The organism is Pseudomonas sp. GV105 (genome assembly GCF_003058185.1).
Classification (GTDB): domain Bacteria; phylum Pseudomonadota; class Gammaproteobacteria; order Pseudomonadales; family Pseudomonadaceae; genus Aquipseudomonas; species Aquipseudomonas veronii.
The window spans coordinates 1-90,523 of the sequence record NZ_QBUF01000021.1 but is presented as its reverse complement, the minus strand read 5'-3'; the positions used below and the strand labels follow the sequence as shown (position 1 = coordinate 90,523).

Sequence of the window (90,523 nt, the reverse complement as noted above, 5' to 3'; positions counted from 1 at the left end):
TGGCGGTGACGGCGCGGGCTTCGATGGCGGCAGCGGCGCCGGCACCGTCGAGGCGGTCCATGTTGGCTTCGGTGGCGTGGCCGGCGTTGGCGCCTTTGACGGCGACTTCGCCGTCTTCTTCTTTGTCGAATTCGTCCCAGCTCAGCATGACGTGTCGTCTCCTGCGTGAGGGCTCGAAGGTGCCCGTGTGAAACCGGATGGTTGGGGGTTCACACGGCCCTCGGGCCGCGGTGGATCTTAAGGAATCGTTTGTTGCAACAGCTAGCGCAGGCATTAAACGCAATGGGGTGAACGGGTGCTCTGCGTGAGGCTTGAGGGGCGGAGCGATAGATGCATGCTCCTGCGGAGGCCTCAGGTCGGCTCTTCATCCCAGTGTAAAGGGATATTGCAGGCCCGATTTACCCGCGCATTATAGGGAAAAAAACGGCTTTGTGTTGTGGCAGATGCGCTCGGATTGCTGACAAAACGCCTGGTATTCGAGCCAGAGCGAGGGTTTACAGGGGGTTGGTGCCGGAGGATTTTTTTGACGGACGGTGGGCTATTTATTGCGGGGGCTGGCGAGGTTTTTTGAGCGGGGGAGCGGGAGGCGGGTTTTTGGCCGCAAGAACAATTTCTTGCGGCGAATAAGATCACGGTCAATGTGAACTAACGAAGTTGTTATCCGTTAGAGCAACCGTTACCCATCACATGGTAGTTAAGAATGTGGCGCTGACCTTTGGAGTCTTCATATTCCATTTTTACCGGTACGACTTCGCATACATCTGGAATGGTGCTCATGGAGACTACTTTGGCGACGTCCAGGTGAGTGCTGTAGGTGTAGTCTTCAACAATCGGGGCGTTCTGGCCGGCTACGTCAGTCGGGGCTTCCTCGGCCAGGGCGGCGGTGGCGCACAAGCTGCTGAGGGCCATAACTAATAAAGCTTTCATTTCTCTTTTTACCTTCTTCAGTGCGAAAGGGGGCACGGGGCCCTTTGGAGGCCTCGTGTGTAACTTAGGGGTGTTTACTTCCGATTAACGTGCCTTCGTGGGGGCTGTTACGTTGTTAATCTGGTTGCCTTGTTGGCGGAGTCGATTTTAGGCCTGCGGGTTATATTCATATACCCGTGCTTTTGATAAACACTATTGGTGGTTTTTGTAACAATCCCCCGTCGCAGGTTTTTTTACGTGTCCGCCAAGCGCCGCAGGCTACGGGCCAGAGGGGGGAAGGAGATAGCAGGGCAATTTGTAGGGTCTTGTTACTACCATCGTCGAATGGTTCTATAGGCTGACCCCGGCTACAACTGGGGTCATACAAAAACAACTATTTCACCGAGGTAAGAAAGATGAGTGCGGCTTCCCTGTACCCCGTTCGCCCCGAAACAGTAGCCAACACGCTGACTGACGAGGCGACCTACAAGGCCATGTACCAGCAGTCGGTGGTCAACCCCGATGGTTTCTGGCGTGAGCAAGCCAAGCGTCTTGACTGGATCAAGCCTTTCACCACGGTGAAGCAGACCTCATTCGACGATCACCATGTCGACATCAAGTGGTTTGCCGATGGCACCTTGAACGTTTCCTACAACTGCCTGGACCGTCACCTCGCCGAGCGCGGCGACCAGGCGGCGATCATCTGGGAGGGCGATGACCCTGCCGACAGCCGCACCATCACCTACCGCGAGTTGCACGAACAAGTCTGCAAGTTTGCCAACGCGCTGCGTGGCCAGGACATACACCGCGGCGACGTGGTGACTATTTATATGCCGATGATCCCCGAAGCTGCGGTCGCCATGCTGGCCTGTGCCCGCATCGGTGCGATCCACTCGGTGGTGTTTGGCGGTTTCTCGCCGGAGGCCTTGGCTGGTCGCATCATCGACTGTAAGTCGAAAGTGGTAATCACCGCCGACGAAGGTGTGCGCGCCGGTAAGAAGATTCCGTTGAAGGCCAACGTCGACGACGCTCTGACCAACCCGGAAACCAACAGCGTCCAGAAAGTCATCGTGTGCAAGCGCACCAGTGGCAGTATCAAGTGGAACCAGCATCGCGACATCTGGTACGAAGACCTGATGAAAGTGGCGGGCACCGTGTGCGCGCCGAAAGAGATGGGCGCCGAAGAAGCGCTGTTCATCCTTTATACCTCCGGCTCCACCGGCAAGCCTAAAGGCGTGCAGCACACCACTGGCGGCTACTTGTTGTATGCGGCCCTGACCCATGAGCGCGTGTTCGACTACCGCCCGGGCGAAATCTTCTGGTGTACCGCCGACGTCGGCTGGATCACCGGCCACACCTATATCGTCTACGGGCCACTGGCCAATGGCGCGACCACGCTGATGTTCGAAGGCGTGCCTAACTACCCGGACATCACTCGGGTGGGCAAGATCGTCGACAAGCACAAGGTCAATGTTCTCTACACCGCGCCGACGGCGATCCGCGCGATGATGGCTTCCGGCACCGCCGCCTGCGAAGGCGTTGATGGCAGCAGCTTGCGCCTACTGGGTTCGGTGGGTGAGCCGATCAACCCGGAAGCGTGGGACTGGTACTACAAGAACGTCGGCCAATCCCGTTGCCCGATCGTCGATACCTGGTGGCAGACCGAGACCGGCGCCACCCTGATGAGCCCGCTGCCGGGCGCCCATGCGCTCAAGCCGGGTTCGGCGGCACGGCCGTTCTTCGGTGTGGTGCCGGCCTTGGTGGACAACCTGGGCAACATCATCGAAGGCCCTGCCGAAGGCAACCTGGTGATCCTCGATTCGTGGCCAGGCCAGGCCCGTACCCTGTACGGCGACCATGACCGTTTCGTCGATACCTACTTCAAGACCTTCCGGGGCATGTACTTCACCGGTGACGGCGCCCGTCGCGATGAAGATGGCTACTGGTGGATCACCGGCCGTGTGGATGACGTGTTGAACGTGTCCGGCCACCGTATGGGGACCGCCGAGATCGAAAGCGCCATGGTCGCCCACCCGAAAGTCGCCGAAGCGGCGGTGGTGGGTGTGCCGCACGACATCAAGGGCCAGGGCATCTATGTGTATGTCACCCTGAAAAATGGTGAAGAGCCGACCGAAGCGCTGCGCCTGGAACTGAAGAACTGGGTGCGCAAGGAAATCGGGCCGATCGCTTCGCCGGACGTGATCCAGTGGGCACCGGGCTTGCCGAAGACGCGGTCGGGCAAAATCATGCGACGTATCCTGCGCAAGATTGCCACGGCTGAGTACGATGGCTTGGGCGATATCTCCACCCTGGCCGACCCAAGTGTGGTGGCGCATTTGATTGAGACCCACAAGACCATGAACGTCGCGTAAGACGGGTAGGTGGGACAGAGCCCCATTCGGCGTGAGCCGGGTGGGGCTTTTTTGTGGTCTCTCAAAACCACTGAAGATCCCATGTTTGTGGTCTCTCAAAGCCACTGAAGATCCCATGTGGGAGGGGGCTTGCCCCCGATGGCGGTGGATCAGTCACTGATCAGTTGGCTGAAGACCGCTATCGGGGGCAAGTCGAATCGTCGCACCGCCCCTCCCACATGGACCTGCATAACCCCAGGCCAATAAATATCGACTTCTTCGTCAGGACGTTTCTGAATGTTACCGAGCGGCGCAAATGTGTAACCCTTCGCCCGAACATGAGGCAAAGTGCTACGGGTTTGCACCGAAAAGCCGCGTTTTAGACAGCTCCCAGTATTAGATTAAACGCCAGACTTGCCGTGCTAGAAGGGTTTGCGAATAATAGGCCCGCTATTTGCAGTATCAACAGGTTTAATATCTTTTGTCTCTGCATAAAAAACAGGGACTGTCAATGTGCTGGAACCGCTTTCTCGGTGCTTCTGTAAATTGTTGTCGCATTGAGGAAATATCGGCTTCCGGCCTGTCGTTAGAATGCCGATCACTCGCTCGTCGTCGTCGCTGTTGAATCGGCGTAGGACGCAGCACCGCTATTCGGTTTCACTCAGTCGCATCGTGGGCCATGGCTCATACTGCTGTTTTGCCCTATACCGATGGAGTCCCAAGATGAAGAAACTCGTGCTGTTGGGCGCCCTGGCGCTGTCCGTGCTGTCCATGCAGGCTTTCGCTGAAGGCAAGCCTCTGAAAATTGGTATCGAAGCGGCATACCCTCCGTTTGCCTCGAAGGCGCCGGATGGCAACATCGTCGGTTTTGACTACGACATCGGCAACGCTCTGTGCGAAGAGATGAAGGTCAAGTGTACTTGGGTCGAGCAAGAGTTCGACGGCCTGATCCCCGCGCTGAAAGTGCGCAAGATCGACGCGATCCTGTCGTCCATGTCCATCACCGACGACCGCAAGAAGTCCGTGGACTTCACCAACCGCTACTACCTGACCCCGGCGCGCCTGGTGTTGAAGGAAGGCACGACCGTCAGCGACAGCCTGGATGAGTTGAAAGGCAAGAAGATCGGCGTGCAGCGCGGTTCGATCCATGACCGTTTCGCCAAGGAAGTACTGGCGCCTAAAGGTGCCACGGTTGTTCCTTACAGCTCGCAGAACGAAATCTACCTGGACGTGGAAGCCGGTCGCCTCGACGGCACCGTGGCTGACGCCACCCTGTTGCAGGAAGGTTTCCTCGATACGGCTGCGGGTAAAGGCTACGCGTTCACCGGCCCGGCCTTTACCGATAGCAAATACTTCGGCGATGGCATCGGTATCGCGGTACGTAAAGGCGACAAGGAAAACCTGGACCGCATCAACGCTGCGATCACTGCGATTCGTGCCAACGGCAAGTACAAGGCTATCCAGGACAAGTACTTCAACTTCGATATTTACGGCCCAGACGCCAAGTAAATCGTCGCAGCGGTCTGTCCAGAATGGCGCAAGCAACAGAATTCCTGCGGTTTGCGCCATTTTTTCATCCCCCTTTTCGAGGACCTGAATCATGTTGAAAGGCTACGGGGCCGTCATCCTCGATGGCGCATGGTTGACGCTTCAGCTCGCCTTGTCGTCCATGGCCTTGGCCATCGTTCTGGGTCTGATCGGGGTCGCGTTACGCCTGTCGCCGGTGCGCTGGTTGGCCTGGCTGGGTGACTTGTACTCCACGGTGATCCGTGGGATTCCCGACCTGGTGCTGATCCTGCTGATTTTCTACGGCGGTCAGGACCTGCTCAACCGCGTCGCGCCGATGCTTGGCTATGACGACTATATCGACTTGAACCCCTTGGCCGCCGGTATCGGCACCCTGGGTTTCATCTTTGGCGCCTACCTGTCGGAAACCTTCCGCGGCGCCTTCATGGCCATCCCCAAGGGCCAGGCCGAAGCCGGCCTGGCGTATGGCATGAGCCCTTTCCAGGTGTTTTTCCGGGTGATGGTGCCGCAGATGATCCGGCTGGCGATCCCCGGGTTTACCAACAACTGGCTGGTCCTGACCAAGGCCACCGCGCTGATTTCGGTGGTGGGCCTGCAAGACATGATGTTCAAGGCCAAGCAGGCGGCGGATGCCACCCGCGAGCCTTTTACCTTCTTCCTCGCAGTGGCGGCGATGTACCTGGTGATCACCAGCGTATCGTTGCTGGCGTTGCGTCATCTTGAGAAGCGCTACTCGGTAGGCGTAAGGGCGGCTGATCTATGATCTTCGACTACAACGTCATCTGGGACGCCATGCCGCTGTACCTCGGCGGCTTGCTGACCACCCTGAAACTGCTCGCCATTTCGCTGTTCTTCGGCCTGCTCGCCGCCTTGCCCCTGGGCTTGATGCGGGTGTCCAAGCAGCCGATCGTCAACGGCGCGGCCTGGCTCTACACCTATGTGATCCGCGGCACACCGATGCTGGTGCAGCTGTTCTTGATCTACTACGGCCTGGCCCAGTTCCAGGCGGTGCGCGAGAGCTTCCTGTGGCCGCTGTTGTCCAGCGCCACGTTCTGCGCGTGCCTGGCCTTTGCGATCAACACCAGCGCCTACACCGCCGAAATCATCGCCGGGAGCCTCAAGGCCACCCCCAACGGCGAGATCGAAGCGGCCAAGGCCATGGGCATGTCGCGCTACAAACTGTACCGCCGCATCCTGCTGCCATCGGCCCTGCGCCGGGCGCTGCCGCAGTACAGCAACGAAGTGATCATGATGCTGCAGACCACCAGCCTGGCATCCATCGTCACCCTGATCGACATCACCGGTGCCGCGCGCACGGTGAACGCACAGTTCTACCTGCCGTTCGAAGCCTATATCACCGCCGGCGCGTTCTACCTGTGCCTGACCTTCATCCTGGTGCGCCTGTTCAAGTTGGCCGAGCGCCGCTGGCTGAGCTACCTGGCTCCACGGAAGCACTGATATGGAACGTATCGATCACCTGTTGCCCTGGGGCCACCTGGGTTGCGAGCGCCAACTGAGCGTGTTCCGTTTCGGCAGCGGCGAGCGCAAGGCCTACATCCAGGCCAGCCTGCACGCCGATGAACTGCCGGGGATGCGTGCCGCGTGGGAGCTGAAAAAGCGCCTGACCGAACTGGAACAGCAAGGCGCGCTCAACGGCGTGATCGAGTTGGTGCCGGTGGCCAACCCGATGGGCCTGGGCCAGCTGTTGCAAGGCAGCCATCAAGGGCGTTTCGAGATTGGCAGCGGCAAGAATTTCAACCGCGATTTCGTCGAGTTGAGCGAGCCGCTGATCGCACAACTGCACGGCAAGCTCGGCGATGATCCCCATGCCAATGTGCGCGTGATCCGCCAGGCGATGCGCGATACGCTCGACGCGCTGCCCGCGCCGGCCAGCCAGTTGCAAGGCATGCAGCGGGTGCTGCTGAGCCACGCCTGCACCGCGGACATCGTCCTCGACCTGCATTGCGACGCCGAAGCCGCGCTGCACATGTACGCGCTGCCCCAGCATTGGCCGCAGTGGCGGTCGCTGTCGGCGCATTTGAATGTGAAAGTCGGGCTGCTGGCGGAAGACTCCGGCGGCAGTTCGTTCGATGAAGCCTGCTCGCTGCCCTGGCTGCGTGTGTCGCGGGCGTTCCCCGAGGCGCAGATTCCGCTGGCGTGCCTGGCGACCACCCTGGAACTGGGCGGCCAGGCCGATACCGGCCGCGACGAAGCGATCTTCCACGCCGAAGGCATCCTCGCGTTCCTCGCCGAGCAGGGCCTGATTAAAGGTGAGTGGCCGGCGCCACGTCACGAACCCTGCGAAGGCGTGCCCTTCGAAGGCACCGAATTGCTGTTTGCACCCCACGCTGGCGTGATCAGTTACCTGCGTAAAGCCGGTGACTGGGTGGACGCCGGCGAGCCGGTTTTTGAAGTGATCGACCCTCTGGAAGACCGCGTGAGCATCATCTGCGCCGGCACTTCGGGGGTGCTGTTTGCCGTTGAACGGCTACGTTATGCCCAAGCGGGTTTCTGGCTGGCCAAGGTGGCGGGGCGCGAAGCGCTGCGTCACGGGCGCTTGCTCAACGACTGACCACCTGTTTTTGTGAGAACCGACCGCATGTACAAGCTTGAAGTCCAAGACCTGCATAAACGCTATGGCAGTCATGAAGTGCTCAAAGGCGTGTCCCTGGCCGCCGCGGCCGGTGATGTGATCAGCATCATCGGTTCCAGCGGTTCGGGCAAAAGTACCTTTTTGCGCTGCGTCAACCTGCTGGAGCAGCCCCACGCCGGCAAGATCCTGCTCAATAACGAAGAGCTGAAACTGGTGGCCGGCAAAGACGGCGCCCTGCGGGCCGCCGACCCGAAACAGCTGCAACGCATGCGTTCGCGCCTGTCCATGGTGTTCCAGCATTTCAACCTGTGGTCGCACATGACCGCGCTGGAAAACGTGATGGAAGCCCCGGTGCATGTGCTGGGCATGTCGAAAAAGGACGCGCGGGAAAAGGCCGAGCACTACCTGGCCAAAGTCGGCGTGGGCCATCGTAAGGATGCGTTCCCTGGTCATATGTCCGGTGGCGAGCAACAGCGCGTGGCGATTGCCCGTGCGCTGGCGATGGAGCCGGAGGTGATGCTGTTCGACGAACCCACCTCGGCGCTGGACCCGGAGTTGGTCGGCGAAGTGTTGAAAGTGATGCAGGACCTGGCCCAGGAAGGCCGCACCATGGTGGTGGTGACCCACGAAATGGGCTTTGCCCGTGAAGTGTCCAACCAGTTGGTATTCCTGCACAAAGGCATCGTCGAAGAACGCGGCAACCCGCGTGAAGTGCTGGTCAATCCCCAGTCCGAGCGGCTTCAGCAGTTCCTCTCCGGCAGCTTGAAGTAGCCACTCCTTTTATGTGGGAGGGGGCTTGCCCCCGATAGCAGTCTGTCAGTTGATACATCTGGTGACTGATACACCGCTATCGGGGGCAAGTCGAATCGTCGCACCGCCCCTCCCACATTGGATGTTCATCGTTTTTGAGATTTGTGTTCGTTTACGGGCTAGCATTGGCCCACGGCTTCTTTCACTGTTTTTGCTTCGGATAGCCCTCCATGACTGCCCATCGAATTGGTTTCCTGATTTGGCCCAGCACAAAAGCACTGACGCTTGCGCTGGCTGAGGAGGCCTTGCGCGTTGCTCAGCGGGTGCATCCGGAGGTGGTCTATGAACTGTCGTTTCTGCAGGCCGAACCGCAGACCGATGGCGCCTGGCAACTGCCCGGCGGGCCGTGGGCCGGCAAGCTCGAAGGCTTCCAGAAACTGTTCCTGCTGGCCGACGAACCGCCCACCGCGATCGCTTCGCAGCTCAGCACCGCGCTCAAGCAACTGGTGCGCGCCGGGTGTGTGATCGGCGGCTTGTCGGCCGGTGTCTACCCGCTGGCTCATCTCGGTCTGCTCGACGGCTACCGCGCCGCCGTGCATTGGCGCTGGCAGGACGATTTCGCCGAGCGCTTCCCCAAGGTCATCGCCACCAGCCATCTGTTCGACTGGGACCGCGATCGCCTGACCGCCTGTGGCGGCATGTCGGTACTCGACCTGTTGCTGGCGGTGCTGGCCCGTGATCACGGCGCCGAGCTGGCCGGTGCGGTGTCCGAGGAACTGGTGGTGGAGCGCATCCGCGAAGGCGGCGAGCGCCAGCGCATCCCTCTGCAAAACCGCCTGGGCTCGAGCCATCCGAAGCTGACCCAGGCGGTGCTGTTGATGGAGGCCAACATTGAGGAACCGCTGACCACCGACGAAATCGCCCAGCATGTCTGCGTGTCGCGACGACAACTGGAACGCATCTTCAAGCAATACCTCAATCGCGTCCCCAGCCAGTATTACCTGGAACTGCGCCTGAACAAGGCCCGACAGATGCTGATGCAAACCAGCAAGTCGATCATCCAGATCGGCCTGTCCTGCGGCTTCTCCTCGGGGCCGCACTTCTCCAGCGCCTACCGCAATTTCTTCGGCGCCACCCCCCGCGAAGACCGCAACCAGCGACGCAGCAGCAGCCCGTTCGAGTTGTCGTCGGTGCCGTCCGAACGCGGTTGATCTCACCCGCGCGATCCCTGCGGTAGATAGATAGCCGACCGCCGGCCAAGTTACGCCTATCCTGCTCGACCACCTGCCGCTGTGCCCCGGTAGCGTTTAAACTGCGCCATTGCGATGCTATTTGTCGCATTGGCGTAAACCCGCCAAAATCGCGGGTTGGCGCTATAAGAAGTTGTCGCTTGGCGGCAAGGCCGCGCTGAAAACTGTCCTTACAATCCCTGCATCGCCCGCCAGTTCCAGGCAGGCGTTCCTCTTCAGGAGACTCCGATGTCCGTTGAGCAAGCCCCGGTGCAACGTGCCGATTTCGACCAGGTCATGGTGCCCAATTACGCACCTGCCGCATTCATCCCCGTGCGCGGCGCAGGTTCGCGCGTGTGGGACCAGGCGGGTCGCGAGCTGATCGACTTTGCCGGCGGCATCGCGGTCAATGTTTTGGGCCATGCCCACCCGGCGCTGGTCGGTGCGTTGACCGAACAGGCCCACAAGCTGTGGCACGTCTCCAACGTCTTCACCAATGAGCCGGCCCTGCGCCTGGCCCACAAGTTGATCGACGCCACTTTTGCCGAGCGTGTGTTCTTCTGCAACTCCGGCGCCGAAGCCAACGAGGCTGCGTTCAAGCTGGCCCGTCGCGTGGCGTTCGACCGCTTCGGCAGCGAGAAATACGAGATCATCGCCGCCCTCAACAGCTTCCACGGCCGCACCCTGTTCACCGTCAACGTCGGTGGCCAGTCGAAGTACTCCGACGGCTTCGGGCCGAAGATCACTGGCATCACCCATGTGCCGTTCAATGACCTGGCCGCGCTGAAAGCTGCCGTGTCGGACAAGACCTGCGCCGTGGTGCTGGAACCGGTGCAAGGCGAGGGCGGCGTGCTGCCGGCCGAGCTGGCCTACCTGCAAGGCGCCCGCGAACTGTGCGACGCCCACGACGCGCTGCTGGTGTTCGACGAAGTGCAGACCGGCATGGGCCGCAGCGGCCATCTGTTCGCCTACCAGCACTACGGTGTGGTGCCGGACATTCTCACCAGCGCCAAGAGCCTGGGCGGCGGTTTCCCGATTGCCGCGATGCTCACCACGGAAGCCTTGGCCAAGCACTTGGTGGTCGGCACCCACGGCACCACCTACGGCGGCAACCCGCTGGCGTGTGCGGTGGCGGGGGCGGTGATCGATGTGATCAACACGCCTGAAGTGCTGGCCGGCGTCAACGCCAAGCACGACCTGTTCAAGGCCCGCCTGGAACAGATCGGCAAACAATACGGGATCTTCAGCGAAGTGCGCGGCCTCGGCCTGCTGCTCGGTTGCGTGTTGAGCGACGCCTGGAAAGGCAAGGCCAAGGACGTGTTCAACGCGGCCGAGAAAGAAAACCTGATGATCCTGCAAGCCGGCCCCGACGTGGTGCGTTTCGCGCCGAGCCTGGTGGTGGAGGATGCGGACATCAATGAAGGCCTGGACCGTTTTGAGCGTGCTGTTAAAACACTGACCCAAGCCTGATACACATTTATCTGTCGGACTGGGTCGAATGTGGGAGGGGGCTTGCCCCCGATAGCGGTGTATCAGTCACCAGATGTATCAACTGACAGACTGCTATCGGGGGCAAGTCGAATCGTCGCACCGCCCCTCCCACATTGGATATGTGTTGTTCCTGACCTGTCCGGTACTTTTTCCTATGAGTTTTTCGAGTTAAGGAGTGACACCATGCTGGTGATGCGCCCCGCGCAAATGGCTGATCTGGGCGAGGTGCAGCGTCTGGCTGCGGACAGCCCGATTGGTGTCACCTCCTTGCCGGACGATGTGGAGCGCCTGAGCGACAAGATCGCCGCCAGCGAAGCGTCCTTCGCTGCCGAGGTCAGTTTCAACGGTGAAGAAAGCTATTTCTTCGTGCTCGAAGACACCGAGACCGGCAAGCTCGTCGGCTGTTCGGCCATCGTCGCCTCGGCCGGCTACTCGGAACCGTTCTACAGCTTCCGTAACGAGACCTTCGTCCACGCCTCCCGCGAGCTGAAGATCCACAACAAGATCCACGTGCTTTCCCAGTGCCACGACCTCACCGGCAACAGCCTGCTCACCAGCTTCTACGTGGTGCCGGAGCTGGTCGGTTCGCCGTGGTCGGAACTCAATTCCCGCGGCCGCCTGTTGTTCGTCGCCAGCCATCCCGAGCGCTTCGCCGACTCGGTGGTGACCGAGATTGTCGGCTACAGCGACGAGAACGGTGATTCGCCGTTCTGGGACGCCATCGGGCGCAACTTCTTCGACCTCAACTACGCCGCCGCCGAGCGCCTGTGCGGGCTGAAAAGCCGCACGTTCCTCGCCGAGCTGATGCCGCACTACCCGATCTACGTGCCGCTGCTGCCGGACGAAGCTCAGGAAGCCATGGGCCAGGTGCATCCGCGTGCGCAGATCACCTTCGACATCCTCATGCGCGAAGGCTTCGAGACCGATCACTACATCGACATCTTCGACGGCGGCCCGACGCTGCACGCGCGGGTCTCGGGCATTCGCTCGATCGCCCAGAGCCGCGTGGTGCCGGTGAAGATCGGCGAGAGGGTCAAGGGTGTCGGCCGCCAGTACCTGGTGAGCAACGCGCAGTTGCAGGATTACCGCGCGGTGCTGCTGGAGCTGGACTACGCGCCCGGCAAACCGGTGACCCTGGACCTGGAAGCGGCCGAAGCCCTGGGCGTCGGCGAAGGCGCCAGCGTGCGTTTGGTTGCGGTTTAACGCAGAGTTTTGCGGGTGGCCTGAACGGGCGGCCCGCCTGAGGAGATAGCATGATCGTTCGTCCCGTACGCAGCAGCGATTTACCGGCCCTGATTGATCTGGCGCGCAGCACCGGCACCGGCCTGACCACCTTGCCGGCCAACGAAGAGCGCCTGACCCACCGGGTCGGCTGGGCCGAAAAAACCTTCCGCGGCGAAGCCGGGCGCGGGGATGCCGACTACCTGTTCGTGCTGGAAAACGACGAAGGCCGCGTGGTGGGGATTTCCGCCATCGCCGGCGCCGTCGGCCTGCGCGAGCCCTGGTACAACTTCCGGGTCGGCCTGACCGTCAGCGCCTCCCAGGAGCTGAATATCTACCGTGAGATCCCGACGCTGTTCCTGGCCAACGACCTCACCGGCAACTCCGAACTGTGTTCGTTGTTCCTGCACGCCGATTACCGCAACGGCCTCAACGGCCGCATGCTGGCCAAGGCGCGCCTGCTGTTTATCGCGGAGTTCCCGCAGTTGTTCGGCAACAAGATCATCGCCGAGATGCGCGGCGTGTCCAATGAAGCCGGGCGTTCGCCGTTCTGGGAAAGCCTGGGCCGACACTTCTTCAAGATGGAATTCAGCCAGGCCGACTACCTCACCGGCGTGGGCAACAAAGCCTTTATCGCCGAGTTGATGCCGAAATTTCCGCTGTACAGCTGCTTCCTGTCGGAGGATGCGCGCAACGTGATCGGCAAGGTCCACCCGGATACCGAGCCGGCGCTGAGCATGCTCAAGAGCGAAGGGTTCAGCTACCAGGGCTATGTCGACATTTTCGACGCCGGCCCGGCGGTGGAATGTGAGACCAGCAAGATCCGTGCGGTGCGCGACAGCCAGTCGCTGGTGTTGGCCATCGGCACGCCAGGCGACGACGCCACGCCGTTCCTGATCCATAACCGCAAACGCGAAGAGTGCCGCATCACCGCCGCACCGGCCCGCCTGGCGGCAGGCACGCTGGTGGTCGATCCGTTGACCGCCAAGCGCCTGCAGCTGGTGGTGGGCGATCAAGTGCGTGCCGTACCGTTGTCTGCTGCTCGGGAGTCGAAATAATGAATTCGCTGTATATCGCAGGTAGCTGGCTGGCTGGCCAGGGTGAGTTGTTCGAATCGCGCAACCCGGTGACCCAGCACGTGCTGTGGGCCGGCAATGGCGCCAGCGCCGAACAGGTCGAATCCGCCGTGCAGGCGGCGCGCCAGGCGTTTCCGGCGTGGGCCCGGCGCTCGTTGGAAGAGCGCATCGGCGTGCTCGAAGCCTTCGCCAATGCCTTGAAAAGCCGCGCCGATGAAATTGCCCGCTGCATCGGTGAAGAAACCGGCAAGCCCCTGTGGGAATCGGCCACCGAAGTCACCAGCATGGCCAACAAGATCGCAATCTCGGTGCAAAGCTACCGCGAGCGTACCGGCGAGAAGAGCGGCCCGCTGGGCGACGCCACCGCCGTGCTGCGCCACAAGCCTCACGGCGTGGTGGCGGTGTTTGGTCCTTACAACTTCCCCGGCCACCTGCCCAATGGGCATATCGTCCCGGCGTTGCTGGCGGGCAATACCGTGTTGTTCAAACCCAGCGAGTTGACCCCGAAAGTCGCCGAGTTGACCGTGCAATGCTGGATCGAAGCCGGCCTGCCGGCGGGCGTGTTGAACCTGCTGCAAGGTGCGCGGGAAACCGGGATCGCCCTGGCGGCCAACCCGGGTATCGACGGGTTGTTCTTCACCGGCTCCAGCCGCACCGGCAACCACCTGCACCAGCAGTTCTCCGGGCGCCCGGACAAGATCCTGGCCCTGGAAATGGGCGGTAACAACCCGCTGGTGGTGGATCAAGTGGCCGACGTGGATGCGGCGGTCTACACCATCATCCAATCGGCGTTTATCTCGGCCGGCCAGCGTTGCACCTGTGCCCGTCGCTTGCTGGTGCCCGAAGGCGCCTGGGGCGATGCGCTGCTGGCGCGGCTGGTGGCGGTCAGCGCGACGATTACGGTCGGTGCATTCGACCAGCAACCGGCGCCGTTCATGGGCTCGGTGATTTCCCTGGCGGCGGCGAAAGCCTTGATGGACGCCCAGGAACTGCTGTTGGCCAACGGCGCCGTGGCGCTGCTGGAAATGACCCAGCCGCAGGCTCAGGCCGCGTTGCTGACCCCGGGCATCATTGACGTGACCGAAGTGAGCGAGCGCGCCGATGAAGAGTTGTTCGGCCCGCTGTTGCAGGTGATCCGCTACGCTGATTTCGCCGCGGCGATTGCCGAGGCCAACAACACCCAGTACGGCCTGGCCGCCGGTTTGTTGTCGGACTCCGAAGCGCGCTACCAGCAATTCTGGCTGGAAAGCCGCGCCGGGATCGTCAACTGGAACAAACAACTGACCGGCGCCGCCAGTACCGCGCCGTTCGGTGGTGTCGGGGCTTCGGGCAACCATCGCGCCAGCGCCTATTACGCAGCGGATTATTGCGCGTACCCGGTGGCGTCCCTGGAAACCCCAAGCCTGGTGCTGCCAGCCACACTCACCCCCGGCATTACACTGATCTAAAGGTGGGAGGGGGCTTGCTCCCGATAGCGGTGGATCAGTCACCTGATTCATCAACTGGCAGACTGCTATCGGGGGCAAGCCCCCTCCCACATTAGGTCGGTGGTGTATTCAAGTCATTAGATGCCTATAAAAACAGATGTTCGTGGAGCCTCGCCGATGAAATCCTATGAAGTCAATTTTGACGGTCTAGTGGGGCCGACCCATAACTACGGCGGTTTGTCCTACGGCAACGTCGCGTCCCAGAGTAACAGCCAGCAAGCTTCCAACCCCAAGGAAGCGGCGTTGCAGGGCCTGCAGAAAATGAAAGCGCTGATGGACATGGGCTTTGTGCAAGGCGTGCTGGCGCCGCAGGAACGCCCGGACGTGGCTGCCTTGCGCAACCTCGGCTTCAGCGGCAGCGATGCCCAGGTCATCCAGCACGCGGCCAAGCACGCCATGCCATTGCTGGTCGCCAGCTGCTCGGCGTCGAGCATGTGGGTGGCCAACGCCGCCACCGTCAGCCCGAGCGCCGACACGGCGGATGGCCGCGTGCATTTCACCGCCGCCAACCTCAACTGCAAATACCACCGCAGCATCGAACACCCGACCACCAGCCGCGTATTGGGGGCGATGTTTGCCGATGCGAAACACTTCGCCCACCACGCCGCGTTGCCGGCGGTGGCGCAGTTCGGCGACGAAGGCGCGGCCAACCACACACGTTTCTGCCGTGACTATGGCGAGGCCGGCGTGGAGTTTTTCGTGTTCGGCCGCAGCGCGTTCGACACCCGTTACCCGGCGCCGCAGAAGTACCCGGCGCGCCAGACCCTCGAAGCCTCCCAGGCCGTCGCCCGCCTGCACGGCCTGAAGGAGGCTGGTGTGGTCTTCGCCCAGCAGAACCCGGCGGTGATCGATGCCGGCGTGTTCCATAACGACGTGATCGCGGTGGGCAATGGCGAAATGCTGTTCTATCACGAGGACGCGTTCCTCAACACCGAGACGATGCTTGCCGAGTTGCAGGCCAAGTTGGGCAAACTGGGCGGCAACTTCCAGTCGGTGTGCGTGCCGCGTGCCCAGGTCAGCGTCGAAGACGCGGTGCGTTCCTACCTGTTCAACAGCCAATTGCTGACCCGCGCCGACGGCTCGATGCTGTTGATCGTGCCGGAAGAGTGCCGCGCCAACGCACGTGTCTGGCAATATCTGCAAGGTCTGACCGCTGCCGGTGGTTTGATCCGCGAGGTCAAGGTCTTCGACCTCAAGCAAAGCATGCAGAACGGCGGCGGCCCGGCGTGCCTGCGTTTGCGCGTGGCGTTGAACGAAACCGAGCTGGCGGCGGTGAACCCAGGGGTTATCATGACCGCGCCGCTGTATGAAACGCTGACCCAGTGGGTCGACAAGCACTACCGCGACAGCCTGCGCGAAAGCGACCTGGCTGACCCGCAATTGCTGCTTGAATGCCGGACGGCATTGGATGAACTGACGCAAATCCTTAAACTGGGCGCGGTATATCCTTTCCAGATCAATTAACGCCACACGGCCGAGAGCTATTTATGAGCACCGATACCCTGCAACTGATCCTTGAAGACACCGACGGCACCCAGCTGCAAACCTCCTGCACCCGCGTTGCCGTGATCTGGCAGGGCAAGGAAGTCTGGATTCAGCACGACGGCCGTGGCCAACTGCTGATCGGTGTGGACGTGGAAGAAGGCGACGCCGAGTACGCCAACCTGCTGATGCGCCCACTGGCCACCAACCTGATGAGCCTGCAACTGGAAATGGAACCGGCCGACGTTGAGGGTGATGACGACGATCACGTCCACGGCCCAGGCTGCAACCACTAAGGAAGCTGCTTATGCTCGCCCTCGGCAAACTCCTTGAACTGACTCTCGCCGGTCGTGAACCGGCGCAAAAAATTCAACTGACTGTCGACGGCGTGCAGATGCGCTGGCTCAGCGAAGGCGCGCTCGAAGTGCGCCCGCCGCAAGCGCGGGACAACGGCAGCGACGTGCTGCTGTCGTCCGGCATCCACGGCAACGAGACCGCGCCGATCGAATTGCTCGACCGCCTGTTGCATGGCATCGCCCGTGGGCAGATCAAACCCCGCACCCGTATTCTGTTCCTGTTCGGCAACCCCGAGGCCATGCGCCGCGGCGAGCGTTACCTCGAACTGGACGTCAACCGGCTGTTCAACGGCCGTCACGAAAAAAATATCGGCCCTGAAGCCATGCGCGCCGCCGAGCTGGAACAATTGGCCCGCAGCTTCTTCAGCCTGCCTGGCCGCTCGCGCTTGCATTACGACCTGCACACCGCCATTCGTGGTTCGAAGGTCGAGCAGTTCGCCCTCTACCCGTGGAAGGACGGGCGCCAGCATTCGCGCCACGAACTGGCCCGCTTGCGCGCCGCCGGTATGCAGGCGGTGCTGCTGCAGAACAAAGCTTCGATCACCTTCTCCGCCTTTACCTATGAACAACTGGGCGCCGAGGCCTTTACCCTGGAATTGGGCAAGGCGCGGCCATTCGGGCAGAACCAGGATGTGGACGTGTCGCGCCTGGAAACCCGGCTGACGCAGATCATCGAAGGCACCGAGCCGGACACCGGCAGCCTGGATGGCCTGCAGCTGTTTGCCGTGTCCCGCGAAGTCATCAAGCACAGCGATGCATTCCTGTTGCACCTGCCGGCGGACGTGGAAAACTTTTCGCCGTTGGCCCAGGGCTATCTGCTCGCCGAAGACGTCGCCAAGACCCGCTGGGTGATCGAGGAGGAGGGCGCACGCATCATCTTCCCGAACCCGAAGGTGAAGAATGGCTTGCGCGCAGGGATATTGATCGTGCCGACCACGGACGCCGGGCTGGCATAGATCTCAGCCTTAACCGGATCCAAATGTGGGAGGGGGCTTGCCCCCGATAGCAGAGTGTCAGTCAGCTCATCTGTAGCTGAGACACCGCCATCGGGGGCAAGCCCCCTCCCACATTTTGTTTTGCGGTGTTGCTTAAACTGCTACGGCACGCGGCTCGCTGCGGCGGATCGCACGTACCTTGTGCAAGGTGTCGGCACAGGTACGCGCCGCTTCCTGGCCTTTGTGTACGAAGTGATCATGGAAGAAGGCGTGGTGCTCGCTGCCAGCGTGGAAGTGGTGCGGGGTCAGAGACACCGAGAACACCGGCACTTCGGTTTCCAGCTGAACCTGCATCAGGCCGCTGACCACCGATTGGGCGACGAATTCGTGGCGGTAGATGCCGCCGTCCACCACCAGGGCCGCGGCGACGATGCCGGCGTAACGGCCGGTCTTGGCCAGCAGCTTGGCGTGCAGGGGCATTTCAAAGGCGCCGCCGACTTCGAAGAAATCGATGTCCGATTCCTGGTAACCCAGGGCGATCATTTCGCTGAGAAAGCCTTTGCGCGATTGGTCGACAATATCCTTGTGCCAGCAGGCCTGGATAAACGCGACGCGCTCGCCGTGATGGTTTTTGCTTTTGCTGTCGATTGCGGTGGGTTGCATGTTCTGACTCCTGTTTAAGAAAAAAACAGGGCGTTATGAATCGAATGGGATTTAAGGGTACGAACAGCTGGGTCATGCAGGCATGAACTCAGCGCGCGGCCCTTTTGCGCCAATCCCGTTCTCTCTTCATCCGGACTATGACCGTCGGCCCCGGGATCACACCGGGTCTGCTGACCTTGTCGCCGTCCTGCCGGAGCAGTTCGAGGCGCCAAGCGCTCGCGGGCTATGCACATTGCGCGCAATTACCGCCGGTGGGGAATTGCACCCCGCCCTGAGAACGTTGCCGCCAGAACCCTGGCGGCGGAGAGTTTTTAACATGGTTTTTCAGAAACTGCACGATTGCCGTATCGATAGCCTATATCGGTTTGTTTGATTGATATTCGATTGACGCAGCATAGGGCTTGATATTCCGTGGCTTTACCCGCAGTAATCGTCAGTACGAAAGAACGCCCAACCCATCAGAGGCCAGTTTGATGACCGTGATAGACCTGCGCAGCGACACCGTGACCCAACCCACCCCCGGCATGCTCGATGCGATGGCCAGCGCCGTCAGCGGCGATGACGTGTATGGCGAAGACCCCAGCGTCAACCGCCTGGAGGCGGAACTGGCCAAACGCCTGGGGTTCGCCGCGGCGTTGTTCGTGCCCACCGGCACCATGAGCAACCTGCTGGCGTTGATGGCCCACTGTGAGCGCGGCGAGGAATACATCGTCGGTCAGCAGGCCCACACCTATAAGTACGAAGGCGGCGGCGCGGCGGTGCTGGGTTCGATCCAGCCGCAACCACTGGAAGTGCAGGCGGACGGTTCCCTGCACCTGGATCAGGTGCTGGAAGCGATCAAGCCCGATGATTTCCACTTCGCCCGTACCCGCCTGTTGGCGCTGGAGAACACCATGCAGGGCAAGGTGCTGCCGCTGGAGTACCTGGCCAGGGCACGTGCGTTTACCCGTGAACATGGCCTGGCCCTGCACCTGGACGGCGCGCGGCTCTACAACGCGGCGGTCAGGCTCGAGGTGGACGCGCGGGAGATCACCCAGCATTTCGATTCGGTGTCGGTGTGCCTGTCCAAGGGCCTGGGCGCGCCGATTGGCTCGGTGTTGTGCGGCTCCACGGCGCTGATCGCCAAGGCGCGGCGTTTGCGCAAGATGGTCGGCGGCGGCATGCGCCAGGCCGGTTCCCTGGCGGCGGCGGGGCTGTATGCCCTTGACCATCAGGTGCAGCGCCTGGCCGACGACCACGCCAACGCCCAGTGGCTGGGGGATGAACTGCGCAAGGCCGGGTATGCGGTGGAGCCGGTGCAGACCAACATGGTCTACGTGCAGCTCGGCGACCGGGCGCAGGCCCTGAAGACGTTTGCCGCCGAGCGCGGCATCAAGTTGAGCGCCGCACCGCGCCTGCGCATGGTCACGCACCTGGACGTGAGCCGTGCGCAGATCGAGCAAGTGGTGCAGGCATTCGTCGAGTTTTCTCGGAAATGACCGTGCAGACTGTCTAATTGACTGTTTCTATCACATAAACACGCTGTACCACCGGCAAAGGGCCGATATAATGCGGCCCTTTGCCGTCGCTCCGTCTGATGATGTTGCGCACTGGCCTTTGGCCTCAGACTCCGTGGAAGAACCTAATGAAAAGCGCAGAAATCCGTGAAGCCTTCCTTCGCTTCTTCGAAGAGCAAGGCCACACCCGTGTCGCCTCCAGCTCCTTGATCCCAGGCAATGACCCCACCCTGCTGTTCACCAACGCGGGGATGAACCAGTTCAAGGACTGCTTCCTGGGCCAGGAAAAGCGCGCCTATACCCGCGCGGTCAGCAGCCAGAAATGCGTGCGCGCCGGTGGCAAGCACAACGACCTGGAAAACGTCGGCTACACCGCCCGTCACCACACGTTTTTCGAAATGCTCGGCAACTTCAGCTTTGGCGACTATTTCAAGAAAGACGCGATCAACTTCGCCTGGACCTTCCTCACTGGCGTGCTGAAACTGCCGAAGGAAAAGCTCTGGGTCACCGTCTACGCCAGCGATGACGAAGCCTACGACATCTGGACCCAGCAAGTCGGCGTGCCGCCTGAGCGCATGGTGCGTATCGGCGACAACAAGGGCGCGCCTTACGCCTCCGACAACTTCTGGACCATGGGCGACACCGGCCCGTGCGGCCCATGCACCGAGATTTTCTACGATCACGGCGCCGATATCTGGGGCGGCCCACCGGGTTCGCCGGAAGAAGACGGCGACCGTTACATCGAGATCTGGAACAACGTGTTCATGCAGTTCAACCGCACCGCCGATGGCGTGTTGCACCCGCTGCCGGCACCGTCGGTGGATACCGGCATGGGCCTGGAGCGGATCAGTGCGGTGATGCAGCACGTTCACTCCAACTACGAGATCGACCTGTTCCAGAGCCTGCTGGCCGCTGCGGCCAAGGCCATCGGTTGTGCCAATGAAGACCAGGCATCGCTCAAAGTGGTGGCTGACCACATCCGTTCCTGCGGTTTCCTGATTGCCGACGGCGTGCTGCCGTCCAATGAAGGCCGCGGCTACGTGCTGCGCCGTATCATCCGTCGCGCCTGCCGCCACGGTAACAAGCTGGGCGCCAACGGCAGCTTCTTCTACCAGATCGTCGCGGCGCTGGTCGCCGAGATGGGCGCAGCCTTCCCGGAACTCACCCAGAACCAGGCGCACATCGAGCGCGTGCTCAAGGCCGAAGAAGAGCAGTTCGCCAAGACCCTGGAACAGGGCCTGAAAATCCTCGAGCAAGACCTCGCCGGCCTGCAGGGCAGCGTGGTGCCGGGCGATGTGGTGTTCAAACTCTACGACACCTACGGTTTCCCGATGGACCTGACCGGCGACATCGCCCGTGAGCGCAACCTGACCCTCGACGAGGAAGGTTTCGAACGCGAGATGGAAGCCCAGCGCGTGCGCGCCCGTTCCGCCAGTTCCTTCGGCATGGACTACAACAGCCTGGTCAAGGTTGACGTGGCCACCGAGTTCACCGGCTATACGGCCACCCACGGTTCGGCCAAAGTGATCGCGCTGTATAAAGACGGCCAGTCGGTCGACGTCCTGAATGAAGGCGATGACGGCGTGGTGGTCCTGGACCGGACGCCGTTCTATGCCGAATCCGGTGGCCAGATCGGCGACTGCGGTTTCCTCAAGGCGTCTTCCGGTCGTTTCGATGTGCGTGATACCACCAAGACCGGCGGCGCATTCCTGCACCACGGCGTATTGGCGTCGGGCAGCCTGATCGTCGGTTCGCCGGTGGACGCCCAGGTGGACGCCGACGTGCGCCACGCCACTGCGCTGAACCACTCGGCCACCCACTTGCTGCACGCGGCACTGCGCCAGGTGTTGGGCGAGCACGTCCAGCAGAAGGGTTCGTTGGTCGACAGCCAGCGCCTGCGTTTCGACTTCAGCCACTTCGAAGCGATCAAGCCTGCGCAGATCAAGGCCCTGGAAGACATCGTCAACGCCCAGGTGCGCAAGAACACCGCGGTGGAAACCGAGGAAACCGACATCGAGACCGCCAAGGCCAAGGGCGCGATGGCGCTGTTCGGCGAGAAATACGGCGACAACGTGCGCGTCCTGAGCATGGGCGGCAACTTCTCGGTGGAACTGTGCGGTGGGATCCACGCCAACCGTACCGGCGACATCGGCCTGCTGAAAATCATCAGCGAAGGCGGTGTGGCGTCCGGTGTGCGTCGTATTGAAGCGGTAACCGGTGCTGCGGCCCTGGCCTACCTCAATGCGGGTGAAGAACAACTCAAGGAAGCGGCCAGCCTGGTCAAGGGTAGCCGTGACAATCTGATCGACAAACTGTCCGCCGTGCTGGAGCGCAACCGTGCGCTGGAGAAACAGCTGGAACAGTTGCAGGCCAAGGCGGCCAGCGCGGCGGGCGACGATCTGTCGGCTTCCGCCCAGGACGTCAAGGGCGTGAACGTCCTGGCGGCGCGCCTGGACGGCCAGGACGGCAAGGCGTTGTTGGCCTTGGTCGATCAGTTGAAGAACAAGCTCGGCCGCGCAGTGATCCTGCTCGGCAGTGTCCATGAGGATAAGGTCGTTCTGGTTGCCGGTGTAACCAAAGACCTGACTGGCCAACTCAAAGCCGGTGATTTGATGAAACAAGCCGCTGCGGCAGTGGGCGGGAAGGGCGGTGGTCGTCCGGACATGGCACAAGGCGGTGGTGTAGACGCCGGTGCCCTGGACGCGGCCCTGGCCCTGACCGTGCCGTTTGTCGAGGCTGGCATTTAAGGCGCTGTGAATGAGCCCGTGGTCTAGTCGCGGGCTCGCTCGGTTGCTGGAAGATTGGTTTATTGGGCGCCCCTTTACGGGCTGAGGCGGCTTAGAAATGGCTTTGATCGTACAGAAATTTGGAGGCACCTCGGTCGGCTCTGTCGAAAGAATCGAGCAGGTCGCCGACAAGGTTAAGAAATTCCGCGATGCCGGCGACGACCTCGTCGTGGTGCTGTCGGCCATGAGCGGCGAAACCAATCGCCTGATCGAACTGGCCAAGGCTATCAGCGGCGATCAACAACCGCTGCCGCGTGAGCTGGATGTGATCGTGTCCACCGGCGAGCAGGTGACCATTGGCCTGCTGGCCATGGCGCTGAACAAGCGCGGTGTGCCGGCAGTGTCCTACACTGGCAGTCAGGTGCGTATCCTCACCGACAGCGCGCACACCAAGGCGCGCATCCTGCAGATCGATGATCAGAAGATTCGCGCTGATCTGAAGGCCGGTCGTGTGGTAGTTGTCGCCGGTTTCCAGGGCGTCGATGAGCACGGCAATATCACCACCCTCGGGCGTGGCGGTTCGGACACCACCGGTGTGGCCCTGGCGGCCGCGCTCAAGGCTGACGAATGCCAGATCTACACCGATGTGGATGGCGTCTACACCACCGATCCGCGCGTGGTGTCCGTGGCCCAGCGCCTGGACAAGATCACCTTCGAAGAGATGCTGGAAATGGCCAGCCTCGGTTCCAAGGTGTTGCAGATCCGCGCGGTGGAATTCGCCGGCAAGTACAACGTTCCGCTGCGCGTATTGCACAGCTTCAAAGAGGGTCCGGGTACCCTCATTACTATTGATGAAGAGGAATCCATGGAACAGCCGATCATTTCCGGCATCGCTTTCAACCGCGATGAAGCCAAGCTGACGATCCGTGGCGTGCCAGACACCCCGGGCGTGGCATTCAAGATCCTCGGCCCGATCAGTGGCGCGAACATTGAAGTCGACATGATCGTGCAGAACGTTTCGCACGATAACACCACCGATTTCACCTTCACCGTTCACCGCAACGAGTACGAAGCGGCCGAGCGTATCCTGCAGAACACTGCGAGCGGGATTGGCGCGCGTGAAGTGGTCGGCGATACCAAGATCGCCAAGGTATCGATCGTGGGTGTGGGCATGCGTTCCCATGCCGGCGTTGCCAGCCGCATGTTCGAGGCCCTGGCCAAGGAAAGCATCAACATCCAGATGATCTCCACCTCGGAAATCAAAGTCTCGGTGGTGATCGAAGAGAAGTACCTGGAACTGGCTGTACGCGCACTGCATACCGCTTTTGAGCTGGACGCTCCGGCCCGACAGGGCGAGTGATGCAAGGCCAGGAAGGCGCGGTTTACCGCGCCTTTCATTTTTTTGTAGGGCGCATGTTGTTTTGCGTGGGCTCGACAATACTTAGCTGGTAGGGCTATGGCCGCTGAGCCGTAGGTCGAAGGCCTTTTTTTGCAGACTGTTGTTCCTGAACTGAAGTGCGTGAGGTGAAAGGTATGTTGATTCTGACTCGTCGTTGCGCAGAAAGCCTGATTATTGGTGATGGAGAAATCACCGTGACCGTGCTCGGCGTCAAAGGCAATCAAGTGCGTATTGGGGTAAATGCTCCGAAAGAGGTAGCGGTCCACCGCGAGGAAATCTATCTGCGGATCAAGAAAGAGAAGGACGAAGAACCAAGCCTTTAATTTTTATCGTTTTTTATGTTTGCAAACGGGGATGAACGTGGTTAATATACGCCCCGTGTTGCGGAGAGCTGGCCGAGTGGCCGAAGGCGCTCCCCTGCTAAGGGAGTACACCTCAAAAGGGTGTCGGGGGTTCGAATCCCCCGTTCTCCGCCATTATTTGCTTAGTACGTTGCAATCTGGATTTATCGATAAGTTGTTGAAATTAATCGAAAAAATCGCTTTACATAGAGATTGAACGGCCTATAATGCGCGGCAACAAATGCACTCGTAGCTCAGCTGGATAGAGTACTCGGCTACGAACCGAGCGGTCACAGGTTCGAATCCTGTCGAGTGCACCATTTAAGAGTCAGTTGCAGTAATGCAGGTGATTCGGTTACAACCAGTTGTGATCTGGTCTAAAAACACAATCTGCACTCGTAGCTCAGCTGGATAGAGTACTCGGCTACGAACCGAGCGGTCACAGGTTCGAATCCTGTCGAGTGCACCATACAAACAAAAAGCCCGCCTAGTGCGGGCTTTTTGCCGTCTGGGGTTTGTAGGATTAAACCTTTTCTTCTCGCGCCATGTGTTTTCCATTCGCGTGGCAGCGTCGCAATTCATAGATGCGGCCAATTCTCAGCTTTGGCTCGCAAGCGCTTGTTCTTACCAGTTTTTTGACGTTAAAAGCGGCGGGCGGTGTATCATTGCGCCCGTCAGCCCCGCCGGGGCTTGTGGAACACCTCCATGGACTTACCCAGTAGTTACTCAGTACCCCGTTTTACCAATCATGAATTGACTGATTGATCCTTCCGGCGTGCCCCGCTGCTGGGAGTGGAGTTCGCCTATGACCGAAGTAGAAGTAAAGAAAACACAAGAAAGCCTGCAGGATCGCCTGGCTCAAGTCATTGAGCTGCTGCAGCGCCAGCGCGTGGTCGAAGAGCTCACGCACCGCCAGGAAGGTCCGCACCACGACCGCGTCGAAAACCTGGTTCATCGGCAAAACCTCGTCGAGTTGCAACGCAAGCTCGATGATCTGCACTCCGCCGACGTCGCTTATATCCTTGAAGCCTTGCCGCTGGATGATCGACTGACCCTCTGGCAGTTGGTCAAGGCCGACCGCGACGGCGACATCCTGCTCGAAGTATCCGACTCCGTCCGTGAAACCCTGATCGCCGACATGGATGATCACGAGCTTCTGGCCGCGGCCCGGGAGATGGACGCCGACGAACTGGCCGACCTGGCCCCCGAGCTGCCCCGTGATGTTGTCCATGAGCTGATGGAAGCCCTCGACAGCCAGCAGCGTGAGCGCGTGCGCTCCGCGCTGTCCTATGACGAGGATCAGGTCGGTGCCCTGATGGACTTCGAGATGGTCACCATCCGCGAAGACGTCAGCCTGGAAGTGGTACTGCGTTACCTGCGCCGCCTGAAAGAGCTGCCAGGGCACACCGACAAGCTGTTCGTGGTCGACTACGAAGGCATTCTCAAGGGCGTGCTGCCGATCAAGCGCCTGCTGGTCAACGACCCGGAGAAGAAGGTTGCGGACGTGATGGCCAGCGATCCGGTGGGTTTCCATCCGGATGAAGACGCCTACGACGCCGCCCAGGCCTTCGAACGTTACGACTTGATCTCGGCCCCGGTGGTCGACAAGAACGGCAAGCTGATCGGCCGTCTGACCATCGATGAAATGGTCGACCTGATCCGTGAAGAAAGTGAAACCGAAGTCCTCAACATGGCGGGTCTGCGTGAAGAGGAAGATATTTTTGCCTCGGTCTGGCGCTCCCTGCGTAACCGCTGGGCGTGGCTGGCCGTAAACCTGATCACCGCGTTCATCGCTTCGCGGGTGATCGGGCTGTTCGAAGGTTCGATCGAAAAGCTGGTGGCACTGGCGGCGTTGATGCCAATCGTTGCCGGGATCGGCGGTAACTCCGGCAACCAGACCATTACCATGATCGTGCGCGCCATGGCGCTCGACCAGGTCAATACCGGCAACACCTCGCGCCTGATGCGCAAGGAGTTGGCGGTGGCGCTGATCAATGGCGTGGTGTGGGGCGGGGTGATCGGGATCGTGGCCTACTTGCTGTACGGCAGTTGGTCGCTGGGGGTGGTCATGACCGCCGCCATGACCCTTAACCTGCTGTTGGCGGCCTTGATGGGGGTGCTGATCCCCATGACCCTGGCACGCCTTGGGCGCGACCCAGCCATGGGCGCCAGTGTGATGATTACCGCCATGACCGACAGCGGCGGCTTCTTCATCTTCCTTGGCCTGGCGACGATCTTCCTGCTCTGACCCCTCGCGGCGGGGGCAACCCAGCCCCCGCCCAGTACTGCCTTCCCGAATTGCGCGCAAAAAAAAGCCAGCACATGGCTGGCTTCGGCTTTCAGGAACAAATCATTCGGCTTCTGCGGCCGCCTCAACGTCGTGCGCAATAAGCGAGACAAGGGCATTTTGCTGGCGATGGGAGAGCTGACGAAAACGCTGCAGCAGTTCGCGTTCGTGCAGTGACAGCTCAGGGCTGTCCAGGCGCATGCTTAGCTCTTCGCCCAACGCACCTTCCTGAATGAGGCTCTGCTCCAGGCGCGCGATGATTTCGGAGTTCATGCTGCGGTGATGATTGCGAGCCACCTCGGCAATGCGTTCCCGCATTCCGTCTGGCAGACGTACGACGAACTTGTCAGCCGTACGGCTGGAATAAATTGCCTGTTTCAATGGGCGCATATATTTAACCGGTTAGTTCAGGGGAGCGGTTATTGGAATTGGCCGCAAGATGAGTGTTAAGACAAGGCTCACGACCAAAGTTCAACCTGAATTGCAAAGAGGCCGCATCATGCCTCAGTTTTGCCGGTTCCTTGGCGTCAATTCTGTGACAAATATTGAACTGCCTAAAGGCTTTATGCCAGTACTGATTTGCTTTTTTGCGGACTGGTTGGAAAACTTTTTTGCGAGCGATCGTCACAATTCATCGTCCCGCAAGCCGTTGCTGCCAAGGGGTTTGGGGCGCATATCGTATCGTGATATGGCCTTTTGCCCTTGTTTTTAAGACTAGTGGCAATTTGCCGATTTGCTAGTGCGAGGCGACATAAGGTAGGTGTGCCAGCGAGCGAAAATCAGCGCAGCACGGGGTCGAATCTGATTCGGCGGCCGACGATCAGCGTCAACAGCAGGAAGCTGCCGAACACGACGCTGGTGATGAGGGCGGTGGTGCGAGCGTCCTGGGACGAGGTAGACATGCCCAGCACGGCAGTCACGACGGTCAGGCACAAAAACAGCCAGGCGGCTTTGGACATGGAAGGCTTCCTCAGAAAACCCAGTGTTCAGTTGCGGGCGCGGCCTGAGTGCTTTGGGCCAGGCGCACGGGCGATTGCGGGTTGGCCGTCATCACCGCCAATTGCGGACGTTGTTGCAGATGATGCGGCACGGGCTGGCGGATCTGCGCGGTGTCATCGCTACCGTTCGACTGAAAATGAAACATCACCAGTGCGGCCAGGGCGATGGTATTGAGAGCCAACAGAAGGGTGCTGTTCATCGTCATCTTCTCCGCAACGGGTCCAGCCGAATGGTTTTGTAGGAGAAGTATTGCAGATGCCGTGCCAATGTTTTATTTCAATAAAATCAATGGTTTGAGTTTAATCTAAACAGCGCTCGGGTTGCAATTTGCAATGCTGGCATTTTGGTGTAGTGCATTTTGCACGATGGCCTCGGATGCCCGGGTTTGCTGGGCGAAACCGTGATCCGTGGCGCAAGCATTGGCTTACACTCAAAAAGCCCACGGACGACATGACAAAACCCACCTCGGCCGTTAACATGCACGCCGTCCGTCGCAGCGCCGTTGGCCCGATGGTTGTCATTTGTCCCAGTAGCTCAATTGGATAGAGCATCCCCCTCCTAAGGGGAAGGTTGGCCGTTCGAACCGGCCCTGGGACACCATACAAATAAAGCCTCTCGCGCCGATCCACTGCCAGCTCATTTTTCCCCGTGACAGCAGGATGACAGCAACAAGGCCAACAAAAAGCCCCGCCGGGTATTGCTCCGGCGGGGCTTTTTTGTTTTTGAATGGGCGACTCACTTAATCAGGGTCCAACGGTGAACCAGGGTTACACTCGTTCGTTTGCTCGTCGAGAGATGCTCGACTGCACCCGTCTACCGCCCATCGAGGAGGTCGAGTGAAGTCATGCAGGCCAGTCTTGCTCACATCATGAACAAATAGGCCATGAGCAAAACGCCAAGAATTGCAGTAATGACATTGATGCCAGGGCCGGTATTGACGCTGTAGCCAAGGGGGATCTCAACGGGTTTGAGGGTCTTGACCACCTTTTTGTATTGCCAGGATGACCAGCAGGCAACCCAGGAGCCCAGCATCAGGAAGGCCAGCCCGATCCAGAACGAAAAATGTTTTCCGGGAGAGCCCGGAGCGTCCGGTTTCAGCATCTGGAGCAGTAGCCCGGATCGTTCAATCACAAAGCCAAATGCCATCAGCGAAAGGCTGGTTCGGTTCCATGCCAGCAACGTGCGCTCGGCGGCAAAGAACACGCGCGGATCGTTCAGGTCGGACATTGAGATTTCCTTGTTCACACAGCTTTTGAAACGACGCCGCGCAGAATAGCTTTAAACAAAACCACTCGACGTGTCCGTTGATAGATCCAGCTGTTGGAATCAACGCACATATGCCCAGCGTAGCGTCCCGTGCTTGGCGCATAGCCACAAAATCGGCTGCGCCAATGCCCTCGTGCACGTGAACGCTATGGTTTTTTTGCTCAGCAACGGTTACAGGTTTGGATGCCCAGCAACCTGTACAAAGGGCAGAAACGGAAAATACCGGTAGCCAGTGGCACTAAGCCGATCCAGCCCCACCAGCCGATCACGCCCGACAGACTGAGGCCAATGAGAACCAGGCCGACGACAATGCGCAGGCTACGGTCAATGGTTCCAAGGTTCGCTTTCATGACGATCTCCCGATCAGTGGTTGCGCCGGGTCTCCAGCGCAGTAAACAACAACATGCCGGCCAGCATGGCCAACATGAACACGATTGCTTGCCAGCGTCCTGTCAGCAGAATTGCCACCGCAGGGCCTGGACAGATGCCTGCTATTCCCCAGCCGATGCCGAACAGCAGGCTGCCGCCGATCAGGCGCGGGTCCAACTCACGCTTGGTCGGCAGTTGCATTGGCTTTCCCAGCAGCGAGCGGGATTGGTGGCGCGCCCAGGTCAGCGGGCCAATGGCGACGCCAATCGCCCCGATCATGACCAGCGCGAGGGAAGGGTCCCAGGCACCGGCCAGATCCAGGAATGCCAATACTTTGCTCGGGTTGGCCATGCCTGCCAGCAGCAGTCCCAGGCCGAACAGCAGGCCAGCAATGAATGCGGTCAGTTTGTTCATATCCAGGCTCCCAGCAGATGACGCAGGACAAATACGCTAAGGAAACCGCTGAACATGAAGCAGGCAGTGGCGACCATCGATCGCGGCGAAAGGCGCGATATGCCGCACACGCCGTGGCCGCTGGTGCAACCTGAACCGTAGCGTGTACCGATACCCACCAATACACCGGCGACGATCAGCCCGACCCCGCCGCTCTTGAATTCAATCGGCGGCAGCGCGGCGAACAAGCCCCATAGAAGCGGCGCGACGAGCAGGCCGAGGAGAAACAGCGCTTTCTCACCCGCACCTTCGCTGCCCCGTTGTAAAAGACTGCCGATCAAACCGCTGATGCCGGCGATACGCCCGTTGGCGACGACGAAAAGGCTGGCCGCCAGGCCAATCAATGCGCCGCCTGCAAGGGATGACCAGGGAGTGAAGTTGAGCCAGTCGATATTCATGAGGCTTCTCCAGCGCAAAATTGTTGATACAAGGTTTGAATGACTGCCAATGCCGCCGGGCTGCAGATGCGATAGAACACCTGCTTTCCTTCTCGGCGCGTATCCACCAGGCCTTCGCGGCGCAGCACCGCCAACTGCTGAGAAAGCGTCGGTTGTTGTATCCCGAGCAGCGACTCCAGATCGCCGACATTGCGCTCGCCTTGGGATAGCTGGCAGAGCAGGATCAAGCGATCCGGATTGGCCAGAGCCTTGAGGAATTGGCTGGCAGCATCGGCGTTGGCGTGAAGCCGCTGGAGATCTGATTCGAGCATACGTTTGATCACTAATTGTTCAGTTGGTTAAATTATAGTATATAAAAATAATAAGTGTATACCGGCGCTGATCTGAATTCGTCACTGGCAGGAGAGGTCGATGGGTAAGTCGGGGGCTAAAGGCGGAGCTTGGGTCGGGCGCGGAGCGCCGGAGAAGGTCGGACAGTCGGCCCGCGTAGCGCTTGAGCACGTATTGATTGCGCTACAAGCTGAGATATCCGACCGCGTGTGCGATTGCGAAAGGGCACCGAATAGATGCCCCCTGTGCGAACGACGTTGTTAAAACGTCGCCTTGACCTGTAACCCCGCCGCCAGCGCGTTGTCACGCTTTTTGCCGGAGAACGCGCCGGGCTCGATGTAGTACTGCAGATCGGGGCGTAGTAGCAGCCAAGGTGTGACCTGTGCGCCGTAGTTGAGCTCAAGCATCTGCTCGCCGTTGTCGAGGTTGGCGATCATTTCGGCGTCTTCGAGGTTGGTCGCCTTGGCTTCTTGCACATCCCGTGTGCGCGAGTTGAGCACGGCGCGCCCATAGCCAAAAGAGATGGAGTCGTTCGGGCGGCTCGCGAAAGGCTTTTGTTTGACCAGGCCCACCGAGTACCAGCGGCGCATCGGCGAGGTCGCCGCGTTGCTGCTGGCCGCTTGGCCGAAGAGGCGTAGTACGCTTTGCGGGTCTTGCTCATCCCGCCAGATGGCTTGGTCAATCAACACATAGGCGCCGGTACGGTTGTCGCTCTTTTGCGTACTGCCGATCTTGGGGGCGTTGGAGGTGTCGTAGTACCAACCGACTTTGTATTGGCCGTTCAGGAAGGCGTTGTTATTGAAGATCGCCTCCAGTGGCAAAATCGCTCCCGTAGTGCCGTTGCTGGGCATGGAGAACGCTTTGGACGAGCGCGTGTTGTATTCCGGGTTGACTTGGAATACGGCGGTTTGCAGCGTCAGCGACGGGTTGACATCGTAACGCAGCTCGCCGCCCCAATGTGCTGTCGGGTAGTTGCCCCAGCCGCTGCCGCTCGACATGGTCAGTGGGTGTGCACAAAAACCGGCGCTCACAAAGTTGCTCAAGATGGGCATACCACCGAAATCGGTGCCCATCACCATGAAGCCGAGTTTGGTGGAGAGGTCCGGCGAAAACAGGTTGCGTTGATAACTGAACTCGGTCAGCCGGGTGTATTCGCCGCCATAGTTTTCTTGGGACGACAGGCGGTTTCCAAGCAAGTCTTCGGTGGCGCTGTGGCCGCGACGGTCGTTAACGAGTACTTGCACCCGTCCCGCATCAGGGCTGTCGAGCAATTTACTCAGATCAAACTGGGCGCCTATGCGTATTTGTTGTGAATAGCGGGTGCCGCGCTTGATCCCGCCATGCAAGTTGGAAATCGTTTCGGAACTGTAGTCACCGGTCAGTTTGATGCCCTTGTCGGTCAACTTTTGGCGTTCACCGCCCCAGTCGCCAGTGAGTGTAGAGCGGTTCATCAGATCGTCGGCCAGTGCCGGGGATGGGGCGAAAAGGCATAGGGACAAACCGCTGCACAGGCTGCTGGTCAGCATGGCGCGGAAAGAAAAAAGCATTTGGATGTGCTCCGTTACAGAGAAAGTGGGGGAATAGCTCAACGGTCCGCGTTGTTTATCGGTTGCACCGTTCTTTTGTGACTTGGAAAAATAACCCCCGTAAACGGGGGTTATTTTCATGCAGTGGCAACTAACGCATTACGGCTTGATGTTGTCCGGCAATGCATAAGCGATGATGTAATCACCGACGTCAGGCGAATGGCTCATGCCGCCGGCGGAGATGACCACGTACTGCTTCCCGGTGGTGGGCGACTGATAGATCAGTGGGGCGGCAACTGCGCCAACCGGCAGGCGGGCTTTCCAGACTTCTTTGCCGGTGGCCGAATCGAGCGCGCGCAGGTAGTAGTCCTGGGTGCCCGCAAAGAACACCAGACCAGAGGCTGTCGACGTCGGACCGCCGAGCGTCGGCATGCCCAGCGGAATCTGCAGGTGTGTCTTGATCCCCAGCGGGCCGGTGTCCTGCACGGTGCCCATGGGAACCTGCCAGAGCAGTTTCTGCGTATTGAGATCAATCGCACTCATGCTGCCGAAGGGCGGGGAGTTGCACGGCACGCCCAGTGGCGACTGGAGAATGTCGATTTTCACGCCGCCATAGATACCCGCGACTTGCGGGCGAATGGTGCCCATGAAACCCGGCACTTCATCGGTCGACACCTTGAACTTCTTGGTTTCTTCCTTGGTCACCAATGACATCCGCAGCGGCATCCGCATGTCGTTGACGAACATCGTGCCGGTGTTCTCATCGATGGAGATGCCACCCCAGTTCATCCCGCCCAGCAAGCCAGGCCATTCGATGTACGGCTTTTCGGTTGGCGGCGTAAACGGCCCCGCGTAAACCGAATCTTTGAACATGATCCGGCAATACAGTTGGTCGAATGTCGACACGCCCCACATCGACTTTTCAGTCAGTGGGTCGGCCCCGATCACCGGCATGCCGGCCGAGTACGGTTGCGTCGGCGACAAGTGTTCGCCTTCTGCCGCAGGAGAAGTCGGAACGGCACGCTCCTGCACCTCGGTGACCGGCTGGCCAGTACGACGATCCAGCACAAAAATCTGGCCGGTCTTGGTGGTCTGGATCAAGACCGGGGTTTTCACGCCTTGGGCATTCTTGATGTCATAGAGAACCGGCTGCGATGGCAGATCGTAATCCCATACATCATGGTGAATGAGCTGGTAGACCCATTTGGCTTTGCCGGTCGAGGCATCGACTGCCACGACGGCCGAACCAAATTTTTCTTTGACGGCGTTGCGATCACCGCCCCAATAGTCGGGCGGGCCATTGCCGGTCGGCAAGTAGACCAGGTTCAGCTCTTTATCGTAGGTCGGGATCGTCCATACGTTAGGTGTTTCCAGCGTGAACTGGTGATCGGCCGCGGTCGGGTCGGTGCCTTCGGGCGCGCCGACGTCCCATGCCCACACCAGCGCACCGCTCAGCACGTCGAAGGCGCGCACGGCGCCGGAAGGTTCGCCTGCCACAATATCGCGTACCCAACCGCCCACCACCGTGAGGTGGCCCATGACCACAGGCAGGGAGGTCGGGTGGTAGCGCTTGCTGTTCTCGGTCGGGCCCATGCCTTTCTTGAGATCGACGTAACCGTTGTCACCAAAACTCTGGCACAAGGCGCCGGTGTGCGCGTCAAGTGCAAACAGGCGGGCATCCACCGACGACACCAGAATACGCTGGCGACATTGCTGCTGATCGGTATACGAGACCTTGACCGCCGCGCTCAGGCTGTCGTCTTTATCGATGTCGTAATAGCCCACGCCACGGCACGTCACATGCTCTTCGCTTTTGGCGTGAGGGTCGAACGTCCAGATCGCCTTGCCCGTATCGCCATCCAGCGCGGTGATCAGGTTTTCCGGGGTACACGAATACAGCACGTTGCCGATCTGCAGCGGGGTGTTTTCATCAACGCCAGCGCCGGCGCCGGTGGTCCTGCGTCCGGTTCGGTAGGTCCAGGCTACTTGCAGGTCCTTGACGTTTCCCGGCGTGATCTGCGTGTAAGGCGCAAACCGCGTCCCTGACGCATTGCGCCCGAAGAACTCCCAGTTTTCAGGTGCGCTGGCGGGGCTCGTGGCCTTGCTCGAGTCAGTCGCGGCCACAGGGTTCGAGATCCCGCCGTGCGGGTAGAACGCTGCAATGAAGGTGGCGATCAAGGCCAGGAATACGGCGAAGCCGAATCGGTTCGCCGTGCGCCGGGTGCTCAAGGCTGTTTCCGGGAATGCGGCACCGACCCACAAGCTGAGGGTCAGGAGGATCGCCGGCACCACCAGGCGCGGCAGCAGTTGCCAGTAGCTGAGCTGACCCACTTCGTAGAACGCCCACACACAGGTGGCGAGGAATACGACGACGGAGAGGGCGATGCCGATAGGTTTACGCAAGACAAACAGTGCCGCCAACAACAGATAGGCGAGGCCAGCCAGCAAGTAATAACTCGACCCGTCGAGTGCTACCAGCTTGAATCCGCCATAAATCAACGCCAGTGCCACGGCAAAAACAAGCAGGGAAAACAGTCCCCTTGCAATAGTGCTCATTGAGGATCTTCCAGAGTGAGATCGATGATCGTCTGTCATATTTGTATATGCTCAGTTGGGGAAATACGTAACGGCTTGCGCTATTTACCAACAACTTGGCCGAATATTGAGTTCGGCCTTTAGTTGGCCGGGTGCGGTTCTTCCATGATCCCGATAGGCTGGCTTGCCGACGGCAAGCGAGCTTTGGAAATCAGCGTAATAATTGGCCATCCCCGTATTCCTGGTCTGGATGCCGACACTCTTTCGCCCCAGCCCTCCACGTTGAAAGCGCCGTTCGATAACGAACGGGATGCTTAATAGAGGCTGATTGAGTTTCGGCAGGAGGGATAACGAAAACGTTGGCGGCTGTATTACGCCCGCTTGACGATTGTCCACGTGCTCAGTCGCGAGTGAATCGTTCCGAAGGCTCTGTCGGCCTTGTTCGGGTTACATGCTTTACTCCGACTGATTCGCTGGTTAATCGCGGTGGATTAACGCGTAGACCAGTCTATAGCGCTGGTTTTTTGGATAAATCCATAAGACTGGAAAACAATGTTGATAAAACAGTAACAATTCGCGGCGATACGCATCGGCGACGCCGGCGTGCGGGTAATCATGTGCAGGCGTGGCGGTGGGCTTTTGGGGCGTGCTCGGTCTTTTCAACACTCGGTCGAACCTTGCGTGTGATCGAGGTTCACAGGTGGTGCGGCGAGTATTTCGCGCAACCTTGTACCTTGTGTGTCACCCGGTAGCGTCTGAGCTGTAGTCCATCGTTTTCACACAAAATATTCCCCGGAAACAGCGCCTGGTGCCTGTCCGGACCCGACCCCCGGGACTATCATGCCGGTAGCCCTGACCCTCACTGCAAGGAGCCGCTCGGAACGCCGATGCGCCAGATCTGGAAATCTTTTCGAGCCCTTTATTTCGCCTCCTTGATGATGCTGATCGGCTCCGGCCTGCTCAGTACGTACCTGGCCTTGCGCCTGGCGGCCGACAACGTCGATAGCCTGTGGGTCGGCGCGCTGATGGCGGCCAACTATTCCGGCCTGGTACTGGGCGGCAAGATCGGCCACCGCCTGATCGCCCGGGTCGGGCATATCCGCGCGTATGCCACCTGTGCCGGGATCGTCGGCGCGGCGGTGTTGGGCCATGGCCTGATCGACTGGCTGCCGGCCTGGATCGTGCTGCGGGTCATCGTGGGCCTGGGGATGATGTGCCAGTACATGGTCATCGAAAGCTGGCTTAACGAGCAGGCGGACGCCAAGCAGCGTGGTGTAGTGTTCAGCGGCTATATGATTGCGTCCTACCTTGGCCTGGTGCTGGGGCAGTTGATCCTGGTGATGCATCCCCAGCTCGGCCCCGAGTTGCTGATGCTGGTCGCGCTGTGCTTTGCCCTGTGCCTGGTGCCGGTGGCGATGACCCGGCGCATTCACCCGGCGCCCCTGCGTCCGGCGCCGATGGAGCCACGCTTCTTTATCCAGCGCGTGCCGCAGTCGTTGAGCACGGTGCTGGGGGCGGGGTTGATCGTCGGTTCGTTCTACGGTTTGGCGCCGCTCTATGCGTCCCAGCAGGGGCTGAGTACCGAGCAGGTCGGTCTCTTCATGGGTAGCTGCATTTTTGCCGGGTTGGTGGTGCAGTGGCCGTTGGGCTGGCTGTCGGACCGTTACGATCGCGCACTGTTGATTCGCTGCTTCGCCCTGTGCCTGGCGGTGGCGGCATTGCCGTTGGCGATCCTGAGCAAGGTGCCGCTGGAAGTGCTGTTCGTGGCCGGGTTCCTGTGTTCGCTGGTGCAGTTCTGCCTGTACCCGCTGGCCGTGGCGTTTTCCAACGACCACGTCGAAGGCGATCGTCGGGTATCGCTGACGGCCATGCTGCTGGTGACCTATGGCGTGGGCGCCAGTATCGGGCCGTTGCTGGCCGGTGTGGTGATGAAGCTGTTTGGCAGCCAGATGCTGTACGCGTTTTTCAGCCTGTGCGCGCTGATCCTGGTGTGGCGTATCCGGCCTAAAGCGGTGACCAACCTGCATCAGGTCGACGATGCACCGCTGCAGCACGTGGCAATGCCTGACAGCATGTCCAGCTCGCCGCTGGTGGCTGCCCTCGATCCGCGGGTCGATGAGCAGATGGTGCAGGAGCAGATGCAGACGGCGGTTGTCGAGCCCGAGCCTGAAACCGACGCGGAATCATCGGCGGATGAGCCGCTCTTCGAAGGGCCGCCGGAACCACCGGGCCCGGATGAGCATCCCCACGGCCTGAGCAGGGCGCGCCCCTGAATGCAAAAACGGGCAGATCCCCAAAGGGTCTGCCCGTTTTTTATCGCGATCTGAATGCTTAAAAATCGTCGTCTTTGTCGAAGCGTCGTGCTTCGCGTTGCAACTGGTACACAAAACGCTCGACCTGGCGCTGCACCAGGCCGCTCATGTTGTGGAAGCGCACGCCGGCGAAGGTGGTGTTGATCTTCTCTTCGAAGTGCAGGTAACGCAGTTCGACCGAGGTGGTCATGCTGCCAAAGGGCAGTGCGGCGATAAAACGGTCGTAGACCTGGCCCAACTGCAGGCGCTCGGAAATATCGCCTTCAAAGCGCAATTTGCAGCCGGTGGCGGAGATATCCAGCAGCTTGCCGCTGACCGGCGCCTTGAGTTTCTCGCCGCCCAACTCGATATTCACCAATTGCGCGAGTTTCAGCGCGGCGCGGAACGCATTGCGGCGCTGATGGTAGACCACTTCGTCCGGCATGTTGCCGCTGTAGATACGGTGGCCGCCTTTTTCGCTGATGCTCAGGGTGCCGTTGCTTTCCCAGGCAACGCGCACGCCGTCGTGAAAGCCTTCGATGCGGAAGGGTTCGCCATTCTCAAGGTAGCGTTCGCCGTCGCGGGGGATCATTTCGTCCAGGGCCAGGGTCTTGCTGTCCCGGTCGACGTCGACCAGGTAGCTTTGAAAGCGCTGGCTGCGTTCATGGAAGGTGATGATCAGCGGGTCATGGCTTTCTTGCAGCATGCGCAAGGTGCCAGCGATTTCCAGAGGCGTGGTGAACACCTTGGGTGGCTGCGGAGCTTCTTCCGCATTAAGGGCGTTGAACACGGTTCTTCCATCTCCAGACAATATACGACTACACGCAAGAACCATCATTTTGCCAGTATGTCGCACGCCTTGGATAGGGCGCACGTTAAACCGACGTCAGGCTTGGCTGCGGGTGCTTGGCTTGACCATGCGCGAGGTAGAGCCTTGGGCGTTATACAGGGCCGGAGGTTCGCCGCCATGGAGTATGCGCAACTGATTGGCGGTCGTGGCTTGCTGAAGCTGGATCGACTGACCGTTGAGCAGGTTGGCTTCCTGACACTGGGTGAGTAATTGATTGAGTTCTTTGCTCTGGGCCAGCAACTGATCGCCGACCGAGGAATGACTGGCCAACTGAGCGAGGCCGTCTTGATCTGCCGGTAGGCCGAGGCTGACGAGAATCTGGCTACGCTTCTTGCCGTGCTGTTCCAGCAGGACAATCAGCGACTGCTTGCGCGCCAGGATTTCTTCCAGCAGCGGCATATCCCGGCCATACAGGGCCAGGGATTCTTCTTTGAGCAGCTCGAGCAATTGTTGCGTCGGCGCCAGATCATCAATGATCAGTTGAAGCAGATTTTCGTCGTGGTGCATGGCTGGCCTTGGGTTTTAAGCGTCCAAAAGCCTGGCGCAGGCCTTTGCCTAGCGCTCGGCTTCGAAGTTAAGCAGCTTGCTGGCTACACGGTTGCTGTCGACTTTATAGCTGCCATCGGCGATTGCCTGTTTCAATTCGGCCACACGGGCTTGATTGACGACAGGTTGATCGCGCAGCGAGTCAGTGACCTTCTGCAACTGTTGAGCCTCATTGCTCAGGTGTACGGATTCCCCGCTTTGGCTGGCGCCGGCCTGTTCCGCTTTGGCGGGCAGAGGCTGGGCCTTGGCGTCTACGCTGTCCTTGGTGCCGCTGGTGCGCGTAGTGCCTGGCAAAGCCGGGGCGTTATTCAAACGGCTGAAATCGATGACCATGATAAAAAAACCTCTGGGTATTTGGACGCTTGCCATGGTTTCGGCCATACCCGGACAAACTTTAGGCGCGATTGACAATAAACCTGCATGCACGAACGTCAGGCGTACAGTGTAGGAAAAGCTGGCGTCCTATTCCAGTGATCTATAAAGCCACCTCGACTTGGCCCGGCGCGGTGACCCGTGCCTTGATGACGCGGTTGGAATTGAGGTTCTTGACCCGGATCTGTTCGCTCATGCCGCCGTTGGACAGCGCTTCGCCCGGCATCTTCACATTCAGCCCGCCGCTGCTGGCGGAAATGATGACCTGGTCGCCCTTGCGAATGACTTCTGCCTGTTCAAGATGGACCAGGGTGATGACCTGGTCGGCGACCATTGGTCGGGTCAATCGTTGCCCGACAGCCTGGTCCACTGACGTCAGGTAACCCTGATTGATCAGGCTGATGTCCCGCTCGCGCAAGATGACATCCTCATAGCCGATGATTCCGCTGCGTTTGAGCGGCCGCGACACCACGACGACATCGCGGAACAGTTTGACCTGGGCGGGCACGAACACGGTCCAGGGCGAGGTCCCTTCACAGCGCACCTTGACCGTCACGCGACCAATGGGCTGGGCCGGGCTTTCCAGGCTGGCTGTCAATTCCTTGTCGCACATCGGCATGCGCAGGCGCGGATCCAATTGGTTGACCTGGATTTCATAGCGTCCTGGCGTCTGGGTGGTTGCCAGATAATCTTCTACAGTGAATTCAAGAAAGCCTTGGGTGACGCCGATAAGTAGATCAGGCAAGGTGACGTCGGCGGCGCGGGCAGTGATGCCTGCGCCCACGGCAAACAACGCCATCCAGGCGCAGAGCAATCTGCGATACCGTGAGTGGCGAGTGCGTCGGGAAACTGTCGTTTTCATATCCATAGCCAATAAAAAGCAAAGCTCGTGCCGTTTAGTGTTGGGTGCGCGTCGTACCCCCAAAGGTTTTAGCGTAGGAGTCTGGGCATGGCAGGTGTAATGGATTCAGTAAACCAGCGTACACAGCTGGTAGGGCAGAATCGCCTGGAGTTGTTGCTTTTTCGCCTGGACGGCAAGCAGCTCTATGGCATCAACGTGTTCAAAGTGCGGGAAGTGCTGCAGTGTCCCAAGCTGACGATCATGCCCAAGTCGAGCCCGGTGGTGTGTGGCGTAGCCAACATCCGTGGCGCGACCATCCCGATTCTCGACCTGGCATTGGCCACGAGTTCGGCCGGCCTGCAAGACCGCGAAAACCCGTTTGTGATCATTACCGAATACAACACCAAGACCCAGGGTTTCCTGGTGCGCTCGGTGGAACGTATCGTCAACATGAACTGGGAAGAGATCCATCCGCCGCCCAAGGGCACCGGTCGCGATCACTACCTCACGGCGGTGACGCGAGTAGACAACCAGTTGGTCGAAATCATCGACGTGGAGAAAATCCTCGCCGAAGTCGCACCGACTTCCGAAGCGATTTCGGTTGGCGTCGTCGATGCCGAAACGGCGCACAAGGCGGTTTCGCTGCGGGTGCTGACGGTGGACGACTCCTCGGTGGCGCGTAAACAGGTGACCCGTTGCCTGCAAACCATCGGCGTTGAGGTGGTGGCGCTCAACGATGGCCGCCAGGCGCTGGATTACCTGCGCAAACTGGTGGATGAAGGCAAGAAGCCGGAAGAAGAATTCTTGATGATGATTTCCGACATCGAGATGCCGGAAATGGACGGCTATACCCTCACGGCTGAAATACGCAACGATCCACGCATGCAAAAATTGCATATCATCCTGCATACTTCGTTGTCGGGCGTATTCAATCAGGCGATGGTCAAGAAGGTCGGTGCTGACGACTTCCTGGCTAAGTTCCGCCCTGATGACCTGGCATCCCGGGTAGTCGACCGGATCAAGGCAGCAGATCACGGCTAGGGGAATTTCCCTGGCGGTCACACGATTTAAGAGGCGGTATCATTGTCTACGGGTAATTTGGATTTCGAACAGTTCCGGGTCTTCCTGGAAAAAGCCTGTGGCATATTGCTCGGTGAAAACAAGCAGTATCTGGTATCCAGCCGTCTCAACAAACTGATGGAACAGCAGGGCATCAAGTCCCTCGGTGAGTTGGTCCAGCGGATTCAGAGCCAGCCGCGCAGCGGGCTCAAGGAAATGGTGGTCGATGCCATGACCACCAACGAAACCCTATGGTTTCGCGACACCTACCCCTTTGAGGTACTCAAGAGCAAAGTGCTGCCCGAGGCCATCAAGGCCAGCCCGGGTCAGCGTTTGCGGATCTGGTCGGCAGCCTGTTCCTCGGGGCAGGAACCGTACTCGATTTCGATGGCGATCGACGAGTTCGAACGGACGAACATGGGCCAGTTGAAGGCCGGCGCGCAAATTGTCGCCACCGATCTGTCGGGCACCATGCTCACCAACTGCAAGACCGGCGAGTACGACAGCCTGGCCCTGGGCCGCGGTTTGTCCCCGGAACGCCTGCAGCGTTACTTCGACCCGAAAGGGGCGGGGCGTTGGGCGGTCAAGGCGCCGATCAAGAACCGGGTGGAGTTTCGCTCGTTCAACCTGCTCGACAGCTACGCCAGCCTGGGCAAGTTCGACATGGTGTTCTGCCGTAACGTGCTGATCTACTTCTCGGCCGAAGTGAAGAAAGACATCCTGCTGCGCATCCACGGCACGCTCAAGCGCGGGGGGTATCTGTTCCTCGGTGCATCCGAGGCGCTGAACGGCCTGCCGGATCATTTCCAGATGGTGCAGTGCAGTCCTGGGATCATTTACCAGGCCAAGTAAGTCGCACGCAGTCAAAGTGTGGGAGGGGGCTTGCCCCCGATAGCGGTGTGTCAGTCTCAGTATCTATGACTGAACCACCGCTATCGGGGGCAAGCCCCCTCCCACATTTGTTTTGCGGCAAGGTAAAAGCGGCAACTCCCGATTGCCGCTTTACTGGCGCCACGCGGAAGCCGTTTGCCGCTTTTCTGGCATTGCCGCCGGCAATCTCTGCGTAACCCCTTGATATATGGGCTTTAGCCAGATTGGCATGCACCTTGCTATAACCCTGTTAACGAACAGCAGGTCAGCCTAAAGGTTTCCGCCATGAGCATCAGCTTCGATAAAGCGCTCGGTATCCACGAACAAGCCCTCGGCTTTCGCGCCCAGCGTGCCGAAGTCCTGGCCAACAACATTGCCAACGCCGACACCCCGAACTACAAGGCTCGGGACCTGGACTTCTCCGCCGTGCTCGCCGCACAGCAGGACAAGACCAAGAACGGCACCTTCGCCTTGAACATGACCAACAGCCGTCATATCGAAGCGCAAGGCCTGAGCAGTGGCGACGAATCGCTGCTGTATCGCACGCCGATGCAGCCGTCGATCGACCAGAACACCGTCGACGCGCAGTTGGAGCAATCGGCCTACGCCGAGAACTCGGTGAACTTCCAGGCCAGCTTCACCCTGCTCAACAGCAAATTCAAAGGGCTGATGTCAGCCCTGCGTGGAGAGTAAGCCATGTCCTTAGCCAGTGTTTTCAATATTGCCGGTAGTGGCATGAGCGCGCAGACCACGCGCCTGAACACCGTCGCCAGTAACATCGCCAACGCCGAGACGGTGTCTTCGAGCATCGACCAGACCTACCGCGCCCGTCACCCGGTGTTCGCCACCATGTTTCAGGGCGGCCAGAGCAGCGGCGGCGATTCGCTGTTCCAGAATCAGGACGCTGCCGGGCAAGGCGTGCAGGTACTCGGCGTGGTTGAAGACCAGAGCAATCTGGAAGCGCGCTATGAGCCTAATCACCCTGCGGCGAACGAAAAAGGCTACGTGTACTACCCGAACGTCAACGTGGTCGAGGAAATGGCTGACATGATCTCTGCCAGTCGCTCGTTCCAGACCAACGCGGAAATGATGAACACCGCCAAAACCATGATGCAGAAGGTCCTGACCCTGGGTCAGTGATAAGGGGCGCCAAACAATGGCCATTGTTGATACGACGAACAACTCGGCAGTCCAGGACCTGTTCAACAGCAAGGTCAAGACTGCGACGGACAACAGCAGCCTCAGCACCGCCACCAAGACGGCAACGGGCAACCAGTCGCTGGGCAAGGATGCGTTCCTGCAACTGTTGGTGACCCAACTGAAGAACCAGAACCCGCTGTCGCCTCAGGACAACGGTGCGTTCGTGGCTCAGTTGGCGCAGTTCAGTAGCCTGGAAGGCATCAACACCCTGAACGACTCGGTAAACAGCATTTCCAGCAACTTCAGCTCGTCGCAAGCATTGCAGGCTTCGTCGCTGGTCGGTCGCTCGATCATTACCCAGACCGACAAGGCGCTGGTGGACACCAGCAAGAGCATGACCGGCTCGGTCGCAGTGACGGCGGCAACGGGCAACGTCTCGGTCAAGATCACCGACAAAGACGGTGTCGTGGTGCGTACCCTCGATATGGGCGCACAGAGCGCGGGCAGTTCCGACTTCATCTGGGATGGCAAGAACGCTGACGGTGAGGTCGCCCCGGCAGGGACTTACACCTTTACGGCCACCACCAAGAATGACGCGGGCGACGCAGTGGCTCTGGCCACTTCGCTGCCGGCGACGGTCACCAGCGTGACCCTGAGCAAGACCGGCGGCGAAATGCTGCTCAACCTTGCAGGCGGCATGGGCAGCGTCAAGCTGTCGCAAATTCAGACTATCGGTACATAGAGCCGGCTAGATACGGCAGAGGGAGAGAAACATGTCTTTTAACATCGGCCTGAGCGGCCTCTATGCGGCCAACAAACAACTGGACGTGACCGGCAACAACATCGCCAACGTCGCGACCACTGGCTTCAAATCGTCCCGTGCGGAATTCGCGGACATCTACGCGGCGTCCAAGCTGGGCACCGGCCAGAACAGCATCGGTAACGGTGTGAACCTGGCGGCCGTGTCCCAGCAATTCACCCAGGGCGACGTCAACAACAGTGGCGGCATCCTGGACATGGCGATCCAGGGCGGTGGCTTCTTCGTACAGAAGGGCAGCGACGGTTCGCTGGAATACACCCGTAGCGGTGCTTTCCGTGCAGACAAAGACGGCTACATCACCAACAACACCGGTACTTCGCGCCTGCAAGGCTACGCGGCGGATGACAACGGCAAGATCGTCAAGGGTGGCTTGGTCGACCTGCAACTCAACTTGTCGAACCTGCCGCCAAAAGCCTCCAGCACCGTCGATTCCACCAGTAACCTGAACTCCTCGGAGGCGGTGATCGACCAGGTGGCCAAGCCTTTCAACCCAACCGACACCAAGACCTTCACCACCCAGTACAGCACCACCTTGTACGACACCCAAGGCAACGCTCACCCGATGGTGCAGTACCTGGTGAAGACGGGTTCCAACCAATGGAACTCCTACACCCTGATCGACGGGCGTAACCCTGATGGTACCCCGATCAGTGGCGCAGGCGCGGTGGCACCTGTCGCGTCGACCCTGACGTTCGACACGGCCGGTAAGCTCGCTGGCGTGGTCACCCCGCCCAGCATAGTCTCCAACACCACCCTGACCATTTCCAACTGGAAGCCGGGCACCGTGACCAACGGTGTATGGACTGCTAACGGCGCCGCGGCCAACACCGGCGGTATTGCGGTCAACATGGCGAATATCACCCAGTACAATTCGGCCAGCTATCGCAACCCACCGGTCACCGATGGCTATGCCACCGGCCAGATCACCGGGCTGAAAATCGACGGCAGCGGTGTACTGTTCGCCACCTTCAGCAACCAGCAGAGCAAGGCCATTGGCCAGATCTCCCTGGCCAGCTTCAACAACGAACAAGGCCTGCAACCGGCAGGCGGCACGGCCTGGAGAGAGACCTTTGCCTCGGGCCAACCGGGATACGACACCCCTCAAGCCGGCACCCTCGGTTCGATCGTGGCCAACTCCCTGGAGAACTCCAACGTCAACCTGACCAACGAGCTGGTGGACCTGATCAAGGCCCAGAGCAACTACCAGGCGAACGCCAAGACCATCTCCACCCAGAGCACCATCATGCAGACCATCATCCAGATGACCTGATGCGCTAACGCTGCACAAGAAGCCCCTCGATCGAGGGGCTTTTTTTTGCGTTTTATTTGGCATCAGGACCTTTTCCCACCCCCGATGCGGTTACGAGATGACACGCCTTTGTTGGAACGCACCACACCTGTCTTTCCACCTATCAAGCCGAGAGGCGTTGGGTTGTTTCATTACCTGGGAGAGGCGGTATGTGGAATTCATCGATATCCGGCCAAGGGGCTGGGGGGATGCGTTACGAGGGGGGGTGGGGAGGACAGTACCAGAAGGGGGTCAACCAGTCTGATGGCACCAAGGACGACAAGGGGGCCGTCAAGGACAGTATCACGAAGCTGATCAAGGAGCTTGAAGATGCCGAAAAAACCTCCAAGAACCAGACGGCCCAGGAGCTGCGGGACAAGCTGAATGAAAAGCGAAAGGAGCTCGGCGAAGAGAAGTTCAAGGAGATCCTCGAAGAGGTGAAGAAAGACGCGCCTGAGGGCTTTCAGGCGTTCATGAAGAGAGCCTTCCCGGAGGAATTTCCGGATGGCCCGGATGCGCCGCCGTCACCAGCACCGTCTCCATCCCCCTCTCCGGACGGCGGTGGGGGAGGGGGGGGGCGGCGGCGGCGGCGGTGGAGGCGGTGGAGGCGGCGGCGGTGGTTTCGGCCCCAGCGAGTCCATGAGCGACAAGCCGATTACCGAAGGCGCGAAGCATTTCGACTACAAGCCCGATGACAGCGAGCCGGGGAAAAAACCGGAGAATATCTGGAGCGGCTTCAGACAGGGGCCGGACGGCAATTGCGTGACGGTTTCAGCGATTAAAGCCGCCATGATGCAATTTGGCGAGAAGCCCACCGACGTCTTCAAAGAGGTCAAAGAGACGGGTAATGGCTACTCTGTGACCATGCGCGATGGTGTCAAGGTTGACCTGACCAAGGATGAAGTGCGGCTGGCTGCCACTCATGCACGTTTCCAGGGCGATGACCCGAAAATGATGACCAACGCCAATTTCATGTTTGCCGTCAGCGCAAAACGCGCGCAATTGGAAAACAACGACGGCACTGCCGGACGCAGCTTTCTGGATGGCATACGTACCCTCAATGACGGCGAGTACAGCCGGGAAGGCTTGGACCGTCTGGGCTTGCGCAAAAATTACCGGCAGGCCACGGATGCCGACTTGCGAAGCGGCAAGGTGGGGACGGTGGAGTATGGCGGTCATTCGATGGCGGTGATCGGTGGCCGGATTGAACTGTGGGGCAAGCGGGGCGGGGTGCCCCGGTCGGGGATTGCGACCATATTGTTCGACGACTGACGAGCCTTTGCCCAGGCAAAAGAAAACCCCGATAAACCCAACTGCAGCAAGGGAATATCGGGGTTTTCCAATCCCGGGCCATCAAGCCCGGAACGTGCTCAGCTTATTGGCAGGCTTCGCAATCCGGCTCGTCGATCGCGCAGGCTTTCGGCACGGGGGCCGGGCCGGCTGGTGCGGCGAGCACCGAGTCATCACCGTGGTTGCCGCTGGAAACCGCGTTCAGCTTGCCGGTGTTGATGGTCGACTTCTCGGTGCTGGTCGCGGCCAGGGCACGGAGGTAGTAAGTGGTTTTCAGGCCACGGTACCAAGCCATGCGGTAGGTCACGTCGAGCTTCTTGCCCGAAGCGCCGGCGATGTACAGGTTCAGCGACTGCGCCTGGTCGATCCACTTCTGGCGACGGCTGGCGGCGTCAACGATCCATTTGGTGTCCACTTCGAAGGCAGTCGCGTAGAGCTCTTTGAGTTCTTGCGGGATGCGCTCGATCTGCTGCACCGAACCGTCGTAGTACTTCAGGTCGTTGATCATGACCGAGTCCCACAGGCCGCGGGCTTTCAGGTCGCGAACCAGGTACGGGTTGATCACGGTGAATTCGCCCGACAGGTTCGATTTCACATACAGGTTCTGGTAGGTCGGTTCGATCGACTGCGACACGCCAGTGATGTTGGCGATGGTCGCGGTCGGTGCGATGGCCATGATGTTGGAGTTACGGATACCTTTCTGCACACGGGCACGTACCGGCGCCCAGTCCAGGGATTCGTTCAGGTCAACGTCGATGTACTTCTGGCCACGTTGCGCGATCAGGATCTGTTGCGAATCCAGCGGCAGGATGCCTTTGGACCACAGCGAGCCCTGGAACGTCTCGTAGGCGCCGCGCTCGTCGGCCAGGTCGCAGGAAGCCTGGATCGCGTAGTAGCTGACCGCTTCCATGGACTTGTCGGCGAACTCGACCGCGGCGTCCGAACCGTAAGGAATGTGCTGCAGGTACAAAGCGTCCTGGAAGCCCATGATCCCCAGGCCAACCGGACGGTGCTTGAAGTTGGAGTTCTGCGCCTGTGGCACCGAGTAGTAGTTGATGTCGATCACGTTATCGAGCATGCGAACAGCGGTGTTGACAGTGCGCTCCAGCTTGGCGGTGTCCAGCTTGCCGTTGACGATGTGGTTCGGCAGGTTGATCGAGCCCAGGTTGCAGACGGCGATCTCGTCCTTGTTGGTGTTCAAGGTGATCTCGGTGCACAGGTTCGAGCTGTGGACCACGCCTACGTGCTGCTGCGGGCTGCGCAGGTTGCACGGGTCTTTGAAGGTCAGCCATGGGTGGCCGGTTTCGAACAGCATGGACAGCATTTTACGCCACAGGTCTTTGGCCTGGATGGTCTTGAACAGCTTGACCTTGCCTGGGTACTCGGTGAGGGCTTCGTAGTACTCGTAGCGCTCTTCGAAGGCCTTGCCGGTCAGGTCGTGCAGGTCCGGCACTTCGGACGGCGAGAACAGGGTCCACTTGCCGTCGTCGAAGACACGCTTCATGAACAGGTCAGGAATCCAGTTGGCGGTGTTCATGTCGTGGGTACGACGACGGTCATCGCCGGTGTTCTTGCGCAGCTCGATGAACTCTTCAATGTCCATGTGCCAGGTTTCCAGGTAGGCACACACAGCGCCTTTGCGCTTGCCACCCTGGTTGACCGCTACGGCGGTGTCGTTGACGACTTTCAGGAACGGTACGACGCCCTGGGACTTGCCGTTGGTGCCCTTGATGTACGAACCCAGTGCGCGCACCGGCGTCCAGTCGTTGCCCAGGCCGCCGGCGAATTTGGACAACATGGCGTTGTCGTGGATCGCGTGGTAGATGCCCGACAGGTCGTCCGGCACGGTGGTCAGGTAGCAGCTCGACAGCTGTGGACGCAGGGTACCGGCGTTGAACAGGGTCGGCGTGGACGACATGTAGTCGAAGGACGACAACAGGTTGTAGAACTCGATGGCACGGTCTTCTTTGTGCTTCTCTTCAATCGCCAGGCCCATGGCCACGCGCATGAAGAACACTTGCGGCAGTTCGAAGCGGATACCGTCCTTGTGGATGAAGTAACGGTCGTACAGGGTTTGCAGGCCCAGGTAGGTGAACTGCTGGTCGCGCTCGTGGTTGATCGCCTTGCCGAGTTTTTCCAGGTCGAAGGTGGCCAGGACCGGGTTCAGCAATTCGTATTCGATACCCTTGGCGATGTAGGCCGGCAGGGCCTTGGCATAGAGGTCGGCCATCTCGTGGTGGGTGGCGCTGTCGGCCACGCCGAGGAAGCCCAGGCCTTCGGCACGCAGGGTGTCCATCAACAGGCGCGCGGTGACGAACGAGTAGTTCGGCTCGCGTTCAACCAGGGTACGGGCGGTCATCACCAGGGCGGTGTTGACGTCGGTCAGGGCCACGCCGTCGTACAGGTTCTTCAGGGTTTCGCGCTGGATCAGGTCGCCGTCGACTTCTTCCAGGCCTTCGCAGGCCTCGGTGATGATGGTGTTCAGGCGGCCCAGGTCCAGCGGCGCGAAGGTGCCGTCGGCCAGGGTGATGCGGATCGATGGGTGCGCGTGTACGGCGGCTTCGTCGGCCGGGGAGCGAACGGCACGTTCCTTGGCGCGCGAATCACGGTAGATCACGTAGTCGCGGGCGACTTTCTGCTCGCCGGCACGCATCAGGGCCAGTTCGACCTGGTCCTGGATTTCTTCGATGTGGATGGTGCCGCCCGAAGGCATGCGACGCTTGAAGGTCGCGGTGACTTGTTCGGTCAGGCGGGCAACGGTGTCGTGGATGCGCGACGAGGCGGCAGCGTTGCCGCCTTCAACTGCAAGAAACGCTTTGGTGATGGCGACGGTGATTTTGTCATCGGTGTAAGGAACGACAGTGCCGTTACGCTTGATCACGCGCAGTTGGCCGGGTGCAGTGGCGGACAGATCCATATTCGAATCAGCGGCCTGCGGCACGGAGCCCTGCGGGTTCTCGCGAGTTGTGTCGGTTTGCATGGGGGGTTGTCTCCACATTCTATATTTATTTGGGCACCATCACGGTGCCCACCGTTCCGTCCTGAAGCACTTACAGCAGGCCTTGGCCTGGCATAACAACTTCGGGACAGGAGGAAGGGGGGCTTATCGCGCCGCTTCCATGCCGAAGTCTTCGGTTTGGCGCTCAAAAGCGCCTCGCCGTATTCCTGGTGGGTGACAGTTGCCCGGTTCAAGCACTGCAACACCCGTACCGTTTTACGCTGTTGGAGCGCTAAAACGGTTGCCATCCGCATGAGCGGTTTGGGCTTTCAAAAAATGCTGGAGTTGGACCAAACAGGAGCAAGAAAGGGCTTGAGTTTCTTGTCTGATTTGTGTTTGGTCTTTTAGTTCAAAACCCTACATGTAGGGTTTTTTTGGCGCCGAGGTACAAGATAATGCGTTTTTGGAGGCTTAGCAATCCAGGGCCTGTGGATAACGCTGTGAGTAAAATGTGTATGAAACGTAGAATGCCCGTGTAGGCCGCAGTACTGCTGGACCGCGCCGTTTGTCACTGAATATTCCAAGAAAAAAACGGCTCTTTGGATTTTTGAGGGCGCGAACCCTATCACAAAAAAACCGCATCACCGAATGCATTTCCTGGCTTGTGTTCGAGGGTTGGGGCATGGCTACAATCGATCATTGTTATGCCCTCACAACATTACAAATAAGGTGTGGCTGGCGAAGATCAACATGTGGGAGGGAGCAAGTCCCCTCCCACATTTGATCGAGCAGACCAACCAATCCCCTAATAACAACGAGGATTACCTGTGGAGCATGAAGCCTGGCAAATCCTGATCGTCGAGGATGACGAGCGATTGGCCGAGTTGACCCGTGATTACCTGGAGAGCAACGGCCTGCGCGTGTCGGTGGAAAGCGACGGCGCCCAGGCTGCGGCGCGGATCATCGCCGAACAGCCGGACCTGGTGATTCTCGACCTGATGCTGCCCGGCGAAGATGGCCTGAGCATCTGCCGCAAGGTGCGCGAGCGCTACGACGGGGTGATCCTCATGCTCACCGCGCGTACCGACGACATGGACCAGGTATTGGGCCTGGACATGGGCGCCGACGACTACGTGTGCAAACCCGTGCGCCCGCGCCTGCTGCTGGCGCGTATCCAGGCCCTGTTGCGCCGCAGCGAGCCGGCGGAACCGGCCGTCGCGCAAAACCAGCGCCGCCTGCAATTCGGCCCGCTGCTCGTGGATAACGCCCTGCGCGAAGCCTGGCTGCAGGGCGACGGCATCGAACTGACCAGCGCCGAGTTCGACCTGCTGTGGCTGCTGGTGGCGAATGCCGGGCGCATCCTGTCGCGCGAAGAAATCTTCATCGCCCTGCGCGGCATCGGCTACGACGGCCAGGACCGCTCGATCGACGTGCGTATCTCGCGCATCCGTCCGAAGATCGGCGACGATCCGATCCACCCGCGCCTGATCAAGACCGTGCGCAGCAAAGGCTATCTGTTCGTCCCCGAAGCCGCTGGCGACATACCGCTGTGAACTCGATCTTCCTGCGCATCTACGGCGGCATGTGCGCGGCGCTGATCCTGGTGGCGCTGCTGGGCGTGCTGGCGTTGCACCTGCTCAACGACGTGCGCAGCGGGCAGTACCGTGAACGTCTGGCCCACGGCACCTTTGCCTTGATGGGAGACAACCTGCAACCCATGAGCGCGATCGAGCGCCAGCGCGCGCTGGCGGTGTGGGAGCGCCTGTTGGGCATTCCCCTGATGCTGCGCACGTACACCGATGCCCAACTGGACCTCGGCCAACGCACCCGCCTGCAGCATGGCCAGGTGCTGGTGCAACAGACCGGCCCCCATGCGGCGCGGGTCCTGCGTTTGGTCAGCGAGCAGGATCAGTTGGTGCTGGAAGGTGAAGTGCAACAGATCAGCGAGCAATTGGCGCGGGCGACGATCTACCTGTTGGCCGACGAGTTGGTGCGTTTTCCGGTGGCCGAGCAACCGCAACGCCTGGCGGATATAAAGGAAGCCAAAGGGTTTGGCTTCGAGATGCACCTGATGGCCCTCGATCAGGCCGATATGGACGACGACCAGCGCCGCCGCGTGTCGGAGGGCGATACGGTGATGGCGCTGGGCAAGGGCGGCGACTCGATTCGGGTGTTTGCCGGCATGGTCGGCACGCCCTGGGTGCTTGAAATCGGCCCGTTGTATCAAATGAACCCGTACCCGGCGCAATGGTTGATCCTGATCGCATTGATCGGCCTGACCCTGATTGGCCTGATCGTCTATCTGTTGGTGCGTCAGCTCGAGCGCCGGCTCAGAGGCCTGGAGGCCGCTGCCACGCGTATTGCCAAAGGCAACCTGGAAGTGCGCGTGCCCGCGCGCGGCGCCGACTCGGTGGGGCGCCTGGCCGCCGCCTTCAATGGCATGGCCGAGCACCTGCAGCAGTTGCTCGCGATCCAGCGCGAACTGGTGCGCGCGGTGTCCCACGAGTTGCGCACCCCGGTGGCGCGCCTGCGTTTCGGCCTGGAGATGATCGGCGAGGCCGCCACCCCGCAGGCCCGGCGCAAATACCTCGAAGGTATGGACAGCGATATTCAGGACCTCGACGGCCTGGTCGACGAAATGCTCACCTACGCGCGCCTGGAGCAGGGCGCGCCGGAGCTGAATTTCCAGCGGGTCGACCTCAATGCGTTACTCGACCAGGTGATCGGCGAATTATCGCCACTGCGCCCGCAGGTCAGCGTGAGCCGTGGTATCTGCCTGTCATCGGTGCATTGGGACGATGCCTGGGTCGATGCCGAACCGCGCTACCTGCACCGCGCCCTGCAGAACCTGGTGAGCAATGCCATGCGCCATGCCCAGGGCCGGGTGCTGATCAGTTACCAGGTCGGCCAGGTGCGCTGCCGCATCGATGTGGAAGACGATGGCCCCGGCGTACCGGAAAGCGCCTGGGAACGCATCTTCACGCCGTTCCTGCGCCTGGACGACAGCCGAACCCGCGCCTCGGGCGGGCATGGCCTGGGCTTGTCGATTGTGCGGCGGATTATTCATTGGCATGGCGGGCGGGCATTGATCAGCAAGAGCAACAACCTGGGAGGGGCGTGCTTCAGCCTGAGTTGGCCACGGGACCAGGATAAATCCTGATACTGCTATCGGGAGCAAGCCGAACCCTCGCACCGCCCCTCTTGGAATGCATTCCAGTGTGGGAGGGGGCTTGCCCCCGATGACGCTAGATCAGACGCCGATTGCTACAAGGCTCAACAACTGTTCCCCATCCACCGCAAATTGCCCAACCAACTCCTTGCCGTGGCACCACTCGCCGGACAACTCCGTCAGCAGCCGCAACCGCATCTGGCCGTGCTCGGACCATTCCACCACTTCGGCATGCTCAAAGTAGAAGCGCTTCTGCACGATCGGGTAGAGCGCCTTGAACAGGCTCTCCTTGGCCGAAAACGTCAGTGTCACCAGCTGCGCATGTTGCTCACGCGGCAACCTGGCCATGCGCTGCAACTCATCGGCGGTGAGAATTTCCCCCGCCAGGCGTTCCGCGCGCTCCAGGCTCAGGACATTTTCCAGGTCCATCCCCAGCCCGCGCCATTGCGCCTTGTGCCCGACGATTGCCGCCGCGTGCCCGCTGCTGTGGGTGATGGAGCCGCTGATGTGCGGCGGCCACACCGGCGCCCGGTCTTCGCCGATTGCCGGCACGCAGTCCAGGTTATCGAGCTGTTGCAAGGCGGCGCGGGCGCATAACCGTCCGGCGAGAAACTCCGCCTGGCGCTTGGCCACCGAACGCTGGATGCTCGCCGGCGGCGGCACCGCGCTGCGTTGGAAATCACCGGCGATCAACAGGGCCGGATCAAAGCGCGTACTGAGCAACACCGTACCCGGCAAGGGATCGGGCAGTGGCCAATGGGCGTCGAGTGGGGTGCAGCAAGCGGGTAGGGGCGTCATGGGCGGTATTTTGCCGAGTTGGCGCGCCAGTGGATAGTCCGTAGCGGTTCAGGCCAGGTTCAGAGCCTGTTCAGGGGGAGTTCAGGGGCGCTTGCGTAGTGTGGGCCTACAGCCTACGTGGAGGTAAGTACCATGACTGCAATCAAGAAGCTGATGTTGGCGTTGACCATGTTCAGTGCCACCGCCGGGGCGCAGGCCAGCGATGGCGCCTTTGCGGCATTCGGTAGCGAGAGAACCAAGAAATCCAGCACGCTGATGCAGCGTGTGAGCTTCGAGGCGGTGCGCAGCCAGGCCGCGCCTTGGGGCCAGTCGCTGGGTTCGAGCAGCCCGCAGGCGACGTATCGTGCCGGCTATGAGCATCTTGGTGGCCAATACAATGGCATTAAACTGCGCCCGCAAGACCTGCAGGGCCGCTATGATATCCCTCTGTCGGACTGTTGATTTGCTTTGGAGAGCCTTATGAAATTGCTGGTCGTGGAAGATGAGGCTCTGTTGCGTCATCACCTGTATACCCGCCTGACCGACAGCGGGCACGTGGTCGAAGCCGTGGCCAACGCGGAGGAGGCCTTGTACCAGACTGGCCAATTCAACCATGACCTGGCGATCATCGACCTCGGCCTGCCCGGCATGGGCGGTCTTGATCTGATCCGCCAACTGCGCGCCCAGGACAAGACCTTCCCGATCCTGATCCTCACCGCTCGCGGCAACTGGCAGGACAAGGTCGAAGGCCTGGCCGCTGGCGCCGACGACTACGTGGTCAAGCCGTTCCAGTTCGAAGAACTGGAAGCGCGGATGAACGCGTTGCTGCGTCGTTCCAGCGGCTTTACCCAATCGACCATCGTCGCCGGCCCCTTGCTGCTGGACCTCAACCGCAAGCAGGCCTCGTTGGACGAGCAGCCCCTGGCGCTGACCGCCTACGAGTACCGGATTCTCGAGTACCTGATGCGTCACCATCAGCAGGTAGTGCCCAAGGACCGCTTGATGGAGCAGCTCTACCCCGATGACGATGAGCGCGACCCGAATGTCATCGAAGTGCTGGTCGGCCGCCTGCGCCGTAAACTGGAAGGCCCGGGCGGGTTCAAGCCGATCGACACCGTGCGCGGCCTGGGCTATCTGTTCAATGAGCGCTGTCGTTGATTCGCTCGTTACGTGTGCGCTTGATGCTGGCGGCCGCCACCCTGGCCGTGCTGTTTATGCTGGGTTTGTTGCCGGCCATGCAGGGCGCGTTCAGCCTGGCCTTGCAGGACTCGATCGAGCAGCGCCTGGCGTCGGACGTCACCACCTTGATTTCGGCGGCGCGGGTTGAAAACAACCGCCTGCAAATGCCGGCGCAGTTGCCGGACGAACGCTTCAACCTCACCGATAGCCGGTTGCTCGGTTATATCTACGACCGCGAAGGCCATCTGGTGTGGCGCTCGCGGGCGACCCAGGAAGAAAACATCAACTACAGGCCGCGCTATGACGGGCGCGGTAATGAGTTTGCGCGGATTCGCGAGGGCAATGGCCAGGAATTCTTCGTGTATGACGTCGAGGTCAAGCTGCTCGGCGGCAAGAGTGCGGCGTTCAGCATCGTCGCGCTGCAACCGGTGCGCGAATACCAGTTGACCCTCGAAGGCCTGCGCGAAAACCTCTACCTGGGCTTCGGCGCGGCGTTGCTGGTGTTGCTGACGTTGCTCTGGCTGGGCCTGACCTGGGGCCTGCAAGCGTTGCGGCGCCTGAGCCAGGAGCTGGACCAGATCGAAGGCGGCACCCGCGAAAGCCTCAGCGAAGAACACCCGCGCGAACTGCTGCGCCTCACCGGGTCTCTCAACCGCTTGCTGCACAGTGAGCGCGAGCAGCGTACCCGCTACCGCGACTCCCTCGACGACTTGGCCCACAGCCTGAAAACCCCGCTGGCGGTGTTGCAGGGCGTGAGCGAAGACATGGCCCAGCGCCCCGAAGACCGCGACCAGGCCTGGGTGCTGCAATCGCAGATCGAACGCATGAGCCAGCAGATCAGCTACCAGTTGCAGCGCGCCAGCCTGCGTAAAAGCGGCCTGGTACGCCATCAGGTACGCCTGCAGCCGGTACTGCAAAGCCTGTGCGACACGCTGGACAAGGTCTACCGCGACAAGCACGTCAAAGTGAGCTTCGTATTGCCGGACGCGTGCGATGTGCCCATCGAAAAAGGCGCCTTGCTGGAACTGCTCGGCAACCTGCTGGAAAACGCCTACCGCCTGTGCCTGAGCGAAGTGCGTATCAGCCTGGTGGAAAGCCTGGATGGCATCGAACTGTGCATCGAAGATGACGGCCCCGGTGTGCCGCCCGACCAGCGCGCGCGGATTCTGCAACGGGGCGAGCGGCTGGACCGCCAGCACCCGGGGCAGGGGATCGGCCTGGCGGTGGTCAAGGACATCATTGAAAGCTACGGCGCGCGCCTGACCCTGGGCGACTCGCCTTTGGGGGGCGCGGCGTTCAAGATCCACTTTCCGGCCGTTTGACCTTCCTTGAGTGGCGCCTGCCTAACTCTCCTGTGCCCGATAAGCCCCCGGCGTCAATCCCGTCCACTTCTTGAACGCCCGATGAAACGCCGACGGCTCGGAGAACCCGAGCTGCTCGGCAATTTCCTGCAATGACAGATCCGCGCGTCCCAGGTGGTAAATGGCGATGTCCCGCCGCAGCTCATCCTTGAGCGCTTGAAAACTGCTGCCTTCTTCACGCAGATGTCGGCGCAGGGTCTGCGGGCTGATGTGCAAGTGCTGGGCAACGGCGTCCAGGTCCGGCCAGGGTGTGCGGTCACGGCTGAGCAGGCGGCGGATCTGGCTGCTCAAACTGTCGCCCTCATCGGGCCGCGACAACAAGTCGGCGGGGGAGCGCTGCAGGAAATGCTTGAGGGTGCGCTCGTCCTGCAGCAGCGGCAGGCTCAAGTAACGCGCAGGAAACACCAGGCTGCTGTTCGGTGCGTCGAACACCTGCGGGCAGGGAAACAACAGGTCGTATTCGCTGGCGTGGGCCGGCATCGGGTAGCTGAATGTGGCCTGCTGCAGGCGGATGCGCTGGCCGATCAACCAACTGCCGAGGCGATGCCAGATCAGCAGCAGGGATTCGCTGAGAAAGTGATCCGGGTCCCCGAGTTGGGAGTCGTCCAGGCTCAAGCGGGCCATTTCGCCTTCCCGTGTCAGCTGCCAACGCGGACCTTGTGGGAATAGGCTATAAAACAATAAGCCGCGTTCGAGAGCCTTCTCCAGGGTGCGGCAATGGATCAGCGCGTGGCACATCATGGCGAACGTGCCGCGCTTGCTCGGACCTTCGGCAAAGCCCAGGTATTCGTCGTCCAGCGCGAGCCAGAGCATTTGCAACAGCCGGGTAAATTGTTCCGGCGCGATGCGGGCGCGGGGTTCGTTCAGCAGTTCCGGGGTGATGCCCACCTGCTGCAACAGGCCCGAGTAGTCGTAGCCGGCCCGGCGCGCACCGCCGAGGGCCGCTCGGGCGTAGTGACTGGCGATGGTACGTTCGCGCATGCAAGGGCCTCGTCCATGGAAGGGCGGATGGTAGCCATCACCCGCTACAGCGACAAGGCGGATATCCGCCAAATTGTAGGACGAGATACGGCGAGTTGGCGGAAACCCGCCATGCAATGGACGGCGCTCAGGCGCGCCTTGATCCCTCCAGCCCTGATGTCTAAGGGGCTTCAGGCCGTTTAAGCAAAGTGGCACGACGTTTGCGATAAAGATTACAGCGCAGGCTTGGTCCTACAGGTCTCGCAAACAACAAATCCCTCCAGTGCAGGAGGGTTCGCAATTCAAGTGCCGTGGGCAATGGCGGATATTTGCCACACGGGACGATTGAGGAACTTTGCAATGACGACTCGTCAGCCACTGTACAAATCCCTGTATTTCCAGGTGATCGTTGCCATCGTTATCGGTATTTTGCTCGGTCACTTCTACCCGCAGACCGGTGTGGCGCTCAAGCCGCTGGGTGACGGGTTCATCAAACTGATCAAAATGGTCATCGCCCCGATCATCTTCTGCACCGTTGTCAGCGGCATCGCTGGCATGCAGAGCATGAAATCGGTCGGCAAAACCGGCGGCTACGCGCTGCTGTACTTCGAAGTCGTGTCCTCCATCGCCCTGTTGATCGGCCTGTTCGTGGTGAACGTCGTGCAGCCGGGCGCTGGCATGCACATCGACGTGGCCACCCTGGACGCATCCAAAGTGGCGGCCTACGTGACAGCTGGTAAAGACCAGAGCATCGTAGGGTTTATCCTCAATGTGATTCCAAACACCATCGTCGGCGCGTTCGCCAACGGTGACATCCTGCAAGTGCTGATGTTCTCGGTGATCTTCGGTTTCGCCCTGCATCGCCTGGGTGCCTACGGCAAGCCGGTGCTGGACTTCATCGATCGCTTCGCCCACGTGATGTTCAACATCATCAACATGATCATGAAGCTTGCACCGATCGGTGCGCTGGGTGCCATGGCGTTCACCATCGGTGCCTACGGTGTCGGCTCCCTGGTGCAACTGGGCCAGTTGATGATCTGCTTCTACATCACCTGCGTCCTGTTCGTGGTGGTGGTGCTCGGCGCCATCTGCCGCGCGCACGGCTTCAGCGTGCTGAAACTGATCCGCTACATCCGTGAAGAGCTGCTGATCGTTCTGGGTACGTCCTCGTCTGAATCGGCACTGCCACGCATGCTGATCAAGATGGAGCGTCTGGGCGCGAAGAAATCCGTGGTTGGCCTGGTGATCCCGACTGGCTACTCGTTCAACCTCGACGGTACCTCGATCTACCTGACCATGGCTGCCGTGTTCATCGCCCAGGCGACTGACACCCACATGGACATCACCCACCAGATCACCCTGTTGCTGGTGCTGCTGCTGTCCTCCAAGGGCGCTGCAGGCGTGACCGGCAGTGGTTTCATCGTGCTGGCCGCGACCCTGTCGGCCGTGGGCCACCTGCCGGTTGCCGGCCTGGCGCTGATCCTCGGCATCGACCGCTTCATGTCCGAAGCCCGTGCGCTGACCAACCTGGTCGGTAACGCCGTGGCGACCCTGGTTGTCGCCAAGTGGGTCAAGGAGCTGGACGAAGACAAGCTGCAAGTCGAGCTGGCTTCCGGTGGTCGTGGGATCTCCGACACCCGTGAAGAAGATGACCTGGGCGTGGCCGAAGGCCCTGCGCCGGTGATCAAGTAACCCGCTGATGGCGTGAACTGACGCCCACAGCAATCCGCAAACGCCCCGACTGGTTCGGGGCGTTTGCGTTTCTGCGCGGCCAAATTCGAATTTTTTGGTTTACAGTTAGTCAATGCTCCATCAAAGGCCCGGTGAAGATCCGTCTTCGCAAGAGAGCCTCCTCAGCCTGAGCCCATCTGCGTGCACCCGAACCAGCGATACCTTTCGCAGCAGATGGCTCGCCCCTAAATGCAAAAAATAGGCGGGCGTGCCCAATGATTACCCTGAAACTCAACGGTCAAGACCATCAACTGGACGTCACCGAGGATATGCCGCTGTTGTGGGCGATTCGCGATGTGGCGGGTTACAACGGCACCAAATTCGGCTGCGGCATGGGCCTGTGCGGCGCGTGCACCATTCATATCGACGGCGCCCCGGCGCGCAGTTGCATCACCCCGATCGGCGCGGTCAAGGGCCAGGCCGTGAGCACCATCGACAACCTGCACACCGACCCCATCGGCCAGGTCGTGCAGCAAGCCTGGCTGGACAGTGCCGTGGCCCAGTGCGGTTACTGCCAGGGCGGGCAAATCATGTCGGCCACCGCGCTGCTGAAAACCAACCCCAACCCCAGCGACGAGCAGATCGAGGAGGCGATGGTCGGCAATATCTGCCGCTGCGGCACCTACAACCGCATCAAGACCGCGATCCGCCAGGCCTCGACGCACCTGCAGGGGGCCAAGGCATGAACCGTTTACCCGCTGATTTCGTCCTCGATAACCTCAGCCGCCGCGGTTTCCTCAAGGGCGTCGGCGCCACCGGCGCGCTGGTGATCGCCGCCAGTTGGGGCCTGCCCGCAGCGTTTGCCGCCGATGCCGCCAAGAAGTATGGCGGCGATGCCATGCCCCATGGGCTGATCGATGACCCCAAGGTCTACGTCAGCATTGCCACCGACGGCACCGTGACCGTGATCTGCAACCGTTCGGAAATGGGCCAGGGCGTGCGTACCAGCCTGAGCCTGGTAGTCGCCGATGAGTTGGACGCCGATTGGGCCCACGTGCGCGTCCAGCAGGCGCCGGCTGACGAAGTGCGTTACGGCAACCAGGACACCGATGGCTCGCGCAGCATGCGCCACTGGTTCGAACCGATGCGGCGTTGCGGCGCGAGTGTGCGCGCGATGCTGGAACAGGCGGCTGCCGAACAGTGGAAGGTGCCGCTGGGCGAGTGCCGTGCGCAGCTGCATAAGGTGGTTCACCAGCCCAGCGGTCGCACCTTGGGCTATGGCGAGCTGGCCGCCGCTGCCGGTGCATTGGCGGTGCCGGCGCGCGACACGCTGCGCCTCAAGCAGCCGTCGGAGTTCCGCTACATCGGCAAAGAGGGCGTCAAGGCCATCGACGGCGCCGATATCGTCAACGGTCGCGCGGTCTACGGCGCGGACGTGCATTTCGACGGCATGCTCTACGCCACCATTGCACGGCCGGCGGTGTATGGCGGCAAGGTCAAATCCTTCGATGCCAGTGCGGCGTTGAAGGTGCCGGGGGTGATCAGGGTCCTCGAAATCGAAAGCCGGCCTCTGCCCTCGGAGTTCCAGCCGCTGGGCGGCGTGGCCGTGGTGGCCAGCAACACATGGGCAGCGATCAAGGGCCGCGAAGCGCTGGCGATTGTCTGGGATGACGGCGTCAACGCCGGCTACAACTCGATCGATTACCGCAAGGAGCTGGAAGCGGCCGCGCGGCAACCGGGCAAAGTGGTGCGCAACACCGGCACCCTCGAGCAGGCGATGAACGAGGCCGACAGCACTTTGGACGCCGCTTATTATTTGCCGCATCTGGCCCAGTCACCGATGGAACCGATGGTTGCCGTTGCCCGTTTCGACAAGGGCCAGTGCGAAGCCTGGGCACCCAGCCAGGCGCCCCAGGTGACCCGTGAGCGCGTCGCCGAGCGCCTGGGCCTGCCTTTCGATAACGTGACGATCAATGTCACGCTGCTGGGCGGCGGTTTCGGTCGCAAGTCCAAGCCGGACTTCGTGGTCGAGGCGGCCATCCTCGCCAAGGAATTCCCCGGCAAGGCCGTGCGCGTGCAGTGGACTCGTGAAGATGACATCCACAACTCCTACTTCCACACGGTTTCCGCCGAGTACCTCAAGGCCGGCCTGAACAAAGACGGCCTGCCTTCCGCCTGGCTGCACCGCACCGTCGCGCCGAGCATCACCGCGTTGTTTGCGCCGGGGATGAACCACGAGGCGGCGTTCGAGCTGGGCATGGGCTTTACCAACATGGCCTACGCGATTCCCAACGTGCGCCTGGAAAACCCCGAAGCCGCCGCCCACACCCGGGTTGGCTGGTACCGCTCGGTATCGAACATCCCGCATGGCTTTGCGATTCAGAGCTTTGTCGATGAGCTGGCGCACAAGGCCGGCCAGGACCCGTTGCAGTACCAACTCAAACTGCTTGGGCCGGACCGTCAGATCGATCCGAAAACCCTGAGCGATGAGTGGAACTACGGCGAATCCCCGGAGCGCTACCCGATCGATACCGCCCGCCTGCGCGGCGTCCTCGAAACCGCCGCCAAAGCCGCCGGCTGGGGGCGCACGCTACCCAAGGGGCGAGGCCTGGGGCTGGCGGTGCATTACAGTTTCGTCACCTATGTGGCGGCGGTGATCGAGGTGGAAGTCAAAGACGACGGCACGCTGATCGTCCACAAGGCGGATATCGCTGTGGACTGCGGCCCGCAGATCAACCCGGAACGCATTCGCTCGCAATTCGAAGGCGCCTGCGTGATGGGCCTGGGCAACGCGGTATTGGGCGAGATCAGCTTCAAGGACGGCAAGGTCCAGCAGGACAACTTCCATATGTATGAAGTGGCGCGCATGTCCCTGGCGCCCAAGGTTGTCGCGGTCCACCTGGTCACGCCACAGGGCGAGGTGCCGTTGGGCGGTGTCGGTGAGCCCGGCGTACCGCCGATTGCGCCGGCGCTGTGCAACGCGATCTTTGCCGCCACCGGCAAGCGTATTCGCAACCTGCCCGTGCGTTATCAGTTGCAAGGCTGGCAGGAGGCGAAGGCTTGATGGACAGTGTGGATCTGAATGTCCTGCGCAGCGTGCTCGAATGGCGCCGCGCGGGGCAGCGGGTGGTGTTGTACAGCGTGGTCCAGACCTGGGGCAGCGCGCCGCGTCCGCCCGGGGCCATGCTGGCCTTGCGCGGCGACGGGGTGGTGATCGGCTCGGTGTCCGGCGGTTGCATTGAAGACGACTTGATTGCGCGTCTGCAGGATGGTCGGTTGGCGGACGACGGGCCCGCGGTGCAGTTGGTGACCTACGGCGTGACACGCGATGAAGCGGCGCGTTTCGGCCTGCCGTGCGGCGGCACCCTGCGCCTGACCGAAGAGCGCGTGACGGAGTGGCAGTGGGTGGCCGAGTTGCTGGCGCGCTGTGACGCCCATGAAATCGTCGCTCGGGAGCTGGACCTGGCCACCGGCGACGTGAGCTTGAGCCCCGCGAGCAAGACCGACGTGGTGAGCTTCGACGGCGAGCGCCTGCGCGCCATCTATGGCCCGCGCTGGCGCCTGCTGTTGATCGGCGCCGGGCAGTTGTCCCGCTACGTGGCGCAGATGGCGCGGTTGCTGGATTTCGAAGTGCTGATCTGCGACCCGCGTGAAGAGTTCGCGTATGGCTGGGAAGAACCGCACGGCCGCTTTGTGCCCGGCATGCCTGATGAAGCGGTGCTGAACATCCAGACCGACGAACGCACGGCCATCGTCTGCCTGACCCACGACCCGCGCCTGGACGATATGGCGTTGCTGACGGCACTGAACTCCAATGCGTTCTATATCGGCGCGCTGGGTTCGCGGGTCAACACGCGTAAACGCCGGGAAAACCTGGCGGCGCTGGGATTGTCTGCGCAGGCGATCGCGCGGTTGCATGGGCCGATCGGTTTGCATATTGGCAGCCATACACCGGCGGAGATCGCGCTGTCGTTGCTGGCGGAAATTGTCGCGATCAAGAATGGCGTGGTGCCGCTGCAGAAAAAGCCGCTGTCGGTGCAGGTTGAATGACCGTCACGGTGATTGTGCTGGCGGCGGGACAGGGCAGTCGTTTTCGCGCTGAAGCCGGGGCAGATCGGGATAAATTGCTGGCTGAGTGCGTCGGCCGGGACGCAGTGGTGCGGCCGGTGATCGAGCAGGTGCTGGTGAATTTGCCGGCGTGGGCGCTAAAGCGCGTGCTGGTGACGTCGCCCGAGCGGCTTGAAGTCATTCGTCTGGCGCAGGTCCATGGCTGCGAGGTAGTGCAGCTGTGCTCGGCCGGAATGGGTGACAGCATTGCGGCAGCGGTCGCGGCCAGTGCTTCCAGTGATGGCTGGCTGGTGGTGCTGGGTGATATGCCGTTCATCCTGCCGTCCAGCATTGAACGGGTGCTGGAGCACGTGGACAGCATCAACGTGCCGGTGCATGCCGGCCAGTATGGGCATCCGGTTGCGTTTGGACGAGCGTTTGGGCTTGCGTTGATGGCGTTGACGGGCGATCGCGGGGCCAAGCCGCTGTTTGCCCAGGGGCAGGTGCGCGAGATCCAGGTAAACGACCCTGGCGTACTCTGGGATGTGGATCTGCCGCATCTGTTGGATTTCAAACCGCTCTGAAATGTGGGAGGGGGCAAGCCCCCTCTCACATTGAATCTTCGGTGTTTTCAGAATTTGTTGGCATAAAAAAGCCCCGCCTGAGTGATCAGGCGGGGCTTTTCAGTGGCTGATGGAATCAGACGAGGGGTTTAGGCTCGTGCTCTTCTTCCAGGGCCTTTGGGTGGTGCTCTGCCACTTCTTCAACGGAACGCGGGGTCTCGTCGACGATAGGGGCAGCGTGCTCGACCACTTCGGCGACAGCCGGTGCGGCAGCGGCAGCAGCGGCGGCCGCTTCGGCTTCCTTGCGACGACGGCGCACTTCACGTGGGTCGTTCGGCGCACGGCCGTTTTCGGTCAGGGCGCTGGCCGGTGCGGCTTCAACCACCGGGGCGGCGGCTTCGGCAACCACGGGCGCTTCAACCACGGGCGCAGGCTCGGCAACCACTACCGGAGCGGCTTCAACCACTTCGGCAACCGGGGCCGGTGCGGCTTCTACCACGGGGGCAGACACTTCAACCGGGGCGGCAGGTTCGGCAGTCCACTGGAAGGCGGTCTGTTCTTCGCGAACTTCACGCACGGCCGGGGCGGCGGCTTCGACAACCGGAGCTTCCACGACAGCTTCAACCACTGGCTGTGGCTCAACCACCGGGGCAGGCTCGGCGGCAGCCACTTCTTCTTGCGGCTGGGCTTCGCGAACCGGCGCAACTTCCACTTCCGGAGCCGCGGGGGCTTCGATCGGGGTGGTTGCTTCTACGACCGGTGCTTCAACCACTGGGGTCTCGGCGACTGGCGCTTCTACCGCAACGGTTTCTTCGACGGCGGCAGTGGCGCGTTCAGCCTGCTCGTGAGCCTGGGCTTCGGCAGGTGCGCTGATGACCGAGCTGGCAACAGCGGCGGTAACGGCCAGGCCGGCAGCCAGTTCGGTGCTGGTCGGTTCGCTGGTAGCGGCTTCTGCGTTCTCGCCGGCTTCTTCCGAACCTTCGATCACATTGCCGTTGGCGTCACGTTGACGCTCGCGACGGTTGCTGCGACGACGCTGGCCACGGGAGCGGCGGCGCGGACGATCGCCTTCGGCGTTGTCCTGGCCGTCTTCCTGCAGTTGCTCTTCGCCGGTCAGCACTTCTTCTTCGCTGGCGGCAGCCGCCTGCTCGGTACGTGGTTGACGTTCTTCACGCGGTGGGCGCGGTTGACGCTCTTCACGTGGCGCACGCTCTTCACGCGGCGGGCGAACCGGGCGTTCTTCCTCGGTAGGGGCGGCAACAGCTGCGGCGGCAACGGCAACGGCTGGCGCAGCGTCCAGCGGCTCGCGCAGTTCACGCACACGTTCTTCACGCTCGCCACGCGGCTTGCGATCTTCACGCGGTGCGCGTGGTGGACGTGGTGCGCGCTCTTCGCGCGGTGCGCGTTCTTCGCGGGCTACGACCGGGGTCTCTTCACGGGCTTCGCGAGGCGCACGCTCTTCACGGGGTGCGCGCTCTTCACGCGGGGCCCGTTCTTCGCGCGGCTTGCGCTCTTCGTCACGGCGACCGTTGCGGTTACGGCTCTGCTGGCGACCGTTGCGACGCTCTTCGTTACGCGCCGGACGCTCGGTGGCAGGTTTTTCGACCACCACCGGTGCCGCAGGCTCTTCCTTGCTGGCGAACAGGCTGACCAGCGATTTCACCAGGCCCTTGAACAGGCTTGGCTCAGGCAGGGCGGCCGGGGCTGCAACCGGGGCAGCCACTTCAACCGGAACCGGTGCGTTGGCACGCGCCGGAGCGGTCTTCACGGCGGCTTCCTGGCGAACCAGGGTGCGGGTCGCGGCGGCTGGCTGGACTTCTTCCACTTCGGCAGCGGCAGCGGCGATTTCGTAGCTGGACTGGCCGCTGTGGGCTTCCGGGCTGTCATCACGCAGGCGCTGCACTTCGAAGTGCGGCGTTTCGAGATGATCGTTCGGCAGGATGACGATACGGGCACGGGTGCGCAGTTCGATCTTGGTGATCGAGTTGCGTTTTTCGTTGAGCAGGAACGCGGCAACCGGGATCGGCACTTGTGCGCGGACTTCGGCGGTGCGGTCTTTCAGGGCTTCTTCTTCGATCAGGCGCAGGATCGCCAGGGACAGCGATTCAACGTCACGGATGATGCCGGTGCCGTTGCAACGCGGGCAGACAATGCCGCTGCTCTCGCCCAGGGACGGACGCAGGCGCTGACGGGACATTTCCAGCAGGCCGAAGCGCGAGATGCGGCCGACTTGCACGCGGGCACGGTCAGCTTCCAGGCATTCGCGGACTTTCTCTTCCACGGCGCGCTGGTTCTTGGCGGGGGTCATGTCGATGAAGTCGATCACGATCAGGCCGCCGATATCACGCAGGCGCAGCTGGCGGGCGATTTCTTCAGCCGCTTCCAGGTTGGTCTGCAGGGCGGTTTCTTCGATGTCGCTACCTTTCGTGGCGCGCGCCGAGTTGATGTCGATGGACACCAGGGCTTCGGTCGGGTCGATCACGATGGAGCCGCCGGAAGGCAGTTCGACCACGCGCTGGAAGGCGGTCTCGATCTGGCTTTCGATCTGGAAACGGTTGAACAGCGGAACGCTGTCTTCGTACAGCTTGATCTTACTGGCGTACTGCGGCATCACCTGGCGGATGAAGGTCAGGGCTTCGTCCTGGGCTTCGACGCTGTCGATCAGCACTTCGCCGATGTCCTGGCGCAGGTAATCGCGGATGGCGCGGATGATCACGTTGCTTTCCTGGTAGATCAGGAACGGCGCGGAACGATCCAGGGACGCTTCTTTGATGGCGGTCCACAGTTGCAGCAGGTAGTCGAGGTCCCACTGCATTTCTTCGCTGCTGCGGCCCAGGCCGGCAGTGCGGACGATCAGGCCCATGTCGGCTGGAGCGACCAGGCCGTTCAGCGCTTCACGCAGTTCGTTGCGTTCTTCGCCTTCGATGCGACGGGAAATGCCGCCAGCACGCGGGTTGTTCGGCATCAGTACCAGGTAACGACCGGCCAGGCTGATGAAGGTGGTCAGGGCGGCGCCCTTGTTGCCACGTTCTTCTTTTTCGACCTGGACGATGACTTCCTGGCCTTCGCTCAGGACGTCCTTGATGTTCACGCGGCCTTCGGGGGCTTTCTTGAAGTATTCGCGGGAGATTTCTTTGAGGGGCAGGAAGCCGTGGCGCTCGGAGCCGAAATCGACAAAGGCAGCCTCAAGGCTTGGTTCGATGCGAGTAATACGGCCTTTATAGATGTTGGCCTTCTTCTGCTCGCGTGCGCCGGACTCGATGTCCAGGTCGTAAAGGCGTTGGCCATCTACCAGCGCAACACGCAACTCTTCGGGTTGAGTTGCGTTAATCAGCATTCTTTTCATGTTGTACCGTCGGTTTCCGGGCTGCCGGAAACGGCGTTCGGCACACACGACTTCTCACGGTCGGTGTCAGGTGCGTCAAGAGTGGTTGGCCACTCCAGTGTCCAGCAATAACCGGCGAATTGGGCTGGTATCGCGACGGACGCGTCCTGCTTGTTAGCGGTGGTGACAAAGGCACCACTTCAACAAAAGCTAAGGTCAGGAGGAGGAATCAACCGGCGACTGTGGACGAGATGAAGCGTCTATATATAAGCCTAGTGCTACACGGTCCGACGGTTGTGCATCTCCACCCTACACGTATCCCTGATAATTCGGGTGCTGCCGCGCGCAGAATCCGCAGCGGGTTGGCATTTACCGTGTTCTCCAATGGGGAGTCCACGCTCATGGCTAAACAAGACCAAGTGTGGGCGATTGCGCTCTCACTCGGCTCTTAACAGGCGTTGTTTCCGAAGCATTCGCCATGGTGTGTCCCAAGACTGACTGCACTTTGTGAACTGGCCGTAAATATCGGCGCAAAATGCGAGTATTCACTCTGCTTTCTGCACTCGCTTCAGGCCTCATGTCACCTGCGCTTGTTACAATCTCGGGCTTTCCAAGGTAACGAAAGCCCCGTAGGACGGCCTCGCGTCCTGATGAATTGCGAAGGTCAGGGCCGGCAATTTGCCGCAAGTCCTCTGTCCAGGCCGCTTTTGGCGGCGTTCGCGACTATAGCAGTAATGATTAAGTGCTTCAATTCCATAAAAAATTGTTATCATCGCCGACATGACGACTACCGCCCCCCAGACCCCCAGCGTCCAGCTGCTCGAGGTCTCGCCGGAATATGCCGGCCAACGCATCGACAATTTTCTCCTGGCCAGGCTCAAAGGCGTGCCCAAGACCTTGATCTACCGCATTTTGCGTAAAGGCGAAGTGCGCGTGAACAAGGGGCGCATCAAGCCCGAGTACAAGCTGCAGGCGGGCGATATCGTGCGGGTGCCGCCGGTGCGCGTGCCTGAGCGCGACGAACCTGTGCCGCTGGCCCAGGGCCTGTTGCAGCGCCTTGAAGCGTCGATTGTCTACGAAGACAGCAAGCTGATCGTGATCAACAAGCCCTGCGGCATTGCGGTTCACGGCGGCAGCGGCCTGAGTTTCGGCGTGATCGAAGCCTTTCGTCAGTTGCGTCCGGATGCCAAGGAGCTGGAGCTGGTTCATCGCCTCGACCGCGACACCTCCGGCCTGCTCATGATCGCCAAGAAGCGCAGCATGTTGCGCCACCTGCACACCGCCCTGCGCGGCGATGGCGTGGACAAGCGCTACATGGCGCTGGTGCGCGGCAACTGGGCCAGCTCGATCAAGAGCGTGCGCGCGCCGTTGCAGAAGAGCAACCTGCGCTCCGGCGAGCGCATGGTCGAAGTGGACGAGGAGGGCAAAGAAGCCCTGACCCTGTTCAAGGTGCTGCGCCGCTTCGGCGACTTCGCCACCCTGGTCGAGGCCAAGCCGGTCACCGGGCGCACTCACCAGATTCGCGTGCACACCCTGCATGCGGGCCACTGCATTGCCGGTGACACCAAGTACGGCGACGAGGCGTTCTCCAAGGAGATTCGCGACCTGGGCGGCAAACGCCTGTTCCTGCACGCTTACATGCTCACCGTCCCGCTGCCCGATGGTGGCGAATTGAAGTTGCAGGCGCCGGTCGATGAAATGTGGGCCAAGACCGTGGAGCGTTTGAGTGCCGCACCTTGACTACAAACTGCTGATTTTCGATTGGGACGGCACGCTGGCCAACTCCATTGGCCGTATCGTCGAGGCCATGCACATGGCCTCGACGCGTTCTGGCTTCGAGCTGTGCAGCGATCTGGCGGTCAAGGGCATTATCGGCCTGGGGTTGCCTGAGGCGATTCGCACCTTGTACCCGCACATCGCTGACGCTGAATTGGTCGCGTTCCGCGAGCATTATGCCGATCACTACATTGCGCTGGAGGCCGAGCCTTCGCCGCTGTTTGATGGCGTGGTGCAGTCCCTGGAAGCGTTCCGCGCCGAGGGTTATCAGCTGGCGGTCGCCACCGGCAAGGCCCGCCGCGGCCTGGACCGGGTGCTCAGGGCCCACGGCTGGGAAGACTATTTCGACGTTACCCGCGCAGCGGACGAAACCGCCAGCAAGCCCCATCCGCTGATGCTTGAGCAGATCCTCGCCCATTGCGGCGTGTCGCCACGCCAGGCGTTGATGGTCGGCGACGCGTCCTTCGACCTGATGATGGCACGCAATGCCGGCATGGACAGCGTGGCGGTCAGCTACGGTGCGCAGGCTGCCGAGGCGCTGCAGGCATACGAGCCCAGGCTGACGATCGATCATTTTTCTGAATTGCAGGCCTGGCTCAGCCGGGCCCACTGAGTCTTTGCTGGGGTAGATGGCATGAGTGATGAGTGGAAAGCGCCCGAAAAGGCCGACAGCAGTGACGACAAGAGTTGGAAGCTGCTGGAGAAGACTCTTCTGGCCAGCGTGCAAGAGCAGCGTCGTTCGCGGCGCTGGGGGATTTTCTTCAAGCTGCTGACCTTTGTTTACCTGCTCGGCATGCTGGTGCTGTTCAGCCCGCTGGTGGACATGGAAAAAACCGCGACCCGTGGTCCCAACTACACCGCCTTGATCGAAGTGCGCGGGGTGATTGCCGACAAGGAGTCCGCCAGCGCCGACAATATCGTCAGCAGTCTGCGCACCGCGTTCGAAGACCCCAAGGTCAAGGGCGTGATCCTGCGCATCAACAGCCCAGGCGGCAGCCCGGTGCAATCGGGCTACGTGTATGACGAGATTCGCCGCCTGCGCTCGCTGCATCCGCAGATCAAGCTGTACGCGGTGATCTCCGACCTGGGCGCCTCGGGTGCGTATTACATCGCCAGTGCCGCTGACCAGATCTACGCCGACAAGGCCAGCCTGGTGGGTTCCATTGGCGTCACGGCGGCCGGTTACGGCTTTGTCGGCACCATGGAGAAGCTCGGTGTGGAGCGTCGCACCTACACCTCGGGCGAGCATAAGGCGTTCCTCGACCCGTTCCAGCCGCAAAAGGCCGATGAAACCCAGTTCTGGCAGAGCGTGCTCGACACCACTCATCGCCAGTTCATTGCCAGCGTCAAGCAAGGGCGCGGTGATCGTCTGAAGGACAAGGACCATCCGGAGCTGTTCTCCGGGCTGGTCTGGTCTGGTGAGCAGGCCTTGCCGCTGGGCTTGATCGATGGCCTGGGCAGTGCCAGTTCGGTGGCGCGGGACGTGATTGGTGAAAAGGAACTGGTGGACTTCACCGTTCAGGAGTCGCCGTTTGACCGTTTCTCCAAGAAGCTCGGCGCCAGCGTGGCGGAGAAGTTGGCCTTGTACATGGGCTTCCAGGGCCCGACCCTGCGCTGAGATCCCAAGGTCTGCGTCGATAAATGTGGGAGGGAGCTTGCTCCCGATAGCAGTGGATCAGCCAGCTTATCTGTAGCTGACCCACCGCAATCGGGAGCAAGCCCCCTCCCACATTTGGTTTTGCGCTGGTTTAAGGGATTTGCACGCCCTCGGCCAGCAGCATATCCACCAGGCGAATCAGCGGTAAGCCGACAAGGCTGGTCGCATCCGGGCCTTCGGTGCTTTGAAACAGGCTCACGCCCAGCCCTTCGGCCTTGAAACTGCCCGCGCAGTCATAGGGCTGCTCGATCCGCAGGTAGCGCTCGACCCGCTCCGCGTCCAGCACGCGCATGTGCACGGTGAACGGCACGCAGTCGACCTGGCAATGCCCGGTCTCGCTGTTCAGCAGCGCCAGCCCGGTGAGGAAGCTGACACGCTTGCCGCTGGCCGCCAGCAGTTGCTCGCGGGCGTTCTCGAAGGTGTGGGGTTTGCCGATGATCCGGCCTTCGAGTGCGGCGACCTGATCGGAGCCGATGATCAGGTGCCCTGGATGGCGGGCGGCGAGGGCGCGGGCTTTCTCTTCGGCCAGGCGCTTGACCAGTTCGACGGCTGACTCATTTGCGCGGTGGCTTTCATCGATATCCGGCGAGCTGCAGATGAACGGTAAGTGCAGGCGGCTCAGCAATTCCCGGCGATAGACCGAGCTGGATGCGAGTAATAAAGGCAGCATGGGCGTCTCCTCAGGGCGACCGGGGATTCTAGCGGGACGACCGGCTGACGCACAGGGCTGAATTTCCTTTGACATGGCTGGGGGCATCCCTATAATGCTGCGCCTATGTTGAATGACCCGATTCCACCTCACGTTGACCCGCGCAAATTGGCTGATCGTGGCACTTCCCTTCAAGGTGAATTGCTGCTGGCCGATTTGGAGAGACTCTGCGACCCGCTTTCCGACACTGTCGGTACGGTGCAGGCCAAATTCGTTTTTGAACGAGATGAACGTAAATCTGTGGTTATTCACAGCTTTATCGACACCGAGGTCAAAATGGTTTGCCAGCGTTGTCTTGAGCTGGTCACCCTGCCGATTCACAGCGAATGCAGTTACGCTGTGGTAAAGGAGGGTGCGAATACCCAGTCGTTGCCGAAAGGTTATGACGTGCTGGAACTGGGCGAAGATCCTTTGGATCTGCATGCACTGATCGAGGAGGAGCTTTTGCTCGCCTTGCCCATTGTGCCTGCTCATCATCCGGAAGAATGCCAGCAGCCGGCGGGCCTCGATGACGAGTCCGAACCGAGCGAGGACGAGGTAACGCGGTCCAACCCGTTCAGTGTATTGGCGCAGTTAAAGCGTGACCCAAACGTTTAGGAGTTAATCAATTATGGCTGTTCAGCAGAACAAAAAATCCCGCTCTGCCCGTGACATGCGTCGTTCGCACGACGCCCTGACGGCAAGCACTCTGTCTGTAGAAAAAACCACCGGTGAAATTCACCTGCGTCACCACGTATCGCCAGAAGGCGTATACCGTGGCCGTAAAGTGATCGACAAGGGCGCTGACGAGTAATCACTTGTCTGCTCAAGTCATCGCGATTGACGCAATGGGCGGGGACTTCGGTCCCCGCAGCATTGTTCAGGCTTGTATTGCCAGCCTGTCTGCTACGCCCTCGCTGCACCTGACCCTCGTCGGTCAACCTTCCCTTCTTGAAGAACTGATTGCCAGCCATCCGGCTGTGGATCGCGCGCGCCTGACGATTACGCCCGCCAGCGAAGCCATCGGCATGGATGAAAAGCCAGCGGTCGCCCTGCGTGGCAAGCCCGACTCTTCAATGCGGGTCGCCCTCGAGTTGTTGCGTGATGGCAAGGTGCAAGCCTGTGTCAGTGCCGGCAATACGGGCGCGCTGATGGCATTGTCGCGGCATGTGCTCAAGACCTTGCCGGGGATCGACCGGCCGGCGATAGTCGCGGCGATACCGACGCAGACAGGCTATTGCCAGTTGCTCGACCTGGGCGCGAATGTCGATTGCAGTGCCGAGCATCTGTTCCAGTTCGCCGTGATGGGCTCGGTGGCTGCCGAGGCGCTGGGTGTGGCTCGTCCGCGCGTGGCCTTGCTGAATATCGGCATCGAAGACATCAAGGGCAACCAGCAGGTCAAGCTCGCCGCCGCTTTGCTGCAAGGTGCGCGGGGGTTGAACTACATCGGCTTTGTCGAAGGCGACGGTTTGTATCGCGGCGAGGCGGATGTGGTGGTGTGCGACGGGTTTGTCGGCAATATCCTGCTTAAATCCAGCGAAGGCCTGGCGACCATGATTGCCACGCGGATCGAGGCCTTGTTCAAGCGCAACCTGGCCACACGCCTGGTCGGCGCCCTGGCGTTGCCGCTGATGCGCCGCCTGCAGGAGGACCTGGCCCCGGCGCGGCATAATGGCGCAAGCTTTCTCGGCTTGCAGGGCATCGTGGTGAAAAGCCATGGCTCGGCGGGGGTGGAAGGCTTTCAGAGTGCGATTGCACGGGCGTTGATCGAGATCCAGGAAAATCTGCCGCGACGCTTGCACGGCCGCCTGGAAGATCTGTTGCCTTAGGCGAATCGGCCCGGGAATGCTTAAATGTGACCGGCCGGTTCAATTGACCATCCAATCTGTCAGTTTCGTGCGCTCCCATCGTAGGAGCGCCTATATCCGACGACCAGATCATTAGGGGCTTGTTACATGTCTACATCCCTCGCATTCGTCTTTCCAGGGCAGGGTTCGCAGTCCCTCGGCATGTTGGCCGAGCTGGGCGCGCAATATCCGCTGATCCTGGAAACCTTCAAGGAAGCTTCCGATGCCCTGGGTTACGACCTGTGGGCGCTGACCCAGCAGGGGCCGGAAGAGCAACTCAATCAAACCGATAAAACCCAGCCGGCCATCCTCACCGCTTCGATCGCCCTGTGGCGCTTGTGGCTGGCGGAAGGCGGCGCGCGTCCGGCATTCGTCGCCGGTCACAGCCTGGGCGAATACAGTGCCCTGGTCGCCGCGGGCAGCCTGACCCTCGCTGAAGCGGTCAAGCTGGTCGAGCGTCGTGGCCAGTTGATGCAGGAAGCGGTTCCGGCCGGGCAGGGTGGCATGGCCGCCATTCTCGGCCTGGATGATGCGGTGGTGATCGCCGCCTGTGCCGAAGCGGCCCAGGGCGAAGTGGTCAGCGCGGTGAACTTCAACTCGCCGGGCCAGGTGGTGATTGCCGGTGCCAAGGCCGCCGTTGAGCGCGCCATCGAAGGCTGCAAGGCCCGTGGCGCCAAGCGTGCCTTGCCGTTGCCGGTGAGCGTGCCGTCGCACTGCGAGCTGATGCGCCCGGCGGCCGAGCGTTTTGCCGAGTCCATCGCCGCCATCAACTGGCAGGCGCCGCAGATCCCGCTGGTGCAGAACGTCAGCGCGGCGGTTGCCGCGGATCTCGACACCCTCAAGCGCGACCTGCTGGAACAACTCTACAAGCCGGTGCGCTGGGTTGAATCGGTACAGACCCTGGCCGCCAACGGCGCCACCGAGTTGGTCGAGTGCGGCCCGGGCAAAGTCCTGGCCGGCCTGAACAAGCGCTGCGCCGACGGCGTGTCGACCTCCAACCTCAATACCCCGGATGCCTTTGCGGCCGCTCGCGCGGCACTGGCCTGAACCCCGAACTTAGGAGAAGCCTGCATGAGTCTGCAAGGTAAAGTTGCACTGGTTACCGGCGCAAGCCGTGGCATTGGCCAGGCGATCGCCCTGGAACTGGGCCGTCAGGGCGCCGTCGTGATCGGCACCGCCACTTCCGCCGCGGGCGCCGAGCGTATCGCCGCGACCTTGAAGGAAAACGGCGTGCAGGGCACCGGCCTTGAGCTGAATGTGACCAGCGATGAGTCCGTGGCTGCCGTACTGGCCGAGATCACCGCACAGTTCGGCGCGCCGGCGATTCTGGTGAATAATGCCGGTATCACCCGCGATAATCTGATGATGCGGATGAAAGACGACGAGTGGCATGACGTCGTCGACACCAACTTGAACAGTCTGTTTCGCCTGTCCAAGGGCGTTTTGCGCGGCATGACCAAGGCGCGTTGGGGTCGAATTATCAATATTGGCTCCGTAGTGGGTGCCATGGGCAACGCAGGCCAAGTAAACTATGCCGCGGCGAAAGCCGGTCTGGAAGGTTTCAGCCGCGCACTGGCGCGTGAAGTCGGCTCGCGGTCGATTACGGTCAACTCGGTGGCCCCTGGGTTCATCGACACCGATATGACCCGCGAACTGCCGGAAGCACAGCGTGAAGCCTTGCTGACGCAGATTCCGCTGGGCCGTCTGGGCCAGGCTCAAGAGATCGCGAATGTGGTCTCTTTCCTGGCATCCGACGGTGCGGCATACGTGACTGGGGCTACAATCCCGGTTAACGGCGGGATGTACATGAGTTAAATTGTGACGGATCGCTTCAAAAAAATGTCATACGAGCTGTCTAAAATCCGTTATAAAGCTGCAACTTAATTTATACGCGGGTGGCCGACCGGGTACGGGGTGAACCTTTCAGTTGAAAAGCTGAAATGGCTTTCTATACACTTACCCACTGGCCAGCTGCCTGAATTTGTCCATTAGGAGTGAAAACAAGGTATGAGCACCATCGAAGAGCGCGTCAAGAAAATCGTTGCCGAGCAACTGGGCGTTAAAGAAGAAGAAGTGGTCAACACCGCTTCCTTCGTTGAAGACCTGGGTGCCGACTCCCTTGACACCGTTGAGCTGGTGATGGCTCTGGAAGAGGAATTCGAGACCGAAATCCCGGACGAAGAAGCTGAAAAAATCACTACCGTTCAAGCTGCAATCGACTACGTTACCAGCCACCAGGCGTAATAGTTTGTAGTCGTCGCTTGCTGTCAGGGAAAAACCGCACTGCTGTAACGGCGTGCGGTTTTTTCTTTAGCTCTGATGAAAAGTGATTCTGAAGCAAAGTGTCGTCATTAGAAAAAGGAGAGTGCTGTGTCGCGTAGACGCGTCGTAGTCACCGGTATGGGTATGTTGTCGCCACTGGGCACGGATGTGCCGAGCAGTTGGCAGGGCATTCTGGCTGGCCGCAGTGGTATTGGTCTGATCGAACACACGGACCTTTCTGCCTATTCCACCCGTTTTGGCGGCTCGGTAAAGGGGTTCAATGTCGAGCAATACCTCTCGATCAAAGAGTCCCGCAAACTCGACCTGTTCATTCAATACGGCCTGGCAGCCGGTTTTCAGGCAGTGCGTGACGCTGGTCTGGAAGTCACCGACGCCAACCGTGAACGCATCGGCGTGGCCATGGGTTCGGGTATTGGCGGTTTGACCAATATCGAAGAAACCAGTCGCACGTTGCACGAGTCCGGTCCGCGTCGAATTTCACCGTTCTTCGTGCCGGGTTCGATCATCAATATGATTTCCGGTTTCCTGTCCATCCATCTGGGAGCACAGGGACCTAACTACGCCATTGCCACGGCTTGCACCACAGGCACGCATTGCATCGGCATGGCCGCGCGCAATATCGCCTATGACGAAGCGGACGTGATGATTGCCGGCGGCGCTGAAATGGCGGCCTGCGGCCTGGGCATGGGCGGCTTCGGCGCGTCGCGTGCGCTGTCGACCCGCAACGACGAGCCGGCTCGTGCCAGCCGTCCGTGGGACAAGGGCCGTGACGGTTTCGTCCTGGCCGACGGCGCCGGTGCGCTGGTGCTGGAAGAGCTGGAACACGCCAAGGCGCGTGGCGCGACGATCTACGCCGAGCTGATCGGCTTTGGCATGAGTGGCGACGCCTACCACATGACTTCGCCACCGGCCAACGGCGCCGGTGCTGCGCGTTGCATCACCAACGCCCTGCGCGATGCGAAGATCAGCCCGGACCTGGTGCAGTACATCAACGCCCACGGCACTTCGACAGCGACCGGCGACCTGGCGGAAGCCGAAGCGATCAAGTCGGTGTTCGGCGAGCACGCCTACAAGCTGGCGGTCAGCTCCACCAAGTCCATGACCGGCCACCTGTTGGGTGCGGCGGGCGCGGTCGAAGCGATCTTCAGCGTGCTGGCCATCAGGGATCAGGTCGCTCCGCCGACCATCAACCTCGATGAGCCGGATGAAGGCTGCGACCTGAACTTCGTGCCTCATGAAGCGCAGAAGATGCCGATCGACGTGGTGTTGTCCAACTCGTTCGGTTTCGGTGGCACCAACGGCTCCCTGGTGTTCCGCCGGTTCGCCGAGTAATGCACAGCTGGGTCGACGGTCAGCCAGCGGACAGCGTGCCCCTGAAAGATCGTGGCCTGGCGTATGGCGATGGCCTGTTCGAAACCATCGCCGTCAAGGCCGGGCAACCGGTGTTGCTCGACCGCCACCTGCAACGCCTGGCCGAGGGTTGCAGGCGGTTGGCATTGGTTGTGGACCCGGCATTGGTCCGCAGCGAAGTGCTCGCTTATGCCAGCGCCCTCGGCGACGGCGTACTCAAATTGATCCTCACCCGAGGCGACAGCCTACGCGGTTATGGCATCAACCCCGGCGCCCCGGTGCGCCGTATCCTGCAGGGCAGTGCGCCTGCTGCTTATCCCCAGGCCCATGGCAACGACGGTATCCGCCTGTTTCCGTGCGCCACCCGTTTGTCCGAACAGCCGCTGCTGGCCGGTCTCAAGCACCTCAATCGCCTCGAACAAGTGATCGCGCGCGCCGAGTGGCAAGATACCGAGCATGCCGAAGGTTTGATGCTGGATATGTCCGGGCGCGTCATCGAAGGCGTGTTCAGCAACCTGTTCCTGGTGCGCCACGGCGTGTTGTTGACCGCTGATCTGAATCGTTGCGGCGTGGCCGGCGTCATGCGTGCCGAGGTACTGGCCCAGGCGCAGGCGCTCGGCACCCCGGTGGTCGTGGCCGATATCAGCCTTGAGCAGTTGCAGTCGGCCGACGAGGTTTTTGTCTGCAACAGCGTTTATGGCATTTGGCCGGTGCGCGGCTGTGCTGCGATGAGCTGGTCGGTTGGGCCGCTCACCCGTAAACTGCAGGGCATTGTTCGCGCGCTATTGGATATTTGAGTTGATACGAAAACTGTTGTTACTGCTGCTGATCGGTCTGTTCGCGGCGGCGTTGCTGTTGGGGTTTTCGGCCTGGAAGCTCGACTCAGCCCTCAAGCAGCCCTTGCACCTGACCGAGGAGCAACTGCTCGACGTCCCCGCCGGAGCCACGCCGACCGGCACTTTCAATCGCCTGGAAGCCGATGGTGTGCTCGACGGCGCCTTCTGGTTGCGTCTGTACTGGCGCTTCAACCTCGAAGGCCAGCCATTGCACAGCGGCGAATACCGCCTCACTCCCGGCCTCACCGCCCAAGGCTTGATCGGCCTGTGGCAGCGTGGCGAAGTGGTGCAATACAGCCTGACCCTGGTGGAGGGCTGGAATTTCCGCCAAGTGCGCTCGGCGCTGGCCAAGCATGAAAAGATCGTGCAGAGCCTTGCCGGCCTGAGTGACAGCGAAGTGATGGACAAGCTCGGCCACCCAGGGGTTTTCCCCGAGGGGCGGTTCTTCCCCGATACCTATCGCTTTGTGCGCGGCATGACGGATGTCGAGTTCCTCAAGAAGGCCTACAACCGCCTGGACGACGTGCTCGCCCAGGAGTGGAGCAAACGCGCCACCGACGCGCCGTACACCGACCCCTACCAAGCGCTGATCATGGCCTCCCTGGTGGAGAAAGAGACCGGTGTGCCGGAGGAGCGCGGGCAGATCGCCGGGGTATTTGTGCGTCGCATGAAGATCGGCATGCTGCTGCAGACCGATCCGACGGTGATCTACGGCCTGGGCGAGCGCTACAACGGTAAGCTGACGCGTGCCCATCTCAAGGAAGCCAACCCCTACAACACCTACATGGTTGCCGGGCTCCCGCCGACACCCATCGCGATGGTCGGCCGCGAGGCGATTCATGCGGCGCTGAACCCGGTGCCGGGCAGCAGCCTGTATTTCGTTGCCCGGGGTGATGGCAGTCATATTTTCTCGGACGACCTGGATGCACATAATGCCGCGGTGCGTGAGTTCCAGCTCAAGCGTCGCGCCGATTACCGTTCCAGCCCGGCGCCGCAGGTGAAGCCGTTGGAAGACCCCGCGCCGACGAACGATGCCCCCGACGCACCCGCCGAGCCTGCGCCGGACGCCGCCGCACCGCTAAGCCCGCAATGACTCTGACTAAGGACTGCCTGTGACTGGCTTGTTTATTACCCTGGAAGGCCCGGAAGGCGCCGGCAAAAGCACCAACCGCGATTACCTGGCCGAGCGTTTGCGCGCTGCGGGCGTCGAGGTGGTGCTGACCCGCGAGCCCGGCGGTACGCCATTGGCCGAGCGCATCCGTGAAGTGCTGCTGGCCCCAGGTGAAGAACAGATGAACCCGGACACCGAGCTGCTGCTGGTGTTCGCCGCACGCGCCCAGCACCTGGCCGAAGTGATTCGCCCGGCGCTGGCCCGCGGCGCCGTGGTGATTTGTGACCGCTTCACCGATTCCACCTATGCCTACCAAGGCGGTGGCCGCGGCCTGTCCCAGGCGCGCATCGCCACCCTGGAGACCTTCGTCCAGGGCGATTTGCGCCCCGACCTGACCCTGGTGTTCGACCTGCCGGTGGAAGTCGGCCTGGCCCGTGCCAGTGCGCGTGGCCGCCTGGACCGCTTCGAACTGGAAGGCCAGGCGTTTTTCAACGCCGTGCGCAGCGCATTCCTCGCCCGGGCCAAGGCCGAGCCGGCGCGTTACTACCTGTTGGACGCCGCCCAGCCGCTGGCCCAGGTGCAGCAGGCCATCGATGCGCTGCTACCCACATTGCTGGAGCGCGCCCGTGGCTGAAGCCTACCCTTGGCAGGACAGTCTCTGGCAGCAACTGGCGGGGCGTGCCCAGCACGCTCATGCCTACTTGTTGCACGGCCCGGCGGGTATCGGTAAGCGCGCACTCGCCGAACGCCTGATGGCCAGCCTGCTGTGCCAACGTCCGGTCAACCTGGAAGCCTGCGGCGTGTGCAAGTCTTGCCTGCTGCTCAAGGCCGGCAGCCACCCGGACAACTACCTGCTGGAACCCGAGGAAGCGGACAAGGCGATCAAGGTCGACCAGGTGCGTGACCTCGTCAGCTTCGTGGTGCAAACCGCGCAGATGGGCGGGCGCAAGGTCGTACTGATCGAGCCGGTGGAGGCGATGAACATCAACGCGGCCAACGCCTTGCTCAAAAGCCTCGAAGAACCTTCCGGCGATACCGTGCTGTTGCTGGTCAGCCACCAGTCCAGCCGCTTGTTGCCGACCATTCGCAGCCGTTGCGTGCAGCAGGCGTGCCCATTGCCCAGCGAGGCGATGAGCCTGCAATGGCTGGAACAGGCTTTGCCGGACTGTTCCGAAGCCGAACGCGTCGAGTTGCTGACCCTGGCCGCCGGCTCCCCCCTGGCCGCCGTGAAGCTGCAGGCCCAGGGCGTGCGCGAGCAACGCGCGCTGGTGGTGGACGGGGTGAAAAAGCTGCTCAAGCAGGAGTTGTCCGCCACCCAGTTGGCGGAAACCGCCTGGAAGGATATCCCCTTGCTGCTGCTGTTCGACTGGTTCTGCGACTGGTCGAGCCTGATCCTGCGCTACCAGTTGACCCAGGATGAAAATGGCCTGGGCCTGCCGGACATGCGCAAGGTCGTGCAATACCTCGCGCAGAAAAGCGCACAGGACAAGGTGCTGAATATCCAGGACTGGATTCTCGCCCAGCGCCAGAAGGTCCTCGGCAAGGCCAACCTCAACCGCGTGCTGTTGCTCGAAGCGCTGCTGGTGCAGTGGGTCGGTTTGCTCGGCCGGCGTTAATTTCCGTGGCCGACGGGTGTATCGTCGGCCAGATCCTTCCCGTGATTGAAGTTGTCATTTCCTATGCTCGTAGATTCCCATTGCCACCTTGATCGCCTCGACCTCGCCCAACACGGCGGTTCCCTCGACGCCGCCCTGGAAGCGGCCCGCCAGCGTGGGGTCGGGCACTTCCTGTGCATCGGCGTCAGCGCCGACAATGCGGCCGACGTCAAAGCCCTCGCGGATCGCTACGCGGACGTGGATTGCTCGGTGGGTATCCACCCGCTGGACCTCAAGCCTGGCGAAGCTCCGGCCCTCGACTGGTTGCTCGGCGAACTCAACCACCCACGGGTGGTGGCGATTGGTGAAACCGGCCTGGACTATCACTACGAGCCCGAAGCCGCGCTATTGCAGCAAGCGTCGTTCCGCCTGCACCTGCACGCCGCCGAGCAGACCGGCAAACCGGTCATCGTCCACACCCGCGGCGCCCGCGCCGACACCCTGAGCCTGCTGCGCGAAGCCGCATTGCCCCAGGCCGGCGTGCTGCATTGCTTCACCGAAGACTGGGACATGGCCAAGGCGGCCCTCGACCTGGGGTTCTACATTTCCCTGTCGGGCATCGTCACCTTTCGCAATGCCGACGCCCTGCGTGACGTGGCGCGACAAGTGCCGGCCGACCGGCTGCTGGTGGAAACCGACTCGCCGTACCTGGCGCCGATTCCCCATCGCGGCAAGCCGAACCTGCCGGAGTATGTGCGTGACGTGGCGGATTACCTGGCGATGCTACGCGGTGAATCCTACGAACGCTTTGCCGAACAGACCACCGAGAACTTCAAGCGCCTGTTCCCGCTGGCGCACGTCGCGGGTTGACGCGACCAAATCCGAGGCAAAAAAAACCCGGGTTCTGGGGGGGGAATCCGGGTTAAGACCATTAGGAGTAAAACAAGGGCACGCAGTCCGTCGGTACCCAGGTCGACGCTTCACTTGGGGGAGATGTCGCGCCGACAGTTGAAGTATTGATCAGTATCCGATTCAGTCCAGTCGCGTCTGGTCGTTTTTTAAACAGATTTGGAATACGCGCGCTTCGCTTGAGTTCTCATTGAGCGGATGTACAGGCGTAGACGTCACGTATTATTTCTGACTGAACGCCATGAATTCGTCGGCATGCTGAAAGTAATGTGTGTGAGCGGTTCACATAAGCGTTGCCCAACGACCGTTCAGTCGGGATAATCCCTCGTACCGGGTAAATCGTATTGCCACGTCTCCTTGGCCCTGCGCAACCCTCCCTATACCGACCTCTGCAGACCTTTTCCTCATGCAAAAAGAACCCCGTAAGGTCCGTGAGTTTCGCCGCCGCGAGCAGGAAATTCTCGACACCGCCCTCAAGTTGTTCCTCGAACAAGGTGAAGACAGCGTTACCGTCGAGATGATCGCGGATGCCGTAGGTATCGGCAAAGGCACCATCTACAAGCACTTCAAGTCCAAGGCCGAGATCTACCTGCGCCTGATGCTCGACTACGAGCGCGACCTGAACGAGCTGCTGCATTCGGCCGATGTGGACAAGGACAAGGAGGCCCTGTCGCGGGCCTACTTCGAGTTCCGCATGCGCGACCCGCAGCGCTACCGCCTGTTCGACCGCCTGGAAGAGAAGGTGGTCAAGGGCCATCAGGTGCCGGAAATGGTCGAGGAGTTGCACAAGATCCGCGCCTCGAACTTCGAACGCCTGACCCTGCTGATCAAGGGCCGCATCAGCGAAGGCAAGCTGGAAGACGTGCCGCCGTATTTCCACTACTGCGCCGCCTGGGCGTTGGTGCATGGCGCAGTGGCGCTGTACCACTCGCCGTTCTGGAGCAATGTATTGGAAGATCAGGAAGGTTTCTTCCAGTTCCTGATGGACATCGGCGTGCGTATGGGCAACAAGCGCAAGCACAGCAGCGAGCTGCCACCCGTTGACGCTGCACCTGCTGGCACGCCTGCCGCGTAATGATTTGCTGCCAGGTGCAGTAACCCAGGAATATACTCAGGTAAGGCTATTGCTAAAAGCTGATTTATGAGTCAGCTTTTGCTGCGTCTGAATTATCCTCTGCCGGAGTGATCCATGATCGTTGATCGTCAAGGCAGGCGTTTTCGCAATTTGCGGATCAGCCTGACCTCAGCCTGCAATTACGCGTGTACCTATTGCGTGCCTAACGGCAAGCGGCTGGTGGCTGCCCAGGACGAACTCTCGGCCGAGGCCATGGCCCGTGGCGTGGCTTACCTGATCGAAGCCGCCGGTATCGAGCGCCTGCGCATCACCGGTGGTGAGCCGTTGGTCAGCCCCAAGCTGGAAGCCTTCATGGGCGCCGTGGGCGGGATGGGCCTCAGTGAGATCAGCCTGACCACCAACGGCCAACTGCTGGCGCGCAAACTGCCGCTGCTGGTGGACGCCGGCATTCGGCGCATCAACGTGTCCCTCGACACGCTGAACGCCGAGGCCTTTCGCAGCATCGCCCGTGGCGGCGACCTGGCCACGGTGCTCGATGGCATGGACCAGGCGCGCGCGGCCGGGATCAAGATCAAGGTGAATATGGTGCCGTTGCGCGGCCAGAACCTCGATCAGGTGATGCCGCTGCTCGACTATTGCCTGGAACGGGGCTATGAGCTGCGCTTTATCGAACTGATGCGAATGGGCCACCTGGCCAAGGACTCCAATGCCTTCCTGCAGCAATTCGTCAGCCTTCAGCAACTGCTGAGCCTGATCGGCGAACACCACGAATACCTGCAAGCCAACGCTCCCGTGGACGCCACGGCGGTGCGCTACGAAGTGCCGGGCAAGGGTTTCTTTGGGGTGATCGCCAACGAAAGCGTGCCGTTCTGCCGCACCTGTTCACGGTTGCGGCTGTCGTCCACCGGTTGGTTGCATGGCTGCCTGTCGTCGAGCAATCGTCACTATGTCGGCGACCTGCTGGATAAACCGCGCCACCAGGCGCTGCCGGCCTTGCAAGGCTTGCTGATGAAGGCCTTGGGCGACAAACAGGAAGTGGCGTTCTCCGGTGGTGCGACCATCATGAAAATCATCGGCGGTTAACCCGGTTTTCAAGATTGCGCACAATCCAGTGTGGGAGGGGGCTTGCCCCCGATTGCAATGTGTCAGTCCCCGATAATCTGACCGACTCGCCGCAATCGGGAGCAAGCCCCCTCCCCAAATGGCGCGGATTCTGCATCTCATGCCCATTCGCCGGTTTTCCGTCACCGGCTTCTGGAGGATTAGGATGCGTAGTCTGGTTTTGTTGCTGGCGTCGTTGACGCTGAGTGGTTGCATGACCGTCAGCGATATGGCCGAAGGCACCCGTTATCAGATGAGCGACGCCGGGTTGCTGGACCACAGCGACACCCGGCGCTCCGCGTCGATTCGCGTGCAGCCGGACTCCTTTGTCTTCATCGCCCAGGGCGCCTTCGTGCCGCCCGGCAGCGCCTATCCGCGCCCGAACGTGGTCGCCGAAGAAGCCTTCAACGGCTTCGTCGAATACTTCCCCATGGTGCGCCGCGCCCGCCAGCCCGAAAGCCTCGAACAAGCCATGGCCGAAGCCCGTGCGGCCGGCGCTCACTACTTGCTGTACTGCCGCTTCGCCAAGGCGGATGACCGCATCGGCAACGCCGATGAGTGGACCGATCAGCAGGCCCTCGACCGTGTCGGCCTGGACAGCGGCGTTATCCAGATCATGTTGATCGAGACCAGCACCCAGTATTTGATTGATACTGCACGGATTCGCAGTCGTGGCGGTTTACTGACGTTCCACGACAATACGCCCCAAGATCTGATCGCCCGCCCGCTGGCGCAGTACGCCCGAGGCCTGCTGGGCATGAGCGATCAGTAAGCCAGAGGAGAAGCCCATGACCGATTCCGCCAAGGCCAATGATCTATTGGCCCAACTGCCCAAGGGCAAGGGGCCGGCGCCGGTGCATCTGTGGAACCCGGACTTCTGCGGCAACATCGACATGCACATTGCCCGCGACGGCACCTGGTATTACCAGGGCACGCCGATCGGGCGCAAGCCGATGGTCAAGTTGTTCTCCAACATCATCCGCCGCGATGGCGATGAGTACTTTCTGGTCACCCCCGTGGAAAAGGTCGGCATCACCGTCGAGGATGCGCCGTTTGTCGCGGTCACCCTCGAAGTCGAAGGGCAGGGCGAAAGCCAGCGGTTGCGCTTCACCACGCAAGTCGACGAGCAGGTCGAGGCCGATCTTGAACACCCGCTGCGGGTGGTGATCGACCCCGACACCGAGGAGCCTTCGCCCTATCTGCGCGTGCGCGCCAACCTCGAAGCCCTGGTGCATCGCAATGTGTTCTACCAATTGGTCGAGCTGGCGGTGAGCCGTCCGATCGACGGTCAGAACTGGCTCGGCGTGTGGAGCAGCGGGACGTTCTTCCCGATTGGCCTGGAGCCCTGAGGAGGTTTTTTCCTCTCCCTGAAATAATTCGCTTGCTGTAAACGGCTGCTTTCGGTTATCAATTTGTACATGATTAGACATGTCCGATTCGATAAGAAAAAACGCGTCGTCGACGAACTCATCCGCCGTATCGAAGGTGGGGTGATGGCCGACGGTTTCCTGCTGCCGGGTGAGCATCAACTGGCCGAAGAGTTTGCGGTCAGTCGCGGCACGCTGCGCGAAGCCCTGGCCGAGCTCAAGCGCCGCAACTACATCGCCACCCAGGGCGGCGTCGGCTCCATCGTCACCTATGACGGCATGGTGCTCGACCAACGCAATGGCTGGGCCCAGGCCCTGGCCGACACCGGCGCCCTGGTCAGCACCGACATCCTGCGCTTCGAAGCCGTGACCCGCCCGGACCTGTTCAGCCGCTTCGGCAGCGACCAATTCATCGCCCTTGACCGTCGCCGCCGCGCCGCCGATGGCCGCGCCGTGTCTTTGGAGCGCTCGCTGATGCCGGCCTCCGGAGGCCTGGAAGGCTTGCCCCGGGTCGGGCTGATCGACAACTCCCTGACCATCACCCTGGCCGCCTACGGTTACGTCGGCGCCGAAGGCGATCAATGGATCGGCGCCGAGCCTCTGACCGATGAAGACGCCGAGCTGCTCGAGCGCCCGGTGGGCACGGTGTTTCTCAAGGCGTCGCGCACCACTTACGACCGGCGCGAACGCTTCATGGAATACGTGGAGAGTCTGCTCGACCCGCTGCATTTTCGTCTGCACTTGCAGTTTGGCGCGACGAAATGAGCGCGCACAATCGTGCCCTCGGTGCCTTCTACGGTCTGGCGTTGGGCGATGCCTTGGGCATGCCCACCCAGTCTTTGAGCCGCGAGCAGGTCCGGGCGCGCTTCGGTGCCATCACCGGCCTGGAAGATGCCGACGCCGACCAACCCATCGCACCGAACATGCCCGCCGGCTCCATCACCGATGACACCGAGCAGGCGATCCTCGTCGGCGAGTTGCTGGTGGAAGGCCAGGGCACGATCGAGCCGAGCGTACTTGCGCGACGCCTGATCGACTGGGAAGCGCGAATGCGCGCCAAAGGCTCCCAGGACCTGCTGGGCCCGTCGACCAAGCGCGCCATCGACATGATCCTCGCCGGGCATACGCCTGAAGAGTCCGGGCGCTACGGCACCACCAACGGCGCGGCGATGCGTATCGCGCCGGTGGGGATTGCCGCCGATGTCAGCGACCCCGCGCCGTTCATCCGTGCGGTGATCCAGGCGTGCCAGGTGACCCACAACACCAGCCTCGGCATCTCCAGTGCCGCGGCAGTGGCGGCAGTGGTCTCGGCCGGGATCAACGGCGCGGACCTGGGCGCAGCGCTGAACATCGGCAGCCAGATCGCCCAGCAGGCCGAACGCCATGGACACTGGGTGGCCGGCGGCCGTATTGCCACGCGCATCGGTTGGGCGCGGACCTTGAGCGTCGCCAGTGGCGACAAGGCGCTGTTCGCCGACTTGCTCTATGAATTGATTGGCACCTCGGTCGCTTCCCAGGAATCGGTGGTGGTGTCGTTCGCCCTCGCGCAGCAAGTGGCGGTGGGCGAGATGAACGCCTTCGAGGCCTTGTGCGTGGCCGCCAGCCTGGGCGGCGACACCGACACCATCGCCGCGATCCTCGGCGCGATGCTGGGCGCGTGCCTGGGGATGCAATGCTGGCCGGCGGCGATGATCGAACAGGTCCAGCGGGTCAACGGGCTGGCGTTGCAGCCGTTGGTTGAAGGGCTGCTCAGCTTGCGCCAGGCGCTACAGGCCAGCGCGCTCGCGCACTGACCGAGTCAACATTGCGATTTGCGAATTTGCCACAACCCTAACAATACTGGCACCAGGAGCACCCGCACATGAGTACGTCCACTTCAGGCCCAAGCGCCGGGCGCTTGGAAACGCGCGGCATCGAACCGGTCCCCGAAGGCGAGTGCCACGGCCATCCGCTGCAACTGTTCTGGGTGTGGTTCGCCGCGAACATCAGCATCCTGGGGTTGCCGCTGGGCGCCACCCTGGTTGCGTTTCGCGGCCTGGCCATCTGGCAGGCGGTCATCGTCGCCATCCTCGGTGCCGCCGGCTCCTTCGCGGTGGTGGGCATTATCTCGATCGCCGGGCGGCGCGGGCGTGCGCCGAGTCTGACGCTGTCCCGCGCCATCTTCGGCGTGCGCGGCAATATCGGGCCGACGTTGGTGTCGCTGATGTCGCGGCTCGGTTGGGAGACCGTCAACACCACCACTGCTGCGTTCGTGCTGCTGTCGTTGTGTACGCTGCTGTTCCACACCCCGGTCGCGGCGAAAAGTGCGCCGCTGCTGACGCTGCTGTTCATCGCCATTTTCGTACTGCTGACCCTGGCCGTTTCCGGCCTGGGCCATGCGACTTTGCTGGTGATCCAGAAGTGGGCGACCTACGTATTCGGCGCCTTGAATCTCCTGGTCGGCGGCTTCCTCTGCGCCACCATCGACTGGAGCGCAGTGTTCAACGCCACCCCGGCGCCCTTGAGCGCGATGCTCATCGGCATCGGCACCATGGCCGCCGGCACCGGGATCGGCTGGGCCAACGCCGGCGCCGACATGTCGCGCTACCAACACCGCAGCGTCACGGCCGTGCGCCTGGTGGCGTCTGCCGCGTTTGGCGCGGGCATTCCACTGGTGCTGCTGATCACCCTCGGCGGCCTGCTGTCGGTGGGCAACAACGACCTGGCGGCGGCGACCGACCCGATCGTCGCGATCCGCGACATGCTGCCCACCTGGATGGCCGTGCCGTACCTGATCACCGCGTTTGGCGGGCTGTTGCTGTCGAATAACCTGTCGGTGTATTCGGCCGGCCTCACTACCTTGACCCTCGGTTTGAAGGTCAAGCGCGTGTACGCGGTGATCGTCGATATCGTGGCGATCTTCGCCGGTTCGATCTACTTCATGCTGATCGCCGACAGTTTCTACGGCCCGTTCATCACCTTCATCTCGTTGCTGGCGGTGCCGATCACCGCGTGGGTGGGGATCTTCGTGGTCGACCTGATTCACCGTCATTACTACAGCCCCGACGACCTGCTGAACGTCAGCCCAAGCAGTGCCTACTGGTATCGCGGCGGCGTGGAATGGCGCGCGTTGGGGGCGTGGGCCGTGGCGATCGGGCTGGGGTTCAGTTTCACTACCATCGGCACCACCGCCGACAACATCTGGTTCGCCGGGCCGTTGTCCGATTCCTGGTTGGGCCACAACGGCCTGGGCTGGATCGTGACTTTCGTGGTGGCCGGCGGAATATATGCGTTGCTCGGCGGCGCGGCTGACCGGCGTCCGGCATTGGTCGAGCGTGCCAATGCCTAGGTTGCTGCACACCGGCCAGGTCATCGTCGACCTGGTCATGGCCCTCGATCAATTGCCGGCGAGCGGCGGCGACGTGCTGGCGCAATCGGCCCGTTTCGAAGCCGGCGGCGGTTTTAATGTGATGGCGGCGGCGCGGCGCAACGGGCTGCCGGTGGTCTACCTGGGGCGCCACGGCAGCGGCCGTTTCGGCGACCTGGCCCGTGCGGCGATGCACGCCGAAGGCATCGACATCGCGCTGCCCGCCAGCGCCGGCAAGGACACCGGCCTGTGCGTGGCGCTGACCGAAGCCAGCAGCGAGCGCACCTTCATCTCCCATCTGGGCGCCGAGGGCGAGCTGAGCGCCGAGGACTTGGCCAACGTCGCGCCACGTGCCGATGACTACGTGTACGTGAGTGGCTACAGCCTGCTTCTCGACGGCAAGGCCCAGGCGCTGATCGACTGGCTACTGGCGCTGCCACGGGCGATTACGGTGGTGTTCGACCCGGGCCCGCTGGTCAAGGCGCCCGATTCGGCGTTGATGCGCGCGCTGCTGCCGCGTATCGACATCTGGACCAGCAACGGCCCGGAAGTCCTGGCGTTCACCGGCGCGGCGGATATGGCCGAGGCGCTGATCAAGCTCAACCGGTATCTGCCCGCCGACACACTGCGGGTGGTGCGCGATGGGCCGAACGGTTGCTGGGTCGGGCGGGCGAATGCGCTTGAGCCTGTGCCCGGCTTCAAGGTGCGGGCGGTCGACAGCAATGGCGCGGGAGATGCCCACGCCGGCGTGTTCATCGCCGGTTTGGCCAACGGTTTGAAACCGCTCGACGCGGCGCGCCGTGCCAATGCGGCGGCGGCCCTGGCGGTGACGCGCTGGGGGCCGGCGACTGCTCCCGGCGCCGCGGAAGTCGACGCATTCCTCGCTGGATAAGCCCCCGCATTTTGAGCGGTGTTCGCCTGGCTATCGATGTGCGGGTCGGCGCCGTTGTCGATGATCGCGCCTGGATGCCGACGAGCGGTATCAGGACACCTGTAAGGTTTTGTGCGCCGAGAGCTGGCGCGCTATCAGGCGTGCCACGGTGATCATCCAGTTCAGTGCAGCGATGGCCAGTACGCCCATCATCAATGTCGACAGGCCGTAGTCGACGATGATCCTGCCCGCCAGCCAGGGAAACCCGAAGACGCCGACAAAATACGCCAGGCTGAACAGCAGCAACGCCTGGGACGTCGTGCCGGACGGCGCTTCGTGGGCGACCAGCCCATTGATCACCGAATACGTCAGGCCGTAACCCACCCCCAGCGTGGCAGCCGCCAGCAGGTAGCTGAGGTTACCGCTCACACCAAAAGCAAACAGTGCAATCGAGCCGAGCATGATCCCGGACAACACACAGGCGGCCCGGTAGGCATCACGCTTGACCACGAAGCCGGCGATCAACAGACGGCTGGTGATCGCGGCGCTCAGGAACCCCGCGAAGAACAGCGAATAATCCAACCCATGCGCGGCCGCGTAGCTGGTCTGGAACGATGAAAGCCCGCCAAACACGCAACCGCCCAGGCCGACCATGAGGATGGCGAACGCCGCCCTGGACGACAGCACCCGGCGGCTGGCGGCCAGGGAAATCCTCGACGTCGGCGCATTCGCATGGTGCTTGAGTTGTGCGCCCAGTCGCCAGAACATCAGCACCCCAACGAGGCTGGCTGCCCCAGCGATATAGAAGGCGGTCGTCAGGGGCAGGTCCAGCGCACTGGTGGCTCGTCCGAGCAAGGGCCCGGAACCGATCCCGCTCAACATGCTGCCCGACAGCAGCGCAAAGTACTTGGCCCGCTGCCTGGGCTCGACCAGCAAGGTCACGATGATCGGGCCCAGCGTGTAGAACACCCCCCAACCCAAGCCGAGGGCCAGCCCGAACAGCATCAAGCCTTGGCCAAACCCCGGCGTCAGGGCAAAACCGAGGCAGGCCACCACCAGCAACACGCCCATTCCCGCAATCGCCCGTGCCGCGCCCACTGCATCGGCCAAATGCCCGGAGAGCACTACCGCGACGAAGGTACTGAGCATCGCCGTGGAAATCACACTGCCGGCGTCATGCTCATTCCCACCGCGCGAGTGAATCAGCAACGACAGCAGAAACGTCGAGCCGTAGGACAAGGACAACAGGAAGCTGGCCAGGCAAAACAGGACGAATAGTTTTCCGCCCACCGGAGGTGTGGAGTTCATGAGCACGCCTTGGAATCATTGGAGTTATGGCCACGTTCTACCATGCGTGTCAGGGCGGATTGTTCTGTGGTTGCTGGTGCTTGCTTTAGCCCGCAACGGAGTAAGGTGGCCTGGCGATCCCGAAATTGCACTGCAATCTGTCATCAAACCGTCTTAGTATGTGGCCTTTGAATTTGCCCAAGGCGCGCCCATGACCATCGAGATTCGCCCCGCCGTGCCCAGCGATGCTGCGCAGATCCTGACTTTCATCACCGAGCTTGCCGAGTTTGAAAAAGCCCGTCATGAAGTGATCGCCAGTGTGGCGGATATCGAGCGCAGCCTGTTCAGCGAAGGCGCCACCGCCCATGGGCTGATCTGCCTGCGCGACGGTTTGCCCATCGGCTTCGCGGTGTTCTTTTTCAGCTATTCCACCTGGCTGGGCAGCAACTGCCTGTACCTCGAAGACCTCTACATCAACCCCGAGCAACGCGGCGGCGGGGCCGGCAAGAAGTTGCTGCGCCACCTGGCGAAGATCGCCTGCGACAACGGTTGCGGGCGGTTCGAATGGAGCGTGCTGGATTGGAACGAACCGGCGATTGCCTTCTACAAATCCATCGGCGCCCAGCCCCAGGAAGAGTGGGTGCGCTACCGCATGGAGGGCGATGCGCTGCGGGATTTCGCCCAGGGCTGATCAGGTACCCGGTGAAAACCGGCGTCCCGACGCCGGTTTTTTTATATGTATTCTCACTATATGGGATGTAAATTTATATATTGAGATATTTAAAGGTCTGGGTTTATAGTCGGCTGCATCAGCACTCACTACCAAAAATAAAACAGGTGAAGCGATGCAGGCACAACCTCTGTCACTCCCCGCCGTGCCCGAACCGACTTATGGCGAGCGGCTCAAGCACAAGGTGGTGATCGTCACCGGCGCGGCCCAAGGCATTGGCGAGGCGATCGTGGCCTGCTTCCAGGCGCAGCAGGCACGTTTGGTGATCGCCGATATCCAGGGCGAAAAGGTCGAGCAAGTCGCCGCCCACTGGCGCGAACGCGGCGCCGAGATCTACGCGCAACCGGTCGACATCACGTCCCAGGCGCAATGGCAGGCGCTGGTCAACCTGGCCATCGAGCGCTTCGGCCGTGTCGATGTGCTGGTCAACTGCGCCGGGGTCAACGTGTTCCGCGACCCGTTGCAGATGACCGACGAAGACTGGCGGCGCTGCTTCGCCATCGACCTCGACGGCGCCTGGTATGGCTGCCGCACGGTGTTGCCGCACATGATTGAGCAGGGCATCGGCAACATCATCAACATCGCTTCGACCCATTCCAGCCACATCATTCCCGGCTGTTTTCCCTACCCCGTCGCCAAACACGGCCTGCTCGGCCTGACCCGCGCCCTCGGCATCGAATACGCGCCCAAGGGCATCCGCGTAAATGCCATCGCCCCGGGTTATATCGAAACCCAACTCAACGTCGACTACTGGAACACTTTCCCCGACCCCCACGCCGAGCGCCAGCGCGCGTTCGACCTGCACCCGCCCAAGCGCATCGGCCAGCCTGTGGAGGTGGCGATGAGCGCGCTGTTTCTGGCCACCGATGAGGCGCCCTTTATCAACGCCACCTGCCTGATGATCGATGGCGGACGGTCGGTGATGTACCACGACTAGAACTTGTCACTCTCCAATAACAACAAGAGGTGCCGTTCATGAAAAAAACACTCCGCGTACTCGCCGCCGCCATTGCGTTAAGCGGCTTCAGCAGCCTGGCCGTCGCCGAACCCGTAAAAATCGGCTTCCTGGTCAAACAAGCCGAAGAACCCTGGTTCCAGACCGAATGGGCCTTCGCCGAAAAGGCCGGCAAGGAACATGGTTTCAC

Annotated in this window: 85 protein-coding genes, 4 tRNA genes, 2 pseudogenes and 1 riboswitch; of the genes and pseudogenes, 68 read left to right on the top strand and 23 right to left on the bottom strand. The window is 61.2% G+C overall.

What is annotated here, in order from left to right; all coding sequences use genetic code 11:
* Positions 1-148, bottom strand: a pseudogene (locus tag C8K66_RS29090) (ribonucleotide-diphosphate reductase subunit beta); the annotation flags it as partial.
* 509 nt (positions 149-657) lie between these two features.
* A complete protein-coding gene (locus tag C8K66_RS29085; RefSeq protein WP_017849219.1) occupies positions 658-927 on the bottom strand; it encodes a DUF2790 domain-containing protein in 270 nt (89 codons plus the stop codon).
* A 395-nt stretch (positions 928-1,322) separates the two neighbouring features.
* Between C8K66_RS29085 and acs the strand changes: the two genes are divergently transcribed.
* The 14 genes from acs to astE all read left to right on the top strand — a co-directional run bounded on the left by acs (position 1,323) and on the right by astE (position 17,425).
* The gene (acs, locus tag C8K66_RS29080) at positions 1,323-3,278 is read left to right on the top strand and encodes an acetate--CoA ligase (protein ID WP_017849218.1); all 1,956 of its coding nucleotides are present in this window, start codon (positions 1,323-1,325) and stop codon (positions 3,276-3,278) included.
* 702 nt (positions 3,279-3,980) lie between these two features.
* A complete protein-coding gene (locus tag C8K66_RS29075) occupies positions 3,981-4,766 on the top strand; it encodes an ABC transporter substrate-binding protein (protein ID WP_017849217.1) in 786 nt (261 codons plus the stop codon).
* Positions 4,767-4,857: 91 nt separating this feature from the next.
* Positions 4,858-5,547: an ABC transporter permease gene (locus tag C8K66_RS29070; RefSeq protein WP_010566615.1), complete on the top strand. Its 690-nt coding sequence runs from the start codon at positions 4,858-4,860 to the stop codon at positions 5,545-5,547.
* Complete coding sequence (locus tag C8K66_RS29065) at positions 5,544-6,242, top strand: ABC transporter permease (protein ID WP_017849216.1); 699 nt, start codon at positions 5,544-5,546, stop codon at positions 6,240-6,242. The genes C8K66_RS29070 and C8K66_RS29065 overlap by 4 nt, the downstream gene beginning before the upstream one ends.
* A 1-nt stretch (position 6,243) precedes the next feature.
* On the top strand, positions 6,244-7,356 hold the full coding sequence (locus tag C8K66_RS29060) for a succinylglutamate desuccinylase/aspartoacylase family protein (protein WP_046382322.1): 1,113 nt from the start codon (positions 6,244-6,246) through the stop codon (positions 7,354-7,356).
* 27 nt (positions 7,357-7,383) lie between these two features.
* Positions 7,384-8,148: an ABC transporter ATP-binding protein gene (locus C8K66_RS29055; protein ID WP_046382323.1), complete on the top strand. Its 765-nt coding sequence runs from the start codon at positions 7,384-7,386 to the stop codon at positions 8,146-8,148.
* Positions 8,149-8,357: 209 nt separating this feature from the next.
* The gene (locus tag C8K66_RS29050; RefSeq protein ID WP_017849213.1) at positions 8,358-9,338 is read left to right on the top strand and encodes a GlxA family transcriptional regulator; all 981 of its coding nucleotides are present in this window, start codon (positions 8,358-8,360) and stop codon (positions 9,336-9,338) included.
* Between the two features lie 267 nt (positions 9,339-9,605).
* Entirely contained in the window at positions 9,606-10,826 is a 1,221-nt protein-coding gene (locus C8K66_RS29045) for an aspartate aminotransferase family protein (protein ID WP_046382325.1), read from the top strand.
* 204 nt (positions 10,827-11,030) lie between these two features.
* On the top strand, positions 11,031-12,050 hold the full coding sequence (gene aruF / locus C8K66_RS29040) for an arginine/ornithine succinyltransferase subunit alpha (RefSeq protein WP_017849211.1): 1,020 nt from the start codon (positions 11,031-11,033) through the stop codon (positions 12,048-12,050).
* A gap of 50 nt (positions 12,051-12,100) precedes the next feature.
* Positions 12,101-13,126 (top strand): arginine N-succinyltransferase, encoded by a 1,026-nt coding sequence (gene astA / locus C8K66_RS29035; protein WP_017849210.1) that lies wholly within the window; start codon positions 12,101-12,103, stop codon positions 13,124-13,126.
* Complete coding sequence (astD, locus tag C8K66_RS29030; protein WP_165933344.1) at positions 13,123-14,592, top strand: succinylglutamate-semialdehyde dehydrogenase; 1,470 nt, start codon at positions 13,123-13,125, stop codon at positions 14,590-14,592. Before astA ends, astD begins: the two co-directional genes overlap by 4 nt.
* A 156-nt stretch (positions 14,593-14,748) precedes the next feature.
* Complete coding sequence (astB, locus tag C8K66_RS29025) at positions 14,749-16,095, top strand: N-succinylarginine dihydrolase (RefSeq protein ID WP_017849208.1); 1,347 nt, start codon at positions 14,749-14,751, stop codon at positions 16,093-16,095.
* 23 nt (positions 16,096-16,118) lie between these two features.
* Positions 16,119-16,409: a hypothetical protein gene (locus tag C8K66_RS29020; RefSeq protein WP_017849207.1), complete on the top strand. Its 291-nt coding sequence runs from the start codon at positions 16,119-16,121 to the stop codon at positions 16,407-16,409.
* Positions 16,410-16,420: 11 nt separating this feature from the next.
* On the top strand, positions 16,421-17,425 hold the full coding sequence (astE, locus tag C8K66_RS29015) for a succinylglutamate desuccinylase (RefSeq protein ID WP_017849206.1): 1,005 nt from the start codon (positions 16,421-16,423) through the stop codon (positions 17,423-17,425).
* A gap of 132 nt (positions 17,426-17,557) precedes the next feature.
* On the opposite strand, the gene C8K66_RS29010 is transcribed toward astE, so the two are convergent.
* A complete protein-coding gene (locus C8K66_RS29010) occupies positions 17,558-18,067 on the bottom strand; it encodes a 6,7-dimethyl-8-ribityllumazine synthase (protein ID WP_017849205.1) in 510 nt (169 codons plus the stop codon).
* A gap of 113 nt (positions 18,068-18,180) precedes the next feature.
* Positions 18,181-18,350: riboswitch (FMN riboswitch) on the bottom strand.
* Between the two features lie 190 nt (positions 18,351-18,540).
* Here C8K66_RS29010 and ltaE point away from each other — a divergent pair.
* The 8 genes from ltaE to mgtE all read left to right on the top strand — a co-directional run bounded on the left by ltaE (position 18,541) and on the right by mgtE (position 26,277).
* Complete coding sequence (gene ltaE / locus C8K66_RS29005) at positions 18,541-19,545, top strand: low-specificity L-threonine aldolase (RefSeq protein ID WP_108526647.1); 1,005 nt, start codon at positions 18,541-18,543, stop codon at positions 19,543-19,545.
* Positions 19,546-19,691: 146 nt separating this feature from the next.
* The gene (gene alaS / locus C8K66_RS29000) at positions 19,692-22,310 is read left to right on the top strand and encodes an alanine--tRNA ligase (protein WP_046382329.1); all 2,619 of its coding nucleotides are present in this window, start codon (positions 19,692-19,694) and stop codon (positions 22,308-22,310) included.
* Between the two features lie 97 nt (positions 22,311-22,407).
* A complete protein-coding gene (locus tag C8K66_RS28995) occupies positions 22,408-23,649 on the top strand; it encodes an aspartate kinase (protein ID WP_017849202.1) in 1,242 nt (413 codons plus the stop codon).
* A 173-nt stretch (positions 23,650-23,822) separates the two neighbouring features.
* Positions 23,823-24,011: a carbon storage regulator CsrA gene (gene csrA / locus C8K66_RS28990; protein ID WP_003175645.1), complete on the top strand. Its 189-nt coding sequence runs from the start codon at positions 23,823-23,825 to the stop codon at positions 24,009-24,011.
* A gap of 62 nt (positions 24,012-24,073) precedes the next feature.
* A tRNA-Ser gene (locus tag C8K66_RS28985) sits at positions 24,074-24,164 on the top strand.
* A gap of 108 nt (positions 24,165-24,272) precedes the next feature.
* Positions 24,273-24,349 (top strand) — tRNA-Arg (locus C8K66_RS28980).
* Positions 24,350-24,421: 72 nt separating this feature from the next.
* Positions 24,422-24,498, top strand: a tRNA-Arg gene (locus C8K66_RS28975).
* 336 nt (positions 24,499-24,834) lie between these two features.
* Entirely contained in the window at positions 24,835-26,277 is a 1,443-nt protein-coding gene (gene mgtE / locus C8K66_RS28970) for a magnesium transporter (protein WP_046382330.1), read from the top strand.
* A gap of 102 nt (positions 26,278-26,379) precedes the next feature.
* Here the strand turns inward: mgtE and C8K66_RS28965 are convergent, their stop codons facing one another.
* The 3 genes from C8K66_RS28965 to C8K66_RS28950 form a co-directional block, all read right to left on the bottom strand.
* On the bottom strand, positions 26,380-26,706 hold the full coding sequence (locus C8K66_RS28965; RefSeq protein WP_017849200.1) for an Arc family DNA-binding protein: 327 nt from the start codon (positions 26,704-26,706) through the stop codon (positions 26,380-26,382).
* Positions 26,707-27,095: 389 nt separating this feature from the next.
* Positions 27,096-27,275 (bottom strand): PA3371 family protein, encoded by a 180-nt coding sequence (locus C8K66_RS28955; RefSeq protein WP_017849199.1) that lies wholly within the window; start codon positions 27,273-27,275, stop codon positions 27,096-27,098.
* A gap of 11 nt (positions 27,276-27,286) precedes the next feature.
* Complete coding sequence (locus tag C8K66_RS28950; protein ID WP_108526646.1) at positions 27,287-27,514, bottom strand: hypothetical protein; 228 nt, start codon at positions 27,512-27,514, stop codon at positions 27,287-27,289.
* Between the two features lie 324 nt (positions 27,515-27,838).
* Here C8K66_RS28950 and C8K66_RS28945 point away from each other — a divergent pair.
* Positions 27,839-27,915, top strand: a tRNA-Arg gene (locus C8K66_RS28945).
* Between the two features lie 261 nt (positions 27,916-28,176).
* On the opposite strand, the gene C8K66_RS28940 is transcribed toward C8K66_RS28945, so the two are convergent.
* The 7 genes from C8K66_RS28940 to C8K66_RS28905 all read right to left on the bottom strand — a co-directional run bounded on the left by C8K66_RS28940 (position 28,177) and on the right by C8K66_RS28905 (position 34,213).
* Complete coding sequence (locus tag C8K66_RS28940) at positions 28,177-28,542, bottom strand: YidH family protein (RefSeq protein WP_046382334.1); 366 nt, start codon at positions 28,540-28,542, stop codon at positions 28,177-28,179.
* 200 nt (positions 28,543-28,742) lie between these two features.
* Positions 28,743-28,931, bottom strand: coding sequence for a DUF2892 domain-containing protein (locus C8K66_RS28930; RefSeq protein ID WP_017849187.1), 189 nt, complete (start codon positions 28,929-28,931; stop codon positions 28,743-28,745).
* A 13-nt stretch (positions 28,932-28,944) separates the two neighbouring features.
* Positions 28,945-29,364 (bottom strand): DUF6691 family protein, encoded by a 420-nt coding sequence (locus C8K66_RS28925; RefSeq protein WP_017849186.1) that lies wholly within the window; start codon positions 29,362-29,364, stop codon positions 28,945-28,947.
* Positions 29,361-29,801 carry a YeeE/YedE family protein gene (locus C8K66_RS28920; RefSeq protein ID WP_046382335.1) on the bottom strand — a complete coding sequence of 147 codons (441 nt, stop codon included), beginning with the start codon at positions 29,799-29,801 and terminating at the stop codon, positions 29,361-29,363. The genes C8K66_RS28925 and C8K66_RS28920 overlap by 4 nt, the downstream gene beginning before the upstream one ends.
* Entirely contained in the window at positions 29,798-30,112 is a 315-nt protein-coding gene (locus tag C8K66_RS28915; RefSeq protein ID WP_046385196.1) for a metalloregulator ArsR/SmtB family transcription factor, read from the bottom strand. Before C8K66_RS28915 ends, C8K66_RS28920 begins: the two co-directional genes overlap by 4 nt.
* 279 nt (positions 30,113-30,391) lie before the next feature.
* Positions 30,392-31,678, bottom strand: a complete 1,287-nt coding sequence (locus tag C8K66_RS28910) for a carbohydrate porin (RefSeq protein ID WP_108526645.1) — start codon at positions 31,676-31,678, stop codon at positions 30,392-30,394.
* A gap of 138 nt (positions 31,679-31,816) precedes the next feature.
* Entirely contained in the window at positions 31,817-34,213 is a 2,397-nt protein-coding gene (locus C8K66_RS28905; protein WP_256591111.1) for a membrane-bound PQQ-dependent dehydrogenase, glucose/quinate/shikimate family, read from the bottom strand.
* Between the two features lie 866 nt (positions 34,214-35,079).
* On the opposite strand from C8K66_RS28905, the gene C8K66_RS28900 reads away from it, so the two are divergent.
* Positions 35,080-36,465, top strand: a complete 1,386-nt coding sequence (locus tag C8K66_RS28900) for an MFS transporter (RefSeq protein ID WP_057005513.1) — start codon at positions 35,080-35,082, stop codon at positions 36,463-36,465.
* Between the two features lie 58 nt (positions 36,466-36,523).
* Here the strand turns inward: C8K66_RS28900 and C8K66_RS28895 are convergent, their stop codons facing one another.
* The 4 genes from C8K66_RS28895 to flgA all read right to left on the bottom strand — a co-directional run bounded on the left by C8K66_RS28895 (position 36,524) and on the right by flgA (position 39,119).
* Positions 36,524-37,273, bottom strand: coding sequence for a flagellar brake protein (locus tag C8K66_RS28895; protein WP_017849177.1), 750 nt, complete (start codon positions 37,271-37,273; stop codon positions 36,524-36,526).
* Positions 37,274-37,369: 96 nt separating this feature from the next.
* Positions 37,370-37,840 carry a flagella synthesis protein FlgN gene (locus tag C8K66_RS28890; protein WP_057005512.1) on the bottom strand — a complete coding sequence of 157 codons (471 nt, stop codon included), beginning with the start codon at positions 37,838-37,840 and terminating at the stop codon, positions 37,370-37,372.
* A 48-nt stretch (positions 37,841-37,888) separates the two neighbouring features.
* Positions 37,889-38,212, bottom strand: coding sequence for a flagellar biosynthesis anti-sigma factor FlgM (gene flgM, locus C8K66_RS28885; RefSeq protein ID WP_017849175.1), 324 nt, complete (start codon positions 38,210-38,212; stop codon positions 37,889-37,891).
* A gap of 142 nt (positions 38,213-38,354) precedes the next feature.
* Entirely contained in the window at positions 38,355-39,119 is a 765-nt protein-coding gene (gene flgA / locus C8K66_RS28880) for a flagellar basal body P-ring formation chaperone FlgA (protein WP_032804943.1), read from the bottom strand.
* 81 nt (positions 39,120-39,200) lie between these two features.
* Here flgA and C8K66_RS28875 point away from each other — a divergent pair, with 81 nt between their 5' ends.
* The 8 genes from C8K66_RS28875 to C8K66_RS31760 all read left to right on the top strand — a co-directional run bounded on the left by C8K66_RS28875 (position 39,201) and on the right by C8K66_RS31760 (position 45,541).
* Positions 39,201-40,133: a chemotaxis protein CheV gene (locus C8K66_RS28875; RefSeq protein ID WP_026140310.1), complete on the top strand. Its 933-nt coding sequence runs from the start codon at positions 39,201-39,203 to the stop codon at positions 40,131-40,133.
* Positions 40,134-40,175: 42 nt separating this feature from the next.
* Entirely contained in the window at positions 40,176-41,003 is an 828-nt protein-coding gene (gene cheR / locus C8K66_RS28870) for a protein-glutamate O-methyltransferase CheR (protein WP_026140309.1), read from the top strand.
* 303 nt (positions 41,004-41,306) lie between these two features.
* The gene (flgB, locus tag C8K66_RS28865; protein WP_003175633.1) at positions 41,307-41,714 is read left to right on the top strand and encodes a flagellar basal body rod protein FlgB; all 408 of its coding nucleotides are present in this window, start codon (positions 41,307-41,309) and stop codon (positions 41,712-41,714) included.
* A gap of 3 nt (positions 41,715-41,717) precedes the next feature.
* A complete protein-coding gene (gene flgC, locus C8K66_RS28860) occupies positions 41,718-42,161 on the top strand; it encodes a flagellar basal body rod protein FlgC (RefSeq protein ID WP_046382341.1) in 444 nt (147 codons plus the stop codon).
* 16 nt (positions 42,162-42,177) lie between these two features.
* Positions 42,178-42,903: a flagellar hook assembly protein FlgD gene (gene flgD, locus C8K66_RS28855; RefSeq protein ID WP_057005511.1), complete on the top strand. Its 726-nt coding sequence runs from the start codon at positions 42,178-42,180 to the stop codon at positions 42,901-42,903.
* A 31-nt stretch (positions 42,904-42,934) separates the two neighbouring features.
* Positions 42,935-44,251 (top strand): flagellar hook protein FlgE, encoded by a 1,317-nt coding sequence (gene flgE, locus C8K66_RS28850; protein WP_057005510.1) that lies wholly within the window; start codon positions 42,935-42,937, stop codon positions 44,249-44,251.
* 227 nt (positions 44,252-44,478) lie between these two features.
* Positions 44,479-44,964 (top strand): hypothetical protein, encoded by a 486-nt coding sequence (locus C8K66_RS31765; protein WP_158276056.1) that lies wholly within the window; start codon positions 44,479-44,481, stop codon positions 44,962-44,964.
* Positions 44,909-45,541, top strand: a complete 633-nt coding sequence (locus tag C8K66_RS31760; RefSeq protein ID WP_079444541.1) for a hypothetical protein — start codon at positions 44,909-44,911, stop codon at positions 45,539-45,541. Before C8K66_RS31765 ends, C8K66_RS31760 begins: the two co-directional genes overlap by 56 nt.
* Before the next feature lie 103 nt (positions 45,542-45,644).
* Here the strand turns inward: C8K66_RS31760 and C8K66_RS28835 are convergent, their stop codons facing one another.
* Positions 45,645-48,539 (bottom strand): ribonucleoside-diphosphate reductase subunit alpha, encoded by a 2,895-nt coding sequence (locus tag C8K66_RS28835; RefSeq protein WP_046382345.1) that lies wholly within the window; start codon positions 48,537-48,539, stop codon positions 45,645-45,647.
* Positions 48,540-49,324: 785 nt separating this feature from the next.
* Between C8K66_RS28835 and C8K66_RS28830 the strand changes: the two genes are divergently transcribed.
* Entirely contained in the window at positions 49,325-50,050 is a 726-nt protein-coding gene (locus C8K66_RS28830; RefSeq protein ID WP_046382346.1) for a response regulator, read from the top strand.
* Positions 50,047-51,657: an ATP-binding protein gene (locus C8K66_RS28825; protein ID WP_046489255.1), complete on the top strand. Its 1,611-nt coding sequence runs from the start codon at positions 50,047-50,049 to the stop codon at positions 51,655-51,657. Before C8K66_RS28830 ends, C8K66_RS28825 begins: the two co-directional genes overlap by 4 nt.
* Before the next feature lie 90 nt (positions 51,658-51,747).
* Here the strand turns inward: C8K66_RS28825 and C8K66_RS28820 are convergent, their stop codons facing one another.
* A complete protein-coding gene (locus tag C8K66_RS28820) occupies positions 51,748-52,464 on the bottom strand; it encodes a 4'-phosphopantetheinyl transferase (protein WP_057005507.1) in 717 nt (238 codons plus the stop codon).
* Between the two features lie 132 nt (positions 52,465-52,596).
* Here C8K66_RS28820 and C8K66_RS28815 point away from each other — a divergent pair, with 132 nt between their 5' ends.
* From C8K66_RS28815 to C8K66_RS28805, 3 genes are read left to right on the top strand one after another with little or no spacing between them, the layout of a single operon-like run.
* Positions 52,597-52,905 carry a hypothetical protein gene (locus C8K66_RS28815; protein WP_046382349.1) on the top strand — a complete coding sequence of 103 codons (309 nt, stop codon included), beginning with the start codon at positions 52,597-52,599 and terminating at the stop codon, positions 52,903-52,905.
* A gap of 18 nt (positions 52,906-52,923) precedes the next feature.
* Positions 52,924-53,601 carry a response regulator gene (locus C8K66_RS28810; protein WP_046382350.1) on the top strand — a complete coding sequence of 226 codons (678 nt, stop codon included), beginning with the start codon at positions 52,924-52,926 and terminating at the stop codon, positions 53,599-53,601.
* Entirely contained in the window at positions 53,598-54,944 is a 1,347-nt protein-coding gene (locus C8K66_RS28805) for an ATP-binding protein (protein WP_046382351.1), read from the top strand. Before C8K66_RS28810 ends, C8K66_RS28805 begins: the two co-directional genes overlap by 4 nt.
* 21 nt (positions 54,945-54,965) lie before the next feature.
* Here C8K66_RS28805 and C8K66_RS28800 read toward each other — a convergent pair whose 3' ends face one another.
* Positions 54,966-55,964, bottom strand: a complete 999-nt coding sequence (locus C8K66_RS28800) for an AraC family transcriptional regulator (RefSeq protein WP_046382352.1) — start codon at positions 55,962-55,964, stop codon at positions 54,966-54,968.
* Between the two features lie 339 nt (positions 55,965-56,303).
* On the opposite strand from C8K66_RS28800, the gene C8K66_RS28795 reads away from it, so the two are divergent.
* The 5 genes from C8K66_RS28795 to C8K66_RS28775 all read left to right on the top strand — a co-directional run bounded on the left by C8K66_RS28795 (position 56,304) and on the right by C8K66_RS28775 (position 62,245).
* Complete coding sequence (locus C8K66_RS28795; RefSeq protein ID WP_057005505.1) at positions 56,304-57,635, top strand: dicarboxylate/amino acid:cation symporter; 1,332 nt, start codon at positions 56,304-56,306, stop codon at positions 57,633-57,635.
* 254 nt (positions 57,636-57,889) lie between these two features.
* A complete protein-coding gene (locus tag C8K66_RS28790; RefSeq protein ID WP_046382354.1) occupies positions 57,890-58,360 on the top strand; it encodes a (2Fe-2S)-binding protein in 471 nt (156 codons plus the stop codon).
* Complete coding sequence (locus C8K66_RS28785) at positions 58,357-60,678, top strand: xanthine dehydrogenase family protein molybdopterin-binding subunit (RefSeq protein WP_108526643.1); 2,322 nt, start codon at positions 58,357-58,359, stop codon at positions 60,676-60,678. Before C8K66_RS28790 ends, C8K66_RS28785 begins: the two co-directional genes overlap by 4 nt.
* Positions 60,678-61,664: an XdhC family protein gene (locus tag C8K66_RS28780; RefSeq protein WP_046382356.1), complete on the top strand. Its 987-nt coding sequence runs from the start codon at positions 60,678-60,680 to the stop codon at positions 61,662-61,664. Before C8K66_RS28785 ends, C8K66_RS28780 begins: the two co-directional genes overlap by 1 nt.
* On the top strand, positions 61,661-62,245 hold the full coding sequence (locus C8K66_RS28775) for a nucleotidyltransferase family protein (protein ID WP_108526642.1): 585 nt from the start codon (positions 61,661-61,663) through the stop codon (positions 62,243-62,245). The genes C8K66_RS28780 and C8K66_RS28775 overlap by 4 nt, the downstream gene beginning before the upstream one ends.
* Positions 62,246-62,360: 115 nt before the next feature.
* Here the strand turns inward: C8K66_RS28775 and rne are convergent, their stop codons facing one another.
* Positions 62,361-65,561, bottom strand: coding sequence for a ribonuclease E (gene rne / locus C8K66_RS28770; protein WP_108526641.1), 3,201 nt, complete (start codon positions 65,559-65,561; stop codon positions 62,361-62,363).
* 768 nt (positions 65,562-66,329) lie between these two features.
* Between rne and rluC the strand changes: the two genes are divergently transcribed.
* Genes rluC through sppA form a run of 3 tightly spaced genes read left to right on the top strand, consistent with a single transcriptional unit; the run spans position 66,330 to position 68,943 of the window.
* Positions 66,330-67,289, top strand: a complete 960-nt coding sequence (gene rluC, locus C8K66_RS28760; protein ID WP_046382359.1) for a 23S rRNA pseudouridine(955/2504/2580) synthase RluC — start codon at positions 66,330-66,332, stop codon at positions 67,287-67,289.
* Positions 67,276-67,938 (top strand): HAD-IA family hydrolase, encoded by a 663-nt coding sequence (locus C8K66_RS28755; protein WP_046489270.1) that lies wholly within the window; start codon positions 67,276-67,278, stop codon positions 67,936-67,938. Before rluC ends, C8K66_RS28755 begins: the two co-directional genes overlap by 14 nt.
* A gap of 21 nt (positions 67,939-67,959) precedes the next feature.
* Positions 67,960-68,943: a signal peptide peptidase SppA gene (sppA, locus tag C8K66_RS28750; RefSeq protein WP_108526640.1), complete on the top strand. Its 984-nt coding sequence runs from the start codon at positions 67,960-67,962 to the stop codon at positions 68,941-68,943.
* 130 nt (positions 68,944-69,073) lie between these two features.
* On the opposite strand, the gene C8K66_RS28745 is transcribed toward sppA, so the two are convergent.
* Positions 69,074-69,652, bottom strand: a complete 579-nt coding sequence (locus C8K66_RS28745; RefSeq protein WP_046382362.1) for a nucleoside triphosphate pyrophosphatase — start codon at positions 69,650-69,652, stop codon at positions 69,074-69,076.
* 105 nt (positions 69,653-69,757) lie between these two features.
* On the opposite strand from C8K66_RS28745, the gene C8K66_RS28740 reads away from it, so the two are divergent.
* From C8K66_RS28740 to C8K66_RS28645, 20 genes are all read left to right on the top strand, one after another.
* On the top strand, positions 69,758-70,288 hold the full coding sequence (locus tag C8K66_RS28740) for a YceD family protein (RefSeq protein ID WP_027607804.1): 531 nt from the start codon (positions 69,758-69,760) through the stop codon (positions 70,286-70,288).
* A 13-nt stretch (positions 70,289-70,301) separates the two neighbouring features.
* Positions 70,302-70,484: a 50S ribosomal protein L32 gene (gene rpmF, locus C8K66_RS28735; RefSeq protein ID WP_008152339.1), complete on the top strand. Its 183-nt coding sequence runs from the start codon at positions 70,302-70,304 to the stop codon at positions 70,482-70,484.
* Positions 70,485-70,488: 4 nt separating this feature from the next.
* A complete protein-coding gene (gene plsX / locus C8K66_RS28730; RefSeq protein ID WP_079444532.1) occupies positions 70,489-71,499 on the top strand; it encodes a phosphate acyltransferase PlsX in 1,011 nt (336 codons plus the stop codon).
* Between the two features lie 126 nt (positions 71,500-71,625).
* Positions 71,626-72,564 carry an ACP S-malonyltransferase gene (gene fabD / locus C8K66_RS28725; RefSeq protein WP_046489281.1) on the top strand — a complete coding sequence of 313 codons (939 nt, stop codon included), beginning with the start codon at positions 71,626-71,628 and terminating at the stop codon, positions 72,562-72,564.
* A 24-nt stretch (positions 72,565-72,588) separates the two neighbouring features.
* Complete coding sequence (fabG, locus tag C8K66_RS28720; protein WP_046382365.1) at positions 72,589-73,332, top strand: 3-oxoacyl-ACP reductase FabG; 744 nt, start codon at positions 72,589-72,591, stop codon at positions 73,330-73,332.
* 192 nt (positions 73,333-73,524) lie between these two features.
* Positions 73,525-73,761, top strand: a complete 237-nt coding sequence (gene acpP, locus C8K66_RS28715) for an acyl carrier protein (RefSeq protein ID WP_003175607.1) — start codon at positions 73,525-73,527, stop codon at positions 73,759-73,761.
* 126 nt (positions 73,762-73,887) lie between these two features.
* Complete coding sequence (gene fabF / locus C8K66_RS28710; protein WP_046382366.1) at positions 73,888-75,132, top strand: beta-ketoacyl-ACP synthase II; 1,245 nt, start codon at positions 73,888-73,890, stop codon at positions 75,130-75,132.
* Positions 75,132-75,947: an aminodeoxychorismate lyase gene (pabC, locus tag C8K66_RS28705; RefSeq protein WP_057005497.1), complete on the top strand. Its 816-nt coding sequence runs from the start codon at positions 75,132-75,134 to the stop codon at positions 75,945-75,947. Before fabF ends, pabC begins: the two co-directional genes overlap by 1 nt.
* Position 75,948: 1 nt before the next feature.
* Positions 75,949-77,079 carry an endolytic transglycosylase MltG gene (gene mltG / locus C8K66_RS28700; RefSeq protein ID WP_108526639.1) on the top strand — a complete coding sequence of 377 codons (1,131 nt, stop codon included), beginning with the start codon at positions 75,949-75,951 and terminating at the stop codon, positions 77,077-77,079.
* A 19-nt stretch (positions 77,080-77,098) separates the two neighbouring features.
* A complete protein-coding gene (tmk, locus tag C8K66_RS28695; RefSeq protein ID WP_046382369.1) occupies positions 77,099-77,731 on the top strand; it encodes a dTMP kinase in 633 nt (210 codons plus the stop codon).
* Positions 77,724-78,713 carry a DNA polymerase III subunit delta' gene (locus C8K66_RS28690; RefSeq protein ID WP_046489299.1) on the top strand — a complete coding sequence of 330 codons (990 nt, stop codon included), beginning with the start codon at positions 77,724-77,726 and terminating at the stop codon, positions 78,711-78,713. Before tmk ends, C8K66_RS28690 begins: the two co-directional genes overlap by 8 nt.
* A gap of 63 nt (positions 78,714-78,776) precedes the next feature.
* Complete coding sequence (locus C8K66_RS28685; protein ID WP_046382371.1) at positions 78,777-79,562, top strand: TatD family hydrolase; 786 nt, start codon at positions 78,777-78,779, stop codon at positions 79,560-79,562.
* Positions 79,563-80,007: 445 nt separating this feature from the next.
* A complete protein-coding gene (locus C8K66_RS28680; RefSeq protein ID WP_046382372.1) occupies positions 80,008-80,676 on the top strand; it encodes a TetR/AcrR family transcriptional regulator in 669 nt (222 codons plus the stop codon).
* A gap of 114 nt (positions 80,677-80,790) precedes the next feature.
* Positions 80,791-81,759: a GTP 3',8-cyclase MoaA gene (locus tag C8K66_RS28675; protein ID WP_046382373.1), complete on the top strand. Its 969-nt coding sequence runs from the start codon at positions 80,791-80,793 to the stop codon at positions 81,757-81,759.
* 184 nt (positions 81,760-81,943) lie between these two features.
* On the top strand, positions 81,944-82,549 hold the full coding sequence (locus C8K66_RS28670; RefSeq protein ID WP_046382374.1) for a DUF4823 domain-containing protein: 606 nt from the start codon (positions 81,944-81,946) through the stop codon (positions 82,547-82,549).
* 16 nt (positions 82,550-82,565) lie between these two features.
* Positions 82,566-83,126 carry a DUF1285 domain-containing protein gene (locus C8K66_RS28665; RefSeq protein WP_046382375.1) on the top strand — a complete coding sequence of 187 codons (561 nt, stop codon included), beginning with the start codon at positions 82,566-82,568 and terminating at the stop codon, positions 83,124-83,126.
* A gap of 69 nt (positions 83,127-83,195) precedes the next feature.
* On the top strand, positions 83,196-83,909 hold the full coding sequence (locus C8K66_RS28660; RefSeq protein ID WP_046382376.1) for a GntR family transcriptional regulator: 714 nt from the start codon (positions 83,196-83,198) through the stop codon (positions 83,907-83,909).
* The gene (locus C8K66_RS28655) at positions 83,906-84,937 is read left to right on the top strand and encodes an ADP-ribosylglycohydrolase family protein (RefSeq protein ID WP_046382377.1); all 1,032 of its coding nucleotides are present in this window, start codon (positions 83,906-83,908) and stop codon (positions 84,935-84,937) included. Before C8K66_RS28660 ends, C8K66_RS28655 begins: the two co-directional genes overlap by 4 nt.
* A gap of 68 nt (positions 84,938-85,005) precedes the next feature.
* Complete coding sequence (locus C8K66_RS28650; RefSeq protein ID WP_046489304.1) at positions 85,006-86,472, top strand: cytosine permease; 1,467 nt, start codon at positions 85,006-85,008, stop codon at positions 86,470-86,472.
* A complete protein-coding gene (locus C8K66_RS28645; RefSeq protein ID WP_108526638.1) occupies positions 86,465-87,382 on the top strand; it encodes a PfkB family carbohydrate kinase in 918 nt (305 codons plus the stop codon). Before C8K66_RS28650 ends, C8K66_RS28645 begins: the two co-directional genes overlap by 8 nt.
* Before the next feature lie 90 nt (positions 87,383-87,472).
* On the opposite strand, the gene C8K66_RS28640 is transcribed toward C8K66_RS28645, so the two are convergent.
* Positions 87,473-88,669, bottom strand: coding sequence for an MFS transporter (locus C8K66_RS28640; protein WP_057005495.1), 1,197 nt, complete (start codon positions 88,667-88,669; stop codon positions 87,473-87,475).
* A gap of 190 nt (positions 88,670-88,859) precedes the next feature.
* Between C8K66_RS28640 and C8K66_RS28635 the strand changes: the two genes are divergently transcribed.
* The 3 genes and pseudogenes from C8K66_RS28635 to C8K66_RS28625 form a co-directional block, all read left to right on the top strand.
* On the top strand, positions 88,860-89,339 hold the full coding sequence (locus C8K66_RS28635) for a GNAT family N-acetyltransferase (RefSeq protein WP_057005494.1): 480 nt from the start codon (positions 88,860-88,862) through the stop codon (positions 89,337-89,339).
* 154 nt (positions 89,340-89,493) lie between these two features.
* A complete protein-coding gene (locus C8K66_RS28630) occupies positions 89,494-90,315 on the top strand; it encodes an SDR family oxidoreductase (protein ID WP_046382383.1) in 822 nt (273 codons plus the stop codon).
* 38 nt (positions 90,316-90,353) lie between these two features.
* Positions 90,354-90,523, top strand: a pseudogene (locus tag C8K66_RS28625) (arabinose ABC transporter substrate-binding protein); the annotation flags it as partial.

Coding starts and splice junctions, on each gene's coding strand:
- C8K66_RS29085 (WP_017849219.1), bottom strand. CDS start 927: ATGAAAGCTTTATTAGTTATGGCCCTCAGCAGCTTGTGCGCCACCGCC.
- acs (WP_017849218.1), top strand. CDS start 1,323: ATGAGTGCGGCTTCCCTGTACCCCGTTCGCCCCGAAACAGTAGCCAAC.
- C8K66_RS29075 (WP_017849217.1), top strand. CDS start 3,981: ATGAAGAAACTCGTGCTGTTGGGCGCCCTGGCGCTGTCCGTGCTGTCC.
- C8K66_RS29070 (WP_010566615.1), top strand. CDS start 4,858: ATGTTGAAAGGCTACGGGGCCGTCATCCTCGATGGCGCATGGTTGACG.
- C8K66_RS29065 (WP_017849216.1), top strand. CDS start 5,544: ATGATCTTCGACTACAACGTCATCTGGGACGCCATGCCGCTGTACCTC.
- C8K66_RS29060 (WP_046382322.1), top strand. CDS start 6,244: ATGGAACGTATCGATCACCTGTTGCCCTGGGGCCACCTGGGTTGCGAG.
- C8K66_RS29055 (WP_046382323.1), top strand. CDS start 7,384: ATGTACAAGCTTGAAGTCCAAGACCTGCATAAACGCTATGGCAGTCAT.
- C8K66_RS29050 (WP_017849213.1), top strand. CDS start 8,358: ATGACTGCCCATCGAATTGGTTTCCTGATTTGGCCCAGCACAAAAGCA.
- C8K66_RS29045 (WP_046382325.1), top strand. CDS start 9,606: ATGTCCGTTGAGCAAGCCCCGGTGCAACGTGCCGATTTCGACCAGGTC.
- aruF (WP_017849211.1), top strand. CDS start 11,031: ATGCTGGTGATGCGCCCCGCGCAAATGGCTGATCTGGGCGAGGTGCAG.
- astA (WP_017849210.1), top strand. CDS start 12,101: ATGATCGTTCGTCCCGTACGCAGCAGCGATTTACCGGCCCTGATTGAT.
- astB (WP_017849208.1), top strand. CDS start 14,749: ATGAAATCCTATGAAGTCAATTTTGACGGTCTAGTGGGGCCGACCCAT.
- C8K66_RS29020 (WP_017849207.1), top strand. CDS start 16,119: ATGAGCACCGATACCCTGCAACTGATCCTTGAAGACACCGACGGCACC.
- astE (WP_017849206.1), top strand. CDS start 16,421: ATGCTCGCCCTCGGCAAACTCCTTGAACTGACTCTCGCCGGTCGTGAA.
- C8K66_RS29010 (WP_017849205.1), bottom strand. CDS start 18,067: ATGCAACCCACCGCAATCGACAGCAAAAGCAAAAACCATCACGGCGAG.
- ltaE (WP_108526647.1), top strand. CDS start 18,541: ATGACCGTGATAGACCTGCGCAGCGACACCGTGACCCAACCCACCCCC.
- alaS (WP_046382329.1), top strand. CDS start 19,692: ATGAAAAGCGCAGAAATCCGTGAAGCCTTCCTTCGCTTCTTCGAAGAG.
- C8K66_RS28995 (WP_017849202.1), top strand. CDS start 22,408: ATGGCTTTGATCGTACAGAAATTTGGAGGCACCTCGGTCGGCTCTGTC.
- csrA (WP_003175645.1), top strand. CDS start 23,823: ATGTTGATTCTGACTCGTCGTTGCGCAGAAAGCCTGATTATTGGTGAT.
- mgtE (WP_046382330.1), top strand. CDS start 24,835: ATGACCGAAGTAGAAGTAAAGAAAACACAAGAAAGCCTGCAGGATCGC.
- C8K66_RS28965 (WP_017849200.1), bottom strand. CDS start 26,706: ATGCGCCCATTGAAACAGGCAATTTATTCCAGCCGTACGGCTGACAAG.
- C8K66_RS28955 (WP_017849199.1), bottom strand. CDS start 27,275: ATGTCCAAAGCCGCCTGGCTGTTTTTGTGCCTGACCGTCGTGACTGCC.
- C8K66_RS28950 (WP_108526646.1), bottom strand. CDS start 27,514: ATGAACAGCACCCTTCTGTTGGCTCTCAATACCATCGCCCTGGCCGCA.
- C8K66_RS28940 (WP_046382334.1), bottom strand. CDS start 28,542: ATGTCCGACCTGAACGATCCGCGCGTGTTCTTTGCCGCCGAGCGCACG.
- C8K66_RS28930 (WP_017849187.1), bottom strand. CDS start 28,931: ATGAAAGCGAACCTTGGAACCATTGACCGTAGCCTGCGCATTGTCGTC.
- C8K66_RS28925 (WP_017849186.1), bottom strand. CDS start 29,364: ATGAACAAACTGACCGCATTCATTGCTGGCCTGCTGTTCGGCCTGGGA.
- C8K66_RS28920 (WP_046382335.1), bottom strand. CDS start 29,801: ATGAATATCGACTGGCTCAACTTCACTCCCTGGTCATCCCTTGCAGGC.
- C8K66_RS28915 (WP_046385196.1), bottom strand. CDS start 30,112: ATGCTCGAATCAGATCTCCAGCGGCTTCACGCCAACGCCGATGCTGCC.
- C8K66_RS28910 (WP_108526645.1), bottom strand. CDS start 31,678: ATGCTTTTTTCTTTCCGCGCCATGCTGACCAGCAGCCTGTGCAGCGGT.
- C8K66_RS28905 (WP_256591111.1), bottom strand. CDS start 34,213: ATGAGCACTATTGCAAGGGGACTGTTTTCCCTGCTTGTTTTTGCCGTG.
- C8K66_RS28900 (WP_057005513.1), top strand. CDS start 35,080: ATGCGCCAGATCTGGAAATCTTTTCGAGCCCTTTATTTCGCCTCCTTG.
- C8K66_RS28890 (WP_057005512.1), bottom strand. CDS start 37,840: ATGCACCACGACGAAAATCTGCTTCAACTGATCATTGATGATCTGGCG.
- flgM (WP_017849175.1), bottom strand. CDS start 38,212: ATGGTCATCGATTTCAGCCGTTTGAATAACGCCCCGGCTTTGCCAGGC.
- flgA (WP_032804943.1), bottom strand. CDS start 39,119: ATGGATATGAAAACGACAGTTTCCCGACGCACTCGCCACTCACGGTAT.
- C8K66_RS28875 (WP_026140310.1), top strand. CDS start 39,201: ATGGCAGGTGTAATGGATTCAGTAAACCAGCGTACACAGCTGGTAGGG.
- flgB (WP_003175633.1), top strand. CDS start 41,307: ATGAGCATCAGCTTCGATAAAGCGCTCGGTATCCACGAACAAGCCCTC.
- flgC (WP_046382341.1), top strand. CDS start 41,718: ATGTCCTTAGCCAGTGTTTTCAATATTGCCGGTAGTGGCATGAGCGCG.
- flgD (WP_057005511.1), top strand. CDS start 42,178: ATGGCCATTGTTGATACGACGAACAACTCGGCAGTCCAGGACCTGTTC.
- flgE (WP_057005510.1), top strand. CDS start 42,935: ATGTCTTTTAACATCGGCCTGAGCGGCCTCTATGCGGCCAACAAACAA.
- C8K66_RS31765 (WP_158276056.1), top strand. CDS start 44,479: ATGCGTTACGAGGGGGGGTGGGGAGGACAGTACCAGAAGGGGGTCAAC.
- C8K66_RS31760 (WP_079444541.1), top strand. CDS start 44,909: ATGAGCGACAAGCCGATTACCGAAGGCGCGAAGCATTTCGACTACAAG.
- C8K66_RS28835 (WP_046382345.1), bottom strand. CDS start 48,539: ATGCAAACCGACACAACTCGCGAGAACCCGCAGGGCTCCGTGCCGCAG.
- C8K66_RS28820 (WP_057005507.1), bottom strand. CDS start 52,464: ATGACGCCCCTACCCGCTTGCTGCACCCCACTCGACGCCCATTGGCCA.
- C8K66_RS28815 (WP_046382349.1), top strand. CDS start 52,597: ATGACTGCAATCAAGAAGCTGATGTTGGCGTTGACCATGTTCAGTGCC.
- C8K66_RS28810 (WP_046382350.1), top strand. CDS start 52,924: ATGAAATTGCTGGTCGTGGAAGATGAGGCTCTGTTGCGTCATCACCTG.
- C8K66_RS28800 (WP_046382352.1), bottom strand. CDS start 55,964: ATGCGCGAACGTACCATCGCCAGTCACTACGCCCGAGCGGCCCTCGGC.
- C8K66_RS28795 (WP_057005505.1), top strand. CDS start 56,304: ATGACGACTCGTCAGCCACTGTACAAATCCCTGTATTTCCAGGTGATC.
- C8K66_RS28790 (WP_046382354.1), top strand. CDS start 57,890: ATGATTACCCTGAAACTCAACGGTCAAGACCATCAACTGGACGTCACC.
- C8K66_RS28785 (WP_108526643.1), top strand. CDS start 58,357: ATGAACCGTTTACCCGCTGATTTCGTCCTCGATAACCTCAGCCGCCGC.
- C8K66_RS28780 (WP_046382356.1), top strand. CDS start 60,678: ATGGACAGTGTGGATCTGAATGTCCTGCGCAGCGTGCTCGAATGGCGC.
- C8K66_RS28775 (WP_108526642.1), top strand. CDS start 61,661: ATGACCGTCACGGTGATTGTGCTGGCGGCGGGACAGGGCAGTCGTTTT.
- rne (WP_108526641.1), bottom strand. CDS start 65,561: ATGCTGATTAACGCAACTCAACCCGAAGAGTTGCGTGTTGCGCTGGTA.
- rluC (WP_046382359.1), top strand. CDS start 66,330: ATGACGACTACCGCCCCCCAGACCCCCAGCGTCCAGCTGCTCGAGGTC.
- sppA (WP_108526640.1), top strand. CDS start 67,960: ATGAGTGATGAGTGGAAAGCGCCCGAAAAGGCCGACAGCAGTGACGAC.
- C8K66_RS28745 (WP_046382362.1), bottom strand. CDS start 69,652: ATGCTGCCTTTATTACTCGCATCCAGCTCGGTCTATCGCCGGGAATTG.
- C8K66_RS28740 (WP_027607804.1), top strand. CDS start 69,758: ATGTTGAATGACCCGATTCCACCTCACGTTGACCCGCGCAAATTGGCT.
- rpmF (WP_008152339.1), top strand. CDS start 70,302: ATGGCTGTTCAGCAGAACAAAAAATCCCGCTCTGCCCGTGACATGCGT.
- fabD (WP_046489281.1), top strand. CDS start 71,626: ATGTCTACATCCCTCGCATTCGTCTTTCCAGGGCAGGGTTCGCAGTCC.
- fabG (WP_046382365.1), top strand. CDS start 72,589: ATGAGTCTGCAAGGTAAAGTTGCACTGGTTACCGGCGCAAGCCGTGGC.
- acpP (WP_003175607.1), top strand. CDS start 73,525: ATGAGCACCATCGAAGAGCGCGTCAAGAAAATCGTTGCCGAGCAACTG.
- pabC (WP_057005497.1), top strand. CDS start 75,132: ATGCACAGCTGGGTCGACGGTCAGCCAGCGGACAGCGTGCCCCTGAAA.
- C8K66_RS28685 (WP_046382371.1), top strand. CDS start 78,777: ATGCTCGTAGATTCCCATTGCCACCTTGATCGCCTCGACCTCGCCCAA.
- C8K66_RS28680 (WP_046382372.1), top strand. CDS start 80,008: ATGCAAAAAGAACCCCGTAAGGTCCGTGAGTTTCGCCGCCGCGAGCAG.
- C8K66_RS28675 (WP_046382373.1), top strand. CDS start 80,791: ATGATCGTTGATCGTCAAGGCAGGCGTTTTCGCAATTTGCGGATCAGC.
- C8K66_RS28670 (WP_046382374.1), top strand. CDS start 81,944: ATGCGTAGTCTGGTTTTGTTGCTGGCGTCGTTGACGCTGAGTGGTTGC.
- C8K66_RS28665 (WP_046382375.1), top strand. CDS start 82,566: ATGACCGATTCCGCCAAGGCCAATGATCTATTGGCCCAACTGCCCAAG.
- C8K66_RS28660 (WP_046382376.1), top strand. CDS start 83,196: ATGATTAGACATGTCCGATTCGATAAGAAAAAACGCGTCGTCGACGAA.
- C8K66_RS28655 (WP_046382377.1), top strand. CDS start 83,906: ATGAGCGCGCACAATCGTGCCCTCGGTGCCTTCTACGGTCTGGCGTTG.
- C8K66_RS28650 (WP_046489304.1), top strand. CDS start 85,006: ATGAGTACGTCCACTTCAGGCCCAAGCGCCGGGCGCTTGGAAACGCGC.
- C8K66_RS28645 (WP_108526638.1), top strand. CDS start 86,465: ATGCCTAGGTTGCTGCACACCGGCCAGGTCATCGTCGACCTGGTCATG.
- C8K66_RS28640 (WP_057005495.1), bottom strand. CDS start 88,669: ATGAACTCCACACCTCCGGTGGGCGGAAAACTATTCGTCCTGTTTTGC.
- C8K66_RS28635 (WP_057005494.1), top strand. CDS start 88,860: ATGACCATCGAGATTCGCCCCGCCGTGCCCAGCGATGCTGCGCAGATC.
- C8K66_RS28630 (WP_046382383.1), top strand. CDS start 89,494: ATGCAGGCACAACCTCTGTCACTCCCCGCCGTGCCCGAACCGACTTAT.